The organism is Eudoraea algarum (assembly GCF_050589645.1).
Classification (GTDB): Bacteria; Bacteroidota; Bacteroidia; order Flavobacteriales; family Flavobacteriaceae; genus JBNGOQ01.
Window position 1 is genome coordinate 171246 of sequence record NZ_JBNGOQ010000002.1, and the last position, 115343, is coordinate 286588.

At 46.0% G+C, this 115343-nt stretch carries 121 protein-coding genes (2 of these 121 cut by a window edge); 77 read left to right on the forward strand and 44 right to left on the reverse strand.

All coding sequences use genetic code 11. From position 1 onward, the window contains the following. Positions 1-91 carry the start of a hypothetical protein gene (locus tag ACRD67_RS07060; protein WP_430966356.1) on the reverse strand. It extends 1010 nt beyond the left edge of the window, so only the first 91 of its 1101 coding nucleotides appear in the window; the start codon lies at positions 89-91; the stop codon falls past the left edge of the window. Between the two features lie 104 nt (positions 92-195). Here ACRD67_RS07060 and ACRD67_RS07065 point away from each other — a divergent pair, with 104 nt between their 5' ends. Then, positions 196-1464, forward strand: coding sequence for a hypothetical protein (locus ACRD67_RS07065; RefSeq protein ID WP_430966357.1), 1269 nt, complete (start codon positions 196-198; stop codon positions 1462-1464). A 14-nt stretch (positions 1465-1478) separates the two neighbouring features. On the opposite strand, the gene ACRD67_RS07070 is transcribed toward ACRD67_RS07065, so the two are convergent. From ACRD67_RS07070 to ACRD67_RS07095, 6 genes are all read right to left on the reverse strand, one after another. Next, positions 1479-2171 carry an SGNH/GDSL hydrolase family protein gene (locus ACRD67_RS07070; RefSeq protein ID WP_430966358.1) on the reverse strand — a complete coding sequence of 231 codons (693 nt, stop codon included), beginning with the start codon at positions 2169-2171 and terminating at the stop codon, positions 1479-1481. Further along, a complete protein-coding gene (locus ACRD67_RS07075) occupies positions 2171-2671 on the reverse strand; it encodes a hypothetical protein (RefSeq protein ID WP_430966359.1) in 501 nt (166 codons plus the stop codon). Before ACRD67_RS07075 ends, ACRD67_RS07070 begins: the two co-directional genes overlap by 1 nt. A gap of 4 nt (positions 2672-2675) precedes the next feature. Continuing rightward, on the reverse strand, positions 2676-3854 hold the full coding sequence (locus ACRD67_RS07080; protein ID WP_430966360.1) for a Gfo/Idh/MocA family protein: 1179 nt from the start codon (positions 3852-3854) through the stop codon (positions 2676-2678). Between the two features lie 117 nt (positions 3855-3971). Next, complete coding sequence (locus ACRD67_RS07085) at positions 3972-4259, reverse strand: hypothetical protein (RefSeq protein WP_430966361.1); 288 nt, start codon at positions 4257-4259, stop codon at positions 3972-3974. A gap of 215 nt (positions 4260-4474) precedes the next feature. After that, positions 4475-5059, reverse strand: a complete 585-nt coding sequence (locus ACRD67_RS07090) for a hypothetical protein (protein WP_430966362.1) — start codon at positions 5057-5059, stop codon at positions 4475-4477. A gap of 23 nt (positions 5060-5082) precedes the next feature. Beyond that, positions 5083-6576, reverse strand: a complete 1494-nt coding sequence (locus tag ACRD67_RS07095) for a S10 family peptidase (RefSeq protein WP_430966363.1) — start codon at positions 6574-6576, stop codon at positions 5083-5085. A gap of 103 nt (positions 6577-6679) precedes the next feature. Between ACRD67_RS07095 and ACRD67_RS07100 the strand changes: the two genes are divergently transcribed. Further along, positions 6680-7822: a Gfo/Idh/MocA family protein gene (locus ACRD67_RS07100; RefSeq protein ID WP_430966364.1), complete on the forward strand. Its 1143-nt coding sequence runs from the start codon at positions 6680-6682 to the stop codon at positions 7820-7822. Between the two features lie 85 nt (positions 7823-7907). Here the strand turns inward: ACRD67_RS07100 and ACRD67_RS07105 are convergent, their stop codons facing one another. Next, positions 7908-8672, reverse strand: a complete 765-nt coding sequence (locus tag ACRD67_RS07105; protein ID WP_430966365.1) for a TIGR02757 family protein — start codon at positions 8670-8672, stop codon at positions 7908-7910. 1 nt (position 8673) lies between these two features. After that, positions 8674-9336, reverse strand: coding sequence for an ABC transporter ATP-binding protein (locus ACRD67_RS07110; RefSeq protein ID WP_430966366.1), 663 nt, complete (start codon positions 9334-9336; stop codon positions 8674-8676). A 190-nt stretch (positions 9337-9526) separates the two neighbouring features. Here ACRD67_RS07110 and msrA point away from each other — a divergent pair, with 190 nt between their 5' ends. The 4 genes from msrA (at position 9527) to ACRD67_RS07130 (ending at position 11645) form a co-directional block, all read left to right on the forward strand. Beyond that, positions 9527-10075 carry a peptide-methionine (S)-S-oxide reductase MsrA gene (gene msrA / locus ACRD67_RS07115; protein ID WP_430966367.1) on the forward strand — a complete coding sequence of 183 codons (549 nt, stop codon included), beginning with the start codon at positions 9527-9529 and terminating at the stop codon, positions 10073-10075. A gap of 6 nt (positions 10076-10081) precedes the next feature. Next, complete coding sequence (folE, locus tag ACRD67_RS07120; RefSeq protein WP_430966368.1) at positions 10082-10684, forward strand: GTP cyclohydrolase I FolE; 603 nt, start codon at positions 10082-10084, stop codon at positions 10682-10684. 81 nt (positions 10685-10765) lie between these two features. Next, the gene (locus ACRD67_RS07125) at positions 10766-11278 is read left to right on the forward strand and encodes a GIN domain-containing protein (protein WP_430966369.1); all 513 of its coding nucleotides are present in this window, start codon (positions 10766-10768) and stop codon (positions 11276-11278) included. Positions 11279-11342: 64 nt separating this feature from the next. After that, positions 11343-11645: a hypothetical protein gene (locus tag ACRD67_RS07130; protein WP_430966370.1), complete on the forward strand. Its 303-nt coding sequence runs from the start codon at positions 11343-11345 to the stop codon at positions 11643-11645. Between the two features lie 147 nt (positions 11646-11792). Here the strand turns inward: ACRD67_RS07130 and ACRD67_RS07135 are convergent, their stop codons facing one another. The 9 genes from ACRD67_RS07135 to ACRD67_RS07175 all read right to left on the reverse strand — a co-directional run bounded on the left by ACRD67_RS07135 (position 11793) and on the right by ACRD67_RS07175 (position 19721). Further along, positions 11793-14018 carry a TonB-dependent receptor gene (locus ACRD67_RS07135; RefSeq protein ID WP_430966371.1) on the reverse strand — a complete coding sequence of 742 codons (2226 nt, stop codon included), beginning with the start codon at positions 14016-14018 and terminating at the stop codon, positions 11793-11795. Between the two features lie 42 nt (positions 14019-14060). After that, entirely contained in the window at positions 14061-14393 is a 333-nt protein-coding gene (locus tag ACRD67_RS07140; protein ID WP_430966372.1) for a hypothetical protein, read from the reverse strand. Positions 14394-14460: 67 nt separating this feature from the next. Continuing rightward, a complete protein-coding gene (locus ACRD67_RS07145) occupies positions 14461-14787 on the reverse strand; it encodes a DUF6787 family protein (protein ID WP_430966373.1) in 327 nt (108 codons plus the stop codon). A gap of 33 nt (positions 14788-14820) precedes the next feature. After that, positions 14821-15279: a DUF6146 family protein gene (locus tag ACRD67_RS07150; protein ID WP_430966374.1), complete on the reverse strand. Its 459-nt coding sequence runs from the start codon at positions 15277-15279 to the stop codon at positions 14821-14823. A gap of 183 nt (positions 15280-15462) precedes the next feature. Further along, positions 15463-16104, reverse strand: coding sequence for a DUF937 domain-containing protein (locus ACRD67_RS07155; RefSeq protein ID WP_430966375.1), 642 nt, complete (start codon positions 16102-16104; stop codon positions 15463-15465). Between the two features lie 78 nt (positions 16105-16182). After that, positions 16183-17133, reverse strand: a complete 951-nt coding sequence (locus tag ACRD67_RS07160) for a D-2-hydroxyacid dehydrogenase (protein WP_430966376.1) — start codon at positions 17131-17133, stop codon at positions 16183-16185. Positions 17134-17169: 36 nt separating this feature from the next. Further along, positions 17170-17397 (reverse strand): four helix bundle protein, encoded by a 228-nt coding sequence (locus ACRD67_RS07165; RefSeq protein ID WP_430967153.1) that lies wholly within the window; start codon positions 17395-17397, stop codon positions 17170-17172. 127 nt (positions 17398-17524) lie between these two features. After that, positions 17525-18589 carry a 3-phosphoserine/phosphohydroxythreonine transaminase gene (gene serC, locus ACRD67_RS07170; RefSeq protein WP_430966377.1) on the reverse strand — a complete coding sequence of 355 codons (1065 nt, stop codon included), beginning with the start codon at positions 18587-18589 and terminating at the stop codon, positions 17525-17527. Between the two features lie 73 nt (positions 18590-18662). Next, positions 18663-19721: an acyl-CoA reductase gene (locus tag ACRD67_RS07175; protein ID WP_430966378.1), complete on the reverse strand. Its 1059-nt coding sequence runs from the start codon at positions 19719-19721 to the stop codon at positions 18663-18665. A gap of 88 nt (positions 19722-19809) precedes the next feature. Between ACRD67_RS07175 and ACRD67_RS07180 the strand changes: the two genes are divergently transcribed. Next, complete coding sequence (locus tag ACRD67_RS07180; RefSeq protein WP_430966379.1) at positions 19810-20163, forward strand: 4Fe-4S dicluster domain-containing protein; 354 nt, start codon at positions 19810-19812, stop codon at positions 20161-20163. Positions 20164-20166: 3 nt separating this feature from the next. On the opposite strand, the gene ACRD67_RS07185 is transcribed toward ACRD67_RS07180, so the two are convergent. Beyond that, entirely contained in the window at positions 20167-21639 is a 1473-nt protein-coding gene (locus ACRD67_RS07185; protein ID WP_430966380.1) for a carboxypeptidase-like regulatory domain-containing protein, read from the reverse strand. 194 nt (positions 21640-21833) lie between these two features. Here ACRD67_RS07185 and ychF point away from each other — a divergent pair, with 194 nt between their 5' ends. The 4 genes from ychF (at position 21834) to ACRD67_RS07205 (ending at position 28619) form a co-directional block, all read left to right on the forward strand. Then, complete coding sequence (gene ychF / locus ACRD67_RS07190; RefSeq protein WP_430966381.1) at positions 21834-22928, forward strand: redox-regulated ATPase YchF; 1095 nt, start codon at positions 21834-21836, stop codon at positions 22926-22928. Between the two features lie 138 nt (positions 22929-23066). Further along, positions 23067-24929 carry a DNA topoisomerase IV subunit B gene (locus tag ACRD67_RS07195; RefSeq protein ID WP_430966382.1) on the forward strand — a complete coding sequence of 621 codons (1863 nt, stop codon included), beginning with the start codon at positions 23067-23069 and terminating at the stop codon, positions 24927-24929. Between the two features lie 26 nt (positions 24930-24955). Beyond that, on the forward strand, positions 24956-27583 hold the full coding sequence (locus ACRD67_RS07200; RefSeq protein WP_430966383.1) for a DNA gyrase/topoisomerase IV subunit A: 2628 nt from the start codon (positions 24956-24958) through the stop codon (positions 27581-27583). Between the two features lie 67 nt (positions 27584-27650). Continuing rightward, complete coding sequence (locus tag ACRD67_RS07205) at positions 27651-28619, forward strand: sterol desaturase family protein (protein ID WP_430966384.1); 969 nt, start codon at positions 27651-27653, stop codon at positions 28617-28619. A 47-nt stretch (positions 28620-28666) separates the two neighbouring features. Here the strand turns inward: ACRD67_RS07205 and ACRD67_RS07210 are convergent, their stop codons facing one another. From ACRD67_RS07210 to ACRD67_RS07220, 3 genes are all read right to left on the reverse strand, one after another. Then, on the reverse strand, positions 28667-29473 hold the full coding sequence (locus tag ACRD67_RS07210; protein WP_430966385.1) for a TerC family protein: 807 nt from the start codon (positions 29471-29473) through the stop codon (positions 28667-28669). 1 nt (position 29474) lies between these two features. After that, the gene (locus ACRD67_RS07215; protein WP_430966386.1) at positions 29475-29852 is read right to left on the reverse strand and encodes a hypothetical protein; all 378 of its coding nucleotides are present in this window, start codon (positions 29850-29852) and stop codon (positions 29475-29477) included. Between the two features lie 61 nt (positions 29853-29913). Next, a complete protein-coding gene (locus tag ACRD67_RS07220) occupies positions 29914-30276 on the reverse strand; it encodes a helix-turn-helix domain-containing protein (RefSeq protein WP_430966387.1) in 363 nt (120 codons plus the stop codon). A gap of 289 nt (positions 30277-30565) precedes the next feature. Here ACRD67_RS07220 and ACRD67_RS07225 point away from each other — a divergent pair, with 289 nt between their 5' ends. From ACRD67_RS07225 to ACRD67_RS07235, 3 genes are all read left to right on the forward strand, one after another. Next, positions 30566-31660: a M14 family metallopeptidase gene (locus ACRD67_RS07225; protein WP_430966388.1), complete on the forward strand. Its 1095-nt coding sequence runs from the start codon at positions 30566-30568 to the stop codon at positions 31658-31660. Between the two features lie 115 nt (positions 31661-31775). Next, positions 31776-32255, forward strand: a complete 480-nt coding sequence (locus tag ACRD67_RS07230; RefSeq protein ID WP_430966389.1) for an Lrp/AsnC family transcriptional regulator — start codon at positions 31776-31778, stop codon at positions 32253-32255. Between the two features lie 63 nt (positions 32256-32318). Continuing rightward, complete coding sequence (locus ACRD67_RS07235; RefSeq protein WP_430966390.1) at positions 32319-32837, forward strand: DinB family protein; 519 nt, start codon at positions 32319-32321, stop codon at positions 32835-32837. 2 nt (positions 32838-32839) lie between these two features. Here the strand turns inward: ACRD67_RS07235 and ACRD67_RS07240 are convergent, their stop codons facing one another. Both ACRD67_RS07240 and aroB read right to left on the reverse strand, forming a co-directional pair. Then, complete coding sequence (locus ACRD67_RS07240; protein ID WP_430966391.1) at positions 32840-33175, reverse strand: hypothetical protein; 336 nt, start codon at positions 33173-33175, stop codon at positions 32840-32842. Between the two features lie 105 nt (positions 33176-33280). Next, positions 33281-34342 (reverse strand): 3-dehydroquinate synthase, encoded by a 1062-nt coding sequence (gene aroB, locus ACRD67_RS07245; RefSeq protein WP_430966392.1) that lies wholly within the window; start codon positions 34340-34342, stop codon positions 33281-33283. A gap of 95 nt (positions 34343-34437) precedes the next feature. On the opposite strand from aroB, the gene ACRD67_RS07250 reads away from it, so the two are divergent. Continuing rightward, positions 34438-35604 carry a proline dehydrogenase family protein gene (locus ACRD67_RS07250; protein ID WP_430966393.1) on the forward strand — a complete coding sequence of 389 codons (1167 nt, stop codon included), beginning with the start codon at positions 34438-34440 and terminating at the stop codon, positions 35602-35604. Between the two features lie 642 nt (positions 35605-36246). On the opposite strand, the gene ACRD67_RS07255 is transcribed toward ACRD67_RS07250, so the two are convergent. From ACRD67_RS07255 to ACRD67_RS07280, 6 genes are all read right to left on the reverse strand, one after another. Next, complete coding sequence (locus ACRD67_RS07255; RefSeq protein ID WP_430966394.1) at positions 36247-36825, reverse strand: GDYXXLXY domain-containing protein; 579 nt, start codon at positions 36823-36825, stop codon at positions 36247-36249. Next, entirely contained in the window at positions 36815-38101 is a 1287-nt protein-coding gene (locus ACRD67_RS07260; protein WP_430966395.1) for a DUF2157 domain-containing protein, read from the reverse strand. Before ACRD67_RS07260 ends, ACRD67_RS07255 begins: the two co-directional genes overlap by 11 nt. Positions 38102-38194: 93 nt before the next feature. Further along, entirely contained in the window at positions 38195-38575 is a 381-nt protein-coding gene (locus ACRD67_RS07265; protein ID WP_430966396.1) for a DUF4258 domain-containing protein, read from the reverse strand. A 3-nt stretch (positions 38576-38578) separates the two neighbouring features. Then, on the reverse strand, positions 38579-39778 hold the full coding sequence (locus ACRD67_RS07270; protein ID WP_430966397.1) for an alanine dehydrogenase: 1200 nt from the start codon (positions 39776-39778) through the stop codon (positions 38579-38581). 163 nt (positions 39779-39941) lie between these two features. Further along, entirely contained in the window at positions 39942-40490 is a 549-nt protein-coding gene (locus ACRD67_RS07275) for a hypothetical protein (RefSeq protein WP_430966398.1), read from the reverse strand. A gap of 203 nt (positions 40491-40693) precedes the next feature. Then, positions 40694-40915: a hypothetical protein gene (locus tag ACRD67_RS07280; protein WP_430966399.1), complete on the reverse strand. Its 222-nt coding sequence runs from the start codon at positions 40913-40915 to the stop codon at positions 40694-40696. 530 nt (positions 40916-41445) lie between these two features. Here ACRD67_RS07280 and ACRD67_RS07285 point away from each other — a divergent pair. Next, a complete protein-coding gene (locus ACRD67_RS07285) occupies positions 41446-42330 on the forward strand; it encodes a leucine-rich repeat domain-containing protein (protein ID WP_430966400.1) in 885 nt (294 codons plus the stop codon). Between the two features lie 36 nt (positions 42331-42366). On the opposite strand, the gene tsaE is transcribed toward ACRD67_RS07285, so the two are convergent. Next, positions 42367-42777: a tRNA (adenosine(37)-N6)-threonylcarbamoyltransferase complex ATPase subunit type 1 TsaE gene (tsaE, locus tag ACRD67_RS07290; RefSeq protein ID WP_430966401.1), complete on the reverse strand. Its 411-nt coding sequence runs from the start codon at positions 42775-42777 to the stop codon at positions 42367-42369. 421 nt (positions 42778-43198) lie between these two features. Between tsaE and ACRD67_RS07295 the strand changes: the two genes are divergently transcribed. Further along, the gene (locus ACRD67_RS07295; RefSeq protein ID WP_430966402.1) at positions 43199-43510 is read left to right on the forward strand and encodes an HTH domain-containing protein; all 312 of its coding nucleotides are present in this window, start codon (positions 43199-43201) and stop codon (positions 43508-43510) included. Between the two features lie 40 nt (positions 43511-43550). On the opposite strand, the gene porX is transcribed toward ACRD67_RS07295, so the two are convergent. After that, positions 43551-45095: a T9SS response regulator signal transducer PorX gene (porX, locus tag ACRD67_RS07300; protein ID WP_430966403.1), complete on the reverse strand. Its 1545-nt coding sequence runs from the start codon at positions 45093-45095 to the stop codon at positions 43551-43553. 99 nt (positions 45096-45194) lie between these two features. Between porX and ACRD67_RS07305 the strand changes: the two genes are divergently transcribed. From ACRD67_RS07305 to ACRD67_RS07410, 22 genes are all read left to right on the forward strand, one after another. Continuing rightward, entirely contained in the window at positions 45195-46424 is a 1230-nt protein-coding gene (locus ACRD67_RS07305) for an HD domain-containing protein (RefSeq protein WP_430966404.1), read from the forward strand. A gap of 82 nt (positions 46425-46506) precedes the next feature. Beyond that, entirely contained in the window at positions 46507-47532 is a 1026-nt protein-coding gene (gene lpxD, locus ACRD67_RS07310; protein WP_430966405.1) for a UDP-3-O-(3-hydroxymyristoyl)glucosamine N-acyltransferase, read from the forward strand. Then, a complete protein-coding gene (locus ACRD67_RS07315) occupies positions 47525-48931 on the forward strand; it encodes a bifunctional UDP-3-O-[3-hydroxymyristoyl] N-acetylglucosamine deacetylase/3-hydroxyacyl-ACP dehydratase (protein WP_430966406.1) in 1407 nt (468 codons plus the stop codon). The genes lpxD and ACRD67_RS07315 overlap by 8 nt, the downstream gene beginning before the upstream one ends. Continuing rightward, entirely contained in the window at positions 48932-49717 is a 786-nt protein-coding gene (gene lpxA / locus ACRD67_RS07320; RefSeq protein ID WP_430966407.1) for an acyl-ACP--UDP-N-acetylglucosamine O-acyltransferase, read from the forward strand. 8 nt (positions 49718-49725) lie between these two features. Further along, complete coding sequence (efp, locus tag ACRD67_RS07325; RefSeq protein WP_430966408.1) at positions 49726-50292, forward strand: elongation factor P; 567 nt, start codon at positions 49726-49728, stop codon at positions 50290-50292. Positions 50293-50402: 110 nt separating this feature from the next. Continuing rightward, on the forward strand, positions 50403-51338 hold the full coding sequence (locus ACRD67_RS07330; protein ID WP_430966409.1) for a UDP-3-O-(3-hydroxymyristoyl)glucosamine N-acyltransferase: 936 nt from the start codon (positions 50403-50405) through the stop codon (positions 51336-51338). A 60-nt stretch (positions 51339-51398) separates the two neighbouring features. Beyond that, positions 51399-52271, forward strand: coding sequence for a succinate--CoA ligase subunit alpha (gene sucD, locus ACRD67_RS07335; RefSeq protein ID WP_430966410.1), 873 nt, complete (start codon positions 51399-51401; stop codon positions 52269-52271). A 107-nt stretch (positions 52272-52378) separates the two neighbouring features. Further along, positions 52379-53125, forward strand: a complete 747-nt coding sequence (fabG, locus tag ACRD67_RS07340; RefSeq protein WP_430966411.1) for a 3-oxoacyl-[acyl-carrier-protein] reductase — start codon at positions 52379-52381, stop codon at positions 53123-53125. A gap of 60 nt (positions 53126-53185) precedes the next feature. Then, positions 53186-55219 (forward strand): VWA domain-containing protein, encoded by a 2034-nt coding sequence (locus tag ACRD67_RS07345; protein WP_430966412.1) that lies wholly within the window; start codon positions 53186-53188, stop codon positions 55217-55219. A gap of 11 nt (positions 55220-55230) precedes the next feature. After that, positions 55231-56046 (forward strand): prohibitin family protein, encoded by an 816-nt coding sequence (locus tag ACRD67_RS07350; RefSeq protein WP_430966413.1) that lies wholly within the window; start codon positions 55231-55233, stop codon positions 56044-56046. A 202-nt stretch (positions 56047-56248) separates the two neighbouring features. Continuing rightward, positions 56249-57106 carry an ATP phosphoribosyltransferase gene (hisG, locus tag ACRD67_RS07355; protein ID WP_430966414.1) on the forward strand — a complete coding sequence of 286 codons (858 nt, stop codon included), beginning with the start codon at positions 56249-56251 and terminating at the stop codon, positions 57104-57106. Positions 57107-57115: 9 nt separating this feature from the next. Next, complete coding sequence (gene hisD / locus ACRD67_RS07360; protein ID WP_430966415.1) at positions 57116-58420, forward strand: histidinol dehydrogenase; 1305 nt, start codon at positions 57116-57118, stop codon at positions 58418-58420. A gap of 1 nt (position 58421) precedes the next feature. Beyond that, positions 58422-59471, forward strand: coding sequence for a histidinol-phosphate transaminase (gene hisC / locus ACRD67_RS07365; protein ID WP_430966416.1), 1050 nt, complete (start codon positions 58422-58424; stop codon positions 59469-59471). Then, positions 59468-60619 (forward strand): bifunctional histidinol-phosphatase/imidazoleglycerol-phosphate dehydratase HisB, encoded by a 1152-nt coding sequence (hisB, locus tag ACRD67_RS07370; RefSeq protein ID WP_430966417.1) that lies wholly within the window; start codon positions 59468-59470, stop codon positions 60617-60619. The genes hisC and hisB overlap by 4 nt, the downstream gene beginning before the upstream one ends. Next, on the forward strand, positions 60620-61201 hold the full coding sequence (gene hisH / locus ACRD67_RS07375) for an imidazole glycerol phosphate synthase subunit HisH (protein ID WP_430966418.1): 582 nt from the start codon (positions 60620-60622) through the stop codon (positions 61199-61201). Positions 61202-61203: 2 nt separating this feature from the next. Then, the gene (locus tag ACRD67_RS07380; RefSeq protein WP_430966419.1) at positions 61204-61620 is read left to right on the forward strand and encodes a GNAT family N-acetyltransferase; all 417 of its coding nucleotides are present in this window, start codon (positions 61204-61206) and stop codon (positions 61618-61620) included. A 10-nt stretch (positions 61621-61630) separates the two neighbouring features. Further along, entirely contained in the window at positions 61631-62407 is a 777-nt protein-coding gene (locus ACRD67_RS07385) for a 1-(5-phosphoribosyl)-5-[(5-phosphoribosylamino)methylideneamino]imidazole-4-carboxamide isomerase (protein WP_430966420.1), read from the forward strand. Beyond that, positions 62404-62922: a DinB family protein gene (locus ACRD67_RS07390; RefSeq protein WP_430966421.1), complete on the forward strand. Its 519-nt coding sequence runs from the start codon at positions 62404-62406 to the stop codon at positions 62920-62922. The genes ACRD67_RS07385 and ACRD67_RS07390 overlap by 4 nt, the downstream gene beginning before the upstream one ends. 141 nt (positions 62923-63063) lie before the next feature. Next, positions 63064-63834 carry an imidazole glycerol phosphate synthase subunit HisF gene (hisF, locus tag ACRD67_RS07395; RefSeq protein ID WP_430966422.1) on the forward strand — a complete coding sequence of 257 codons (771 nt, stop codon included), beginning with the start codon at positions 63064-63066 and terminating at the stop codon, positions 63832-63834. Between the two features lie 463 nt (positions 63835-64297). Then, entirely contained in the window at positions 64298-64897 is a 600-nt protein-coding gene (gene hisIE, locus ACRD67_RS07400) for a bifunctional phosphoribosyl-AMP cyclohydrolase/phosphoribosyl-ATP diphosphatase HisIE (RefSeq protein ID WP_430966423.1), read from the forward strand. Between the two features lie 70 nt (positions 64898-64967). Further along, the gene (locus ACRD67_RS07405; RefSeq protein WP_430966424.1) at positions 64968-66116 is read left to right on the forward strand and encodes a vWA domain-containing protein; all 1149 of its coding nucleotides are present in this window, start codon (positions 64968-64970) and stop codon (positions 66114-66116) included. Between the two features lie 48 nt (positions 66117-66164). Further along, a complete protein-coding gene (locus tag ACRD67_RS07410) occupies positions 66165-67634 on the forward strand; it encodes a magnesium chelatase (RefSeq protein ID WP_430966425.1) in 1470 nt (489 codons plus the stop codon). 178 nt (positions 67635-67812) lie between these two features. On the opposite strand, the gene ACRD67_RS07415 is transcribed toward ACRD67_RS07410, so the two are convergent. The 5 genes from ACRD67_RS07415 to ACRD67_RS07435 form a co-directional block, all read right to left on the reverse strand. Then, the gene (locus tag ACRD67_RS07415; protein ID WP_430966426.1) at positions 67813-69306 is read right to left on the reverse strand and encodes an ATP-binding protein; all 1494 of its coding nucleotides are present in this window, start codon (positions 69304-69306) and stop codon (positions 67813-67815) included. Beyond that, a complete protein-coding gene (locus ACRD67_RS07420; RefSeq protein WP_430966427.1) occupies positions 69303-70001 on the reverse strand; it encodes a response regulator transcription factor in 699 nt (232 codons plus the stop codon). Before ACRD67_RS07420 ends, ACRD67_RS07415 begins: the two co-directional genes overlap by 4 nt. Positions 70002-70426: 425 nt before the next feature. Further along, positions 70427-70909 carry a hypothetical protein gene (locus tag ACRD67_RS07425; RefSeq protein ID WP_430966428.1) on the reverse strand — a complete coding sequence of 161 codons (483 nt, stop codon included), beginning with the start codon at positions 70907-70909 and terminating at the stop codon, positions 70427-70429. Positions 70910-71057: 148 nt separating this feature from the next. After that, positions 71058-72299: a DUF418 domain-containing protein gene (locus ACRD67_RS07430; protein WP_430966429.1), complete on the reverse strand. Its 1242-nt coding sequence runs from the start codon at positions 72297-72299 to the stop codon at positions 71058-71060. A gap of 71 nt (positions 72300-72370) precedes the next feature. Continuing rightward, on the reverse strand, positions 72371-72973 hold the full coding sequence (locus tag ACRD67_RS07435) for a short chain dehydrogenase (protein WP_430966430.1): 603 nt from the start codon (positions 72971-72973) through the stop codon (positions 72371-72373). 204 nt (positions 72974-73177) lie between these two features. Between ACRD67_RS07435 and ACRD67_RS07440 the strand changes: the two genes are divergently transcribed. The 3 genes from ACRD67_RS07440 to ACRD67_RS07450 are packed head-to-tail and all read left to right on the forward strand — an operon-like array spanning position 73178 to position 75581. Beyond that, the gene (locus ACRD67_RS07440) at positions 73178-73849 is read left to right on the forward strand and encodes a tRNA pseudouridine synthase A (RefSeq protein ID WP_430966431.1); all 672 of its coding nucleotides are present in this window, start codon (positions 73178-73180) and stop codon (positions 73847-73849) included. Between the two features lie 48 nt (positions 73850-73897). Beyond that, positions 73898-74773, forward strand: a complete 876-nt coding sequence (locus tag ACRD67_RS07445) for an alpha/beta hydrolase (RefSeq protein WP_430966432.1) — start codon at positions 73898-73900, stop codon at positions 74771-74773. Beyond that, positions 74760-75581 (forward strand): alpha/beta hydrolase, encoded by an 822-nt coding sequence (locus ACRD67_RS07450; RefSeq protein WP_430966433.1) that lies wholly within the window; start codon positions 74760-74762, stop codon positions 75579-75581. The genes ACRD67_RS07445 and ACRD67_RS07450 overlap by 14 nt, the downstream gene beginning before the upstream one ends. On the opposite strand, the gene cysM is transcribed toward ACRD67_RS07450, so the two are convergent. Together cysM and epsC are read right to left on the reverse strand one after the other, a co-directional pair. Beyond that, positions 75554-76438: a cysteine synthase CysM gene (gene cysM / locus ACRD67_RS07455; protein WP_430966434.1), complete on the reverse strand. Its 885-nt coding sequence runs from the start codon at positions 76436-76438 to the stop codon at positions 75554-75556. The genes ACRD67_RS07450 and cysM overlap by 28 nt on opposite strands. Further along, entirely contained in the window at positions 76428-77222 is a 795-nt protein-coding gene (epsC, locus tag ACRD67_RS07460) for a serine O-acetyltransferase EpsC (protein ID WP_430966435.1), read from the reverse strand. The genes cysM and epsC overlap by 11 nt, the downstream gene beginning before the upstream one ends. 96 nt (positions 77223-77318) lie before the next feature. Between epsC and ACRD67_RS07465 the strand changes: the two genes are divergently transcribed. Continuing rightward, a complete protein-coding gene (locus tag ACRD67_RS07465) occupies positions 77319-78002 on the forward strand; it encodes a DUF2461 domain-containing protein (RefSeq protein WP_430966436.1) in 684 nt (227 codons plus the stop codon). On the opposite strand, the gene ACRD67_RS07470 is transcribed toward ACRD67_RS07465, so the two are convergent. Together ACRD67_RS07470 and ACRD67_RS07475 are read right to left on the reverse strand one after the other, a co-directional pair. Continuing rightward, positions 77988-78398, reverse strand: coding sequence for a glyoxalase (locus ACRD67_RS07470; RefSeq protein WP_430966437.1), 411 nt, complete (start codon positions 78396-78398; stop codon positions 77988-77990). The two genes, ACRD67_RS07465 and ACRD67_RS07470, sit on opposite strands and share 15 nt — an antisense overlap. A 106-nt stretch (positions 78399-78504) precedes the next feature. Next, entirely contained in the window at positions 78505-79026 is a 522-nt protein-coding gene (locus ACRD67_RS07475) for a 5' nucleotidase, NT5C type (RefSeq protein WP_430966438.1), read from the reverse strand. A gap of 401 nt (positions 79027-79427) precedes the next feature. Between ACRD67_RS07475 and ACRD67_RS07480 the strand changes: the two genes are divergently transcribed. The 21 genes from ACRD67_RS07480 to ACRD67_RS07580 all read left to right on the forward strand — a co-directional run bounded on the left by ACRD67_RS07480 (position 79428) and on the right by ACRD67_RS07580 (position 98279). Then, positions 79428-79790, forward strand: a complete 363-nt coding sequence (locus ACRD67_RS07480) for a hypothetical protein (RefSeq protein WP_430966439.1) — start codon at positions 79428-79430, stop codon at positions 79788-79790. A gap of 6 nt (positions 79791-79796) precedes the next feature. After that, positions 79797-81401, forward strand: a complete 1605-nt coding sequence (locus ACRD67_RS07485; RefSeq protein ID WP_430966440.1) for an FAD-binding protein — start codon at positions 79797-79799, stop codon at positions 81399-81401. 33 nt (positions 81402-81434) lie between these two features. Further along, complete coding sequence (locus tag ACRD67_RS07490; protein ID WP_430966441.1) at positions 81435-81626, forward strand: hypothetical protein; 192 nt, start codon at positions 81435-81437, stop codon at positions 81624-81626. Between the two features lie 2 nt (positions 81627-81628). Further along, a complete protein-coding gene (locus ACRD67_RS07495; protein ID WP_430966442.1) occupies positions 81629-81931 on the forward strand; it encodes a hypothetical protein in 303 nt (100 codons plus the stop codon). A gap of 62 nt (positions 81932-81993) precedes the next feature. Further along, on the forward strand, positions 81994-82695 hold the full coding sequence (locus ACRD67_RS07500; RefSeq protein WP_430966443.1) for a protein-L-isoaspartate(D-aspartate) O-methyltransferase: 702 nt from the start codon (positions 81994-81996) through the stop codon (positions 82693-82695). A gap of 128 nt (positions 82696-82823) precedes the next feature. After that, complete coding sequence (locus tag ACRD67_RS07505; RefSeq protein ID WP_430966444.1) at positions 82824-83267, forward strand: BLUF domain-containing protein; 444 nt, start codon at positions 82824-82826, stop codon at positions 83265-83267. Positions 83268-83357: 90 nt separating this feature from the next. Continuing rightward, positions 83358-84677, forward strand: a complete 1320-nt coding sequence (locus ACRD67_RS07510) for an alpha/beta hydrolase family protein (protein WP_430966445.1) — start codon at positions 83358-83360, stop codon at positions 84675-84677. 27 nt (positions 84678-84704) lie between these two features. Next, positions 84705-85898: a Gfo/Idh/MocA family protein gene (locus ACRD67_RS07515; protein WP_430966446.1), complete on the forward strand. Its 1194-nt coding sequence runs from the start codon at positions 84705-84707 to the stop codon at positions 85896-85898. Beyond that, positions 85898-86395, forward strand: coding sequence for a cupin domain-containing protein (locus ACRD67_RS07520; protein ID WP_430966447.1), 498 nt, complete (start codon positions 85898-85900; stop codon positions 86393-86395). Before ACRD67_RS07515 ends, ACRD67_RS07520 begins: the two co-directional genes overlap by 1 nt. Positions 86396-86415: 20 nt before the next feature. Next, entirely contained in the window at positions 86416-87132 is a 717-nt protein-coding gene (locus tag ACRD67_RS07525) for a cyclase family protein (RefSeq protein WP_430966448.1), read from the forward strand. 141 nt (positions 87133-87273) lie between these two features. Beyond that, a complete protein-coding gene (locus tag ACRD67_RS07530) occupies positions 87274-90066 on the forward strand; it encodes an alpha/beta hydrolase family protein (protein WP_430966449.1) in 2793 nt (930 codons plus the stop codon). Between the two features lie 83 nt (positions 90067-90149). After that, positions 90150-90452: an ArsR/SmtB family transcription factor gene (locus ACRD67_RS07535; RefSeq protein ID WP_430966450.1), complete on the forward strand. Its 303-nt coding sequence runs from the start codon at positions 90150-90152 to the stop codon at positions 90450-90452. 65 nt (positions 90453-90517) lie between these two features. Next, the gene (locus ACRD67_RS07540; RefSeq protein WP_430966452.1) at positions 90518-90658 is read left to right on the forward strand and encodes a hypothetical protein; all 141 of its coding nucleotides are present in this window, start codon (positions 90518-90520) and stop codon (positions 90656-90658) included. 37 nt (positions 90659-90695) lie between these two features. Further along, positions 90696-91418, forward strand: coding sequence for an aspartate/glutamate racemase family protein (locus ACRD67_RS07545; protein ID WP_430966453.1), 723 nt, complete (start codon positions 90696-90698; stop codon positions 91416-91418). A 138-nt stretch (positions 91419-91556) separates the two neighbouring features. Further along, a complete protein-coding gene (locus ACRD67_RS07550; RefSeq protein WP_430966454.1) occupies positions 91557-93017 on the forward strand; it encodes a hypothetical protein in 1461 nt (486 codons plus the stop codon). 103 nt (positions 93018-93120) lie between these two features. Further along, the gene (locus ACRD67_RS07555) at positions 93121-94119 is read left to right on the forward strand and encodes a sensor histidine kinase (RefSeq protein WP_430966456.1); all 999 of its coding nucleotides are present in this window, start codon (positions 93121-93123) and stop codon (positions 94117-94119) included. Further along, positions 94116-95156 carry a histidine kinase gene (locus tag ACRD67_RS07560; protein ID WP_430966458.1) on the forward strand — a complete coding sequence of 347 codons (1041 nt, stop codon included), beginning with the start codon at positions 94116-94118 and terminating at the stop codon, positions 95154-95156. Before ACRD67_RS07555 ends, ACRD67_RS07560 begins: the two co-directional genes overlap by 4 nt. Further along, positions 95131-95889: a LytR/AlgR family response regulator transcription factor gene (locus ACRD67_RS07565; RefSeq protein ID WP_430966460.1), complete on the forward strand. Its 759-nt coding sequence runs from the start codon at positions 95131-95133 to the stop codon at positions 95887-95889. Before ACRD67_RS07560 ends, ACRD67_RS07565 begins: the two co-directional genes overlap by 26 nt. A gap of 84 nt (positions 95890-95973) precedes the next feature. After that, a complete protein-coding gene (locus ACRD67_RS07570) occupies positions 95974-96762 on the forward strand; it encodes a LytTR family DNA-binding domain-containing protein (RefSeq protein WP_430966461.1) in 789 nt (262 codons plus the stop codon). An 88-nt stretch (positions 96763-96850) separates the two neighbouring features. Then, positions 96851-97252: a DoxX family protein gene (locus ACRD67_RS07575; RefSeq protein WP_430966463.1), complete on the forward strand. Its 402-nt coding sequence runs from the start codon at positions 96851-96853 to the stop codon at positions 97250-97252. 136 nt (positions 97253-97388) lie between these two features. Continuing rightward, complete coding sequence (locus ACRD67_RS07580; protein ID WP_430966465.1) at positions 97389-98279, forward strand: DUF4382 domain-containing protein; 891 nt, start codon at positions 97389-97391, stop codon at positions 98277-98279. A 38-nt stretch (positions 98280-98317) separates the two neighbouring features. On the opposite strand, the gene ACRD67_RS07585 is transcribed toward ACRD67_RS07580, so the two are convergent. Beyond that, positions 98318-98893 (reverse strand): Crp/Fnr family transcriptional regulator, encoded by a 576-nt coding sequence (locus ACRD67_RS07585; RefSeq protein WP_430966467.1) that lies wholly within the window; start codon positions 98891-98893, stop codon positions 98318-98320. A gap of 96 nt (positions 98894-98989) precedes the next feature. Between ACRD67_RS07585 and ACRD67_RS07590 the strand changes: the two genes are divergently transcribed. The 5 genes from ACRD67_RS07590 to ACRD67_RS07610 all read left to right on the forward strand — a co-directional run bounded on the left by ACRD67_RS07590 (position 98990) and on the right by ACRD67_RS07610 (position 104708). Continuing rightward, the gene (locus tag ACRD67_RS07590; protein ID WP_430966468.1) at positions 98990-100192 is read left to right on the forward strand and encodes an MFS transporter; all 1203 of its coding nucleotides are present in this window, start codon (positions 98990-98992) and stop codon (positions 100190-100192) included. A 171-nt stretch (positions 100193-100363) separates the two neighbouring features. Further along, on the forward strand, positions 100364-101920 hold the full coding sequence (locus tag ACRD67_RS07595; protein ID WP_430966469.1) for a thioredoxin domain-containing protein: 1557 nt from the start codon (positions 100364-100366) through the stop codon (positions 101918-101920). After that, positions 101917-102807 (forward strand): DUF6734 family protein, encoded by an 891-nt coding sequence (locus tag ACRD67_RS07600; protein WP_430966470.1) that lies wholly within the window; start codon positions 101917-101919, stop codon positions 102805-102807. Before ACRD67_RS07595 ends, ACRD67_RS07600 begins: the two co-directional genes overlap by 4 nt. Beyond that, positions 102804-103430 (forward strand): hypothetical protein, encoded by a 627-nt coding sequence (locus ACRD67_RS07605; RefSeq protein WP_430966471.1) that lies wholly within the window; start codon positions 102804-102806, stop codon positions 103428-103430. The genes ACRD67_RS07600 and ACRD67_RS07605 overlap by 4 nt, the downstream gene beginning before the upstream one ends. Before the next feature lie 549 nt (positions 103431-103979). Continuing rightward, complete coding sequence (locus ACRD67_RS07610; protein WP_430966473.1) at positions 103980-104708, forward strand: phosphatase PAP2 family protein; 729 nt, start codon at positions 103980-103982, stop codon at positions 104706-104708. 57 nt (positions 104709-104765) lie between these two features. Here the strand turns inward: ACRD67_RS07610 and ACRD67_RS07615 are convergent, their stop codons facing one another. Together ACRD67_RS07615 and ACRD67_RS07620 are read right to left on the reverse strand one after the other, a co-directional pair. Continuing rightward, positions 104766-105851, reverse strand: a complete 1086-nt coding sequence (locus ACRD67_RS07615; RefSeq protein WP_430966474.1) for a glycoside hydrolase family protein — start codon at positions 105849-105851, stop codon at positions 104766-104768. A gap of 157 nt (positions 105852-106008) precedes the next feature. Then, positions 106009-107544: a serine hydrolase domain-containing protein gene (locus tag ACRD67_RS07620; RefSeq protein ID WP_430966475.1), complete on the reverse strand. Its 1536-nt coding sequence runs from the start codon at positions 107542-107544 to the stop codon at positions 106009-106011. A 197-nt stretch (positions 107545-107741) separates the two neighbouring features. Here ACRD67_RS07620 and ACRD67_RS07625 point away from each other — a divergent pair, with 197 nt between their 5' ends. The 8 genes from ACRD67_RS07625 to ACRD67_RS07660 form a co-directional block, all read left to right on the forward strand. After that, on the forward strand, positions 107742-108170 hold the full coding sequence (locus tag ACRD67_RS07625) for a hypothetical protein (protein ID WP_430966476.1): 429 nt from the start codon (positions 107742-107744) through the stop codon (positions 108168-108170). A 110-nt stretch (positions 108171-108280) separates the two neighbouring features. Then, entirely contained in the window at positions 108281-108787 is a 507-nt protein-coding gene (locus ACRD67_RS07630) for a YybH family protein (protein ID WP_430966478.1), read from the forward strand. 53 nt (positions 108788-108840) lie between these two features. Beyond that, on the forward strand, positions 108841-109257 hold the full coding sequence (locus ACRD67_RS07635; RefSeq protein ID WP_430966480.1) for a DUF3995 domain-containing protein: 417 nt from the start codon (positions 108841-108843) through the stop codon (positions 109255-109257). A gap of 16 nt (positions 109258-109273) precedes the next feature. Then, the gene (locus ACRD67_RS07640; protein ID WP_430966482.1) at positions 109274-110242 is read left to right on the forward strand and encodes a hypothetical protein; all 969 of its coding nucleotides are present in this window, start codon (positions 109274-109276) and stop codon (positions 110240-110242) included. Between the two features lie 80 nt (positions 110243-110322). After that, positions 110323-113145: a two-component regulator propeller domain-containing protein gene (locus ACRD67_RS07645; RefSeq protein ID WP_430966483.1), complete on the forward strand. Its 2823-nt coding sequence runs from the start codon at positions 110323-110325 to the stop codon at positions 113143-113145. 261 nt (positions 113146-113406) lie between these two features. Continuing rightward, positions 113407-113925: a hypothetical protein gene (locus ACRD67_RS07650; RefSeq protein WP_430966484.1), complete on the forward strand. Its 519-nt coding sequence runs from the start codon at positions 113407-113409 to the stop codon at positions 113923-113925. Continuing rightward, positions 113922-114500 carry a hypothetical protein gene (locus ACRD67_RS07655; RefSeq protein WP_430966485.1) on the forward strand — a complete coding sequence of 193 codons (579 nt, stop codon included), beginning with the start codon at positions 113922-113924 and terminating at the stop codon, positions 114498-114500. Before ACRD67_RS07650 ends, ACRD67_RS07655 begins: the two co-directional genes overlap by 4 nt. Before the next feature lie 36 nt (positions 114501-114536). Continuing rightward, positions 114537-115343, forward strand: the 5' portion of a protein-coding gene (locus tag ACRD67_RS07660; RefSeq protein WP_430966487.1) for a hypothetical protein. It continues 342 nt past the right edge of the window; 807 of the gene's 1149 nt are visible here — the first part of the coding sequence; the start codon lies at positions 114537-114539; its stop codon lies off the right edge, out of view.

Genomic DNA, 115343 nt, shown 5'->3' on the forward strand with positions numbered 1-115343 from the left:
AATGCAGGGTATCAAGGGGAACACTGCGCTGTGCAAAACTGTTCTGGATAACAAGGATTAGAACGGGGATCAAAGAGGATAAACGAATCATGATTTTTGTTTTAAAATTCCTGTATTGTAAGGGGAATATTGGACCAAATTGGTTCAAGTTGGTGCAATATTGTTCAGCTCATAAATTTTAGTAATTTTTGTACCATGATGAAACATAAGGACGAGCAAGGCTTTATTACCGAATGCCGCCTCCAAATAGAGGAAAAGTTGGGCTGGGGAAGTTCAGAGTTATGGCACAACAGTGTTTTTGTTGAGCTAAGTGAGCACATACAGGAAAAAACCCATGTCCTGCTGAGTCCAACTACCCTAAAACGTGTATGGGGCAAGGTCAAATACGATGGCGTTCCCAGCATCAGCACCTTAAATACGCTTGCGCAGTACATAGGGTACAGGAATTGGCGAGATTTTAAGAACAACGCAGCCGGTTGTCCCGAAAGGAAAAAAGAAAAAAAAACACGGGCAAGGGCCACCACCGTGGTGATGTCGTCTGCCTTTGCGGGGATTGTGATTATCTCGCTTTTTTCCATGATAAAATTCAAGAAAACCGATCCCCCTGCAATTTTCGATTTTTCACAGGTCGAATTTTCCAGTCGGCCCATAGCGGAAGGCCTGCCGAATTCCGTAGTTTTTGATTTTGACCTTGCTGACATTGATTCGGACAGTATCTATATTCAGCAGTATTGGGACCCCACAAAAACGATCAAGATAAGGGCGGGACAGCGCCAAGCGACCGGAATTTACTACTATCCCGGATATTTTAGGTCAAAATTGTTGGTTGAGGGGCAATTGGTTAAACAACATGATCTCTATGTCACTTCCAAGGACTGGGTTGGAACGCTTGATTATTCGCCGGTACCCAAATACATACCTGCGGAAGCATTTCTTCACGGCAAGTTGTCCTTTTCCCAGGCAATCATGGATGAAATTAGTTCACAAGCCTCGCCTTTGGGCTCAAGTTATCACCTGGTACGCGATTTTGGGGACATATCGGGAGACAATTTTAGCCTGGAAACCGCCGTTAGAAATGTGTATAAAGATAAATGGGCGGTCTGTCAAAGTGTGCGCATAGTAATCCTTGGAACCAAGGGCGCTTTGATCGTTCCTTTTTCCATTCCCGGTTGCGTTTCGGACTTGGGTATCATGCTCAATGATAGCTACCTTAGCGGTAAGGAACATGACCTATCGGCTTTTGGTGCGGATTTTTCGGAGTTTAGGGACGTAGCCATCCATCTAAGGAACAGACAACTTAGCGTGACCTTGGACCATCAGCAAATCTTTGAGGGGAATTATAACGAGTCCATAGGTAGGTTTGTAGGCATTCGATTCCGTTTTCTGGGTGCCGGTGAAGTGGCGTATTTACGTGTTACCCGGGCCGACGAAACCACCGTGCTGGATACGGATTTCAACCCGTGATCATAGGTGGCCGACTATTTCGGTTCCAGGGCTTTGGCAATGGCCTCCTCGGCCAAGGGTCCCATGACCTTATAGCCATTTTTATCCGGGTGTACACCGTCATAGGTATAGCTATCCTTTAGGCCATTGTTGCCATCTTCCATGGCGGAAAAATAATCGAGATAGATTAAATTATTTTGCTTGGCATACTGCCGTATTAGTTCGTTCAGTGCGGGAATTTTTATGTTCGGCTCTTTGCCCGTACGCCAGGGATAATCAAAGGCCGGAAGTACGGAACAGAGAATGACCTTTATTTGGTTCGCCCTGGCAAGCTGGGCCATGGATTTGAGGTTGTCCATAATCGCGGGCACGGTAGTTGGGCCGGTATTGCCGGCTATATCGTTTGTCCCGGCCAATATGACCACCACTTTGGGCCGCAGGGCAATGACGTCCTGTTGAAACCTCAAAAGCATCTGGGGAGTGGTCTGTCCGCCTATGCCCCTATTTACATAGGACTTTCCCTTAAAAAAATCAGGATCGTGCGCTAACCAACCTATGGTAATGGAATTGCCCATAAACACCACCCTGTCCTCTCCTTCGGCAGGGAGTCCGATCTTGGTGTTCTCTTCCTTAAAATGCTCCAGATCTGGCCAGTCCTGTGCAGTGGCAATTCCCATAAAGCCCAGCAGGCAGGCGAAAACACCGAACTTCAATTTTTTATTTCCCATTATTCCAAAATATGATTTTCATTGGCAAAACGACGCTTTTCCTCAGATGTCAATGGCAGCTCGTTCAACAACCTTTCTTTGGTTGGTCTTAGGTGTATCAGGTAAATTACCAATAGCAGTGCGATAAGGAGATAGAGCAGGTAGCTGTTTTGCATGAATGCCAGGACCGCCAGTAGGGCAGAACCCTCCAAGAACGCATATCGTATTATATTTGCAGACTGGTACCGGGCCAACTTAAGACGTAGACTTTCCCCTTCCAACACCTTGCGAAGCTGTTGCCTGAACACATACATGCTCCCAAAATAGCAGGCTAGGGCCATCACGGGAACGATGAAGATAAAGACATCCCCTGAACCTGAAAAATTGACTTGGATACCCTCGCTTTGATAATAGGCAAGAAGGCCCAAAGTACTAGGTGCTGCCAAAAGAAATAGGTGTAACAGCCGTTGTAGGCGCATATATTGTTTTGGGGTGATTTTTTGTTGTTTTCCTTCTCTCATGGTTTTACTCCTTAAAGAACTTTTCCCATTCTACCGTCTTAGCTGTCCTGGCCGAATGTTTGGCCGCTTCCAGGATCTGCATGACCACCATGTTATTTTCCAGGGAACTAACGTCATATGCGTTGAGCTGGTAATTTTCCTTGACTACTTTTTGCAAGAGGGCAAAGGGATCATCGATGCCCTTGGAGAGTGGTGGGGCCACCACATCAAATGGACCATCCGATTCCTTTTCCAGGATTTCCATATGGCTTCCATCTTTGCAAATGATATAACCCGTTGTACCATAGATTTCCATGTCCTTTCTATTATGGGACCAATTCCAAGAAGCTTGTATGATTACCTGGACCTTTGGGTAGGTCAGGATTATCGTTGCGTCGTCCTCTACCTTTGGATAGCGTTCGGGTTTTAGTTGTTGTGTGGTACAATATACTTTTTCAGGATGGACTCCTTTCATGAGCCAGGTAGCCAGGTTGGCGCCATAACATCCAAAATCGGTCAATGCACCGCCCCCGTTGAGTTTGGGATCGGTAAGCCATTCCAAAAACTCCGGATTGCACCCTATTTCAATGGGTCCGGGATGTCCGGTATGAAAGATTATTCTACGGAGATCTCCGATACTTCCTTTCATCAAACGGTCCTTAGCCTCGTAATTGCTACCATACCAGGAAGTTTCGTAATTGGTGAGCAATTGGATTTGATGCTTCTTGGCAAGACTGCTCATTTTTTTGGCATGTTCCAGGCTTACGGCCAGGGGTTTTTCTACCATGACATGAATACCGCGCGGAGCACAAAACTGTACAACTTCCAAATGGTCGTATATGGTGTTGAAGGCCGTGACAGCTTCGGGTTTTGCGGCTGACACCATTTCTTCCAAGGTATCAAACACGATATCCATACTATACCCGTGCCGCGTGCTATACTCTTGGGCAAGGTCTCTGTTAGGTTCCACAATGCCCACGATTTCTATATCCCCGATTTTATCTCTGCCCAATATCCAGTGTACATGGGTGTGCACCAGACCCACGACACCCACTCTTAAAGGTGTTACGGAAGGTTCGGTATGTTCTGCGTTGGTTGTATTCCCTACCATTTTCATGTCCTTGGCAATGCCCGTGCCTACAAAGCAAGATAGTACGATCGTTACAATTAGAAAAAAAGATGGCCGGAACGTTTTAAGGTGCATGGGCTATACGTTTTCTTGTATGGAGGTTTCACACAAATATAAACTACGTATTTCACATAATCTATTCCCTTGAGCATAGCGTAAAAACTTAGTCGTGCAGTGAGCCGATGGTTCAGTTCATACAAAAATCCACCAATACAAGAAATAGAGTATGCCCAGTGCTAAAAGGATGGAAATGAGGTAGATGATAATCTCGGTTCGGACATCCTTTTTGTATTGTTCCCTTATTTTCAATCGGATAAGCGCCATTTCCTCCGGGGACACCTCCTTAAATTTAAGCTGGGTATCTCCGGACCACTTGAGATAGCTGTTGCGCAACTCCTTAAAGCTACGGCTCTTTTTTAATAAGCTGCGGTTTTGTTTTAGACTCTGAATGGCGTGCGCCATGCTTCCTTCCCCTCCCATAGTTGTAGGTTTTACGATTTGGTAAAAGCGACTTGCTTTATAATATGGGTAGTAAAAAAAACCAGTTTGTTACATCTGAGGTGGAAAATATTGGTCTTGCAAAAGGGCACTTATATGTCCGTACGAGCACTCACCTGCCTCAGACACGGCGCTCGATATGACAATTTTTAGATTTGGCATTTTTCTGTTAGCCTGTTACATGCTTACTTGAACAGCTAGTTTTCCTCCTTCGGCGGAGTTATCATAATATGTGCCCTATGGGTCCCAGCATCCATTAACCATGCATGGCCTGGAGGCATGGGGTTTGTGGGCAATCCGGTGGATGAACCTGTGGCATAGGGCATATAAAAGACATACCGGACATAGGGATTTTCAACTTCCCCCTGATCGTTTACTGTACCGGAAAAAACGCAAAGTGTCGTTTTATCGGGCATTTTGAGCTTTCCGGATTTTACCTCTTCCTCCCTAATATCAAAAATCTCCTTGGATTCCTTACCCTGGGCCCTTAACTCCCGCCCTCGGGCCATGAATGGCTCCAGTTCCATATGATAGGCTGCGGACGAAAATCCCTCCTTATTAGGGTCATCTGCCATGCATACATAGGCATTGTTGCCCTCCCTTAACACAACGAGTTTTCCGCTGGCATCATAGCCGTATACTTTTGCTTGGTCCCTAAACTCTTCCGGAGCGGCCAGAACAGCTGTTTTTATCTGCCATTCCGCGGGTGGAATATCCTGTCCACAGCTTACTACCATCATCAACAATAAAAATGTCATTAAATAAATTCGTCTTGCTTCCATTGTATCTATTTTAGAAAATTACCTTAATATTTTGCCGATTGCCCCTTGGCCATCGTTCTTTTAATAAAATCGCGAATATCGTTGTTCGCATTTTGTAGATCCTCCCTTCGCAGATACATCATATGCCCACTTCGATAGCCCTTAAAGCTAAAACGATCTTGCAAACGTCCACTGGGATCTATTTGCCACATGGTGTATTTGGCATTGAAATAAGTGGTGGCCCCGTCATAGTACCCGGATTGGAACATAACGTGCAAATAGGGATTTTGAGCCATCGCCTGACGAAGATTGTCGCGGGTATTGTCATCTTTGTTGTCCCAGGGATGCACCGGTCCGAACATATTGTATTTGATGTCTGTCTTAAACTTCAATTCTTCCTGCAGATAATAGTTGATGGCTGGCGTAAAACTGTGTAACCAAGAAGTGAGCTCAGCACTGTAATCGGGCCGCTCGCCCGCCAGCTGTCTATCAATTCCCAAATACCTACTGTCCAGCCGCCCTATGGTATACCCACCTTGATCCCTTAAGAGCGCTTTCCAAAAATAGGCGGTAGGTACCGCCAAATTGTGCTGTAGTATTTCTTTTTCGTTTAGACCGGAATAATAAGCCATTTTTTTGGCTACGGCATTTTTTTCGGTCTCCCCTATGAAGCCCCCTTTGGTGAGCGCCGGGATCAGGGTGTTTACCGTATAGGCCTCGGATTCTGGTAATATTTCCAGCAGGTCTTTTTGTTGCAATTCGGTTGGCAGGGCTTTCTGATACCAGGCGGCGGCCGTAAAATAGGGCAGGTTAAGGGCGGCGGCGATCGGGCCGTCGTTCCTGATCACCTTATAATCGGCCGGAGAGACCAAGATCACCCCGTTCAAATACATCCACTGTTGGTTCTGCAGTTCCAAGGCCAGACCGGAGACCCTTGTGCCCCCATAACTTTCACCGATCAAATATTTCGGGGAGCGCCAACGATCGTTGCGGCTTACAAAAGTATTTAACCATTCGGCCAGGTACTTTATATCGGCGTTGATACCAAAGAACTTACTGCGATCCACCTCTTCACCGCTTGTCGGAATGGTACGCGAATACCCTGTGTTGGCCGGGTTTACATAAACCACATCGGCAATATCTAAAATAGAGTAGGGGTTTTGCTGTACCCCATAGGGCTGTACGGGATAACCCTCATCGTCAATTTTTAGGATTCGTGGTCCTGTATACGCTAAATGCATCCACACCGAACCCGATCCAGGTCCTCCATTAAAGGAAATGAGCAAGGGCCTAGCCGCTCTGTCCCTAATATTGTTTCGCGTATAGTAAGTATAATGAAGGGCGGCTATGGGTTTGCCCATGTCGTCCCAAACCGGTTGGGTCCCGGTCTTGACCGTGTAGCCAAAAGCTACCCCGTTCACGGTTACATTGTGCTGGGTCACTACAGTGGTATCGACGGGTAGCACCCGTTCTTGGGCTTGGTTGGATTGCAGGAATAACACGAATGATAAGATCAGGAGGGCATAGCTGTATTTCATTTTAAAAACAGGTTTAGGCATAGTCTAAAAATAACAATTTATTAGGTTATATTACCCTTGGTGTTCTTTATCTTTAAAACCTACACCACCTAATTACCGCGCCATGAAAAAAATATCACGAAGAACTTTTAACAAAACCCTATCCAAGGGCCTGGGAGGAGCGGCCCTTGTGAGCAGCATGCCCTTGGCCGCCTGTGGTCTAAACGGAACCTCAAAGAACCAAAATAGCCTGGGCATAGCCCTTGTTGGTCTAGGCAGTTACAGCACCTACCAATTGGCCCCAGCGCTGCAAGATACACACTATTGCCATTTGGCGGGTATCGTTACCGGAACTCCAGAGAAGGAACAACAGTGGGCCAAACGGTACAATATTCCAAAGACCCACATCTACAATTATGAAAATTTTGATGCAATCGCCCAAAATGATGATATTGACATTGTATATGTAGTATTGCCCAATAGTATGCATGCGGATTTTTCAATCCGCGCGGCCAAGGCGGGTAAGCATGTCATCTGTGAAAAGCCCATGGCTATGAACGTGGAAGAATGTAATGCCATTATCGACGCTTGTAAAAAAGCCCAGGTAAAACTAGGTATAGGGTATCGCTTACATTCCGAACCCTATACGCAAGAAGTAAAACGGCTGGTCAGGGAAAAGACCTTTGGCAACATCAATTACATATCGGCGGATGCGGCCTATCAATCCTTAACGAATCCCAACCAATGGCGTTTAAATAAGTCGCTTTCGGGAGGTGGAGCCCTAATGAATATGGGCGTATATTCCATTCAGAGCCTTATATATGGTAGCGGCCAAAACCCAGTTTCCGTGACCGCCCAGGAATTCAGTACCCGTCCGGACTATTTTAAGGATACCGATGAAACCATTACGGCGCAATTTGAATTCCCTAGTGGCACCGTGGGCCAGATGATGACCTCCCATAACGTTAGGGCCAATAGGCTGTTCGCTTCCTGTGATAAGGGCTGGTTTGAGCTGGATCCGGCAAGTACCTATATCCCACTTGCAGGAAGGACCTCCAGGCGCGAGTTGAATTTCCCCCAAGAGAGCCAGCAAAAATTACAAATGGACGATTTTGCACGGCATGTGTTGGAAGGAACACCTAACAAAGCTCCAGGCGAGATGGGGAAAAGGGATATGATTATTGTAGAAGCCATTTACAACTCCATTGCTGGGGGCAACAAAAAAATCGCCTTAGATCTTGGCCATATGGGAATCACCGATTCCTGATATAATTTGTCAACATGCCCGGGCTAACCATATGTCCTATACGTCATTGGAACGAAGCATTGAAGTACCATGTGTTTGCTGGTCGTTAGAACCTTTCAAAAACGCCCAGGCCAAAAAGCGCAAAGTCATATTTTACTGGATCTCTTGGGTCCAATTCCCTTAGATTTTTGTTGAGCTCCAGCACCGCTTTGGCATCGTTCTGTTTGCGCTTTAGCAGTTTAAGCTTTCTAGCCACATTCCCGGAATGTACGTCCAAGGGGCAAGACAGCTGCGCTGGGCCAATTTTCTTCCAAAGTCCAAAATCTACTTGGGTAGCACTGTCGCGTACCATCCATCGCAAGAACATATTGATGCGCTTGGCTGCAGATCCCCTGGCCGGGTCCGAGATGTGCTTGGTGGTCCGTAGGGGATGGGGAAGTTCAAAAAACACCTGTTTAAAGGCCGAAATGGCAGTTTGCGTAGAGGTGGTTGTTGCATATTGGGAAAAAATATTTTCCAGCCCGCCGTGGTTCCGATATATGTTTTGAAGGCTTTTTACAAAATAGCACAAATCTTCACCGTTAAAGGTCCGATGTACAAAAGGGGCAAGCCGATCTAGGTCGTTGGGGTGATGGTTCATCACAAAATCAAAAGGAGCCTGTTGCAGTAGTTCCATCATACGGTAGGCATTGTTGATGATACTTTTGCGGTTGCCCCATGCGATGGTCGCTGTCAAAAAGGCACTGATTTCTATATCTTCTTTGGCAAGGAACCTATGCGGAATTTGCAAGGGGTCGCTCTCCAAAAAGCTGGGATGGTTATACTGGGCCACTTTGGTGTCCAAAAAATCCTTGAGTTCCTTCTTGGTCATATTAAACGGTGATGAGTCCGTCTACCATGGTCAACTTGCGATCGGCCATGTTGGCCAGGTCCTCGTTATGGGTTACGATAACAAAGGTTTGTCCAAAGGTGTCCCTAAGTTCGAAGAACAGTTTGTGCAGTTTGTCCGCACTCTCCGAATCGAGATTCCCACTGGGTTCGTCCGCATAAATGATCGAAGGGTGGTTCACCAGCGCACGGGCCACGGCCACCCGTTGCTGCTCTCCTCCAGAAAGTTCATTGGGCTTGTGATGGAACCGATGGGACAGCCCTAGGAAATCCAACAACTCCTTACCGCGCTTTTCGGCTTCCTTTCTTGGCGTCTTTTTGATGAATGCCGGGATACAGACATTTTCCAGGGCGGTAAACTCGGGCAACAGCTGATGAAATTGAAAAATAAAGCCAATATGTTCATTCCTAAATTTGGCCAGGGTCTTGTCCGTCAGTTTGATCACATCTGTAGCATTGATCAATAGGCTGCTATCGCTTTTGTTGGATTGTGTATCCAGGGTACCCAAAATTTGCAACAAGGTAGTCTTTCCGGCTCCGGAGGCGCCCACAATGGAAACAATCTCTCCTTTTTCAATATGCAGATCAACCCCTTTTAAAACTTGTAGTTCCCCGTAGAATTTCTGGATATTGGTCGCTTGGATCATGCCATGGAATTTTCGGGATGAAAGTAAACATTAGCAGAGACATTCCAAAAATAAAAGAATTCATTTCCATGATATTTTATCATTTTGCCGCCACCATAGTAATTTTCTATGGTACAGTAAGACTAATTGAACTTACCACTGCCCAAATCCCAAAGGAAATGGGTACATTTAAAATTTTAAATCAAAAGGTATGTCGATAGAATCAACACCTGGAATTGCTGTATTTGCCGGAGGCTGCTTTTGGTGCACGGAAGCTGTTTTTCAGCGCTTAAACGGGGTTACGCAAGTTGTGTCCGGATATACGGGCGGGAACATTAAAAATCCGGCTTATAGGGAGATCTGCACCGGAAGAACGGGACATGCAGAGGCGGTTAGGATTACCTTTGACCCCAATCTTGTTTCCTATATGGACCTACTTGAGGTCTTTTTTGCCACACATGATCCCACTACTCTTAACCGTCAAGGAAATGACGTGGGCACCCAATACCGAAGTGAAATTTTCTATCAAAATGAGGAACAAAGGGAACAGGCGGAGAAATATGTACGGTTTTTGGAGGAAAAACGCGTATTCGATCATCCTGTCGTAACTGCAATATCGGAGGCCAAGCCTTTCTACGAAGCCGAGGGGAACCATCAGAATTATTATAACGACCATAGGGCACAACCTTATTGTCAGGTCATCATCAACCCAAAACTAAAAAAACTACAGACACACTATACCGATAAATTAAATTCTTAAGAGAACATGGCACCACCATATCGAAGTTTAGAAGAATACAATTTGGAAATAACAAACGATGTTAAAGATCGATATTCAAGAATTATCAAGGAAATAGGGGAGGACGTTGATCGCGAAGGACTGACCAAGACTCCGGAAAGGGCGGCCAAGGCCATGCTTTTTTTAACACAAGGGTATAAACAAAATGCCGCCGAGGTATTAAAAAGTGCTATGTTCAAGGAGTCCTATAACGAAATGGTCATCGTGAAAGATATTGAACTGTATTCCCTGTGTGAACACCATATGCTTCCTTTTTTTGGAAAGGCCCACATCGCATACATACCCAACGGACAAATCGTAGGCCTTAGCAAACTGCCCCGGGTAGTGGATATTTTTGCAAGACGGCTGCAGGTGCAGGAACGATTAACGGAACAGATATTGGACTGCATCAATGACACCCTAAAACCACAAGGGGTAGCGGTGGTCATTGAAGCTGCTCATATGTGTATGATGATGCGGGGGGTTCAAAAACAGAATTCGGTCACTACTACCTCGGGTTTTAGAGGATCTTTTGAGAAGGAGGAAACCCGGAACGAGTTTCTAAAATTGATAAGCTCCAGTCTTTCATAAAAAAAAAAATTATTAACAAAACTGTAACATTTTCTGGTTTTAATAGTCTTTATATTATAGGACAAACTAAAGAAACCGACCATGAAGCAGTTACTTTTGGCCTTCAGCCTTCTTTTTATGACCCTTTCCTTTGGGCAAAAAGAGATGGTGGTTGATGCGTTTGAGACCTTCAGCAGTAATGTTGGAGCCAAGATGCGCATCATGAAGTCCCCTGAGTATCTCCTTACCTTTTCCGGGGAGACAGAGATGGTAGATCGGATTTCATGGGAACTTGCGGATAATACACTTCACATTTGGTCAACTACCCCCAACATGGACTTCAGGACCGTGGAGGTAACCGTGTATACCCCTTCCATAACCGCCGTTGCACTTACTTATGGGGGTATCCTCACCATGGATGGCGCTTTTTCGCAAATTGAAAACTTTGAGATTTCGGCAATTGAAGGAGCCACTGCAGACCTGTCCAACATCGATTTCAAAAATTTGGTGGCCAAAGCCCTGCATGGCGGGGAGATCCTTTACAAATCTACGCGAACCTTGATAAGCAGTACCGATGAGGAGGGTGTCATAAAACGTTCTGACGGCATCAACTGAATCCAAGTCCATACTTTTTTTAGCATTCCATCCATTACTTTAGTGGGAATACCTATTTTTGGGTATGTCAAAAAACAAAGATCCTAAATATCGAAACCTGTTGCTGGGGCTGCTGTTTGACGCCCTGGGTATGGTTTCCTTCCTGATACCAGGTATAGGTGAATTCTCCGATATCATTTGGGCACCTATGGCAGGATGGCTGATGACCCGCCTGTACAAGGGCAGGGCTGGGCAGGCGGCCGGAGTGATTACCTTCGTTGAGGAAATGCTCCCCGGACTCGATGTTATTCCCACCTTTACCTTAATGTGGTTGTACACCTATGTGCTAAAAGGCTCCAAGGCCGAGAAATTCATCGATGTCAAATAGCTCGATGGTGTTGGGTGAGACCCTATGGGATATATAGGTCGATTACGTATGGTGAATCCATCAACCATCACGTAGAGCGCCATGCAGGTGACACGGCGCTCGAACGGACAGTTGTTATCGCATACTTTCTTATGATAAGCACATTGCCTAGAGCAAAATACTGAGCCCTAGCGATATATTTCTACCGATATTGGGTATACCATCGGTCTTGAGCCGCGACAAATGGGCGATGTAGGTTTTATCCAGAAGGTTGTTGGCGGTAAGGCGCAACGACACTTCCTGATCAAAGAGCAGCAAATTTCCGCCCAAGCCCACATCCAAAAGGTTGTAACCATCGGTAAAGGTTTCGAAACTGCTTACTCTTTCCTGATCAAAGACCGATTGCAGGCTTACAAAGGCATAGCTGTTCAATAGCCAGGTATTGGTCTTATTGAACTCCACCCGGACGGTATTGGTAATGCTATTGGCCGGAATCAATGGCAAGGAGCTGTCATCGTCCAATTCCCCGATGACCATGGCAAAACTGCTCTCCACGTGCAGCCAGTCCAAGGGGTGGGGGTGCAGATGCAGCCCCACCTCGCCACCGTATAGCCGGGCATCTTGCTGTCGGTAGAGGAAGACTGCATCTTCACCAACAAATTCCCCATTGGGCTCAATAAATATGAAATCGGAGACCGTATTGTGAAAGCCGTTTACCGAAAGCTCCAGGTGCTCGCTGCTGTACTCCAGAGCCAGGTCTACCTGAACGTTTTGCTCGTTGCCCAGATCGGGGTCACCAATTTCAAAACGGTTGGTGCCTTCGTGCACGCCGTTTGAAGTAAGCTCTGCCAGATTGGGGGCTCGAAAGCCCGTAGCCAGGTTCAAACGCCCCACAAGGTTTTTGGAAAGTCCCATTTTATAGCCAATGGCCGCGTTGAAACTGTTGAAATTCCTGTCGAGTTCCGGAATAAAATCCTCTTCGCTAGGCAGTCCACTGGCCTCCCCGTTGATTGCACGGTGATCGTACCGAATTCCCAGTTGTAGGTCGCTATTGTTTTTAAAATGGAGGTGGGAGGTTCCCAAAAACCCTATGTCATTGGTAATGGCATCGGGAATCAGTATTTCTTCCCCAAAGTTTTCATTGCGTTGATGCATACCCTGCACGCCAAAAATGGTTTCCAAATTACGCCATTCCGGTAGGCGATATTGGACGTTATAACTAAAGGTTTTCAAGTCCATATCCAGGGCAGCTTCCTCGGTACCTTCTTCCTCCTCAAATTCCCTGCGGTCGTTAAAGGTATAGCCCAAGGTGGCATCCAAACTGGAACGTTCAAAGAAAATACTGGTCTTGGAACTGAGGATGTGGTTATCTATCTCCTGATTGGGCAGTCCCGGAGAGCGGCTTTTGGTCTGTTCCCCTAACTCTTCGGGGATACCCAGATCCGACCGGTTGTAGTTGTATCGCAACTCCGTTTTAAAGGTAGCGGCCTGGTACCCCACGCCCGCTTTGATATCGTACTCCCGAAAACGCGAATTGGTAACACGAACGTCCTCGCCGGTATTATAATCGACATGTGAGGCTACACTCCCTCTCAATAGAAATTTAAACCGCTCACTGGAGGCTTTAAATCCGGCATTGGCATTTAGGCCTTCGGTATTTGAAAAATAATTTAGGTTGATATCCCCTGAGTTGGTCTTGGGAATCGCAAATTTTTCCGGATTTAGATAGAGTACCCCGCCCAGGGCATCCGATCCGTAGAGTAGGGAGGCGGGCCCCTTAATGACCTCTACGCTTTCTATACCCGCATCACTGATACCCAGTCCATGCTCATCGCCGAACTGCTGGTTCTCCAATCGAATCCCTTGGGTATATACCAGTACACGATTAAAACTCAATCCGCGTATCACGGGTTTTCCAATCCCAAGACCTGTGGAGACGGTTTCCACTCCGGGAATATTGGTAATGCCCTGGGCCAGGGTAACGGCTCCACGGGCTTTCAGATTGGCCACGGTCTCATGGGCTACTTTCACCACGTTTTCACGTTGTAGCTTATGAAAGGGTGTGGACACAATGACCTCCTCCATCTCGATGGCGCTGGGGGATAAATCGATACGGAGCGAATTGGCACCACTTAAAATAGTGATGCTGCGCGAATAGGTCTGATAGCCAATATAAGAAACTACCAGCTTGTAGGTGCCCAAAGGCAGGTTGTTGATGCGATAGTTTCCCTCCGCGTCGGAAATGGCACCCTTCTCGAGCTGTGGAAAGTATATGGTGACCTGTTCCAAGGGCAGGGCACTTTCCGAATCCGTAATAGTTCCATTCAGGGTGTTTTGTGCATAATTATAGGTAAGTGACATTGCCAAGAGCAATGAAAATGCTATTTTTTTCATAACTGGATTTAAAAAAGATTAATAAAATGTAAATCGGGATTGTTATGAAAGGCTGGGGGGTCCCCTAAGGGAGAAATGCAGCGCCTGATAGTCGCTTAAAAAGAAGTAAGCACTGAAATTGGTAGTATCGTAATTGGGCACTGGGAATACGGTAAAAGCATACAGGGCCGGATAAAACTGGGAAGACAATTTGTACTTTTGAAAATCGCAATCGAGTTCTACCTCGTGAATGTGAACTGCACCCCTTTTGGTACATTCCTGCTGTAAGTGATCATGGATGGCGTGAGAAAGCTTTACCATAGACGGCAAGGCAATGGAAATCACCAATACCATGGAAACAAGCGGGAAAAGTATATTTTTTACTTCAGTGCTCACCCTACAAAACTAGGGAAATATGAAAGACGAAAGCTGTTAATAAAATACTAATATTATACCTTGGCCATTATTGTTGTCTAAAAAGAAAACCTAGCCCCATCCGGCTGAGCATCTTTTTTTCAAAATTCCAAAAAAAGCGGAACTGTCCAAAGAGCCACCCAAAGATGACCAATAGTATTTGATAAAAGGGAAAGATCAAGGAGAGTCGCAATAGAAAGTAAACCAGACCACCCCACCAAAAACCTTCGGGGAACACCTCACGGTGCAATCCGATCCAATCCAAAAAAGGTTTGGCCACATAAACCGAAGAAGAGCCGGTAACGGCGAAGACGATAAAAATGACCACCAACTGAAAATTGGAGCTTATGCCCCAGCGTTCCTTGAATTTTTGCATACCTAGTTGCTAACTAAGTGGCGAAGATAGGACTTATATGCGTGGAAAAAAAGGCCCCAAACGCTGTCCGTATTTCCTTTGGAAAAAGACAAAATAGTTATAGAGTTTATAGTTTACCTCATACCCATAATCTATTCGCGGATTGTAGTCTATCGTCAGAATATACAGGTTGGGGTCATACAATTGCGGGTTTTGAACGCGTATGTTCCAATTGGTCACCAATAACTGATTGCGGGTCTCCAAAAAGGATTGGCTGTAATAACCCGGTGGACGGGCAATTCCTTGCAACCAGATGTTAAAGCCCGGCTCAATGATGATGATTTCATATTCGGTCTCTTCACTGGCTATAGTAATGGTATCGCCTTCCTTTTGATCAAAATATGATTTTTCCCTATCGGAAATCTCCACAGTTTCCTTGGTGCTGGTACAACTCGCTACGGAAAGTAGAACGGCAAACAGCACAAGGCTTACGGGTAGTACAATCTTTTTCATTTTTTTCATTTTTTTTGGTTCGACTTTTACGTACGGGAAACTCTTAAAACAGAACTCCCGTGGAATTACAGCATCAGAAAATATGCCAAAGCTTCTCCGTTGGCCAACAAATTCACTAGAAGATACAAAAAAACCATTCGCCTTGGCGAATGGTCCTGTTAAATATAGTTAAGAAGCTGTTTTTTACTTTCCGAATAGACCGCCCAAAAGTCCGCCAAGGCCGCTCTTTTTCTTGCTACCTCCTCCAAGTACCATACCGGCCACATCGTCCAAAATACTGCCGTCCCCGTCGGAATCCAAAAAAGATTCGATAAGGGATTGCTGTTGACCACCGGAGCTATCGCCCCCTAATAAACCGCCTAGTAGATTGCCAATACCATTGGAGTCGCTAATATTTTGTTGTCTGGTCTGTTTACCCAAAAATCCCATTAAAATTGGAGCGGCAACCTTCAGAATAGTAGCAATGGAGCCTGCATCCATACCCGATTTTTGACTAAGTGCATTTTCCAGTTGGGGTTGCTTGCCGCCCAAAACGTGCCCTAAAATACCGGCACCGTCCTCCATTACGGACTGATCTACACCGCCTCCGAAGAGTCCGCCCAGATTGTCCAAGATACCCCCGTCGTGCTTGCTAGAAAGCGCATTCATTAAGCCCTGTGCGCCATCGGGCGAGGCCGCATTTCTTTTCATAGCGCCCATTAATACGGGAAGTGCCATACTTAGTACACTGCTTGTTTTGTCAGCAGGTTGTCCCGCTTGCTGCGCAACACCGCTAATCAATTGCTGGCCCATAGGCCCGTTCAATAAATCTAATATTCCAGACATGTTTATTTTGATTTTTATAGTTGTACCCAATGTACAAAAAAGAGGGTAAATAAGCGCATTGTTCCGACAATATGGTCCTTACTTCAATAAAGCGATGATCTGGGACGCCAATTCCTCACCGATACGGTCCTGCGCCTCCCCAGTGGCGGCCCCGATATGCGGGGTCATGGAAATGTTGGGATGCATAAGGATTTTGATTTCCGGTGAAGGCTCGGATTCAAAAACGTCCAGACCGGCAAAGGATACCTTTTTGCTTTCCAGGGCGTCGATAAGGGCTACTTCGTCTATGACGCCACCACGGGCAGCGTTAACAATGCCCACGCCAGACTTCATCAATTCGAACTCTGGTTTACCAATTACATATGCTTTCTGTGCTGGTACGTGAAGGGTGATGAAGTCCGCTGATTTTAGCACCTCTTCCTTGGCTACACCTTCAAATTCAAAGGAAACGGAACGCCCATCGAAAAAGGGGACGTCTATGGTGGCCTTTTCCAAAAAGGGATCATAATAGCGTACATGCATCCCTACGCCCAAGGCAATCCTCGCCGTAGCCCTGCCGATTCTTCCAAATCCAATGATACCCAAGGTTTTTCCACGCAATTCCAAACCGCCCGCATAGGCCTTTTTTAATTTTTTGAAATTGCTATCGCCTTCCAAGGGCATATTCCGGTTGGCATCGTACAAAAACCGTACGCCTCCAAACAAGTGGGCAAAGACCAACTCAGCTACCGATTCCGAGGAAGCGGCCGGCGTGTTTATTACGTGCAGGCCCTTCTCTTTGGCATACTCCACATCGATGTTATCCATACCCACGCCACCACGACCAATGAGCTGTAGGGATGGACAGCTGTCAATGAGATCCTTCCTAACTTGGGTGGCACTGCGCACCAGCAGACCAACAATTTGATTTTCATTGATAAAATCCGAGAGTTGTTCCTGGGCCACTGTGGTGGTAAAGACCTCAAACCCCTGTTGTTCCAATGCCCGTATACCACTGGATGATATACCGTCGTTTGCCAATATCTTCATGGTAAATTATAGATTTTAAGTTTTAAATGCTAAGTGTTAACGTTTTGAATTAAGTTGACTTGTTTTGACAATTTTGGTCAAAATCTTAATAATTTGTCCAATTTCCCTTATATGATCCACCAGAGTTTCATTGATCACTTTTCCTTCCTTTGGCAATCGCCACCAATATCTGGTTTCTCTAGCCTCTTTTGATGCAATCGCCATTTTGGCGATAAAGTCCTGCTTCGATTGGCCAGCACCGGCCTCTGCAATATTAGCTCCTATGCTAGTTGCCGATCATAGCAATTGATTAGCGGAAACTTTTTTCTTCAATAACGACTGTTTTTTTTCCTTTCTCACAAGCGATACTTACCACCTAAAACCGAACACTTAAAACCAGGTGTTAACGGTGTTACGCCTTCCGTTCCAATTCACTCATTACGTCTACAAGAGCACCCACACTCTCCAAGGAGAGGGCATTGTACATAGAGGCGCGGTAGCCCCCTACGGAGCGGTGGCCATTAATTCCATTGATTCCCGCTTCTTTCCACATGGCATCAAAGGTGTCCTTTAAGCTTTCGTCGGTTAGATTAAAGGTGGCGTTCATATGGGAACGGTCCTCCTTTTGCGCAAAACCGGTGAACAAGGGATTCAGTTCCACCTCCGAATAGAGCAGTTGCGCTTTTTTGTCATTGATTTCCTCAATGCCAGCGATACCACCCAGCTCCTGCAACCACTCCAAAGTGAGCATGGAAACGTAAACGGCGAATACCGATGGGGTGTTGAACATGCTATCCTTTCCTATGTGTACTTTATAATCTAACATGGAAGGGATCTTTCGGGAAACCTTTCCAAGAATATCCTCTTTCACCACCACCAAAGTAGTACCTGCCGGACCCATATTTTTTTGTGCGCCGGCATAGATCAGATCAAATTGTGAAAAGTCTAACTGTCTCGAGAAAATATCCGAACTCATATCACATATCAGGGGAATATCCACCTGTGGAAATTCCATCACCTGAGTGCCGAATATGGTATTGTTGGAGGTCATATGCAAATAATCCAAACCTTCGGGTATATGATAGCCTTTTGGGATGTAATTAAAGTTTTTATCCTTGGAAGAGGCCACTTCGACCACCTCGCCGAAAAGTTTGGCCTCCTTTATGGCCTTATCACTCCAGGTGCCGGTGTTGATATAACCCGATTTGTTTTCCATAAGGTTGTATGCCACCATAAGGAACTCGGTGCTGGCGCCTCCTTGCAAGAAGAGTGCTTGATATCCCTTGCCTTCCAATCCAAGTAATTGTAAGGCCAAGGATCGTGCGCGCTCCATAACCGCCACAAAATCCTTACTGCGGTGCGAAATTTCGATAAGCGACAGTCCCAAACCGTTAAAATCCAGAACGGCTTCCGAGGCCTTTTGCATCACTTCCTGTGGCAGTACACAAGGGCCTGCGCTAAAATTATGTTTCTTCATTTTGGATAAAAATTTAGGCCCTAAAGGTCCTAAAAAACTATGGAAAGAGTACTATGGAAATAAAATTATTCTGTTAGGTTTTTAACAGGAATTCAACAGTGTCCACCCCATCGGCGTAATCGGACAGCTCGGGGTACTGGGTCCTCCCAAATGGTACCTCCCCGGGCATTAGATCTGCCGCAACAATACACTGCAGTTGGTCCCGGTCTTCCTCTAATTTTTTGTGAAGCCCTTCTACGTCATCATAGTATTCATAAAACAAGGTAGCGATGGGAGAGGCGTAGCCAGAATCCTCCTTGAGCATCAGGAATCCATTTTCCAGGATATTGAACTCGCTCATAAGATATACCGCTTTGTTGTAGTCGTAGTTGTTGGCGTATTTGTGTTGATCAATAATGGAGCCATAGGAATAGATGGCCTTAAAAAAAGGAGTAAAATCGTAGTCCTTGGGCACGAAAAGTTTGGAGACGCTACGACAACCCAGCCCATAATACCTGAAAATGTCCTCCCCAAGTGCTGTAAGCTGCTGGGAAGATTCCTTTCCTGTCAGTACGGCCACCGAGCTCCTGTTTTTTCTGATAATATGGGGCTTTTTTCCAAAATAATACGCAAAGTAGCGGGCGGTGTTATTGCTTCCGGTTGCGATTACGGCATCAAAGTTGTTCAATTTCCCCTCGGAAAAGCTCACCTTGTCATGCAGTGCCGGCGTTGCGGCAGATAGGTAGCTGGCCATAAAGGGTAGTAGGGCAGTGTCGTTGGAGGATAGTTTCACCAGGGCACGATTTCCGGTAAGGAGCGTCGTCAAAAAGTCGTGAAAACCCACCATGGGAATATTCCCGGCCATGATCAGGGCAACGGTCTTGTTTTTGGTCTGTGATAGGTCATAGGATGCCAACCAAGTTCTCAATCTTTCCTCCGTAAGTACTTCGCCCCAACGCGCTAGGCTAAAAAGCACATTTTCTTTGGTAAACCATCCATTCTGGTGGTTTGCCGCGGAAGTTGTTTTTTGGAGCTCTTCTGTCCAAGGGTTCTTGGTCAGATTTTCCTCGGGATTGTTGAAGATTTCACAAAATTCCCTGAGGAAACTTCCAAGTTTAACAAAAGCTTCTAATCTTTCTTCAAGGTCGGCCATTATATTTGTACAAGATGGTATTAGGATATACCTTTGTGCAAAAATAGGGATGCTGAATCGAATTCAGCACGAATGGAAAAAGAAAATTATGGCGATTATAATAACGGATGAATGTATCAATTGTGGTGCTTGTGAACCGGAATGCCCCAATACCGCGATCTACGAAGGAGCCGATGAATGGAGATATAGCGATGGAACGTCTCTTACCGGCGATGTAGTACTCCTGGACGGTAAGGAAGTGAACGCCGATGATGTGCAAGTACCCATAAGTGATGAAATTTACTATATAGCACCGGATAAGTGCACAGAATGTATGGGCTTCCACGAAGAGCCGCAATGTGCTGCCGTATGCCCGGTGGACTGCTGTATCCCCGATGAAGATAGGGTAGAGTCCGAAGAAGTATTATTGGGCAAACAACGGTTTATGCACCCAGAGGATTAACGATCATTCTGGATTTCCAAAATTTTTCATTTCTTCCAAAGGTGTTATGACCTTGCTATTTTGCCAAATGGTGGGATCGTATTTGGTCAAGACCTGATAGGGCGTTTTTTCCTTCTCCTCAAAAGCGTCATAGGTTGCAGATGACAAGTCGGTATGGGTAATGAACAGGAGCTCTTCTTTGTTCCTGGCGTCTCCTTCCAACATGAGATCAAACGCCACCTTGTTTTTTTCCGTACTGTTTTCTATGAATTTAAAGGGCCTGTTCACATAAAAGTAACTGCCTTCCTCCCGTTTGATGTAATGGGGAACGTAGGTGTTGTCCGTTCTTTTTTTGTACATGATCGTGCCCGTTCTGGCGTTTTCGATATATTTTACCCCCAAGATCAATTTTAAGTTGACTTTCTGTCCCCTTTTTCCCTTGCCATACCGATAGTCGGTCTTGATCACGGCATGGGTATCATCGGAAACATATAATCTTCCCGTAAATTTTGCCTTTGCCCGTTTTGGGGAAAATTGGATGATATAGACAAGCTCATCGTTAAAGAAAGTGGCATCCAAGAAGGAATAGTTGTAATATTTGGCATCCAAAATCCGGTTCAGAAAGGAGCCGTCGTAGAGCTGTGAAGTTTTTAGAACTTCCTCGGTCTCTGATTTTAGGTAGGAAATCTTATACTCGTCTTTGTCGCTTCCCGATTCCTCGTTTAAGGAGAGGGAATCCTCTATTTTGAACAGCCCGGTCTTTAATTTATAGGTTTTGGTGGTATCCAGATACTTGAGCACGATATCCTGCGCTTTCTTTTGGACATTTTCAATGGAAAAATCCCGTTTGCTGTCGATTAGGGTTGTGGCCTTGTCCACGCTCAGCTTCAGGTTTTCCCTGTCCTTTACGTGCAAATCCCCTTTGAAGTCGGTGAAGTGGACCGCCTTACTGTTCACAATGACATTTGCCAGGGAATCCAGACTGATGTTGGCCCCTTTGATCTGGTCTTTTTCCACATGGGAGGCCCGTTCTACCTCCACATCGAGACGGGCGAAGTCGATATAGGCAGACTCCCGATAGAACAGCTCGTGGCTCAAGGGCCCCACCCCGTAGTTCTCCTTGACCCTGGACCGCACCTTGGCGATGATGGCATCGGCATTGGGAGTTTTGTTACTTACGAAAACTTCGTTGAGTTGCAATGCAGACTCGTCAAGGGCAATGATGTAATTGGCCTTCTCAAATGCGTCTAGGGAAAGGACCTTTTGGGTATAGCCCAAACAGGAAATCCTAAGGTTGGGAGCAAGGGTATTACCAAGGTCTATGGTGAAATAGCCTTCCTCGTTGGAGATTACCCCACTGTTGTCACTGAGCTGAACCGTGGCATAGGGCACCGGTTCCTTAGTTTCCTTATCGATTATTTTACCGCTAAGCAGTTGTGCCTGAAGGAAATGGCCGTTGAGGACCAGTAAAAAGGATAAAATTAGGGTCTTGTTCATTTGTCACGTGATTGAGAGAGGTAGACGAGCCATCCCTAAAATTGTTACGGTCACAAAGATAGATTGGATGTGGAAAGGAAAAAATTTCCGATCGGTTTGGAGCGGATAAACTAAGCCGATTTTTTGTTTTACCGGGGATGCTTCCAAATACCGTTGTAAAAACTATATTTGCACCCAAAATAGCACCCTAAGGAATGAAAGCAGGTATCGTAGGATTGCCCAATGTAGGAAAATCGACCCTTTTTAATTGTTTGTCCAACGCCAAGGCGCAAAGCGCAAATTTTCCTTTTTGTACCATTGAACCCAATATTGGTGTGGTAAACGTACCCGATTCCCGCTTGGAAAAACTGGAGGAATTGGTACATCCGGAGCGGGTACAGCCTGCCACGGTAGAAATTGTGGATATTGCCGGATTGGTAAAAGGCGCTAGTAAGGGTGAAGGATTGGGAAACCAGTTTTTGGGAAATATTCGTGAAACCGATGCCATTTTACACGTGCTGCGCTGTTTTGACAATGATAACGTTGTGCACGTTGATGGTTCCATAGATCCCATTAGGGACAAGGAGACCATAGATATGGAATTGCAGCTCAAGGACCTGGAAACGGTAGAAAAGAAACTCGACAAAGTAAAACGTGCCGCCAAAACCGGAAATAAAGAAGCGCAAAAGGAAGAGGCCGTTTTGTTGAAACTGAAAGAAGGGCTGGAATCTGGCACCTCGGTACGTGCCATAGCCATTGAAAAGGACGACCGACAAGCCTATGTGAATCCCTTGCAGTGCATCACCGATAAACCCGTCATGTATGTCTGCAATGTGGACGAAGCCTCGGCGGTCAATGGAAATGCCTATGTGGAAAAGGTAAAGGAAGCGGTTGCTGGTGAGAATGCAGAAGTCATCTATCTAGCCGTAGGCACCGAGGCAGATATTGCGGAACTGGAGACCTATGAAGAACGGCAACTATTCCTGGAGGACATGGGACTCAGCGAACCTGGGTCGGCCAAATTGATACGGGGCGCCTATACCTTATTGGATCTGGAGACCTATTTTACCGCCGGGGTAAAGGAGGTGAGGGCCTGGACCATTCCCGTAGGTGCCACAGCGCCACAGGCGGCCGGGGTCATCCATACCGATTTTGAAAAAGGGTTTATCCGGGCCGAGGTCATTTCCTATAAGGATTATGAGTCCTACGGCAGCGAGGCCAAAGTTAAGGAGGCCGGAAAAATGCGTGTAGAGGGCAAGGACTATGTGGTCCAGGACGGCGATGTGATGCATTTTAGATTCAATGTGTAGTTGTCCAATTCACCCTCCCCGCTAATAACTATATCAACAAAAAGCTGTTTTTCTTTGTTAATTACTTTAACAGGGATAGGTTTTATCTTTTTGGAACACTTGTTATATTAGCGACCATTAGCTTTAAAGCCCCCATTTATGTCAGCAAACTCCCAATATACCGAAGAAAACATCCGTTCCCTGGATTGGAAGGAGCATATCCGTATGCGTCCCGGGATGTATATTGGCAAGTTGGGCGATGGCTCCTCTGCGGATGACGGTATTTATATTCTTCTAAAAGAGGTCATTGACAATTCCATTGATGAATTTGTCATGGGGGCGGGGAAAACCATTGAAATTACCATAAAGGACCATACAGTCCATGTGCGCGATTACGGACGTGGCATTCCCTTGGGAAAGGTGGTGGATGTGGTCTCAAAGATGAACACAGGGGGCAAATACGATACCCGCGCCTTTAAAAAGTCGGTCGGGCTCAACGGCGTAGGTACCAAGGCCGTTAATGCACTGTCTTCCTTCTTTAAGGTAGAGTCTTCCCGGGAAAGCAAATTAAAGACGGCCGAGTTCAACCAGGGGAATCTTACCTTGGAGGAGGGCCCTGTTGAAACGTCCAAGCGCAAGGGTACCAAAGTTTCCTTTGTCCCCGACGAGCATATTTTTAAAAAGTACAAGTACCGGAACGAGTATGTAGAGCGAATGCTCAAGAACTATGTATACCTGAACCCAGGGCTTACCATTGTTTTCAATGGCGAAAAGTTCTTTTCTGAAAACGGCCTAAAGGACCTCCTGGAGGACAACAACAGTGCAGGGGATATGCTGTATCCGATCATCCATTTAAAAGGTGATGATATCGAGGTGGCCTTAACCCATAGTAAAACGCAGTACAGCGAGGAGTACCATTCCTTTGTAAATGGACAGCATACCACCCAAGGGGGGACACATCAGGCAGCATTTAGGGAGGCCCTTGTTAAGACCATCCGGGACTTTTACGGCAAGAACTACGAAGCATCGGACATACGCAAGTCTATCATCTCCGCAATATCCATAAAGGTAATGGAACCGGTATTCGAAAGCCAGACCAAGACCAAATTGGGTTCAACGGATATGGGCGGTAAAATGCCCACTGTGCGCACTTATATCAATGATTTTATAGGCCGCTATCTGGACAACTATCTCCACAAGAACCCGGAGACCGCGGAGAAATTGCAACGTAAGATCCTTCAGGCCGAAAAGGAACGCAAAGATCTTTCCGGCATACGGAAATTGGCACGGGAACGGGCAAAGAAGGCCAGTCTTCACAACAAAAAATTACGGGATTGCCGTGTGCATCTCGGTGATATGAAGAACGATCGTAATTTGGAGACCACCTTGTTCATTACGGAGGGCGATTCCGCTTCAGGTTCCATTACCAAGTCCCGGGATGTCAATACCCAGGCTGTTTTTAGCCTTAGGGGAAAACCCTTGAACTCGTATGGCATGACCAAGAAAATTGTTTACGAGAACGAGGAATTCAATCTTTTGCAGGCAGCGCTGAATATTGAGGAATCCATGGAAGGACTCCGTTATAACAATATAGTGATCGCTACCGATGCAGACGTGGACGGGATGCACATACGCCTCTTGCTTATTACCTTCTTTCTGCAGTTTTTTCCGGAACTGATCAAGGAGAACCATTTGTATATTCTACAGACACCCCTGTTCCGGGTGCGGAATAAAAAGGAAACCATCTATTGCTACAGTGAAGAGGAGAAAAGGGCGGCCATGGACAAATTATCCGGAAAACCGGAGATTACCCGATTTAAGGGCTTGGGTGAAATATCTCCAGATGAGTTTAAGCATTTTATAGGGGATGATATTCGTTTGGAACCCGTAATGCTCGACAAGGCCATGTCCATAGAGCAATTATTGCAGTTTTATATGGGAAAAAATACGCCTGACCGACAGGAATTTATCATAAAAAATCTTAAAGTGGAAATAGACTTAGTAGAAGATAATAAACTATAAAACAATACAATACCTGATTTTCCTTTATGGAAGAGAATGAAGATTTGAACGAAGCGGAAAACGCACATCCCGAGGGCTCCCAGGAAACCCTGACCAAGGTTACGGGAATGTACAAGGATTGGTTTTTGGACTACGCTTCCTATGTTATTTTGGAGCGTGCGGTACCCGCCATAGAAGACGGTTTTAAACCGGTACAGCGCAGGATAATGCATGCCCTGAAGGAGCTGGATGACGGCAGGTACAACAAAGTGGCCAATGTTGTGGGCCATACCATGCAGTACCACCCGCATGGCGATGCCAGTATAGCCGATGCCATGGTGCAAATTGGGCAAAAGGACCTGTTGATAGATACCCAAGGAAACTGGGGCAATATCTTAACAGGGGATAGGGCGGCCGCTTCCCGATATATAGAGGCACGCCTATCCAAATTTGGGCTGGAGGTGGTCTTTAGTCCAAAAATTACGGAGTGGCAGCTTTCCTATGATGGAAGAAAGAAGGAGCCCGTAAACCTTCCGGTAAAATTCCCCTTGCTTTTGGCCCAAGGTGCCGAAGGAATAGCGGTGGGGCTCTCTACCAAAATCCTACCACACAATTTTAAAGAGTTGATCGATGCCTCCATAAAACACCTAAGAGGGCAGCGTTTTAAGTTGTTTCCCGATTTTCCTACGGCGGGCATCATCGATGTGGGCAATTATAACGACGGGATGCGGGGCGGCAAGATTCGGGTACGGGCCAAGATTTCCCAGCTCGACAAAAATACCCTGGTAATCAGTGAAATACCGCATGGGACCAACACCTCCTCGCTGATAGACTCCATCCTCAAGGCCAATGACAAGGGTAAAATCAAGATCAAGAAAATTGAGGACAATACGGCCGCCGAAGTAGAAATTTTGGTCCACCTGCCAAGCGGGATATCTCCGGATAAGACCATTGATGCCCTATATGCCTTTACTTCCTGTGAGTCCTCAATTTCTCCACTGGGATGCATTATTGAGGATAACAAACCACTGTTTATCGGAGTTTCGGAAATGCTAAAACGATCGGCGGACCTTACCGTAGAACTGTTGAAGGCCGAATTGGAGATCCAGTTGGCCGAGTTGGAGGAACAGTGGCATTTTGCATCGCTTGAGCGTATTTTTATTGAGAATCGAATCTATAGGGACATCGAAGAGGAAGAAACCTGGGAGGGGGTATTGGGTGCCATAGATAAAGGTCTAAAACCGCATACAAAACATTTGAGAAGAGCGGTCACCGAGGATGATATTGTGCGGTTGACCGAGATTAGGATCAAGCGGATCTCCAAGTTTGATCTTGATAAGGCCCAACAACATATTGAGAGCCTCGAGGCAAAAATTGCCGAGGTAAAGCATCATCTGGCCCATTTGATAGATTTTGCGATTGACTATTTCAAAAGCTTGAAGTCCAAATACGGTAAAGGCCGGGAACGTAAATCGGAAATCCGAATTTTTGATGACATCGAAGCCACCAAAGTGGTCATCAGGAACACTAAACTTTATGTAAACCGCGAAGAAGGCTTTGTAGGTACCTCACTGCGTCGTGATGAATATGTAACGGATTGCAGTGACATAGACGATATCATCGTATTTACGCAAGATGGCAAAATGATGGTGACCAAGGTAGATGCCAAGACCTTTGTAGGGAAGCATATCATACATGTCGCCGTTTTCAAGAAACGGGATAGCCGTACTACCTATAACATGGTCTACAAGGATGGAAAAGGCGGCCCTAGTTACATTAAACGCTTTAATGTCACCTCCATAACTCGGGATAAAATGTATGACCTGGCCAATGGAAAGCCACTTACCACGGTATATTATTTTTCTGCCAATCCCAATGGGGAGGCAGAGACCATTACGGTAAACCTAAGACAGGTGGGAAGCATCAAAAAATTGAAGTGGGACCTGGACTTTGCGGATGTGCTCATAAAAGGCAGGGCTTCCAAAGGGAACCTAGTTACAAAATATGCTGTTAAACGCATCGAATTAAAGGAACAGGGTGTATCTACCCTAAAGCCACGAAAAATTTGGTTCGATGAGGTGGTAAGACGTTTAAACGTGGATGGAAGGGGTGAATTGCTCGGTGAATTTAGGGGAGAGGACCTCTTGCTGATCATAACGCAAAAAGGAATTGCCAAGACAGTGGCGCCCAACCTTTCAACACGGTTTGACGAAGAGATGTTAGTGCTGGAAAAGTGGAATCCCAAAAAACCTTTGTCCGCCATATATTATGATGGTGAAAAAGAACGTTATTATGTTAAGCGGTTTATCATTGAGAGCGGAAACAAAGAGGAACTCTTTATTACGGAACATCCAAAATCCTATTTGGAATTGGTCTCCACGGATTGGAGGCCAGTAGCTGAAGTGGAGTTTAGCAAACCAAGAGGGAAAGAATCAAAACAAAATCAAACAATTGATTTAGAGAATTTTATAACGATAAAAGGAATAAAAGCTTTAGGTAATCAACTGACCACGGATAAGGTAAAGAGTGTAAATTCGTTGGACCCTTTGCCGTATGAGGAACCCGAACCTCACGACACCAAAGATATTGAAGTGATCGATGAGGAAAACGTAGTGCCCGATAAAAAAAATGGGGGTCCAAACGGCCAGGGCACTGACCAAACCACACTTTTTTAGTGGTTTATGAAAAGCTTGCGACCCATTTATATGAAATATAACTATATTCGTCAAAAATCGCCCTTATATGGATTTTACTAACCCGTTAGTTTACGGTGTACCTTGTTTTATTGCTTTTATATTGCTGGAATTAACGTATAGCAAGACCCATGGTGATGACCATTTATACGAATGGAAGGATTTGTTTGCCAGTGGTTTTATGGGCCTGGGCTCGGCCATCATAGCGCCCTTGATCAAAGTGGTTTCCGCAATCGTTATTTTCAACTTCGTCTACGACTTTTTTAATCCCATGGATGCTACGGGCGTAAGGACCAATATATTGGGCTATGCCTCCTTTGGTTATGCTTGGTATGTGTGGTTGCTGTGCCAATTTGCGGACGATTTCACCTACTACTGGTTCCATAGGGCCAATCACGAGATTAGAATCCTTTGGGCCGCCCATATCGTGCACCATTCTTCGGACAATTACAATTTGGGGACCGCCGTTCGAAACGGATGGTTCACTATCTTGTACAAACCACTCTTCTACATGTGGATGCCCGCTTTGGGCTTTCCTCCGGAAATGGTCGTGGTTTGTTTGGGTATTGAGGCCTTATGGCAATTTCAGTTGCACTCGGTATACGTGCCCAAGATGGGGTTTATAGAAAAGATTTTCAATACCCATACGATGCATCAGGTCCACCATGCGCAGAACGTGGAGTATTTGGATAAGAACCATGGGGGCTTTTTGAATATTTTTGACAAGATATTCGGCACTTGGAAAGAACTTGATGATACCATCGATGTTAAGTACGGCGTAATCCACGCACCTAACTCACATAACCCAGTGGTCATCCTAACACACGAATTCAAGGATATTTTCAACGACGTTAAAAAGGCCAAAAAACTTACACATGCCCTCATGTACATTTTTGGCCCACCCGGTTGGAGCCCGGATGGTAGTACCCTTACCGTAAAACAGCAGCAACAGCAATTCAGGGAATTTAAGAAGGCCAAGAAGTCCAATCCTGAAATGGTATTCAGTAGGCCCAACTAGTCCACCTAAGGTCCCGTACCGCAATTTTTTGGTCTAATCCCTTCTTATTATTCATCAATCTCCTGGGGAATGGGTTTTTTTCGTATTCGCATATTAAAGAATTCCACCATAAGGGAGAAGGTAATGGAGAAGTATAGGTACCCTTTTGGAATGGTGCCCACCTCGTTGCCAAATACCACCAAATGTGATAGGTGGGCCGATTCTGCGATCAACATAAAACCGATCAAGATCAGAAAGGACAGCCCCAATACCTGAATGGAAGGGTGTCGGTTCACAAACTCGCCCACAGGATTGGCAAACAACATCATGATGATAACGGAGATCACCACGGCTACGATCATAAGTATGAGGGCGTCATTGGGATTAGGGGATATCCCGTTGGTCATCCCTATGGCCGTCAGAATTGAATCGAAGGAAAAAACGATGTTAATGATGGTTATTTGCAGGATGGCGCTGCTCAGGGAGGAGGAGCGCTGACTTTTTACCTCACGCTCGTCATGCCCTTTATCCTCTATTTTTTCATGGATTTCCCGGGTGCTCTTATACAATAAAAATAGCCCCCCTCCGAACAAAATAAGCGCCTGGCCGCTGATGCCGCCAGAGATCCAGTCTCCATCAAGAATCCAAAAAGGCTTCTTCATGGAGGTTAGGAGCGTAATGCCAAAAAGCAGTACAATGCGCATGCCCATGGCAAGGAACAAGCCAAGGTTCGTGGCTTTTTTTCGCTGACTCTTTTCCAGTTTTCCTGCAGCTATTGAAATAAAGATGATGTTGTCTATTCCTAATACAATTTCTAGAAAAGTAAGGGTCAACAACGCGATCCAAGCGTCGGCACTTGCAAAAATTTCAAACATTTTAGTCGGTTTTTATGGCGGTTCCTTTTTTGACGATCAATTTCTTTTTAGGATCTTTGACGGCTCTTTTATACTCAAAGGTATAGCTGCTATCCGTTGTGGAGATGATCTTGTAATGTATGGCGGCCTTGTTGTCCAAAGGTCTAAGGACAAACTCGCAATCATTTATCCATTTTACGTTTGCACTATCGGTCTTATGCTCAAAAAATTCAATGCTGTATGCATCTGTTCTGGTAAAAGTCCCTGATTTGAGTACGCCTTCCAGTTCATAGTCGAACCGAAACGTCCCGGTTCTGTACGATTCACAATCACGTTGCGGACTATAGCACGATACGCAAAACAGTAACAGGGAAAGGAGGGGTATAATGGGTTTTATCATGGTCACAAATTAAGAAATTAGCCCTGATCTACCATGGAATAATTTCAATAAAAAGGGGAGGTTATTTTTTGGTTTCGTACGACTCAAAACTGCCGTCATCGTAGAAAATCACTATTTTTTTTATGGTCCTGGCGCCAGCAACAGTACCTTCATGTATGCTATCCACAACTTTAGGGGTAGGGGAATCTGGTTTGGACGAAGCGGGAAAGCCCCCCTTGCCGTTTAAAAGCCAATAGAGATTAACTTCGGGAAAAGTTTTGATCACCTTCATCACAAATTCCAAACTCGGTTTGTTTCTTCCGGTAAGTAGATGTGAAATACTGGAACGCTGTACCCGAATCTTGTCGGCAAAAGCAGAGGCGGAAAGCCCGTAATACCCCATGATTTTTTCCAGACGTTCAATAAAATCCGACGAGTTTACCATTGTAACATTTGTTCCCCAAAAATAAGCAAAAGTCGGGATATTTCGCTCGAATAAACGATATCAATTAATAATAATATATAAAGTAAAAGTTTATATAAAAATAAATAATAGATTCTTTTAAAAATAGTTATGTGTTCAAAATAACTTTTTGTTATGGCGATGTAAAAAATGTTTACGGATGTATATTTTTACCGGCTTTCCGAGGCAAAATGCTGTATACAAATGTAAAAAAGCATTACAATTGTAATAAATTTTGGAGTTACTTTTGTGGACACAAAGTATACGGACAATGGTCAGTTTTGAATCGGTTAAGGCAAAGGCGATAACAGATCGCTATGTGGTATGGGAGGATGTACAACTTTTTTTGGAACATACCCCAGTGAAGATCAAATCCACCCTGGTGGGGCGTTCGGTTCAAGGAAGACCTATTGAACTTTGGACCCTTGGTAAGGGTCCCATTAAGATTTTGATGTGGTCGCAAATGCACGGTAACGAGTCCACCACCACAAAAGCGACCATGGATTTTGTAAATTTCCTTTTGGGCACCTCGCCTTTGGCCGAGACCATTAAAGTCTCGTGCACCTTTCAGATTATCCCCATGCTCAATCCGGATGGAGCAGTGGCCTATACCAGGGTCAATGCAAATGGGGTAGACCTTAACAGGGATGCGCAGGCACTCACTCAACCTGAAAGTGGGATTTTGCGAAAGGTCTATGATACCTTTGGTCCCGATTACTGCTTTAACCTGCATGACCAAAGGACTATTTTCAATGTAGGGGAAACGTCCTTGCCGGCTACGGTCTCCTTTTTGGCACCGGCACACGATGAGGCCCGTACCGTTTCAAAGACCCGGGCCTTAAGCATGAAGTTGGTCGTGGCGATGAACCGGGAGTTACAAGCGCTGATCCCTGGTCAAGTAGGACGTTATGATGACGCGTTTAACCCCAACTGTGTGGGCGATACCTTTCAGATGTTACATACCCCTACCGTCCTTTTTGAGGCGGGACATTTTCCAGGGGACTATGCTAGGGAACATACCAGAAAGTACATTTGGCACGCCCTATTAAGTGGAGTTAAGGCGATAGCCTACGGAGAACTTTCGGGATATACCCAGGAGGCATACCATAATATTCCGGAAAATGGCAAGCGTTTCGTAGACATCCTTATCCAAAACATAGCAGTCCTTAATACGGATTACAAAAAGGATGAGGCCATGGGTGTTCTGTTCAAGGAGGTACTGCAGGACAGGAAGATAGTATTTGAGCCGCATGTTGAGAAAATCGGGAAGCTGGATCAATATTACGGCCATGAAAGGTATAACTGTTTAAATGACAAGGATTTAACCCTGCTAAGAGCTAATATGAAGCTTATGAAGCTGTTATAAGCATTGATAGAAACGCTTGGAAATCTGCAAAACATTACATTTTTGATAAAAAAAACCAATATTTGTTACATTTATTTTCTTAATTTTTTATTTTTGTTCGAAATACTATGAAAATATGACAAAAGTAAAATTGGACGAAATAGATCACCAGATTTTGGATATGTTGATCGACAATACCAGGACTCCATTTACCGATATTGCCAAAAAATTGCTGATTTCGGCAGGGACCGTTCATGTACGTGTAAAGAAAATGGAAGAGGCAGGTATTATTAGGGGCTCTTCCCTAACACTCGATTATGTAAAACTGGACTACGCCTTTATCGCCTACGTGGGCATTTTTCTGGAGAAGACGCACCAGACCAAATTTGTTTTGGAGCGGCTCAATCAGATACCTTATGTTACCGTAGCCCACATCACCACCGGAAAATTCAATATCTTTTGTAAGATCCGTGCAAAGGATACGAACCATGCCAAAAACATTATCTTTAAAATTGATGATATAGACGGTATCAGTAGGACGGAGACTATGATTTCCCTAGAGGAGAGCATTAACGACAAAAAACGTTTAATGCATACCATTTTCAACGAAATGTAAGCCCGTCCTTTAAAATAACACAAAACCTGTGCACTAAAACGTACGGGTTTTTTATTTTTATGCATGAGAAAATCAGAACTGGAAGTCTACGAGTTTGAGCAGTTTTATACTACCTATCTAAATGCGCTGGAGGCCGATGTGGAACTAATGCCTAGCCTAAGTCTGGGCATGGATGATTTCCTGGCTTTCATGGAGGCCATCCCGGATGAAAAATTGCCATACGCCTATTCCGAAGGCAAATGGACACTGGCCGAAGTACTGGTACATATCATTGATGCGGAACGCGTATTTCAGTATAGGGCCTTTCGCTTTTCCAGAAATGACCGTACGCCCTTGGCGGGTTTTGAACAGAACGGTTATATTCAGGAATCCAATGCAGGCAAACGAAGCAAGGAGGACCTTATAGCGGAATATACTTTGGTCAGGAAATGTACTTTAGCCGTATTTGATGGACTGGATGTGGAAAAACTAAAACGTGGGGGGATTGCAAGCGAAATCCCATGGACCGTGGGTGGTCTTGGTTTCGTGATCTGTGGGCATCAGGAACACCATAGAAAGATCATTGCGGAGCGCTATCTGTAACTTCAATCAAAATCCTTGTCCTCTTCCAAATCTTGATCCCCGTTGAATTCCAATTCAATATCCTTTGGACCCAAACGCGATTCATCGGGAAGTTGTTTATCCCCTAATTCCTTTTCCACGGCATCTTCAAAATTGGCAATGAAATTGGAAAGGCTTTTGCTGATCTTTACCAAATAGAGCGTATCCTCTGTTCTAAGCTCTACCGTTTCAATAATCTCACCTTTAGCATTTTTGAATGCGATGATGTCACTGTCCCCATATCCATGTGGGTAGGTCTCGATCAATAGGGCCGCGACCTCATGGCTCAACTTTTTGTAATCTACAAGTATGCGTTTCATAGTCGGGAGTATGGTTAATTGGCATTTGCTATTCCTAAACTATAAATTTTTCCCTTTGATTGTTTCAAAGAGTTGTCAAATGCATATTTTAAGTATATGTAGTTCCTATTCTTTGTAGTAAGCGAAGGCCTCTGCAAACAATTGATGGGGTACTTGTACGTCAATGGCAGTTTCACCAATCCCCCGGAGCAATACAAAATTAATATTTCCGTGCGAATTTTTCTTATCAAATTTGAGTAAATCCAAAATTTGATCGATGTCTGCCGCTGAAAAGTCCACCTGTTCATAACGGGAGAGGAAGGTATTTTTGATGTCGTTTAACGCGGGTTTGGAAAGGCCTTCCAGAACGGAGGACAGATAGGCTTCGAGTACCATGCCCACGGCAATCGCTTCCCCGTGCAACAAAAGGTCGTGTTCCTTGCTTTCCAAAAAATAGGATTCAATGGCGTGGCCCAGGGTGTGTCCGTAGTTCAAAATCTTACGAAGATGTTGCTCCGTAGGGTCTTGTAATACCACCTCGTTTTTGATCTGTATGGAATTATAAATCAATTGATCTATATCCTGAAAGTCCGAAACCAATTTTAAGCTTTCCCAATAGGCCTGATCCCGAATTAGGCCATGCTTCAACATTTCGGCAAAGCCGCTGTGGAGTTGCCTTCCCTCCAAGGTTTGCAAAAAGTCGGTAACCACCAGCACCATTTGCGGCTGATTGATGACTCCGATCTGGTTCTTCAGACTGCCCAGATCCACACCAGTCTTTCCCCCAATGGAGGCATCTACCATGGCCAGTAGGGTAGTGGGTACATTGATAAAGGCGATGCCGCGTTTATAGGCCGAGGCCACAAAGCCACCAAGGTCCGTGACCACTCCGCCACCAAGATTGATCATAAGGCTTTTGCGGTCTCCGTCCAGATCTGATATGGCCCCCCAGACCTGGGTACAGGTATCAATGGTCTTATGCATTTCCCCCGATTCGATCTCTATAATCTCTATAGGATAATCCCCGGACAATTGTGCCAAAAAGGTGGGCAAACAATGTTCATGGGTATTTTCATCCACTAGGATAAAAAGCTTGGAATACCCGGTCTTGGCCAGGTGGGCATTCAAAGCTTCAAAGGCCCGGTCATTAAAATGTACGGCGTATTCGGATGTGGTAATCGATTCCATTTACTACGGCTTCCAACCCGCAAAATAAAGCTTATTTTTAATCATAGGAATACAATTTTGCTGATTATATTTGAATCGTTTGAAAATTGATAAAAATGTCACGATTTTTTGAAGATACCGCAACGGCATTTGCCCTAAAAACAGATTCTGAACTGGAGCGCGCTTATTTTTTGTTCAAGTTGATCGCCAATGAACCCTTGGTGAAAATTGGCACGGCGGTCACCAATTTTGCCATTAAGGCACATCTCCCGGTAGACGGATTGATCAGGGCCACCGTTTTTGACCATTTCTGCGGAGGGGTAAGCGAAGGGGATTGCATGCCTGTAGTGGACAAAATGTGGGAAAAGGGCGTCTATTCCGTTTTGGACTACTCCGTGGAGGGAAAGGACAGTGAAGATCCCTTGGACGATGCCCTGGAAATGACGTTAAAACTGTTGGATTTTGTAAAGGAAAAAAAAGCAATGCCCTTTGCCGTTTTTAAACCCACCGGCTACGGGAGGTTTGCCCTGTTCGAGAAAATTGGGGAGGGAAAACCCCTGACCCATACAGAACAGGAGGAATGGGACAGGGTGGTAAAACGGTTTGACACCACCTGTAAGAAAGCCCATGAACTGGGGGTCTCCCTGCTGATAGATGCAGAGGAAAGCTGGATGCAGGATGCCGCGGATCAATTGGTAGAGGAGATGATGCGCAAATACAACAAGGAAAAGACCGTGGTCTTCAACACCTTGCAAATGTACCGTTGGGACCGTATGGATTACCTGAAAAAACTACACACCAGGGCGCTTAAGGACCATTTTAAAATAGGGGTGAAGGTGGTTCGCGGCGCCTATATGGAAAAAGAGAACGAGCGGGCGGAAGAACGGGCTTATCCAACGCCCATCTGTGCTTCAAAGAAAGCCTCGGACGACAATTTTGATGCGGCCGTGGCCTATATTCTGGATCATCTGGACAACATCTCTCTTTTTTCAGGGACACACAATGAGGCCAGTTGCTATCGCCTAATGGACCTTATGGAGGCCAAAAACATTGCCAAGGACGACGAACGGATCGGTTTTGGACAATTGTACGGCATGAGCGATCATATTTCTTTTAACCTGGCGGCCCGGGGCTATAATGTGGCCAAGTATGTACCCTTTGGCCCCGTGCGAGATGTCATGCCTTATCTTATCCGAAGGGCGGAGGAGAACACTTCGGTGGCCGGACAGACCAATCGGGAGTTGGAGCTGATTAAGAAAGAGCGGAAACGGCGGAAGATCTAAACAGTGTTCAGTGGACAGTCGCAGTGGGCAGTTGGCAATGAACAATTAGCAATGAACAATTAGCAATAACCAATAATCAATGGGCAGTGTTCAGTTATGAATTATGAGTGATGAGTTAAAGGGTTAGGGGTTGATGAATTGCATATATCAACGGTACCATGTGGAAATCGTAGTTAGATTTGTCATTCCGCATTCAGTGCGGAATCCAATTCAATTAAATGTGGGCAGCTAAAAGCAGGCAGCGGGCGATTGACAGTTGATGGTTGATAGTTGTGAGTGTTAAATGTTAGGTTAAGCGCTTTTAATTCGTAATTCAACATTCGCGGTTCTAAATAGCGCCCCCCCTTTGTTAAGGGAAGGTGGCCCCGACAGAGCAAAGCGAGCGTCGGGGACGGAAGGGTAGTAAAGAAATTGCCCAAAGCGCACTGCGATGTCCGTTCGAGCGCAGTCGAGAACTCCTGTAGGGTTCTAGCTTCCATTACATCTCGACTGCGCTCGATGTGACAGTTTTAGACAGCTTCTTACCGTAATCCACACGAGCAGGTCAGAGTGCCGTGCCCAAGGCAGGCGGGATGCGCAGCGAAACGAAGAATCTCAATCGCTCACCATCAACTTTGGGCTTTGAACTTGAACTTCAAACCATCACTCCTTATCTTGCAAGTTTTTTTTGACGATTTCCCGTATGGGGACCCCATCAATCAAGACATCCCTTAAAACGGCATCTCCCTCCTTTATGTTTACCAGGGCATAGGCCACTTGGGTGGAATCGACCTGGGACTCCCTATAGGTCTGCTCGGCCTCGTAGGCCTTTGACTCCTCCATATAGTAACGATCAAAAGGGTAGTCGATCACCAGTTCGGTGTTGATGTTGGCAATGTAATCCACCGTGGTAAGCAAATAGGCGTGGTCCTGGTCCGGCTGTTCTCGAGATACGGACTTGATTTGGGCAAAACCCTCCTTATCCGTTTTAAAAAGGACATAAATCGGTTCGCCATCGGTCCATTCCTGCCCATTTTTGACCGAGATGCTATTATCCTCATAGCGTAGTACAATGTATTTACCCCTGAACGGATCCGTAGGGTCAATGGGGGCCGTCCTGAATTTATACGCAGTCCCGGTAGACAAGACATCCTCCCGATCCCAAATCATTTTGGCAGGAACGTACAATTGTACTATGGCCACCAAAATAAACACTGATAATAGGATTTGTTTACTGTTCATCTGTTCTTCTTTTTTTGAGCATCCAGTAGTTCGTTGCAAAAAATCCTATCCCGACGGATACGAACAAAATTCCCCTGATCACAAAGCTTAGGTCGGTGTCAAAAAACCGGCAAATAACCAAAGCGGTAATGACCAGCAGGCCATAGTTGAGAATGCCCAAGTGATTTTGTAGCGCTCCCTCCCTAATTGTCAAAATACCGAGGATAAAGATGTAAAAATTGATCAGCACGCCGGCAAGTGGAGAGTAAAGCCCCAGCAGAAAGGTCAAGATAAATAGAAGGAACACGGGTGCAAACGGTTTCACCTTCCGAATACCCTTGTTTTTATACTGTAAAAAGAACAGTACCCCGGCCACCACCGAAAGGAAAGCGGACACCCAAAATTCGGGAGCAATAATCACTTCATTGAACAGAAACTCTTTTCTTCTTAAACTTTCCCAAAACCAATCAAAACTTAGGGAGAGCAACAGAATGCTTGTGCCCAGTGCACCGAGCAATTTATAGCTGTTGTTCCTTAGCCTTTGCTGTGTTAGGAAATCCATCCCACCAATAAGATAGAACAGCCCAAAAAGGCTGAAATAGGCAATGAACATGAGCTCGTCCATATGTTCGGCAACAGTTCCCAATACAATGGTCAAGGAGATCGGAATCAGCCAATTGTGGAAAAACACAAAGTTGCTGTACGCTCTTTTTTTGATCAATTGATAATAGTGTGGAAAAACTCCCAACAACAGCAACCAATAAAAATAGGATTCCGAGGACGGATAGGACCAATAACTGACTTCGCCGGCATAATAGGTAATTCCCACCAAATAGAGCAGGGAGGCCATTGAGGATTGCATAACGTATATCAAAGGAAGACAAAGCAACATCCATACCAGTAGGAAGGAACCCAGGTTGCCCGGGATGTGATAAATTTGGCTTACCAGGGAGATACTGGCGCCGACAGCAAAAAACAAAAAGGCCGCGGAACTTTCCCTCCAAGCTACGCTCTGTTTCCGTTTAAGCAGGGTGTAACCGCAGAATAGCTGTCCCACAATAAGGGGTAAAAAGGCGAAGATGGTTTTGGTGCCCCGGGACAGTTCGTCCCAATTGTGCGCTATGATCAGAATAATTCCGAGTCCGACCAGGATAGCACCCAAGATTCCAAAAACGACAAAAAGTTTATTGGAGGGTGGCCCCTCTTTGTTTTGATAATAGGCCCTGATCTTATCGGCCGTCTCCTTGGAGATTACTTCGGCATTGACCAGATTGGGCAGGTCTTTGAGTATGCTCATGGTCGTTTTTTTTAGTTTACCAATAGCTATAAACGGTATTTTCCTAGCGGCTTATCCATATAAAGGCACTATTGGGGATATCTTCAATAGGGCCTAAAAGGAAACTTCCTCTACCTCCACTTTTTGTGCACAATTCTTTATCCGCATCACCGCGTCCTTGCCCTTTAACTCAGTTTCTATGACATAGGTTTTACAAGGCTTGGATTTTGTATCGCTTGCGTCAAAATCGATATCACCTTCTTGGAGAAAGGAAGCGATATCTGTGGAATCGAGCAATTGGTTTCCTAACTGCTGCTGTATTTCCTCGGAATAAAACATGGGTTTGGAACGCAGATCTTTGAGCACTCTACAATTGGGGAAATAGCAGAACTCTGCGCCGGTTTTCTCTGACTTCTTTTTGAGAAAAAATACCAGGAACACCAACCCGATGGAAAGGCCGAAGAGGTAAAAGCCCAAACGTTTTAAAAAGGCCATAGCTTAAAAAATAAGAAAGTTGATATCGCTATAGGAAAGGTCGAACCATTCGCCGACCGACTTGTTCGTTAAGATACCGTGGTACATATACAGCCCGTTCCGAAGCCCTTTATCAAAGCGCAGGGAATTTTCCAAACCACCATCTTCCCCAATTTTAAGGAGGTAGGGAGTAAAGATATTGCTGATGGAGATGGAGGAAGTTTTCGGATAGCGCGATGGAATATTGGGTACGCCATAGTGTACTACCCCAAACTTTTCTTGGGTAGGCTTGTCATGTGTGGTAATCTCACTGGTCTCAAAACAGCCGCCCATATCTATACTCACATCAATGATAACGGCCCCTTTTTTCATTTGTTCCACCATAGTGCTGGAGACCACCACAGGTGATCGGTCCTTGCCACGTGCCGCTCCGATGGCCACATCACAGCGTTTTAAGGCTTTCACTAAATTCTTGGGTTGTATGGTAGAGGTGTAGATGGTCTGCTTTAAATTTCTTTGGATATTGCGCAGCTTGGTTATGGAATTGTCAAATACCTTGACATTGGCCCCCAAACCAATAGCGGAACGGGCGGCAAATTCACCTACGGTACCAGCACCTATGATAACCACTTCCACGGGAGGAACACCACTGATATTGCCGAACATAAGTCCATTGCCCTTATTGGTGGCGGCCATGAGCTCGGAGGCGATCAAGACCGAGGAAATACCGGCAATTTCGCTTAAAGATCTTACGGCAGGGTATTTCCCATCCTCATCGCGGATATACTCAAAGGCCACGGCCGTAATCCGTTTCTTGGCAAGCTCTTCAAAATAGGATTTGGACTGGGTCTTTATCTGCAGGGCCGAGATAATGGTGGCCTGTGGGTTGAGCATCTTAATTTCGGAAATGGTCGCGGGTTCCACCTTTAAGAGTAGGGGACAAGAGAATACTTTCTGGGTATCCTTGGTAATCTCGGCGCCGGCATTGGTGTAATCCAGATCCGAAAAATGGGAACCTTCGCCGGCCCCGGCCTCTATCAATACCCGATGCCCGTGGGCGGTAATGGCATTCACCGCATCGGGAGTTAGGCAAATACGCTTTTCCTGGTATTGATTTTCCTTGGGGATGCCGATAAAAAGCTCTCCTTTTTGCTTTAGGACTTCCAAGGTTTCTTCCTGTGGGAGCAGTTGTTGTTTGCTAAAAGGCGAGGAGGGTTGGTCCATAAATAAGGTAAATCTGTTGATCAGGTTTAGGTCAATTTCAAATTTACGACTTTTTAATGAATACCGCGTTTAAACCCCTGTGATGCATTTGATCTTGACCAAGAAAAAACCCTGACGTTTTTGGTCAGGGTCATATTTTATAATGGATTTGTTTTTTAGCGGCTCACAGATTCAAAAAACTGCGCATGGCGGTACGAAATTGTTTTACCAATTCACCCAAGGCTTTATTGGAAGTCTTTTCTGTAAGATCCTCCTCAATGGAAGTAGATGAATCGGTAGATACGGTTTCATTTACTTTATCGTCCTGCCCGGATTGTTGCTTTGCGTGTAGCGCTTTCAATTCTGCATCCATAGCTTCCAGGTCAATGCCGTGCACATGTTTGTCATAGAGTTTTACCCTTACAAAATATACAAAGGGAATAACTATCATACAAAAAGGCAAGATCCACAATATGTTTTCGGTATCTATATAATCATCTTCTGAAATTACACCTTCAAATATTTGAAAGGCATACATCAAAATGGGTATTAAAATAATATGATACCACCAATGTTTGCAGGTAAAAAACCAAATCAGTAATAGGTACAGTGGAACAACTTTGCCCAAGAGAAACCAGATATATACATTGATGTTTGGAAAACCATTTTTATCTATGGTAATCCCTAAAAAATTAAGCGTAGCATCTGGATCACTGGATACATACTCATGCATTTTGAAAATAAAAGGAGAAACTACAATAAAAAAAGCCATAAGGGATTCTAAGATAATTCGCTTCCTAGCTTTTCTTCTTTTTTCGATTGTTTGGTCTTTCATATTAGTAGAAATGGGGCTTTTCTAAAAACCTTTAACGAAAAAAAGGACAATTTATGATTGCCCTTTTCAAAAAAAATGTTAAATGTGGTAAATCGGTTGTCCTATCTTCTACTATCTCCGTTTACCAATTGTGTTTTATCCACGCTTCTTCGATCCCCGTTGATCAGCTGAGTTTTGTTTACACTTCGCTTATCTCCATTGATCAGCTGAGTTTTGTTTACACCATTCTCATACAAATCGTCCTCAGCACTACTTGACTCACATGAAACTGCCATAAAAGTTACACAAGCCAGAATACCAAATAAAATTTTCTTTGTGTTCATCGTTTAAAGTTTTTAGTTAAAGATTTGTTCCATTATTCACATTAAATGTAGGAAAAAAACCTATAAGATTTAGTTATTTGTCGGCAAAATACGACACTTTATCGTAAAAAACAATCGTTTTATCGAAAAACACACCGTTCATCGAAAAATAGACAATAAAAATGAGTCGAAAACGATACGTACCGGCCCATTCAAGTTGTAAGAAATCACCAATTCACCTTTCGAGAGGAATCATACGTTGATTGTTCGGAGCCACTGATATTTTCTTTTTTGGCTGATCGGAAGGCTAGGATTGTTCCTACATCAGGAGGGTACCGACGTCTATTTCGACTCAAAAAGCTATAACATCATACCATTTTGACCCCTGTCTGTACTTTTCGTAGGTTTTAACTTATAGGGGCGTAGTGCAATTCATCGATTATTTTTGCGTTTCATCTAACAAAGCTGTTTCTTTGATTGTGGTATTTGACGAACATATATTGAATTTAGCGCCCAAATCGCAGACAAAGTAAACCGCCAAAACCCTACTTATGAGGAAGCTTCTACCTTTTTTATTACTTACACAGCTTAGTTATGGTATGGTGCGTTCCGGTGTTTCTCCTATAGAAAAACAGGCGTTACTAGACCTCTACCACAACACCCTGGGTACACAGTGGACGGTATCCTGGGACCTATCCAATCCCGTATCGGAATGGTCAGGGGTAACGGTAGACAAGGGACACGTGGTAACACTTGATCTTTTTAACAACAATTTATCGGGTACCTTGCCCGAATCGATCGGGGCATTGAAACATTTAAAAGTTTTGAACTTGGCCTTTAATTCCCTGCAGGGAGCCCTCCCCCAAAGTATTGGCGCCCTGCACCAGCTTGAGGTTCTTCGGTTGGGAAAGAATCGATTGACTGGAACTATCCCCCCCAATTTAGGACAGCTAAAAGAGCTCCGCGTTTTGGACCTCTTTCACAATAAACTGTCCGGAACGATCCCAACAAGTTTAGGACTACTAAACAGACTACAGGTCTTGCAACTCTCCTATAACTTCTTGTCCGGGTCCATCCCCCAAACCCTGGGAGAGTTGAAAGCCCTGCAGCGATTGGAGCTGGCAGACAATAAGCTCAGCGGTGAAGTTCCCCAAAGCATTGTCGGGCTTGATCAATTACAAATGTTGGCGCTATCCGATAACCGACTGTCAGGCAGTTTTCCTCAAGAACTGCTTAGATTGCCCAAACTGCAGTTGGTGCAATTACAGCACAACAACTTTACTGCGGATACGGCTACAAAAAGAAGAACCCCTACGGATCTTGCACTTTTTGATTATGATGGCAGCGATACCCTAGTTGAAAAGAGACGCTTTCTACAACTTCATGTTTCGGGCAACTTTGGAACAGCAGACACCAAGTTCGAGGATGTGGATTGATGCCCACCGTTTACCCATCAAAATCTACTTAGGACCTTATATCCGTAATTTACGGGTCTGGTCATCCACTACCTCCAGATAGATATCCACCGTATCCTCGGGCAACAGCGAGGCAATTTTTTCGGGCCACTCCATAAAGGTCCATATGTCGGACTGTAAATAATCTTCAAGACCAAGGTCCAGCGCTTCGGCTTCCGAGTTTAAACGATAAAAATCAAAATGATAGCCCAGCAATTCGCCGGTCGCTTTATGGTACTCGTTAACAATGCCAAAAGTGGGACTATTTGCGATTTCCCCTGCACCTAGGGTCTTGACCAACGCTTTTATGAGTGTGGTCTTGCCGCTTCCCATTTCTCCATAAAAACAAAGTATCTTGGTGGGTGCCAGTTCGATCAGGCGGTCGGCGATTTCCGGAAGTTGTTTTTGGGTATAGACTATTTCCTTCATTTTGCGGATTAAAATACATAATATTAGAGGGTATTGCAAAATCCTGCCCGCGCAAAGATAGCGAAGTATGCCTTCGTTTTGGCAAAGAAAATAAGCCCGTGACCTTGGGGGAACATCCATATTGGGCAATGATTATACTACCCCATAATCCATGGGTGGGCAGTGCTTTAGGAACATCAAGTTTATTGGCCCCGGAACTAATGGAAGCGCTAGGGGACTGAGCCCCCTTTTACGTACGCCTTAATACCTGTAATAGGTACCCTTGTCTTTTGTAAACCATAAAACTATGCCTTGCAAAATTTTGAAACCGCGTCAATAATCCATATCATTGAAGTGTTTTAAACCCTCCCTTGCTAAGATCACGGCACGTCTCCCTTTAGAAGATTTGTATTTAACCCGTAACAACTGAAGACGGTACCCCTTGCATACGCTCAAGAATCTAGAACGGCTACAACGCTTGCACCTGCTTATTGAAAAGGAGTGTACCGGTGCGCCCAATGAGCTGGCCACTCGCCTAAAGCTGAGTCCAAGATCCATTTATCTGCTGTTGGCACAACTAAGGGATCTTGACGCCCAAATAGGCTATGATAGAAGCCGAAAGACATACTTTTATGAAGAAGACTTTGATTTACAGGTATATTTCTCCATTTCTATTATAACTAAAAAGGCGGTTACCCAACTTTTGGGAGGTAGTTATTTTATCAAAGGCCGAACGGACACCACCGGAACTTAAATTGGGAAGCCTGGACATGGACCCAAAGACGGGATATGGCTTACCTTGGATCCAACACGACAAAGGGAATCACCATTTCCTCGAGTGAGACACCGCCGTGCTGATAGGAATTGCGATAGTAGCTTACATAGTGGTTGTAGTTGTTGGGGTAGGCAAAGAAAAGATCGTTCTTGGCAAAAATGAAGGAACTGCTCATATTAATACGGGGTAGATAAATGTTACGGGGATCCTCCGCAGCGAGCACATCCCTTTCATCATAAGTAAGGCTGCGCCCGGTCTTGTACCGTAGGTTTAAACTGGTTTCCTTATCGCCGATTACCTTGGAGGGCTGCTTTACGTTAATGGTGCCGTGATCGGTGGTAATGATTAATTTCAATCCCATGGTCTGGGCTTGTTGAATGATTTCCAACAATGGTGAATTTTTAAACCAACTTTGGGTCAGTGATCGATACGCTTTGTCGTTGGAAGCCAGTTCCTTGATCACTTCCATCTCGGTCTTGGCGTGTGACAACATGTCTACAAAATTATAGACGATTACCGTGAGATTATTGCCCTTTTGCGACTTAAAGTTGTGTGAAAGCTGTTTCCCTTGCTTTAGGCTGCTTATTTTGTGGTATTCCCATTGAATGTCCAATCCCAAACGTTTGATTTGGGTTCCCAAGAACTTATCCTCGAACAAATTCTTGCCACCATCGTCGGTATCGTTTTTCCACCAATCGGGGTATTTTTTTTCCATGTCCAAAGGAGTAAGGCCAGAGAAAATAGCGTTGCGCGCATATTGGGTGGCCGTGGGCAGGATGCTAAAATAGGGCACCTCCTTGCGCTTCTTATAAAAGGAAGTCACGGTATCCTCAAAGGCAAACCATTGGTCATACCGTAAATTATCGATAACCACCAAAAGCGTTGGCCCATCCTGGAGTTCGGGTTGCACCAGTTCGCGGAACAGGGTATGTGACATGACGGGCGCGTCCTCGTCCTGGAACCAGCTCGCATAATTTTTGTCCACAAATTTTCCGAACTGGTTGTTCGCCTCCGTTTTCTGTGATTCAAGAATTTCGAACATGCCCGAATCCTCGATTTCTTCCAATTGCAGCTCCCAGAAAATCAGTTTTTTATACAGATCGGCCCACTCGGCATAACCGTTTACCATGGATAGGTCCATAGCTATTTTACGAAATTCCTGCTGGTAATTGGCAGTTGTCTTTTCCGAAACCAAGCGCGAATTGTCCAGGTTCTTCTTAAGCGACAGTAGAATTTGGTTCGGGTTTACGGGTTTGATCAGGTAGTCGGCGATTTTAGACCCGATGGCCTCCTCCATGATGTACTCCTCCTCGCTCTTGGTGATCATGACCACAGGGAGCGTGGCATCCATGGTCTTTATTTCGGTGAGGGTCTCAAGTCCGGAAATGCCCGGCATATTCTCATCCAAAAAAACAATGTCGAACCGTGTTTGTGCGATTTCTTCTAGGGCTTCCCGTCCGCTCTTACAGGTTACCACCTCGTAATTCTTACCTTCCAGAAAGATGATATGGGGTTTTAACAGGTCGATCTCATCATCGACCCATAATATGGTGATCTTGTTCATTTACCTATGTATTTATCTAGCTGACCAAACCCCGGCCCGGGGTGCAGGGGTCTCAATTCAATTGCATAACTTTGGTTATTCAATCAAAACAAATCGATTTTGATACAATCAAAAAAGCTTAAACTCTTCAATGATCCAATTTACGGATTTATTGGAATACCCAATACGCTTATTTTTGACCTTATCGAGCATCCGTACTTTCAACGCTTGAGAAGAATTTCCCAAATGGGGATGTCTTATCTGGTCTATCCGGGGGCGCATCACACCCGTTTTCATCATGCGCTGGGCAGTATGCACTTGATGCAACAAGCCATTCAAGTCCTTCGTTTTAAGCAGGTTGAAATCACATCGGCCGAAGAAGAAGGGCTTCTTGCAGCGATCCTTTTGCACGACATTGGGCATGGCCCATTTTCGCATGCTATGGAACACAGTCTTGCGCAAGATGTTCACCATGAGGAGATTTCCCTCTTCTTTATGGAAGCGCTCAACGATAAGTTTAACGGAAGTTTAACGCTCGCCATGGAAATCTTCAAGGGCGAATACCCCAAAAAATTCCTGAACCAGTTAGTGTCGAGCCAACTGGATATGGACCGGCTGGACTATCTTAAACGAGATAGTTTTTATACCGGTGTAGCAGAGGGCAACATAAACGCGGAGCGCCTCATCACCATGCTGAACGTGGTGAACGGGGAATTGGTGGTAGAGGAAAAAGGGATTTACTCCGTGGAGAAGTTTTTAATGGCTCGCCGTTTTATGTACTGGCAGGTCTATCTTCATAAGACCGGTTTGGTGGCCGAACAGTTGTTGATAAAGATACTACAGCGGGCCAGGGCGCTTTCCGAGGCCGGGGAGGTTTTGGATTATAGTGACGCACTGCAATTTTTTATGAAAGCTAAGATTAAAAAGGAAAATTTTAATCGTAAGGTGCTGGATACATATGCCCAACTGGACGATGTAGACCTTTTGGCCGCCATTAAATCATGGCGGGGACACCCGGACTTTGTGTTGTCTAACTTGTGCAAAATGATTATTAACAGGAGGTTATTGACCATAAAGCTCAAGGATAGACCTATTAAGGATGCCAAATTTCGGAAAGAGTTAAGGGCACTAAAGGAAAAGCATGGACTTTCTGATGAGGAAAGCGCGTATTTTGTCTTTACAGGTGTCATTGAACATCGGGCGTATAACGAGCATTATCAGAACATTAATATTCTTCGTCGCAACGGAAAAATCACCGATGTGGCCAAAGCATCGGACCATCTAAATTTAAGGGCACTCTCCAAAACCGTTGCCAAATATTATATGTGCTACCCTAAGGATGCCGTTTAACAATTTTTCTTACTTTTGTGCGCATGAAACGGGTATGCACGCATTTTGCGATAGGCCGTTTTAGGATGATAAAGCAATAAACGTGGAATTTACAGCAGGCCAAATTGCAGGTATTTTAGAGGGTGAGGTTGATGGAAACCCTGAAATAGCGGTTAACAAATTGGCCAAAATAGAAGAAGGGGAAAAAGGGTCCTTAACGTTCTTGGCCAACCCTAAGTACACCGCCTTTATTTACACCACAAAAGCCTCTATAACCATTGTCAACAAGGATTTTGTACCCGAGCAGGCTTTGGATACCACGCTTATTAAAGTGGAGGATGCCTATAAGTCCTTTTCCAAACTGTTGGAATACTACAATAAGGTAAAAAACAATAAGACAGGTATTGAGCAACCGGTGTTTTTGTCCGAATCCGCTGCCTATGGCGAGGGCTTTTATCTCGGGGCTTTTTCCTATCTGGGCAATAATGTGGTCATTGGCACCAACGTAAAAGTCTATCCCAATGTATATGTGGGCGACAATGTCACCATTGGCAATGATGTGGTTGTGTTTGCCGGTTCAAAGATTTATTCCGAGTCCATCATCGGCAACAACTGTGTAATCCATAGCGGTGCCATTATCGGAGCCGACGGCTTTGGATTTACGCCCAATGAAAAAGGGGAATATACCAAAGTACCACAAACCGGTAATGTAATTCTGGAAGACAATGTGGATGTCGGTGCCGGTACTACTATAGATCGAGCCACCTTGGGCTCCACAATCTTGAGAAAAGGGGTGAAGCTCGACAACCAGATACAAATTGCGCATAATGTAGAAATAGGTGAACATACCGCCATAGCGGCGCAGACCGGTATTGCAGGTTCCACCAAAATTGGGAAACATTGCATGATCGGGGGACAGGTAGGCATCGTTGGGCATATCACCATAGGTGACCGGGTAAGAATTCAGGCCCAATCCGGAATAGGAAGAAACGTTAAGGACGATGAAGTACTTCAGGGATCCCCGGCCTTGAATTATGGAGACTACAACAAATCATACGTATACTTTAAAAATTTACCCAAGATCATAAATAGAGTTGACGAAATTGAAAAAAGATTTGACGGTGAGTAATCAAGTAACAAAACAGCGTACCATAGCAAAGGAGGTTACGCTAAAGGGAGTAGGGCTGCATACCGGTGAGAATGTCACCATGAAGTTCATACCCGCACCAGAAAACCATGGTTACACCTTTAAAAGGGTAGACCTGGAAGGTGAGCCCATTATTGAGGCAGATGCAAACTTTGTGGTAAACACGCAGCGAGGTACCAATCTTGAAAAAAGAGGTGTTAAAATACAGACATCGGAACATGTGCTGGCCGCTCTGGTAGGTATGGAAATAGATAACGTTTCCATAGAACTGGATTCTCCGGAACCTCCCATAATGGACGGTTCTTCCAAGTTTTTCGTGGAAGCGCTCGAAAAGGCCGGCATTGTGGAGCAAGAGGTACCGCGCGACGAGTACGTGGTCAAAGATGTCATCAGCTACAAGGACGAGGCCACCGGAAGCGAAATTACGGTAATTCCCTCTGATGAATATCAGGTGACCACTATGGTCGACTTTGGTACCAAAGTACTGGGAACCCAAAACGCCACATTGGAACGTATCTCCGATTTTAAGACCGAAGTGGCAGACGCTAGGACCTTTAGCTTTTTGCACGAATTGGAAATGCTCTTGGAGCACGGGCTGATCAAAGGTGGTGACCTAAATAATGCCATCGTCTATGTGGACAAGGAGATTTCCAAGGAAACGATGAAAAAGCTCGAAAAGGCCTTTAAAAAGGAAAAGCTTTCGGTAAAACCCAACGGTATCCTGGACAATTTAACCTTGCACCAGCCCAATGAGGCGGCACGTCATAAATTGCTAGACGTCATTGGGGATCTGGCTCTGGCAGGAACACGGATTCGGGGAAAGGTAATCGCCAACAAGCCCGGGCACTATGTGAATACGCAATTCGCCAAGAAATTGGCCAAAATTATAAAGCTCGAAAAAAGGAACAAGGTACCGCAATTAGACCTAAGCCAGCCGCCTTTAATGGATGTAACGCAAATCATGAAGATGCTACCGCACCGGCCTCCCTTTTTATTGGTCGACAAAATTTTGGAGCTTTCGGATTCGCATGTGATGGGGGTCAAAAACGTGACCATGAACGAACCTTTCTTTGTAGGTCACTTTCCCGGCGCTCCCGTGATGCCAGGAGTGTTACAGGTAGAGGCCATGGCCCAAACCGGTGGTATTCTGGTATTGAGTACCGTACCGGACCCCGAGAACTACCTTACCTTTTTTATGAAGATAGACAATGTTAAGTTTAAACAACAAGTTGTTCCGGGAGACACCTTAATTTTTAAGTGCGACCTTATCTCGCCGATCAGAAGGGGGATTTGCCATATGCAAGCCTATGCCTACGCCAATGGTAAATTGGTCTCGGAAGCAGAATTGATGGCCCAGATCGTAAAAATCAAAAAAGAGTAGATGAATCAACCGCTTGCTTACGTCCATCCAGGGGCCAAGATCGCAAAAAACGTGGTCATAGAACCTTTTGCCACCATTCACAATAACGTTACCATAGGACAAGGTACCTGGATTGGGTCCAATGTCACTATTATGGAAGGGGCCCGAATAGGTAAAAATTGCAATATTTTTCCCGGTGCGGTCATTTCTGCCCCGCCCCAAGACCTAAAGTATAATGGGGAGGAAACCATCGTGGAGATCGGAAACAACACTACAGTACGTGAGTGCGCCACAATCAATAAGGGTACCGCGGACCGGATGAAGACCAAAATCGGAAAAAACTGCCTTATAATGGCCTATTGCCATATTGCGCACGATTGTTTTATAGGCGACAACTGCATTTTTTCAAATAATTCTACCCTTGCCGGACATGTCACCATTGGTGCCAATGTGGTATTGGCAGGCCTTGTTGCTGTGCATCAATTTGTTTCCATTGGCAATCACGCCTTTGTTACAGGGGGTTCCCTGGTGCGTAAAGATGTTCCTCCATACGTTAAGGGGGCACGGGAACCCATGTCCTATGTGGGCATCAATTCGGTAGGCCTCCGAAGAAGGGGCTTCAGTTCGGATAAAATACGGGAGATCCAAAACATTTACCGCATCCTGTACCAAAAGAACTACAACAATTCCCAAGCTGTTCAGATTATTGAGGCAGAAATGGAAGCTACGCCGGAACGCGATGAGATTCTACAATTTATCCGCGATTCACAACGCGGTATCATGAAAGGATATTTTAGTACAAATTAAGAGCATATATGGCATCAACATCGGACATAAGGAAAGGCTTGTGCATTAGGTACAACCATGACATTTATAAAATAATAGAGTTTTTACATGTAAAGCCCGGAAAGGGTCCCGCATTCGTAAGAACCAAACTAAAAAGCGTTACCAGCGGCAAGGTGATAGACAATACCTTTTCCGCAGGCCATAAGATCGACGATGTCCGTGTAGAGACCAGGTCCTACCAGTATTTGTACGCCGATGGAGAGACCTATCATTTTATGAACACCGATGATTACAACCAAATTTCCCTACAGGAAAGTACCCTGGATGCCCCTGGATTGCTTAAGGAAGGCGAGGTAGTGACCATTTTGTTCAACACGGAAGACAGTTTGCCCCTATCTGTTGATATGCCGGCCAGTGTTATATTGGAGGTTACGCATACAGAGCCTGGGGTCAAAGGAAATACCGCTACGAACGCCACCAAACCTGCCACCGTGGAGACCGGTGCCAGGATAAACGTGCCCCTTTTTATCAATGAGGGCGATAAGATTAAAATAGACACGGAAAAGGCTTCCTATATGGAGCGTGTCAAGGAATAATGGCGTACAACAGGGGTTTTCCCGACCTTTCAAGGGCTAACACTGTGACTCCGTTCAATTTTGTTTGAGTCAAAGAAGTAAAAGCAGAAGACCAGTATTTACCGTAATAAATGAAATTTCCAAGCGCATTTACCCTAAAGCAGATTGCCGATATCATTGGATGTACCTATGTGGGTCCCGATGATTTTGAGATATTGGGCATGAATGAGATACACGTTGTGGAAAGGGGCGATATTGTCTTTGTGGACCATCCTAAATACTATCAAAAGGCGTTGGATTCCAAAGCCACCGTGGTGCTTATCAATAAAGAGGTAGATTGCCCGGAGGGAAAAGCCCTTTTGGTATCGGACGACCCCTTTAGGGATTTTAATGTGCTGACCCGCCATTTTAAGCCTTTTGAACCGGCGCACAATGCCATTTCCGATTCCGCAAAAATTGGAAAGAATACCGTGGTACAACCCAATGTCTTCATTGGGAACAACGTGGTTATCGGCGACGACTGCCTCATACACGCAAATGTCACCATTTATGACAACTGTGTCCTTGGGAACCATGTTACGATCCACTCTGGAACTGTTTTGGGGGCCGATGCGTTCTATTATAAGAATCGCCCCGAAGGCTATGACAAATTAATTTCTGGGGGAAGGGTCGTCATCGAGGATCAGGTAGATATAGGCGCTTCCTGTACCATTGACAAGGGAGTTACGGGAGATACCACCATAAAAAAAGGAGCCAAATTGGACAATCAGGTCCAAATAGGGCACGACACCATCATAGGGGAAAAATGCCTGATTGCTGCCCAGACCGGAATCGCAGGATGTGTGGTTGTAGAGGACGAAGTCACCATTTGGGGACAAGTGGGTATTATAAGTGGCATAACAATAGGCAAGAAAGCGGTCATTTTGGCCCAATCTGGCATAGGTAAATCCCTGGAAGGCGGGAAAAGTTATCTGGGCAGTCCAGCTGGGGAAGCGCGGGAAAAAATTAGGGAGATGGCCTATGTAAAGGAGATTCCCGCCCTGGTAAAAAAACATAAAAACAAATAAGGAAGAATATCGTTGAAACCGTTTCAAACCCATATTTTTGTGAAGCTAAAAAATTAGAAGATGAGTGTATTAGTCAATAAGGATTCCAAAATAATCGTACAGGGATTTACAGGTAGTGAAGGCACCTTTCATGCCGAACAAATGATCGAATACGGCACCAACATTGTTGGTGGTGTCACTCCGGGAAAAGGAGGGCAGGAGCATTTGGGAAAACCTGTCTTCAATACGGTAGAGCAGGCTGTACAGGAAGTGGGCGCCGATACTACGATTATATTTGTGCCGCCCGCATTTGCAGCGGACGCTATCATGGAAGCGGCCAATGCAGGAATCAAGGTCATTATTACCATTACGGAGGGTATCCCGGTAGCAGATATGGTAAAGGCCTATGACTACATCAAGGACTTGGACTGTCGTCTAGTAGGCCCCAATTGTCCCGGAGTAATTACCCCGGGAGAAGCCAAAGTGGGCATTATGCCCGGTTTTGTTTTTAAGAAAGGACATGTGGGGGTCGTATCCAAGTCGGGGACCCTTACCTACGAGGCTGCCGATCAGGTGGTGCGCCAGGGATTGGGTATCACCACAGCCATAGGTATTGGAGGGGATCCCATTATTGGAACCACCACAAAGGAAGCTGTGGAATTATTGATCAATGACCCGGAGACGCAGTGTGTGGTGATGATCGGAGAAATTGGAGGACAATTGGAAGCCGACGCCGCCCAATGGTACAAAGAGAGTGGTAGCAACAAACCGATTGTTGGATTTATTGCCGGAGAAACCGCTCCCGCAGGACGGACCATGGGGCACGCCGGGGCCATTGTAGGTGGTAGCGACGATACTGCCCAAGCAAAAAAACGCATCATGAGGGAATGTGGCATCCACGTTGTGGATTCTCCAGCAGAAATTGGTGTTAAGGTAAAAGAGGTCGTTGGTTAGCTGATCGTTAAACCTATTATAAATCCCGCAAGAGGCGGGATTTTTTTTCGCCTTTATCTCAAACAAAGGCTATATTTGAAAAACAACCAAGCAAACACTTTGTAGCGATGAAACTTTTAGATGGAAAAAATGTAATTATAACAGGAGCCAGTCGTGGTATTGGTCGTGGAATAGCTGAGATATTTGCCGATCATGGTGCCAATGTGGCTTTTACCTATAGCTCCAGTGAGGCACCTGCCCTTGCCTTGGAAAAGGAGTTAAGCGCAAAAGGGGTCAAAGCCAAGGCCTATAAGAGCAATGCCGCCAGTTTTGAAGCATCCGAGGCTTTGGTGGCCCAAGTACTGGAGGATTTTGACGGTATTGATGTATTGATCAACAATGCGGGCATCACCAAGGACAATTTATTGATGCGGATGGGCGAGGCAGATTTTGATAGTGTCATAGAAATCAACCTAAAATCCGTTTTCAATATGACCAAAGCGGTACAACGCACCCTGCTGAAACAGCGCAAGGGATCTATTATTAATATGAGCAGCGTAGTCGGTGTTAAAGGAAATGCCGGACAGGCCAACTATGCAGCATCAAAGGCTGGGATGATCGGTTTTACGAAATCCGTTGCCCTTGAATTGGGCTCCAGGAACATTCGTTGCAACGCCATAGCCCCCGGCTTTATCGAGACCGAAATGACGGATAAACTGGATGAGAAGGTGGTACAGGGTTGGCGGGATGCCATTCCGTTGAAGCGGGGCGGGACTCCTGAAGACGTGGCCAATGCCTGCTTATTTTTAGCATCTGACCTATCCGCCTATGTTACCGGACAAGTATTGAATGTAGACGGTGGCATGCTGACCTAGATTATTTGCTCCATGGCCTTTGACCTTAAAATGGCAGGCCATCAATGAACACGAATACCTATGCAGTCGGGAACTCTAATGTTGATCGTAGTAGCCGCAATAGTGGCCCTGGCCTTGGTATTGTTCCAATATTACCACAAAACCAAAAGAAGGGGAAGGCTTGGCATTATGCTCTCCTTTTTTAGATTTTTGGCACTTTTCTGTATTTTTTTGGTTTTGATCAATCCAAAATTCACCAAAAACACCTATGAATTGGAAAAGGCCAATCTAGTGCTCTTGGCCGACAATTCTTCTTCTATAACGGCCTCGGACGGGCAAGAACATATGAATCAGGTAATCGACCATATCAAGGGAAGTACGCCCTTGGGCGACCGATTCAATCTTAAACAACACAGTTTTGGGACTCGCTTGGGCCTTTTGGACAGCCTATCATTTAGCGAACAAAATACCAATATAGCTCAGGCTATGAAGGGAATAGCCCAACTATATGGCCATTCCAATACCTCCATACTCCTGTTGACAGATGGCAATCAGACCTTAGGGGAAGACTATGAGTTTTACGGAACAAATCAAAAGTTTCCGATCTACCCGGTAGCCATTGGCGATACTACCCGGTACGAAGACCTTAGGATAGGACAGGTCAATGCCAACAAATACGCCTTCCTGAAAAATAAGTATCCTTTGGAAATCTATGTGTCCTATGAAGGCAAGGGAAGTGTTACTACAAGGGTAAACGTTTCCGTGGACGGGAAGCGGGTTTTTAGGGAAAATGTTGCGCTCTCCAATACGGTCAGTACCAAGGTAATCAATACCTTGCTCACGGCCAATACCGTAGGAGTCAAAAATATTCGAGTGAGTGTTGAAGCTATTGATAATGAGCGAAATACGATAAACAACCAGAAGAACTTGGCGGTAGAGATTATTGACGAGAAAACTGATATAGCGATTATGACCGCTGTATTTCACCCAGATATAGGCGCCTTAAAGAAGGCTATTGAAGTCAATGAACAGCGCAACGTTACCATCCGGAAAGTGACTTCTGGGATACAGGGTTTGGACGATACGGATTTGTTTATCCTATATCAACCAAATGCGGCCTTCAAGGCAGTATATGATTATATTGACCAAAAAAAGGCGAATACTTTTACCATTACGGGTTCAAAAACGGACTGGAATTTTCTAAATCAGATCCAAAACTGTTTTGAAAAGAACAGTTACAACCAGGTTGAAGAAATTACCCCGGTGCCCAATCCGGGATTTTCCGTATTCAACAATGTGGATTTTTCCGTTGCGGATTTCCCTCCTTTGACGGGGATACTCGGTGAAATTATTATAAGTCGCCCGCATGAAGTTCTTTTGCACCAACGCATTAAGGGTGTTGAATTGGACGAACCCTTGTTGGCGGTCATTGGCAATGATCTGGAAAGGGAGGCGGTACTCTTTGGTGAACACCTTTGGAAATGGAGGGTACAGAGCTACAGGAACGAACAGCACTTTTCAAATTTTGACGATATGATCGGTCGGATCATCCGCTATTTATCCACCAATACATCCAAGAGCCGACTTACCGTGGAATACGAACCGCTCTATTCTGGGGCCAACCAGGCCAAGGTCAGTGCCGCGTATTTTGACAAGGCCTTTGGTTTTGATGCCAATGCCACCCTCTCCCTGAGACTAAAAGGTATCGGGAACGGGATTTCCAGGGAAGTTCCCATGTTGTTGAAAGGCACCTATTACGAGGCAGATCTAAGCGATTTGCCAGCGGGAAGTTATACCTTTACAGTGGTCGTGGCCGAGGAGAACCTGAGCAAATCCGGAAGTTTTTCCATTTCCGATTTTGATGTGGAAAAACAACTGCTATCCAGTGATTATCAAAAGCTAGACCGCCTGGCCCAACGCAGTAAAGGTAAACTGTACTTTCCACAAGAAACCGATACCATGATTGCCGATTTATTAAACAACAATCAATTTTTGCCTACGCAAAAAAGCAAGCAAAATGTCGTATCTTTGATAGATTTTCGATTCCTCTTGGGAGTAATCATTGCGGCCCTTGCAGCCGAGTGGTTTATCAGAAAATATAACGGACTAATCTAAAAACTAAAGTAATGGACAAATTACCCAAAATTGCGTTGCCCGCAATAGTTATTATCATTCTATTTATTATTTTGATTTCAAAATCGGCCATAACCATTGGCTCCGGTGAAGCAGGTGTGCTCTACAAGACCTTTGGTGACGGTGTGGTTACCGATGAGCCGCCGCTGGGCGAAGGCTTCCATATTGTTGCACCATGGAACAAGGTGTTTATATACGAGGTGCGGCAGCAGGAGGTATTTGAAAAAATGCAAGTGCTGTCCTCCAACGGATTGGAGATTAAATTGGACGCTTCGGCCTGGTTTGAGCCAAAGCGCGAGGCGCTCGGTAAGTTGCACCAAGAAAAAGGAGAAGCCTATGTGCAAAGGGTACTGTTACCTACTATAAGATCTGCCGCGAGGAGCGTTGTGGGTCGATATACACCAGAACAACTCTATTCGAGTAAGAGAGATGCGATACAGGCAGAAATTTATGAGGAAACCAAGAAGATCGTTGATGGACAGTACATCCAGTTGAACGAAGTATTGGTGCGGGATGTGACCTTGCCTCCAACGATCAAGGAAGCTATTGAGCGCAAATTAAAACAGGAACAAGAATCCCTGGAATACGAATTCAGGTTGGTCACCGCTCAAAAGGAAGCTGAAAAAGTACGTATAGAAGCACAAGGAAAAGCGGATGCCAACAGAATTTTGAGTGCATCTTTGACGGATAAAATTCTCCAGGATAAAGGAATCGATGCTACGTTGAGGTTGGCTCAATCCCCCAATTCCAAAGTGGTGATCGTAGGTTCCAGCGGTGACGGGCTGCCTCTAATTTTAGGCAATAATTAAAATAAATTTTTTTTGATTAAAAATAAATTCTAATTTTACCGGACTTATGAGAAATAATACTACACATCATCATTTTTACTCTTGCGCTCAGGCGAGGTAAAAATGTATTGTAGTAGTACAAGATATATTAAACCCGTTTGAGAAATCAAACGGGTTTTTGTTTTTGATACTTGTTTGGTTTTTTGGACACAATAAAAAAACAATGACAAAAATTAGGATTGCTATTCAAAAATCGGGGAGGCTCAATGAAGACTCCCTAAAGCTATTAAAGGATTGTGGTATTTCAATAGACAACGGCAAGGACCAACTCAGGGCGGCCGCTCGGAATTTCCCGATGGAGGTATTCTATCTCAGGAATGGGGACATCCCGCAGTATTTGAGGGATGGGGTAGTGGACATAGCCATTATTGGGGAGAACGTACTGATTGAAAAAGGGGAGGACATTTCCATTGCGGAAAAATTGGGATTTTCGAAGTGCCGGGTCTCCTTGGCCATGCCCAAGTCAAAAGAATACAGGGCCATATCGGATTTGCAGGGAAAACGCATTGCTACCTCCTATCCCAATACCGTAAAGAACTTTTTAAAAGATAGGGGGGTAACGGCCGATCTTCATATCATCAATGGCTCGGTAGAAATTGCACCGAACATTGGCTTGGCCGATGCCATATGTGATATTGTATCCAGTGGGAGCACCTTGTTCAAAAACAATCTAAAGGAAGTGGAGGTAATGCTGAGCAGTGAGGCCGTGCTGGCGGTATCCCCAAAAATTTCGGGAGCCGGAAAAGAAGTGCTTCAAAAATTGCAATTCAGGATAAATTCGGTCTTGCAGGCCAGACAGTCGAGATACGTACTTTTGAACGCGCCCAATGAAAAATTGGATACCATTATCCAAATTCTGCCCGGGATGCGAAGTCCCACCGTACTTCCCTTGGCCGAGGAAGGATGGAGTTCCGTGCATACAGTAATCAAAAAGGACAAGTTCTGGGAGGTCATCGATGAACTAAAATCGGCCGGTGCCGAGGGGATTCTGGTATGTCCCATAGAAAAAATGGTGCTTTAAGCCTAACAAATGAAAAAGATATACAATCCAAATAAAGGTGATTGGAAAACGGTGCTGAGCAGGCCTACCCAAACTGTGGCCGACATAGAGGCAACGGTCAACCAGGTATTCGCAGCCGTGGAACAAGAAGGGGACAGGGCACTGCAGCGGTACACAAAAGCATTTGATAAGGTATCGCTTGACAACCTTAAAGTAAGTGCTGAAGAGATTGCAAAAGCAAAGGAGAAGGTGCCCGCGGCCTTACGAGAGGCCATAGAGACAGCCAAAGGAAATATAGAACGTTTCCACAAGGCGCAACGGACCTCGAAGGTAGCCGTTGAAACAACAGCAGGTGTACAGTGCTGGTCCGAAAAAAGGCCCATTCAAAAGGTGGGGCTGTACATACCCGGAGGTACGGCTCCATTGTTTTCCACGATATTAATGCTTGCCGTCCCGGCCAAAATAGCTGGTTGTGGGCAGATTGTACTCTGCTCGCCCCCGGATGCCAAGGGGGAGATCCATCCGGCAATCCGCTATGCCGCAGAACTATGCGAGGTAGAGCAGATGTATAAGGTTGGGGGTATACAGGCCATTGCGGCCATGACCTTTGGAACTGAAAGTGTACCTCAGGTATATAAAATATTTGGTCCCGGAAACCAATACGTAACCGTGGCAAAGCAAATCGCCACCAAGTTTGGCGTGGCCATCGATATGCCCGCAGGCCCCAGTGAACTGCTGGTGATGGCCGACGATACGGCCAATGCGTCCTTTGTCGCGGCCGATCTACTGAGTCAGGCCGAGCACGGTCCCGATAGTCAGGTCATCCTGGTATCTACTTCCAAAGCGATAATCGCAGCGGTGGAAAAGGAGGTTCAAAGGCAGTTACCGGAACTCCCGAGACGTGAAATCACCCAAAAGGCGATAGCGAATAGCAAGTTGATCTATATGGAAGACGATGAAACCGCCTTGGAGCTGATCAACACTTATGGCCCGGAGCACTTTATCATCTGTACGGCCAAGGAAGATTTTTACGTAGATGGGATTGCAAATGCAGGATCTGTTTTCGTGGGGAATTATACCCCGGAAAGTGCAGGGGACTATGCTTCCGGAACCAACCATACATTGCCTACCAATGGATATGCCAAGCAATATAGCGGAGTGAACCTCGATAGCTATTTGAAAAGTATAAGTTTTCAAAAGATTACAAAGCATGGGATACAGAATATTGGCAACACCATAGAGGTCATGGCCGCGGCCGAAGGCCTACAGGCGCATAAAAATGCAGTTAGCATAAGGTTAAAAGAGTTGTCTAAGGTCACAAAGAAAGAGAACTAGGGTGAGGAAAACTTTCGACATACAAAATTTGGTCAGGGAAAACGTAAGGGGCCTAAGCCCGTATTCTTCTGCGAGGGACGAGTATGTTTCCGATGGTTCCAACATGGTCTTTCTCGATGCTAACGAGAGTCCCTTTGAGAATGGGGTAAACCGCTATCCCGACCCGCAACAGCGAAGCTTAAAAGCGATGTTGGCAGAAAAGAATGGTGTGGGCACGGACAGACTGTTATTAGGTAATGGTAGTGATGAGGTGTTGGACCTTATTTTTAGGGCGTTCTGCGAGCCAAAACAGGACAACATTGTGACACTTCCCCCTACCTATGGGATGTACAAGGTATTGGCCGGTATCAATGATGTGGCCAACAGGGAGGTGTTGCTCACCGAGACATTCGAGCCCGATCTGCCTGGTATAATAAAGGTAGTCGATGCCCGTACAAAACTCCTCTTCATATGCTCACCCAATAATCCGACAGGCAATCGTTTTTCCGACCAGCAAGTAGAGGAATTGTTGCGTACCTTTCCTGGTTTGGTGATTATTGATGAGGCCTATATCGATTTTTCGCAAGCTAAGAGTTGGGCCGAAAAACTGGATAACTATCCCAACCTGATCGTTACACAGACCTTGTCCAAGGCCTACGGTATGGCCGGGATACGCTTGGGCATATGTATGGCATCGGTAGAAATTATATCGATTTTAAACACCATAAAGCCGCCCTATAACGTAAACGAGCTTACGCAGCAACGAGCTGCCCAAAGACTCCATAGACAAATTGAAATTGATGATGAAATCAATTTGATAATAGCAGAAAAAGATATGTTATCTAAAGTATTGGTTGATGTGGCGTATGTGCACAAAGTCTTCCCTTCGGACGCCAATTTTGTTTTGGCCAAGGTCGATGATGCAGACTTCAGATATCGCCAATTGCTGGAACGCGGTATCGTGGTGAGGAACAGATCGTCGCAGCCCTTATGTGAAAACACCCTGCGTTTTACCGTAGGAACCGTGGAAGAGAACAGAAAACTGTTAACAACGCTAAAATCTTTGGAATGAAAACAGAAACGAGCAAGAAAAAAGTGTTGTTCATTGATCGGGATGGAACCTTGATCAGGGAACCCGGGGACGAACAGATCGACTCCTTTGAGAAACTCGAGTTTTACCCCAAGATATTTAGCTATTTGGGGAAAATAGCCAGGGAGTTGGAGTTCGAGTTGGTCATGATCACCAATCAGGATGGCTTGGGGACCGATAGCTTCCCGGAGGAGACCTTCTGGCCCGTGCAAAATTTTATGCTAAAGGCCTTGGAAAACGAGGGCATCACCTTTGAAAAGGTGGTTTTGGACAGGACCTTCCCCCATGAGAACGCCCCGACCCGAAAACCGGGGACGGCCTTGCTGACAGACTATTTCTCCGACACCTATGATTTGCAAAACTCCTTTGTAATCGGGGATCGTCTTACCGATATGGAGCTTGCCAAAAATTTAGGTGCCAAGGGCATCTTTATCAATGATAACACCCAATTGGGAACCGATGAGATTACCGTGGCCCAGTCACAATTACAGGACTTTATCGCCTTGGAAAGCAATGATTGGGAGGAAATTTATGCCTTTTTAAAATTAAACCGGCGCTTTGCCGAGGTACACCGGACCACCAAGGAAACGGGCGTACTGATCCGGTTAAACCTGGACGGTAGCGGAAAAAGTGATATCGATACCGGCCTAGCCTTTTTTGATCATATGCTGGATCAATTGGCACGCCACGGGCAGATGGACCTGGAAATAAAGGTGAAGGGTGATCTGGAAGTGGATGAACACCATACCATAGAGGATACGGCCATTGCGCTGGGTGAAGTGTTTCACCAGACCTTGGGCGACAAGCTCGGGATGGAACGCTACGGCTTTTGTTTACCCATGGACGACTGTCTTGCACAGGTCTCCATCGATTTTGGCGGAAGAAATTGGTTGGTTTGGGAAGCGGAATTCAAGCGTGAAAAAATAGGGCAAATGCCCACGGAAATGTTCCACCATTTCTTTAAGTCCTTTACCGATGGTGCCAGGGCCAACTTGAACATTAAGGCAGAGGGCACCAACGAGCACCATAAGATAGAAGCAGTGTTCAAGGCCTTTGCCAAGGCCATTAAAATGGCGGTAAAACGCGATACGGAGAAAATGATCTTGCCATCAACCAAAGGGGTGTTATAAATGAAGATTGCCATTATAAATTACGGTGCCGGAAACATACAAAGCATCAAATTCGCGATAAAACGCTTGGGCTATGAGGCCGTTCTCAGTGAGGACGCAGCTGAGATCCAAGCGGCGGACAAAGTGATTTTCCCCGGTGTGGGCGAAGCCAGTAGCGCCATGGAAAAGTTAAGGCACAGCACCTTGGACCGACTTATCCCCGAGTTAAAGCAACCTGTTTTGGGCATATGCCTTGGTATGCAACTCATGTGCAATGCCTCGGAAGAGGGCCATACCAAGGGTTTGGGCATATTTGATGTGGACGTGGTCAGATTTTCCGATAGGGTGAAGGTGCCACAGATCGGTTGGAACGAGATTACCAATCTGAGGTCTCCACTTTTTGATGCCATACCGGAGAAAGCGCATATTTATCTTGTACACAGTTTTTATGCACCACTTTGTGCGGAAACCATTGCAGCGTCCGAATACGAGCTTACCTATAGCGCCGCCTTAGGTAAGGACAACTTTTATGGGACGCAGTTTCACCCGGAGAAAAGTAGTGGCACAGGTGCCCAGATCTTAAAGAACTTTTTGGACTTATAGAGATGGACAATAACTACGACATATCTACGGACCGGTCCAAAATGGATGTTAATTTTATTCATGATTATCTGTGCAACCGTTCCTATTGGGCCAAGGGCAGGACCTTGGAAAGCGTTGAAAGGTCGCTGGAACATTCGGTATGCCTTGGTGCCTTTACCCCGGAGGGAAAGCAGATCGGATTTGCACGCTTTGTAACCGATTATGTGGTATTTGCCTGGGTCATGGATGTATTTGTGGTTGATGGATACCAAGGAATGGGTATTGGGAAATCGCTCGTACAGCATATTTTGGATTATCCGGGGATGGACCAGGTGAAGGGCATTGGTCTGCGGACCAACGATGCGCATGCGCTGTACCAAAGGTTCGGTTTTGGGGAGATACAGGACACGGAAACCTGGATGATAAGAAAAAGAACGTAAAAAATACGCTATGCGGATCATACCAGCAATAGATATCATTGAAGGCAAGTGCGTAAGGCTTTCCAAAGGGGATTATGCCACCAAGAAGGTCTATAACGAAAATCCCTTGGAGGTCGCCAAACAATTTGAGGCCCACGGCATTACCCATCTGCATTTGGTAGACCTGGACGGGGCCAAGTCCAGCCACATTGTCAATCACAAAATACTGGAACAGATTGCGGGCAATACGAGTTTAAAGATCGATTTTGGCGGGGGACTCAAAACGGACGAGGATCTGCATATTGCCTTCGAGAGTGGGGCCAACCAGGTTACAGGCGGCAGTATTGCGGTGAAGGACAGGACCACTTTTGAGGGATGGCTTCAGACCTATGGGGCGGATAGGATTATTTTGGGCGCCGATGCGCTGAACGAAAAGGTAGCTGTTTCCGGCTGGGTCGAGGAATCCGAGGAAAGATTGATTCCGTTTATCAAGGGGTATCTGGCCAAGGGCATCCGGTATGTCATCTGTACCGATATAGGGAAGGACGGTATGCTGGAAGGCCCTTCCTTTGATCTGTACGCCAAAATATTGAAGAAAACCAGCACCATAGAGACCACGGTAGGGCCCAGTGGGGTAGAAGACAAGGAAGTATTGGGGGTTAAGCTCATCGCCAGCGGAGGGGTCTCTGCCTATGAAGAACTGCCAAAACTGGCGCGGATGGGCTGTGAGGGCACCATTTTGGGCAAGGCAATCTATGAGAACAAGATCAATTTAAAGCAATTGGAACAATTTATCCTAGCACAATGAAACCATTGGAAGACAACATCGCAGAGGAATTTGTACAACAGGCCCTATACCGTATGGACGAAAGCAGCCGTATGATCAAGATCAGTCTGGAACGGTTGAACGAGGCCGATATGTGGCGTAGGCCCAACAAGGCATCCAACAGTATTGGAAATTTGATGCTGCATTTGTGCGGCAATATCACCCAATATGCCATTGCCAGCCTAGGGGGAACCAAGGACACCCGGGAAAGGGGAAAAGAGTTTTCTGTGGACAGTGGACGGACCAAAGCGCAGCTATGGGCCAAACTCGATGCTACCGTACAACAGGCCCAAGAGGTGATAAAAAATACCTCAAGGGAAGCGTTGTTGCGAAAACGGGAGGTACAGGGGTTTACCTTGTCCGGAATAGGAATCATAATCCATGTGGTAGAACACTATTCCTATCATACCGGGCAGATCGCCTTTTGGACCAAGCTGATGAAGGAACAAGACCTGGGCTTTTATAATGGGATGGATCTGGATGTAAAAAATGAATAATAAAGTTAGAATTTAGAACTACGAAGTTAGAAGTATAGTGATAATGAAATAATACCAAGTAATCATAGCCTCAATCAATACAGCGAGGAAAAATCAAAGAAACAATTCGTAATTCTAAAATCGTAAATCAAACTTCGAACCATGTTGACAAAACGAATCATTCCCTGTTTGGACATCAAGAACGGACGTACCGTAAAGGGAATCAACTTTTTGGACCTGCGTGATGCAGGAGACCCCGTAGAACTTGCGGAAATCTATGCCCGTACGGGAGCCGACGAACTGGTGTTCCTGGACATTTCGGCCACGGAGGAGCGTAGAAAAACCTTGGCCGACCTGGTATTGCGCGTGGCAGGAAAAGTGAACATTCCCTTCACGGTAGGGGGCGGTATCTCCTCGGTCGCCGATGTGGACGTACTCCTGCAGAACGGAGCGGATAAGGTTTCCATCAATTCCTCTGCGGTAAAAAATCCTGGCTTGATCAATGAATTGGTCGCCAAGTTCGGTTCCCAATGTATCGTGGTGGCCATAGACGCCAAACAAATAAAGGGAGAATGGAAAGTACACTTGATAGGGGGCAAGGTGCCCACAGAACTGGACCTTTTCCAATGGGCCGAGGAAGTGGAACAACGAGGGGCCGGCGAGATCTTGTTTACCTCCATGGATCATGATGGCACCAAGGACGGATTTGCCAACGAGGCCCTGGCCAAACTTTCGACAGAGCGTAACATTCCCATAATCGCATCGGGAGGTGCAGGCAATATGCAACATTTTGCGGATACCTTTACAGCCGGTAAGGCAGATGCGGCCCTGGCCGCCAGCGTATTCCATTTTAAGGAAATAGCGATTTGGGATCTCAAGGAGGAACTGAGCAAGCAGGGAATACCTATGCGGACAATGAACAGTAAGCAGTAGGCAGTAAACAGTAGGCAGTGAGCACACCTACGCCAAGGCTGCGGTGTATGCTGAGAGTTGGCAGTAGACAGTAAGCGGTAAACAATAACCAATAAACAGTGAACAATAACCAATAAACAATTATCAATGAGTGGCGGGTTATTGAACCAGGGATTCCTCGCAGGCTCGGAATGACAAATCATAGTATCTTGTCATTCAGAGTGAAGCGTAGCGAAACGAAGAATCTCCAGCCCGATATAGTGGACGGTAGGCAGTAAGCAGTGTTAGGTGTTAAATGTTGAGTTATGAATTATGAATGGGCAATGCGCTTGGCGCCTAGCGTAAGGCACGATGCGTTTTATCGGGCAGTAGGCAGTGAGCACACCTACGCCAAGGCTGCGGTGTATGCTGACAGTTGGTAGTAGACAGCAGGCAGTGAACCAGAAACGAGAAACCTTGAACTTTAAACCTTAAACCATCAATTATGAAAATAGATTTCGACAAAAACGCGGACGGCCTGGCCCCGGCCATTGTACAGGACGCCCAAACCAAGAAGGTATTGATGTTAGGGTATATGAACCAGGAAGCCCTTAAAAAGACACAGGAGAGCCAAAAAGTCACTTTCTATAGCCGCAGCAAACAGCGCCTATGGACCAAAGGGGAAGAGAGCGGTAATTTTTTGCATCTAGTGGATGTTAAGGTCGATTGCGATGCGGATACCTTGCTGCTCTCGGTAAATCCCCAAGGGCCTACCTGTCATACCGGGAGCGATACTTGCTGGAACGAGGAAAATGAGGAAAGTTTTGGTTTTCTGACCCATTTGGAGGCGGTGATCAAGGAACGCAGGGAAGACCCGGATCGGAAGAATAGCTATGTGGCCTCCCTTTTCAAAAAGGGTATTAACAAGGTAGCCCAAAAAGTGGGGGAGGAAGCGGTAGAGGTGGTCATAGAGGCCAAGGACAATAACGATGAGCTATTCCTCAATGAGAGCGCCGATCTGTTGTTCCATTACCTCATGCTGCTTCAGGCCAAGGGCTATACCTTGAAGGACGTTATGGAAATCTTGAGGCAACGGCACAAATAGCACGGCTGGCAAACCGTTAAGTTTTTTCTAAAACACCCAACGGTTTTCCGAAATGTGTTATTTTTATACTATGGCTGTGAATTTAAGAAAGGGCTTTCGTTTTTCTTCTTACGAAGCACCGGATCAAACTCCTTTTGAAAAGCTTTTTGAAATCTTCCAGGAACTCATCACTCATACCTCGGGAGATGTGGATGAAGCTTTGGACTGGTTGCGCGAACTCGACAAGGAATACGAGCTTACGGATGAAGACTACACCATAGATGATTTTATCGAAGATCTCAAAGCAAAAGGGTATTTACGTGAGGAGTTTGAAGAGGGCGGAGAGGGTGAAGGTGAAGAAGGGGATCGTGGCGGCAATTTGTCCATAACGGCAAAATTGGAGCGCATGATACGTCAGCGAGCGCTGGACCAAATCTTTGGAAAATTAAAACGTAGCGGTTCGGGCAACCACAAGACCGGAAAATCAGGCTTGGGCGATGAACATACCGGGGAATTCAGAGAGTATCGCTATGGCGATGGGTTGGAACATATTTCCATGACCGAAAGTTTAAAGAACGCCCAGGTCAACCATGGGATGGACAATTTTACCCTCAACGAGGATGACTTGGTGGTTGAAGATACCCAGTACAAGGCCCAAATGAGTACCGTGCTTATGATTGATATAAGTCATAGTATGATCTTATACGGGGAAGATCGTATTACGCCGGCCAAAAAAGTGGCCATGGCCCTGGCCGAGCTCATCACCACCAGATACCCCAAGGACACGCTGGATATTCTGGTGTTCGGCAATGATGCCTGGCCCATACCCATCAAGGACCTACCCTATTTAAAAGTGGGGCCCTATCATACCAATACGGTGGCCGGACTCCAATTGGCCATGGACATGTTGCGAAGAAAGCGGAACACCAACAAGCAGATTTTTATGATTACCGATGGAAAACCAAGCTGCCTGCGACTTCCGGACGGTACCTACTATAAGAACAGCGTGGGGCTAGATGACCATATTGTGGAAAAATGCTACAATATGGCACGGCAGGCCAGAAAGTTACATATTCCGATCACGACCTTTATGATAGCCCAGGACCCCTATCTGATGCAGTTTGTAAGGCATTTTACCGAAGCGAACAAAGGAAAGGCCTTTTTTACAGGACTTAAAGGACTGGGAGAAATGATTTTTGAGGACTACGAGCAGAACAGAAGAAAACGACTAAAAGGATAGATCAATAAGCGGATTAACTGGAGACAGAGATCCCATCGAGAAGACACTATGAAATTGAACCATAAGGAAATCGCTACGCTTGGCGAACTAAAACAAGCAGGCTATAGCAGCAAAGGTATCAAGGATGAACTCCGCGATAATCTCAGGGAAAAAATACAAGGAGATGAAGCTACCTTTCCGGGCGTATGGGGTTTTGAAAACTCTGTAATTCCAGAGTTGGAACGCGCCATACTTTCCAGACATAATATCAACCTGTTGGGACTTCGCGGGCAGGCCAAAACAAGGCTGGCCCGACTCATGGTAGAGCTTTTGGATGAGTGGATACCCGTGGTGGAAGGTTCGGAGATCAATGATGATCCCCTACGGCCCATGTCCAGGTACGCCAAGGAATTGATCAAGGAAAAAGCGGATAACACACCCATTTCCTGGTTGCACCGTAAGGATCGCTTCTATGAGAAACTGGCCACCCCCGATGTCACCGTGGCCGATTTGATCGGTGATGTGGATCCCATTAAGGCAGCGAATCTCAAACTATCATACGCAGATGACCGTGTCATCCATTTTGGGATGATTCCCAGGGCAAACCGTTGCATTTTCGTGATCAACGAACTCCCGGACCTACAGGCACGCATACAGGTGTCCCTTTTCAATATCCTACAGGAGGGCGATATCCAGATCCGGGGCTTTAAATTGCGATTGCCCTTAGATCTTCAGTTTGTCTTCACGGCCAATCCGGAGGATTACACCAACCGGGGCAGCATTGTTACCCCGCTAAAGGACAGGATAGGCTCGCAGATATTGACGCATTATCCGGAGGACATTGCCACCGCGAGAAAAATTACCGTCCAAGAGGCCCAACTGGACGAGCGACAACTGCATTCGGTACACGTTCCCGATATGGCCAAGGACTTGCTGGAACAGATCAGCTTTGAGGCCAGGAAGAGCGAATACGTGGATGCCAAAAGCGGGGTCAGTGCCCGTACAAGTATCACGGCCTTTGAGAACCTGTTGAGCACGGCAGAACGCCGTTGCCTAAAACTGGGCATGGATAAGACCACAGTACGCCTCAGCGATTTTATGGGCGTTATCCCGTCCATAACCGGTAAAATAGAGTTGGTGTACGAGGGGGAACAGGAAGGTGCCGATGGCGTAGCGGCCATTCTGATCGATGATGCGGTAAAATCCATTTTTCCCCTGTATTTCCCAAAGATCGATAAGTTGGAGCGCAAGGATGCCGAGAGTCCCTACGATGCGCTGATCAACTGGTTTTTTGATGGCGAAGGATTCGAATTGCTCGATGATGCTCCCGAAGAAGTGTACAAGAAACAGCTCGATAGAATTGGGCCGCTCAATGCACTTGTGCAGTCATACCAGCCTCAGGTACCCAAAGAAGATAGTTATTTCCTCAAGGAAGTATTGCTCTGGGGCCTTGTGGCACATAAAAAACTGAGCAAGCACCGATTTACAAGGGGATATCAGTTTAAGGACCTGTACGGTAGCTTTATCAGTGAACTTTAAATCGCACTAAACAAAAGAGATGGTCTGAAAAGCATTTTGTTGTCCGTTCGAGCGCAGTCGAGAACTTTTTGCACTCTTGTTTTCCCAGACATCTCGACTGCGCTCGATGAGACAATCAGCCATTTTTTGGCACTTTTCAGACACCTCCCTTGCATTTCACAACAATCAATTTCCCATCCTATACCGGATAGGCGGGGAGCCTAAAAATAAAGGAACTCCCTTCCCTCGGACTGCTCAGAACCGTGATGGTGGTTTCGTGCAGGTCCATAATTTTCTTTACGATGGCCAGACCCAGCCCGGAACCTTGTTTTTGTGTCGAGGGATCTACCTGTTTGTAACGGTCAAAAATAAACGGCTGCTCGCTTAGCGGGATGCCTGCGCCGGTATCGGCAATGCTTATCTCAATATTTTTACCTGTGGGCTGTATGGAAAGGGTTACTTTGCCCTCCGGCTCCGTGTATTTAACGGCATTCTCAATGAGGTTCTGCAGCGCGCGTTCTACCAAGCTCAGATCGGCGAATACCATACTGTTTTTTTCCGGCTTGTCCAGTACGAGTGCTATTTTCTTCTTGTCGGCAATGACCTTGAACTTGGCGATCAGGTCGTGCGACAGCTCGGTAATGGAGAAGGGTTCCTTTTCAGGGGTCACCTGTTCCGCCTCCAATTTTGAGTATTCAAAGAGTTGGTCAATGACCTTGGAAAGCTTGTCAATATTGGTATGTGTAATCTGCAAGTACTCCTGTTTCTCTTGCTCCGATAACGAATCCCGCTTGATCTGCAGCGTCTCCACATACCCCTTTAAAATGGCCAGGGGCGTTCTAAGATCGTGGGAAACATTGGCGATGAGCTCCCTGCGCAACTGGTCCACGGATTTCATCTTGTCAATATTGCCCACAATGGTATCTGCCATATCGTTGAAGGAATGGGCAAAGACCTCAATATCCGATTTTTCGGCATTTTCGATCCGTGCATTCAAATCCCCCTCCTGAAATTTGCGGATGGTACGGGTTATAAGGCGAAGGTTTTTGGTCAGGAACCAAATACTCAACATCCCGATCACAGCGGCAAATATCATGGTGAGCACCGTAGCGCCAATGCCCAGCTTCATAAAGTATTGCCCCAACAGGTTTTCACTGATCAGTTGAAATTCCTTTCCGGCCAAAATAATATAGATAAAGCCTTCCCTACCGTCCACATTAAAGGCGGCGGCCGAAAATATTTTTTGCTTCCCTGGATTCCTGGGATCGTCCCCCAGTACATATTCCTGCCCTTTGTTTGCAATAAAGGACTGGATAGGGGCAAGCGATACTGTTTTCTCCGGGGCGTTCTCGCTATGGTCCAGGACCACGGAATAGAGTATTTCCCCGGTTTTGTCCAGGAGATAGACCTCAATGCTTCTGTTTACGGCCATCATATCGTGCATCACATCCCCAAAAAGTGCTTTGTTCACGCTGCCATCTGCCAAAAATGGGGACGCATTCTGGAACTTCTCCTCGATGAGATGGTCGGCAATATTGGCGTTTACCCGTTGTGCCGTGGCCTGGTTGTACTTATTGGCAAAGTAGCCTGTAATAAAGATATAAGAGGCGCCCATGAGCACAATAATCAGGATAAAGGCTACCCATAATTTCTTTACCAGTCTTGGGGTCAGGGTCTTTTCTGTTTTGCTCATACCGCGATGTCCTCGTTAAACTTATACCCCACACCCCAGGTGGTTAGAATATAGGTAGGATTGGCCATATCGGACTCGATCTTGGCCCTTAGGCGATTTATATGTGAATTTACCGTGTGCTCATAACCTTCAAAATTGTAGCCCCATATCATGTTCAACAATTCTGTTCGGGAGTAGTTTCTGCCAGGGTTGGAGGCCATAAGGACCAAGAGTTCAAATTCTTTGGGGGAAAGCTCGATCCGTTTTTGATTCAACAACACTTTTCGCTTCTCCACATCCACATGCAGATTTTCAAAGGAAAGCGATTGGGAATTGGTCTCGGTATCGGTCTTTACGTCAACCCGCCGCATTACGGCCTTTATTCTGGCCAGCAGTTCCCGGATACTAAAAGGTTTGGTGATATAGTCATCCGCTCCGATCTCCAGTCCCAGGACCCGATCTATTTCCTCGGATTTTGCGGTAAGCATAATGATTGGGGTATTTTTTTTAAGGCGCAATTTTTTACAGACTTCCACGCCATCCATAATAGGAAGCGTTAAATCGAGTAATATAAGGTCATAATCGTTCTCCAACGCCATTTGCAGGCCCTTTTCACCATCCATAGCACTCGTGGTATGGTAGATAAGGTCGGTGAGATGTATCTCCAACAGTTTAACGATTTCGGGATCGTCTTCTATGATAAGGATCTGCTTCATAATTTCTAATGCGAAAGAAGTTAAAAGATATCACAGGGATATCACAGGATTATAAAAAATACTGCTACTCGGGGTTTGCCAACAGCCCATTTCGTTGGGATGGCAAGCCCCCTTGTTTTATATAGGCGAAAAGTTCACAGAGTCCTTACAAAAAGTTTATAGAAGTGTACCTTTTTGTGATCAGGACGTTATACGCTATCGCTTAATTTGTTGGAAGGACCTATAACCTTACAATAGCTTACGGATGGGGCCTTTACAACTAAAAGCCGCGCTTGGAACATCTTCCTTCTTTGAATAAGGGTTAGCCAAGGATAGATGTTGCTCAACAAATGTTGAAGTGTTGGTGAAAATTAATTGTGTTTGTTTTTACGGAAGGACCCTGTGGAAGAATTTCCACGGGGTTTTTTTATCCATGCAAACCCCGGTTATTCCCAGGAATCAAAATGTTGGTTCATTTGTTCAAAATTATAGCTGCCCACTATTTTTTTTCGATGTACAAAGGTCACTAGGGTAAGACCCATGAGCAAAAGATACAGCGCAAATATGGCAATCCCCATGGGAATAAAGGTAACGGGCATAACATGATCGGCATAATCGGAATAGCTCAGTAGAATGGAAAGTGTTTCCATCGCTTTGTAGAGATACACTAGGAAAATCACGTAGAGTGTATATTCTAAATTGCGCATTTGCGGATCGGCGATCTCCTCTTCCTTGATTTTGAACCATATAGCATACAGAAAGGTAAAGTGTACCAAGGTCAACAACGGAAAGATATAATTGTCGAATTTAAAAAAATAGAACTTATTGGTATGGAGACCGTAAAAATTAAGTAGCACCAACAGCCCAAGAGTTCCTATTGAAAGGACCAAACTCCGTTTCCAATTCAGCAGCCGCAACAAAAATTTCATAGTAAGTAGGTTTCAAGGTTTGGGGAACCCCCGTTCGGGTTTTAGAACGCCACCCGATTTCCTTTATTTTAAAAAATTCGATGAACGGATGGCAATGTTGGGTATGTTCAAAAAGCTGTGGTGAAATGTATCGTGTACAACCCCTTCACTAACCGATTTGAGTTTCGGCTGGGGCAGGTGATTTCTTAAGCGGATACCATTTAAAATAAGTAAGGCTTCTCCATACCCATTCTAGTGGGCCATAGTGGAAATTCCGCAACCACCAGGCACTGAAAGCCATTTGTAAAGCAATGACTGCCAGTCCAATAAGGAACGTATAGATGTTTCGAAGCTCTCCCAGATAACCCAGTCCCCAACCGAAGAGCAAAAAGGTTCCGAGGATACTCTGCGCCACATAGTTGGTAAGGGCCATACGTCCATAGGGTGCAAAACTGCCCAACCATTTTTTGCCCCTGAGGGTCCTATAGCCCATTGTGAAAAGGGCAAGGAGTATAAAGGTCATGGCAATATTGTTCAGGTCAATGGCGGTGAGTCCGGCCATGGCCAACCAGTTATCAAACTGTACCTCGGGGCCCAATTGCATGAAAATAAGTGCCAATAGCGCAAGTGAAACCACAAAAAGGATCAGGGACCAGATCAGCACCTTTTTTACCAATTTTTTATGATCCAAAAAGTTTTGGAAAAACTGGAGTCGGCCCACATAGAGTCCCAAAAGAAAAAAGGCAAAGGTGAGATAGGCCCTGGAGAAGATTCCCAATTGAAATTCGGCTTTCATGATATGTCCTTGATAGCCGTTGGAATAGAATACTTCGCCCAGCGTCCCATTCTTAATGATATCGAAGTAGGAAACGATTTCTGGGCTATCAGGGGCAAACCCAGTTTCCATAAAGAGGCTTTCACCCTGCGTAAGCGCAAATACGATATAGCGTCCAAGACCCAGAAAGATTAGGCATATAATCCCCAATATCCATTTGTTTTTTACCCGATAGAAGGGGATGAGCAAAATACCCAGCAGTGCATAGATGGTCAAGATATCCCCTCTGTAGAAAAGATGGTGCACATATCCTATGGCCAAGAGGATGAGAAGCCGCCATAAAAAACGTCCTCCGAACTGGGCACCCTTGGCATTGGCGTTGTCCATTTGGATAAAAAAGCTAAGCCCAAAAAGAAAGGAAAAGAGCGCAAAGAACTTGCCCCGAAGGAAAAGGCCTATAAAAACATCGACAACGGAATCGGCTACACCGGCATGGGTAGCATCCATAACCCCTTCGGGCGTGGGTGCGCCTACGTAGTTCTCTACCATATGGACAATGACAATACCTGCCAAGGCTATGCCCCGCAGGGCGTCCACAATTTCGATGCGTTTTTTGGGAGGGGAGGCTACTGACATGACCCTTTGTTTTTAGATTGATACTCATAAGACGTACCTCAGTAGCGATCGTTACACTTTCTAAGGGAAACCTATTCCACCAACCGGATAACCTCACCGTTTACCTTGCCCTCCACACTTTTTAGGTAGGCGTTCACCACCTTGTGCATGGGCACCGGAGTGTGTCCCGGAAAATAATCCTTGTATTTTTCGTAGGCGTCAACGACCAGGTCCGAGCAAACCGCATTGATCCGTAAGCCATTTTCCAGTTCCAGGGCAACCGCTTTCACAAAGCTGTGTATGCCCCCGTTTACCATGGCGGCACTGGTGGTCATATCCACAGGTTGGTCCGCGAGTATTCCCGTGGTCAACGTAAAGGACCCTTTGGGATTTAGATAGTCCTTTCCAATGCGCACCACATTGACCTGCCCCATGAGCTTGCTTTTTATCCCAATATAGAAATCGGCTTCACTCAGTGAGGCAAAGGGCGCCCATTTGGCCTCACCGGCCGTACAGACCACGGCATCTACCTTACCTGTTTTTTCAAAGAGCGCCAAGATGGATTTGGAATCGGCCAAATCTACCCGTTCAGTTCCCGAAGAGCGGTTGGCATTGATGACCGTATGTCTTTTTTCCAATTCCTGGGCTACTTTTTTGCCAATGGTGCCATGGCCCCCTATAATGAGTATTTTCATATGTCCAAAATACAAAAAAACCAAAAGAGCGATTCAAAAAGTTGTCTTTTGCACCCTTGCCATCGTATCTTTAGCCAAGCCTTATTTTCACCCATGCAACATCGGTATTGTTATTTGGTTCGTATCCAGTTTTTGGGGTTTAGATATAGCGGTTGGCAAAAACAACCCGGGGAAAGGACTATTGAAGGAATGCTAACCAAAACCTTGAAGTTTGTACTGCCCGAGGCCCGGTTTAAGATTCTGGGGGCAGGCCGTACGGATGCCAAGGTATCGGCCCTGGAAGCGGCCTTTGAGCTTTTTATCGAGGATGCCCCCATACCGGACCTTTCTAAATTTTTGAATGAATGCAATGAGAACTTACCTCCTGATATTAAGGTTATTAACATCAACAAAGTAGACAATAGCTTCAATATCATTCAGCACAGCAAGAGCAAGGAATACATCTACCTGTTTTCCTTTGGCGCAAAAAACCACCCCTATTGCGCACCCTTTATGGCCAATCATATAGGCCCGCTCAACATTGAACTGATGCAGAAGGCCGCTCGCTTGTTCGAGGGCACACATAACTTTAAGGCCTATACGTCCCGGCCAAGGCCAAATACCTTACTGCTGCGTACGATAAGCTCTTGCGAAATACGGGAAAACAAGGTGCTCAAGGCCAATTTCTTTCCTGAAAGGTCTTATGCACTGCACGTACAGGGCGCGGGTTTTATGCGGTATCAGATTCGGATGATCATGGGAGCCCTGATACAGTTGGGCAGGGGAGAACTGTCCATGGATATGATCAAGGCCTCCTTGCAGGAGGATACGCAGGTGCAGATTACCTATGTGGCGCCTGGATCGGGTTTGCTGTTACACCGCCTCGAGTTCGAATAGCCATGGCTATACTATTATTTTTTGTACATTGGAGCTAAATGTAGGTCCATGCCCTCTTGGTTGTTCATATTGTTGCTCGTACTGGGCATCTATCTGCTCATTAGTATTCTGCTCTACTTTCTGCAGGATTTCCTCATGTTCAAACCTGAGAAATTGCCCAAGGACTTTCAATTCCATTACGAGAACCAGGAGATTCAGGAATATAATGTAACCACAAGGGATGGTGCAGTAATCAACGGGCTGCGTTTTAAGGCCAAACATCCCAAGGGCGTGGTGTTTTACCTAAAGGGCAATTCCAAGAGCATCAAGGGGTGGGGGAAGTTTGCGGTAGATTTTACACGGCACGGTTACGACGTCATCATGGTAGATTATCGCGGTTTTGGAAAGAGCACTGGACGCAGAACGCAAAAGGCCATAAAAAGGGACCTACAGGTCATCTATAACAAACTAAAGGAAAGTGTTGCGGAAAAATATATTATTCTGTACGGGCGTTCCCTGGGTTCTGGTTTTGCCACAAAATTGGCCTCCATGAACAATCCCCGAATGCTGATCTTGGATGCACCTTATTACAGCTTAAGCAAGGTGGCCAAGAAGTTTATCCCTTTTATGCCGCTTTCCATTTTGATCAAGTTTCCCATGCCCACCTACAAATGGTTAAAATACGTGAACTGCCCCATCCATATCATCCATGGTACGGACGATCGGCTCATACCGTACAAGACCAGCGTAAAACTGTCCAAAATAAAACCGCATCTCACTAGGCTGTATACGGTGATCGGGGGCGGACACAAAAACTTGAACACCTTTGAATCCTACCATAGGATGCTCAATGAAATTATTACCACAAGGCCCAAACCGGTTAATCTGGAGGGCTCCAGTATTCATGTAAAACACACTTCAAAAAGAACCAATGCGGAAGCTTAGGAAGACCGTCATCCTCCTACTTGTCCTCCCAGGCCTATTGCTAACTATGCTCTATTTTATTCAGGAAAAGCTTATTTTTTTACCCACGCGACTGCCTGCAGATTATGGCTATACTTTTAGGTCGGACTTTGAGGAACTTTTTTTGCCCACGGAAGACGGCGCAAGGCTCAACGCACTCCATTTTAAACAGCCTGGGTCTCAAGGTGTAATCCTGTATTTTCACGGCAATGCGGGCGACCTTTCGCGTTGGGGTACCGTCGCCCCTTTATTTATGGAGAAGGGCTATGATGTTCTGGTGATGGACTACAGGACGTACGGTAAAAGTACAGGCAAATTGAGCGAAGCGGCCCTGCATAAGGACGCGCAGCGTTTTTACGATTATCTCTTGCAACGGTATAACGAGAATCAGATCGTGCTGTACGGACGTTCGCTGGGAAGCGGCGTTGCAGCGCGTCTCGCGTCTGGGAACCAACCCGCACAGCTCATCCTGGAAACACCCTATTATAGCCTAATGGATGTTGCCCAGGAGCGGTTCCCCTTTTTGCCAATGAAGTGGTTGTTGAAATATAAACTACCATCCCATAGCTATGTACAGGAGGTCACATGTCCTATTACCATTTTCCATGGTACGGACGATAGGGTAGTGCCCTATGGCTCTGGACAACGCTTGTTTGAAGCTATACCCGGTCCACAAAAAAGAATGTATACGATAGAAGGCGGCGGACATAATAACCTGATTGATTTTCGCCCCTATCACGATGGGATCGATACGGTACTGGGTCAGTCAAAAAGTCCGGAGGACAAATAACGATCACCACGGTCACAGACAATGGAAACGATGACCCCGCTTTCCAGACTTTCCGCCAACCGCACGGCGGCACAGGCGGCCCCGCCGCTGCTCATCCCCGAAAAGATACCCTCTTCCTTGGCCAGTCTTCGGGCCATCTTCACGGCCTCGTCCTCGCTGACCTCCATAATGCGATCTACCTTTTTGGGGTTAAAGATCTTGGGCAGGTATTCCTCTGGCCACTTGCGTATGCCCGGGATTTTGGACCCATCGGTAGGTTGTACCCCTACAATTTGTATGTCCTTGCTTTTTTCCTTTAAAAAAGTGGAGGTCCCCATGATGGTTCCCGTGGTTCCCATGGAAGAGACAAAGTGTGTAATGCCCCCTTTGGTATCGTTCCAAATTTCAGGACCCGTGGTCTGGTAGTGCGATTTCCAATTGTCGTCATTGGCAAACTGGTTGAGCATTACAAAATCCTCATGTGCTACCTTGGTCTCTACGTAGTCCCGTGCACCTTCAATGCCAACTTCGGCCGAGGTGAGGGTAACCTTGGCGCCATAGGCCCGCATGGTCTGCACCCGCTCCTTGGTAGAATTGGCGGGCATTACCAATTCGATATTAAGATTGTAGATACCGGCAATCATGGCCAAGGCGATGCCAGTGTTACCACTGGTGGCCTCGATCAGTCTGGATTTTTCGTTTATATCGCCTCTTTCCAAAGCGCTTTTAATCATATTAAAGGCCGCTCTGTCCTTTACGCTCCCACCCGGATTATGCCCTTCCAGTTTAAAGAATAACTGTATCTTGGGGTTCGGGTTCAGCGCTTTGGAGGCCACTAATGGTGTGTTCCCGATCAAATCCAATAAGCTATGAGACATGCGGTAGGGTCTTTATCTTAATTTCCGGGGTGTGGAAGACTGTGGAATTGGCGGGCACGGAAGCAGTGAGCCAGGCATTACCTCCAATGACAGAATTTTCCCCGATGACCGTATCACCGCCCAGAATGGTGGCGTTCGCATAAATGGTGACATTGTCCTCAATGGTGGGATGGCGTTTTACACGCTGCAGGCTCTTGGCCACATAGAGCGCGCCCAGGGTAACCCCCTGATACAGTTTTACATTATCCTTGATAACCGCAGTCTCTCCGATGACCACACCGGTAGCATGGTCTATAAAAAAGGAGTTTCCTATACGCGCTCCGGGATTGATGTCCACTCCCGTTTGTCTGTGCGCATATTCGGTCATAAGACGGGGCACCATGGGAAAACCTTCCACATAGAGTTCGTGCGCGAGCCGATAAATGGCTATGGCATAAAAACCGGGATAGGCCATATACACTTCTTCAATGGAAAGCGAGGCCGGATCGCAACTTACAATGGCCTCCGCATCCTTATTGAGCTTTTCCAAAACGGCAGGCAACTGGGAAACATACTTTTCCCATATTTTGCTGCACGGTTTCTCCGCATCCCAGCACGCCAAGTTCATCAGGGTGTCGAACTCCGCTTCCAGAAGATCCAAATTTTTCTCCACAGGGGTCTCAATATCGAACAAGGTATAAAAGAGGCGATCCGTAAAGGCCTCCACATTCCGCTTTAATTGATACCGGAGATTGGGTTGTTTTTTGTGCTGGTTTATTTTTTTTATGATGCCGGACTTGTCCATATCTTTAACATTAGAGTACCAAAATTAACCAATATTTTAAAAGCGCCTTCTTCAAAATGGTTAACTTTAGCTTAAAATATTCAGGACCTAGGTCGTATGCAAACAACAGTAATTACTAAAGAAGCCCTACATTTTCTCGGGCAATTGGACAAAAACAACAATAGGGAGTGGTTCACCGATCACAAAAAAGAATTCAAGGCACATGAAGCGAATGTGAAGTCGTTCTACGAGGCCTTAAAGGAACGGATGGGAAGCCATGATGAGATAGAAAAGCTAAAAATGTTCCGCATTTATCGCGATGTGCGATTTTCCAAGGATAAAACCCCGTACAAGGCCCATTTTGCAGGCTCTTTTTCCCGGGCTGGGGCCAGGCTCCGCGGCGGGTATTATTTGCGTATCAAACCCAAGGAGACTTTTATCGCGGTCGGATTTTGGGAACCCAATAAGGAAGATCTTTTTCGGATCCGAAAGGAGTTTGAAATGGACGCGGCACCCATGCGCAAGGTGCTGGACAACACTGCCTTCAAAAAAATATGGGGCGAAATCCAGGGCGATGCCGTGAAAACGGCCCCCAAAGGTTTTGACAAGGAAGACCCCAATATTGACCTGATCAGAAGGAAGCAGTTTATCTTTGTGCGGAATTTTACCGATAAAGAGGTGCTGGCACCCAATTTTCTGGCGCAAGTGGACGATTCCTTTAAGGCCATACGACCCTATTTTGATCTGATGAGCGATATCCTGACCACCAACCTTAACGGCGAGTCCCTATTGGACCAATAGCTCGTTCTGCAATAGTTGTATCTGGTCCTTAAGGCGTTCTATGACCATGTTCATCATCCGCTTGTTAAGAGCAGAGGAATTCAGGATATAGGTTTCGTATTCATCCAGGGTAAACTGCCCAATGATCATCCCTTTCAGGGAGTTTCGGAACTTAATGTCCTTTTGCACCGCATTTTCTATATACAGGAGCTGCCTTTCCAAGGATAGCTCGTAAAAGGCGTTTTTGTACTTCCTTACATAGTTGGAAAAAGCGGCGATCAACAGATAGTTTTGCAGTTTGATGATAGGGCGGAGGGTCCGGTTCTGAAAACGTTCATCATCACTCATATCGTCGGTAACTTTGGCGGAAGGAATCTCTGGACGGATCTGTAAGAGATTTTGTGACCTAGTGGACATCGCAAGAAGTTTTTATAAAGATAGCCATTGAGCCCCCCGACATTTTGTGGTCCCGAATTAGTTTTTAACGGGTTTATGAACAAGCAATGGTCCCGCCAAAAGCAGGCTAAAGCAGTTTCTGGGCCACTTCCAGCCAGGTATCGGCCCGCTCAAAACCATTGGAATTCACGTTATGTGGTGAGGTGAAGAGAATAGATCGGCCATCGAATTGTTGCAGGTTGTAACTGCGGTCGTCGATCAGGATATCCCCTTTTAGAATGCCCTTGTCCCCACAGAGGATGCGGTTTTTCCAGTGGATATAGGGAAAATGCATATCCAGCCATTCCGACTTTTCGCGAAGCGAGTTGGGAAATTCCATGGCGGCCGAGGCAATATAGACCTCATACTTGGCGGCGAGTTCCTTTAAGACGTCCTTGCTGTCCCGTATAGGGGCCAGGTCCAAAAAGAATCCGTCGGTATAGGCGTGCTTGCGTACACTGGCCTGTCGGTCTTCAGGTACCATTTGCCATACCTCGCTCCCCTTACAGCTGTCCAGGGAAAGCGATTCTCCAAACTCACGGTTATACAGTGCTATATGTGCGCCATAGGTGTCCGCTAGGACTTCGTCCATATCTACAAATAAGGTCATCGTTTAATATTTGTACGAAGTACGAAAAAGTATGGGTAAAAGGGAAGCAAATGCCGAAAATTAATTTTTCTAAGCTCAAGTGCAAGTGCAAGTGCAAGTTCAAGATTCTTCGCTTTGCTCTGAATGACAACACACATTGATTTGTCGTTCCGAGCCTGTGAGGAATCTAACATTTCAATACCAGCCGCTATTGTTCACTGCCAACTGAAAACTGCTTACTGCCAACTGTCAACTGTTCATTGCTTCCGGTTTCTCATTTATTGCCAATTGCTAACTGTTTATTGCTAATTGTTAATTGTGCACAACCACGATTTACACAAGCTTTCCCACCATTCGTACAAATCTTCTTTCAGCTCATAGGGAAAAAAGGTACTTTTCTTTGAACGCTTAAAAACCAAACCATGAAGTTCCTGAGAATTGTCCTTCCCATCCTCCTGTTTGCCTTTTTTGTCCTGCTTCTCTTTCAGTCGTGCTACTCCGTTCGGCTTCGAAGCGTAAACGGTGCGCCCATGCCCGACCCATTGAGTACCCGGACCGATTATTATCGGGATATGCAGGTAGTAGAGCTCGACACGACCATCGGTATCGATCTAACTACCAAGGATTTTACCCTCCTGATCAAGGAAACCGACCTTTGCCCCACGGGCAAACTGCACACCGTGGAATACCGCAGCACCCTGGGCGGCGTGCTGTTGAGCGGCATTACCTTTGGAAGAAAACGAAGGGTAAGGATTAAATATGTATGTATGAAACCCACCAATTAAAAACCCATGGCCACCACCAAGACACACCCTAAAACAGAATGGGACACGCTGCACAACAACGGTCCCTTTCCACTAAAAAGCCTCCATATCACTGAATTGGAAGGGCAGGGGAACCTGCCTTCAAAGATCGATCGCTATAACGATGCGGCAAAGGAAATACGCCGACTCATCAAAGAGGCCCACAATGCCAACCAGGGCTTTAGGGCCTATGGCTCGCGCTGGTCCATGTCTAGCATCGCCCATCAAAAGGACCAGATGCATTACAACGGCTTTATGAACATTGGGATGTCACTTTCTCCCCAGGACCTTCACCAAAACAGCCCTTACAATGCCGCTAACCTGTTTCTTTTTGAGTGCGGAAACACAATCAAACGGGTTTCCGAGGTGCTCGCCACCCATGGGAAATCCTTAAAGACCACCGGGGCCAGCAACGGGCAGACCATAGCGGGCTGTATTTCCACAGGCGTGCACGGCTCCGCACTGGACGTAGGTTCCGTGCAGGACTATGTGGTAGGCCTTAACCTGATTATTGGTCCGGATCCGGGCGATATCGTGTACCTGGAGCGGCACACCCAACCGGCCCTGAGCAACGCCTTTGCCCAAAAAATACAGGCCAAGGTAATCCGCAACGACGGACTCTTTAATGCCGTGCTCGTAGGCCTGGGCGCCTTTGGGTTTATTCACGGCGTGGTCATTGAGGCGGAAGATCGCTTTCTGCTAAAACGCTACGTGCGAAAGGTAAAAAAACAGACGGCCTTTGACCTGGCCAAGACGATGGATTTCAAAAATTCCACCTTTACCATCGCAGGGGAGACCGATGCCCAGGGAAAGGGCAAACGGCCCTATCATTACAAGGTATTCATCAATCCCTACCCCAATACGGATGAGTGCATTGTGGAGCTGATCTATAAAAAACCCTATGCAGTACCTTATCCCGACCCCTTTCCGGTAATCAAAACCTCGATCTACAAGGACCTTATCTATCTCTTGATCAAGATCAGTGAGCAATTTCCCAAGAGTATCCCCTGGTTCATTAAACGGTTGGAGAAGACCATCCTTCCTGCAGTGAACGAGGTTTCTACGGGTACCTTGGCCGAGACTTTTTGGGACGCGCCCTATCAGGGTCCGGCGTTTGCTTGTTCGGTAGGGGTAAGCCATACGGATTCTCCCAAGGCACTGCAGGTGCTAACCGATATGACCAAGAACGAGGGCCCCATTCCTGGTATATTCGCCATGCGCTTCATCAAACGCTCAAAAGGCACACTGTCCTTTGCGCGCTTTCCCATCACCTGTATGTTGGAGATCGATGGCGTACTCTGGAAAAAAACGAACAGTATTATGAGCCTAACGGAATATTCCCGACGTATGATACAGGTACTGCAACAGCACAACATTCCGTTTACCATTCACTGGGGCAAGAATTCGGATTGGGACTTTCCGGGACTCATTCCCCATATGTACGGCAACGACGCCACCAGTTGGAAGACCTATAGAAGCGCCCTGCTTTCCGATAACATGCAACAGTTGTTCTCCAATGATTTTTTGGAACGTACAGGGCTTGCCGATAAGCAACAGCAAATTCCACCAAACCTTATTGCATCGTTAGCTTAAATAAAAGAATCTAACCCACTAAAAATAAGTAATATGGAGATTGAAAAAACTAGGGTAGAGCTGGAATACGAACTTCGGCTCACAAAGAAAATCCTACAGCGCATCTTGGAGATGAACAAGGACCTAAAGACCCCCGATGCCAAGGAGGTAGACCAGATCGAGGCCACACTGCGATCCGAGTTGGAGCGGGACTATCCCAGATTTAAAATTCAAAGAAAGAAATAGTCATGGAAAGTAATGTACTTACCGATCTTAGCGAGAGGATCCATAAAGTAACCGTGGAAAAATCTACGGTAGACGAAAAGCGGGAAAGGAATCGGGGCACCCTGGCCATGGTGTTTGTTATTCTTTTCTTCTGCGTCATTTTCGTGACCTTCATCATCGGCTATACCACCGAAGATTTTCAGATCCAGGACTACAAAGACCTATTGACTACCGTGTCCTCCATTTTATCAGGACCGCTGGGCTTTATCATCGGTTTCTATTTTAAGGAAAAGTACGCTACGGGGACCAATACGGATACCACCTAGGAACGAAGGTGCTTGTTTGCCCTAATTTTCGTAACTTACTAACATGCAATGTCTTGTAAGCCATGTTAAAAGTAAAACAGCGGATCAGTATAGTGGCGGCCCTTGTTTTTGCGACAGCAATGGCCTTTGGTCAGACCGCGGAGGAAAGTAAAAGGGAGCAAATGGTAGAAACACAGTTACAGGCCAGGGATATTACAGATCCGGGCACCCTCGCTGCCATGTTGAATGTTCCCAGACACGAGTTTGTACCGGAGCGGATCAAGCAATACGCCTATGAGGATAATGCCCTACCTATTGGTAAGGGGCAGACCATTTCCCAACCCTATATTGTGGCTTTTATGACGCAGGCACTACAACTACGTTCGGGACAAAAGGTGCTTGAAATAGGTACCGGATCGGGCTATCAGGCCGCGGTATTGGCAAAGATCGTGGATTCGGTATATACCATAGAGATCGTGAAGGAACTGGCGGAAAGCGCCAAGGCACGCCTAGATCGTTTGGGCTACGGCAATGTAAAAGTGAAACGTGGAGATGGCTACCATGGTTGGCCGGCCCAGGCCCCCTTTGATGCCATCATGGTTACCGCCGGGGCCGACACCATACCGGAACCCCTATTGGAGCAACTTAAAATAGGGGGGCGCCTCATTATCCCGTTGGGTCGCTATACTACTAAACAACTGGTCCTGGCCATCAAAAAGAAGGACAAGGTAGTGACCAAAAACCTTATGGCCGTACGTTTTGTGCCTTTCACACGGGAGGAGTAGAAAAGTGGACGTTTTAATCCGACCTGTTGACCGTATTACTGCTTAAAGTAAGAGTATTGCTATGATTTTTTGTACGAAAGAAGTATATTTATGAAGTCGTTCACCTAAAAACAAATTACCAATCATTTATGTTCTGCCTGGTCTATAAATCCATTGCCGACCCTATTTTTGAACCGGTCCAAATTCAGGAAATGCTCGAAAAGGCCAGGGTTTTCAATGAAACCCAAGGGATTACGGGCTGCCTGTTGCATTATGACGGCGTATTTATCCAATATCTTGAAGGAAATCAGCTAAAGGTGCTGACCCTTTTTGATAAGATCAACAAGGATCCCCGCCATAAGGACCTTATTTTACTTTCGCACGGCTATATCGAAAAGAGGGAATTCAAAAAATGGGAAATGGCTTTTGAAAATTTTATGGGCGAAAACGACCAACTTCAGTTCCTCAGACTTCTGGTGGGTTCCTATATCCAGGATGCGGACAATGCCATGGATCCCAATCCTACCTCCAAGTTTTTCTGGCGCACGGCCAAACGGCTCCTGGGTACCAAACATTCCGAACGTTATCGTTAATACAGCTTCCCAAGCCTCCATTCTCCTTTTTCTGTAGGGGACAACAAAACTTTTACTAAATTTAGGGGCATCACGCCAAAACCAAAACAAATGAACGCACGTACCAAGTATCTTTTTGTCCTTTTGGGCATCGCAATAGCCTTGGGAATTGCCTGGAACAGGGCCGTTACCATACCGGAAGAAGAGCACAAATTTGTGTTCGGGGATGCCCTCCCGGACGCACCCGAACTGGCCCAACGTGGTGCTTATGGGGTAGGGGTACAAACCTTGGAATTGGTGCATAAAAACCAAGCCGATATCTTGAATATAAAGGAGGGAAAAGCGCCCCTCTATGACCGGCCCATCACCATAGAGTTGTGGTATCCCGCCACCATTCCGGTGGGCATCACACCAATAGAACAATATACCCAGGTACTTGGTAGGAACGGGACACCGGGGCGACCTGTGACGCCCTTTACCTTTAAAGGCAGGGCTTTGCGCGATGCAGCGATCATGGATACGGATACTCCCTATCCCTTGGTCATTCTTTCCCATGGTTATGTGGGCTCCCGGTTTTTGTTTACCTATCTGGCAGAAAACCTGGCCTCCAAAGGCTATGTAGTAGCGTCCATAGATCATACCGATTCCACCTATAGGGATGCCGGTCATTTTACCAGTACGCTGGTCAATCGGTCCTTGGATCAACTTTTTGTGCTCAACGAAATGGACCGTCTGGGCCAAAGTGGTTCCGATAGTTTTCTTTCCGGAAAGGTAGATACTTCCCGTACCGGGCTCATAGGATATTCCATGGGCGGCTATGGGGGACTGAATACGTGTGGTGCAGGCTACAGTGCCACAGCCTTAGGTTTTTTCAAAGGACAAACGGGCGGTAGCGATGCCCTGGATAAACGCGGTATGGACCATGAAGCCTATACCGGTACAATAGACCAGCGGATCAAGGCCTTTGTGGCCCTGGCGCCTTGGGGTATGGCCAACGGGGTATGGGATGCCAAGGGATTGGCAGGCCTAAGAACACCCACGCTCTTCGTCTCGGGCAGCCAGGATGATATTTCCGGTTATGAGAAAGGAGTCAAGGCCATTTATGAGGGCGCTGTGAACAGCGACCGCTATTTGCTCACGTATGTCAATGCCCGACATAACGTAGCGCCCAATCCGCCTGCCGAAGTTACCATGAAACCCGGTCTGGACATCAACGAATATTTACGCTACGCGGATTCCGTATGGGATATGCGACGGATCAATAATGTTAATCAACATTTTATTACCGCTTTTTTGGGCATCCATTTGCAGGACAAAGCGTATGGGGAATACTTAGATCTTAGTGAGGATGCCAATACGGGCAATTGGAAGGGCTTCAAACCACGTACTTCCGTTGGTATGGAATGGCGACATGCCGCGGCGGCGGAATAAATACCGGAATCTAAAGCACAGGACGATATGAAAAGAAGAGATTTTTTAATGAGCACAGGGGCCATGGTGCTCTCCGCGGCCTCCTATGGCCGAATCAAAGGTGCCAACGACCGCGTAGGTGTTGCCCTGGTGGGTTCCGGAAGGAGGGGGAGATGGGTGTTGAACAAAATGTTGGAGACCGATAGGATTGCGGCCCTGTCCCTATGTGATGTTTGGGACGAGCAAATGAACCGGGCTCAGGCGCAGTTGCCACTTCCCAAGATTGCCAGAACTTACGAGTTGGAGGAAGTCCTGGCAGATAAAAATGTGGATGCCGTAATCCTGGCCACCCCGGATCATCTGCACACCGCTTATGCTCAGCGGATTTTGGCTGCCAAAAAACACTTGTATCTGGAAAAGCCCGTCACCCTACATTATAGGGAAGGAACAAAAATAAAAGCCGCCGTACAACAAAGCCAGGTGCTCTGCCAAACCGGTACCCAACAGCGCAGCGGTGCACTGTACAAGCAGGTGAAAGAAGAGTTTTTTGGAGGCTCCAAAAAACTGGGAGATATCGTATTCGTACGGGCGGTCTGGAGCAATTTTGGCTGGCAGCGTAGGAAAATTGAACCACAGCCCCGGCCCAGGAACTTCAAATGGGAGACCTTTTTGGGAGATTCCCGCCAAGTACCCTATGAATGGGCCCGGTATGATGGTTGGCGTCACTACAAGGAATACGGCACCGGCATCCTGTCCGACCTTCTTACGCATTGGGGCGATGTGGCCCAGTGGATGATGGACGATGCGGATCCCTTGAACGCGGTGACATCCGGGGGCATCTATCACCTCAAGGACGGTAGGAGCAATCCGGATACGGTAAATACCATTTTACAGTACAAGGGCGGATGGAACTTTACCTTTGAATGTTCTGTCCTACCCATTAAAAACACCCACGACTCGGTCCTGTTCCACGGCACGGAGGGTAAACTGGAACTCTTTCGGGCAGGGTACATCTACACGCCCCACAGCGGGGAAGCCGTTGAAGTGAAGGCCACCGAAAGTCTGGATACGGCCCATGTCACCAATTTTTTGGACGCGCTAAAAGGCGACGCCAAACTCACCGCCCCAATCGATATAGGCCTGCAGGCCGTTAAGCCGTCGCACTTGGCCGCGGCGGCCTACTGGTCCGGGCAAAGGGCAAGCTTCAATGCGGACCAAACAGGGATAGTAACGGCAGATTGATGGATAGGGCACAACAGATCATCCGACAACTGGAGCTGGTCCCGCATCCAGAGGGCGGGTATTTTAGGGAGACCTACCGAAGCAAGGGTGCTACTACGGTAGCGGACTTTGGAAAGAATGCCCAAAGGAACTTTGCCACCTGTATCTATTTTCTTTTGACTTCAGATATGTTTTCGGCCTTCCATAGAATCAGACAGGATGAGATTTGGCACTTCTATGAAGGTACACCCATTGAACTCCATATGATTTCGAATACTGGGAAACATTCCGAGGTAATCATTGGAAACGACCTAGCTCAAGGACATCGACCCCAATTTGTGGTACCTGCGGAATACTGGTTTGCTGCACGTACCCTAGATGGAGGCGCTTATGCCTTGGTGGGATGCACCGTATCCCCGGGTTTTGATTTTGCCGACTTTGAACTTCCCGAACGTGAGGTCCTATTGGCGGAGTTTCCGGAACATAGAGACATCATTATTCAATTTACCAGGGTATAAAACCTGACCAAGCTGCATGCATGGAAAAAAATCAGAAAGAAAAGTTGCCCGAAATTATTGACCTAAGCCAGGAGATTTTCTCTGGGATGCCCGTGTACAAAAAATTGCCCCAGGTAAGGATAAAGACCCATGCCACCCATGAGGAATGGGAGGGAATCAAGAATCCAAAGACCGTTTCACCGAGCGTACTGAAACTGGAAATGGGCGAGCATACAGGTACCCATGTGGACGCCCTAAGCCATATGGGCAGGAAATATAGGGCACAGTCTATCGAAACCATGCCGTTGTCCATGTTCTACACAGAAGGAATCTGTCTGGACCTGTCCCATAAGGGCCTGGAAGAATTCATGGAACCTGGGGATCTGGAAGCCGCTTGTGCCAAGGATGCTGTAAAGATCAAGTCCGGAGATACTGTGTTGCTCCATACAGATCATTACAGAAGGGCGTACGGCAGTGCCAACTGGTCCAAGGGCCCAGGACTTAGCATCGCGGCAGCCCGTTGGTTGGGTGAACAAAAGGTCGCTGCCTTTGGGGTGGAGACCATGGCGCCTGGAATCCCCGGTCGTTCCAACAAGGAAGTACACCGTATTTGTGGGGAACTGGGATTTACGCATTACGAGAATATGATCAACCTGGAGCAGCTTGTAGGACGGGGCCGTTTTCGGTTTATTGGGCTCCCGCTAAGGATTCGGGGAGGAACGGGATCTCCAGTTCGGGCCATTGCGGTTTTTGAGTAACATTCCTTCCCAAAAATGTGGCGAAACGAGCGCTCAGGCTACTATATTAGGACGCTTTTCCTTGAAGCAAATAAAAAGAATGGTAACTGTTTTACACTCCTTGGTTTACCATTATATTTATAGTCCAAATAAACGAGCAAAATGAAAGTATTCGTCACTCTTACTTTTCTGATTACCACAATGGCCACTTTTGCGCAGAAGAAGATTTTAGATCATCCAGATTTTGAGATTTGGAATACGATTGAGGATGAATCCATTGCACCCGATGGAAATTTTGTGCTGTTTTCCTTGCAGCAGGGTGAAGGCGACCAGACACTAAAGATCAAAAATACCAAGGCCACGACGGTGTTTCAATATGAGCGTTCGGAAAAGGGCCAGTTTACGCACGACTCCAATTATGCGCTGTTTACGATAAAACCTTGGCGTGATAGTGTCCTTGAAATGAAGCGCAGAAAGGTGAAGAAGGAAGACCTTCCAAAGGACAGTTTGGGCATCTATGATTTGAAGCAGGCAAGGTTGGTTAAAATAGCCAATGTAAAATCGTACCGTATTCCGCAAAAATGGTCTGGACACGTGTTCTATTACCTAGAGGAGATCAAACCGGAAAAGAAAGCTTCCGGTGAACCGGAGGCGGACAAAAAAGAAAAAAAGAAAAAAGTGGGCAAGAAAAACGGCCACCATTTGGTGGTACATAATTTAAAGACCCAAAAACAGGATACCTTTAAGTTTGTTACGGATTATGCGCTTCCCAAACACGGAAAACGCCTGGCCTTTTCCAGCTCGGGAGCGGATAAAAAATCCAAGGCAGGGGTATACATGCTCAACTTGGAGACCAACACCCTTACCGAGGTACACAGCGCACCAAAGGCCAAATATTTTAAACTTGGTTTTAGCGAATCCGGGAAACGGCTGGGTTTTGTGGCTGATAGCGATTCTACGAAAGTTCAGATCAGGCCTACCGAATTGTTCTATTGGGAGGAAGGGAAAGAAAGGGCCGAAAAACTGGTGGATGCCGCTTCCGCACCCAAGGGATATCGTGTATCGGCACACGGGGAAATTAGCTTTTCCAAGGATGAATCAAAATTGTTCTTTGGGCTGGCCGGTCCAAAGGTCCTTAAGGACACCACCCTGGTGGAGGATGAAATTGTAAATGTAGAGGTCTGGACCTATAACGAGCCCAGACTCTACACGGTACAAGAGTTGCAGCTCAAAAACGACAGTATTAAATCCTACCCATCCACTATACAACTGACACAGGGTAGGGGGTTGGTACAACTGGCTACCACCGAATACCCTAATGCGGAGCTGGGTGATGAGGGCAATGCCCCTTATGCGCTGGTACGGAATTCAAAACCCTATGCCCTGGAGCGGCAATGGACCGGGAACTTGTCGCATGATTATGCCATTGTGAATACCGTTTCTGGTGAGATTACCGAGATTTTGAGCAAGCTTTCGGGCACTGTAAAATTAAGTCCCAAGGGCAATTATGTGTATGGCTATAACGTGGTAGACAGCACCTGGTTCACCTACGGTATAAAGTCGCGCAAATACACGGCCCTCACCAAGGGCAAGGTCTTCTACAACGAGATTAATGATGTCCCAAATCACCCTGGATCCTATGGACTTGCTGGTTGGACGGAAGATGACGGGGCACTCTTGCTCTATGACCGTTATGATATCTGGAAGTTCTCTCCGGAGCATACTGAGGGTGTTAGGATAACAAAGGGCAGAGAGCGCAAGATCAGATACCGATACCTACCGCTTGATAAGGAAGAGCGTTTTTTGGATAGTACCAAGAACTGGTTGCTGGGACTCTTTGACGAGGATAATAAGGACAGTGGCTATGCCACCTATAACCCCAAAACGGGAGGTGCCACCACCTTGGTGCTGGAACCGTACCGCTATTCGCCGCCCAAAAAGGCTTTGTACAGTGATAAGCTCATTTTTTCGCGACAGTCCTTCACTAGCTTTCCAGATATCAGGGTATCGGACTTACGCCTCAAAAAACAGACGGTAATCAGCAATGCCAATCCCCAGCAGGAAGGCTATAACTGGGGAACCATCGAGTTGGTGAAATGGACTTCCTTGGATGGCAAGGAACTTACGGGCATGCTGGTGAAACCCGAGAATTTTGATCCCAAAAAGAAGTACCCGCTATTGGTCAATTTCTATGAGAAGAGCTCCAATGGTCTGCATACCCACAGGGCACCGTTTCCAGGCAGGTCTACCATAAATTACAGTTTCTACGCGAGTAGGGGGTACCTCATCTTTAATCCCGATGTGTACTATAGGGAGGGGTATCCCGGGGAAAGTGCTTATAACTGTGTGATACCGGGGATTACCTCCTTGATTGAAAAGGGATTTGTGGACAAAGACAATATTGGGGTGCAGGGACATAGTTGGGGAGGCTATCAAATTGCCTATCTGGTGACCAAGACCGATATTTTCAAAGCAGCCGAATCCGGAGCACCCGTCCCCAATATGATCAGTGCCTATGGCGGTATCCGTTGGTGGACCGGACTGAGCAGGCAATTTCAGTACGAACATACCCAAAGTAGGATTGGGGGAACGCCCTGGGAGTATCCGTCTCGCTATATAGAAAACTCCCCGATATTCAATATAGACAAAATAAACACCCCCTTGCTCATTATGCACAACGATGCCGATGGCCATGTGCCTTGGTATCAGGGCATCGAATTTTTCGTGAGCTTACGGCGGTTGGGAAAACCTTCTTGGTTTCTCAATTACAATGGGGAGCCCCATTGGCCACTTAAGCGCCAAAACCGGAAAGACTTTAATATACGCATGGCGCAATACTTTGACCATTACTTAAAGGGAGCGCCAAAGCCTCTTTGGATGGAACGTGGCGTTCCAGCCTTGGAAAAAGGTATCAATCAAGGTTACGAATTACTCCCGGCAACAGACGATAATTAGGGCTTCAAGGGCCACGAACGTGCATCTGACGAAATAACATATCTATAATTCTAGATATATAAATATTTTGTATATATTTGCCTATGGATATCACCGAAATCAGTCAAATATTATCCAATACCACCCGGGTAAACATTCTAAAATGGTTAAAGCTACCTGAAAAGCACTTCCCCCCACATCAGGATATCGATCATTTTGATGACGGCGTATGCGTAGGGTATATACAGGACAAGGCCGGACTGTCCCAGTCCACGATATCGACTTATCTTTCCGCCATGCAGCAGGCCGGACTCATCATCCCGACGCGACATGGAAAGTGGACCTACTACCGACGGGATGAAGCAGTGATCCAAGCTTATATTGATGGATTAAAACAAGAGTTGTAATTTTTTTTGATTTTATCATATCTAGATTTCTAGAAATATAAATAAGTTTAACTAAAACAAAAGTCATGGAAAATAATCTGAAAAAACAGGCGGCCAAACGCTATCGAACTGCCTGCGACAAAGGACAAGGCCTGGCAAAACGTCTGGAATGCTGGCTGGTCGGCTTACATATCTGTGGGGCCGAAGCCATGTCCAAAACAAAATAATACAAACCCGCACCTAGGTGCGGATAAAACCATAAAGATGAAGGAACAGACAAAAACCATAGGACTCATTGGGGGCATGAGCTGGGAGTCCTCAAAATTTTATTACGAATTTGTGAATGAACGGACAAAGCAGTTATTAGGGGATACCCATTCCTGTAAGAGCATCCTGATCACTGTGGATTTTGCGCAAATCGTGAAACTCACCTTTGCGGAAGATTGGGAGGGCATCGGGAAGGTCGTGGCCTCGGCGGCGCAGCAACTGGAAAGGGCTGGGGCAGACATGGTATTGCTGTGCACGAATCTCATACATTTGGTTAGCGACGCCATTGAGGAAAGCATATCGGTTCCCTTTTTACATATAGCGGAGGCCACCGGTAGGGAAATTCATCGGCAGGGACTTACCAAAGTAGGACTTTTGGGCACCCAATTCACCATGGAAAAGGATTTTTATACGGGCTATATCAAAGAAAACTTTGATATTGACGTCATCATCCCGGAGGAGGACGATCGCAAGACACTCCACCGTATTATCTATAACGAGTTGGTGAAGGGCAAGTTTACAACCTCCTCCAAGGAGATTTGTCTTAAACTGATGGACGACCTTATAGATAAAGGGGCGCAGGGAATCATTATGGGATGTACGGAATTGCCAATCCTGGTAACGGCAGATGAAGTGGGATACCCTACCTTCGATACCGGAAAGATCCATGCTCATGCCGCGGTGGACTGGGCCGTGCAAGCTTTACCTTTATCGGTATAATGTTTCTATGTAATTTAAGCTCGTTTTCCCAAGGTGTGTACAATTCAATACAAAGAACGTCCGGTTCGCTACAATTAATTTTTTGGAAAGCGATTCCCATAGCATCTTTGTGACATCATCAATCAAAAAACGAACGTCATGCAACAATTAGCACGCCTTTTTTTCGCACTTCTTTTAAAACTGATACTGGTCCTTTGTTTGATCTGCAATGCAGAAACACAGGCCCAGAGCAAGAGCACCTCGATAAGCGTTAACTCCGACAATGGAAAGACGACCATTAACTTTAGCAATGGCAGGAGCAATAGTTTTCAACTCGAGTTTGAAGGAGAGATTACCTTGTCTGACGATGACAAGGATATCGTAGCAATTTCCCGTGGAGGGTATCTCGAAATTAAAAAATCTGCCTTTGGGAACCGAAGGCGGATCTTCATGGAAGCCGATGGAAACGGAAAACTCATTAAAAAGTACTATGTGGGCGGTTCCGAACGGGCCTTTGAACAAGAGGGTCGTCAATGGTTGGGCGAGATACTCCCAGAGGTCCTACGGTCGTCCACGATAGCTGCCGAGCAACGGGTGGATCGTATGTACGGCAAAGGAGGTACCAAGGCCGTATTGCAGGAAGTGGATTATATGGACAGCGATTACGTAAAATCGTACTACATAAAACTCCTGCTCAATAAAAACCCCAAAAACAGTGACCTGATTCCTATTTTGGAAGTGGTAGGAGACGATATAGACTCGGATCACCACAAGGCGGAAATCCTAAAACACAACACGAGCGCCTACCTGGCCTCAGAAGCCTCAACAGCTGCCTATATCAGGGCAGCCGAGCAAATTGATTCGGATCATCATATGGCCGAAGTACTCAAAAAAGCGGTGCGCGATAATAACATTTCCCAACCACAAATGAAAGAACTCTTTGGTATCACCAAGGAAATCAGTTCCGATCACCATAAGGCAGAGGTGCTTATGACGGTGTTGAAGAACCGATCTCTGGGTACGGATAATGTGGATTTGTTGGTCAAAACCTCCAGGGACATCAGTTCCGACCATCACCGGGCCAGGGTGTTGAAGACCGCTTTGGCCACTTCCGGTCTGTCCGAGCGCAATTATGGGACACTGTTAAAATCCGTTGACGGTATCAGTTCTGACCATCATGCTGCCAGTGTGTTCACCGAATTGCTCAACAGACCCATGGATGGGGCTTCGCTTTCAGAGCTTTTTGCACTTGTTGACCGTAGTATGAGCTCCGATTATCACCAGGCTAGCGTATTAAAAAAGGCCATCCAAAAGCAAAAAATCGATGACAGTAGTCTTGCTGTGCTGCTCGAAGCCATACGGGATATCAGTTCGGACAACCACAAAGCGGCTGTGCTGAAACAACTGGCTAAAAAGCACTTCACGGATTCCCAGTTGATTCGTATTTTGGAGGCGACCACCAGTCTTGGTTCCGATTACCATCATGCCGATACACTGCTCGCTTTTGCTCCTACGGTCAAAGAAAAAGGGACCAAGGTCAAGGACGCCTATAGAAATGCGTGCAATGACATTTCATCGGGGTCCCATTATGGAAAAGCTATCCGCGCCATTAACAATTGAGCCTTCCTCTTCTGCTACCAGGATGCTCAGCTTATGATATCATAATATTGAGTATTTTGGTAGGATGAAGCAGATTTGGGATTACCTTTTATACCAACCAAACATGCGAAGACATTTGAGCCTAATGCTTGGAGGGTCCCTACTAGGGATACTTATCTACGGCTTTGTCAACTTCAGTGGTTTTCAAAGCAGTTGGGAACTACTGCTCAGTGCGCTGCTGGGCATTGTTATGGCCTATGCGGCACATTATGCCAATACGCTTTTGAATGCACTTCTTCCCTGGAAGAAACATACTGGACTAAGGCTCCTCAGCGGAGTGATGGCACATTTGATGTTGTGGACGGCCCTGATCGTTATAGCGCTCCTGTCTTACTTTGAGCTTTCTGGTTTGCCCTTTTTTTTAAGGGAGGACCTCAATGACCCGCTGATCAAAATTGCCATTCTGCTTTTCTGCGCGGCCCTTATCTACAATATCATATATTTTGCCACCTATTCCTATCAACACTATGCCAAGGGCCAGGTACTGGAACTGCAGCAAGAACGGAGGCAGACCCAGTTGCAGTTGAAGGCCCTGAAATCCCAATTGAGTCCACATTTTTTGTTCAATAGCATGAATACGCTTTCCTCCCTGTTCCAAAAGGATACGGCAAAGGCCGAAGTTTTCATTCGGGCCCTGGCCAACTCTTACCAATATACCTTGCAGACCTATGGTGATCGTTTGGTGACGGTGACCGAGGAGTTAATCTTTGTAAGGGCGTATTGTGAATTGATAAAAACACGTTTTGGAAACCATCTTAGTCTAGATGTACAGTTGCCGCCAGAAGTGCTTCAAAGCAAGGTACCGCCCCTTACGCTACAAATGTTGGTAGAAAATGCGGTCAAACACAATGTAATGAGCGCTGCATCACCCTTAAAGGTACAGCTTGCCATCGAGGGCAAAAAATTGTGCGTTACCAACAACAAGACCAGCAAACGGCCAAAAATGGACTCCTTAAAAATCGGGCTTAAAAACATTGCGGCCCGATACGAACTTTTGGCACATAAATCGATTGCCATATTGGACGCCCAGGAATTTACCGTACAATTGCCATTGATCCTATGAAAAAGCTTTTTATACATCATCCGTTGTTTAGACTCTTAAGTCCGCTGTTCAGTGGCACTTTGGTGTATTTGCTCATACTGTTGATCAACAACAACATAGGCCAGTTGGAGGAAGCGTTTTTGGGCCAGGAATTGTATGTGTGCATCGGTTTGGCTTACCTGATACAAGAATACGCCCGGCTCTCCCTCCTTGGGTTCGCCCGTTTAAAAAAACCCAGCAGTTTTCCCACGAAACTGCTGTTGCACCTTATTAGCTCCATTGCACTTTGTATAGGTTTGGTCTCCCTGGCCATGTTCCTCTATTTTACCGAAGTGCTGGGCTATACGCCCAACGGCAGGGAGTTGTTTATCTTCAACATCATCTTTGTGGTGGTAACGATGATCTATTTGATTTTATACTTGAGCCATCAGTTTTTGTACAAGATCAATACGGAGCGCCTTGCCATGGAAACGGCAAACAAGCAGGAGGTAGAAGCAGATTTTCTAAAGTTTAAGCGCGGCATTAATCCGGATCTTTTGTTCGAGAGTTTGGAGTCGCTCTTGGTACTCATGAAGAAAAGGCCCGATGCTGCTGAGGCTCAGTCCGATTATTTTTCCTCGGTGTACCGTTATATCCTTTCCAAAAAGAACCTCGAGTTGGTACCCATTGGGGAAGAACTGAATGTCCTAAACGAATTTCTGGGTCTGTTTGCTTATTTGCCCTATAGAAAAATACGGTTGAAAGGCGCGGGACCAAACAAGGCCTGGGTAGTGCCTGGCAGTGTATTGGCCATAGTGGAACGGATCATACGTACTACCATTGCTTCCGAAGATCAAAAGTTGCTCCTTGAACTCGGGGAAGATGCTGATAGTATAAAGATAAAATACAGGCCCGAGGAACGCTTGCTACAGGGATTTCGAATGGAAGACCTGGCCGATGTGGCACGGAACTATGAATTTTATTCGGACCGGCCGCTTAAGATTCTGGAAGAGGCGCCTTATAGAACCATTGAAATACCAAAACTAAACTGGAATGAAAGTAGTCATATTGGAGGATGAGCCCTTGGCCGCCGAGAAACTGTCGCGCTACCTGTCCAAATACAGTGCGGATATGGAAATTCTACAGGTCCTGGACGCCCTGGAAACAGCTATTCCATGGATTAGGGAACACCAAACCAAGGCAGACCTTTTCTTTATGGACATTCAGCTGATCGATGGCCTAAGCTTTGAGATTTTCTCCCAAGTGCAGTTGAACAAGCCTGTGATTTTCACGACCGCTTTCGATGAATTTGCTATTGATGCCTTTAAAGTTAACAGCATTGACTACCTATTAAAGCCCATTACCTTTACCGACCTTTCCAGGGCCTTGCGCAAGCTGGAATCCCTTAAGGAACAATTTTCCAAGGGTACCGATATTGCCCCTTTGGTACCACGTTTGAGGGACCGGACCTATAAAGATCGCTTTTTGGTACGCGTTGGCAACCACATCCATTCCGTAGCCAGCGTGGATATTGCCTATTTCCATGCCGAAGGCAGGGACGTGTTCCTTGTGAATACGGAGGGTAGAAGATACCTTGTTGAATACACCTTGGAGACCTTGGAGGAGCTGTTGTTTCCCAAACAGTTCTTTCGCATCAATCGCAGTTTCATTGTGCAACTCAATACCATAGACGATGTGGTGGTTTACGCCAACCGGCGCCTAAAACTGAGCTTACGTCCAAAAACGGACCGAGAGGTGGTCGTAAGTCGCGAAAAAGTGGGTGCTTTTAAGCAATGGTTCGAAGGAATTTGATCGAACACATTTTTTTTATAAAGGGGCATTTAATACCTTGGAATTTGCTAAGCCCAAGGTGGGCGGTAGCTAAAAACAGGTATCTTGGGTTTCATTGGAAAAAGCAGGTCGTTTAAGGTATTTATTTGGTTGGCCGTTGGTGCAATCGGAACCGCCATGTCCATTTTTTTTAGAAACCAGATTATCTACGCACAATACGATGAACCACCCGAACTTTTATTTTATCCCCTTCTTTTTGAATATGCTGCTTTTGCGGTGGTGGCCTTCCTCTTTCCCTGGAGTTGGAAACTAGCCCGAGGGAATAAAATTTTAAGGGTGTTTAGCGTAGGGCTCAGCTGTTTGTTGTTCGTGCTCCTTTATGTCTTTATACTGTCGTTTATAGAATGGTACGCTTATGGACAACGCTATGATTTTTGGTCCGGTTATCGGTTTATGGTCTTGCATTCCAGCTTGTTATCCATTGTGGTGTACGCTTGCATAGCGCTTATACTTTTTGCCCTGGGCATCCCCGAAAACAGCAAGGACCCTGTGGCCTTTACAGCACGTATTCCCTATCGGTCCAGGAACGAGACCCACTATCTACCGGTGGAAAAGGTGCTGTTTTTTGAGTCGGACGGTAACTACATCTCTGCCTATACGGACACCATGGAACGGGTGCTTATACGAAAGCCGCTACACCGCTTGGAAAAGGAGCTAGACCCCGAAATCTTTCAAAGGATACACCGAAGACATATGGTACACCTAGGTAAAATAGCTTCCTACAAAGCGAATCCCAATGGCGGTTATTCCCTTAGCCTTTTGGGCAAAAAGCAACTCAAGGTAAGCAAGTCCTTTGCACCTAAACTTCGCCCTTTGTTAAAGGATCCTTCCTAGTTTTATCACAAAAAATAGGCCGCTCATCACATTTTGGGACACCGCCTAGGAAATCGTCCTACTTTAGTTTCCATTAAAAACATTAGGTATGTTACTTAAAAGAATACATGGGGCGAGGGCCGCTCTGTTGAAGGTACAGCCCATCATGGTCTGGTTAATGAGCGCTTGGTTTGCACACTCTATGATCCTAAACGGGGTCCGCAAACTGGATGTGGACGGGTTATGGACGTCCGCCTTTGAGGACTGGGGATATCCCGTTTGGTTCCGAATTTTTATCGGGGTATTGGAAATTTTTGGAGGAATTGTATTGTTGATTCCCAAGCTAAGGTACATTGGAGGATTTGTATTATGCGCGGTCATGATCGGCGCCCTTGGTACAAGGCTTGTATTCGGAACGGGCTATGAGGATGCCATTTACCTGCTCTTCGCCGCCATAAGTTTTTTGTTTTTTGCAAACTACGGTTACCGGAAGTCTGTTAAAGGGAACTAGGATATGTATTTCATCGAAAATCGATGGAAACCCTGAATTTTTAGCAGCGTTTTGTCCATATTGCGCAGGTAACGAGTTGTTGGTCAGAAAGGTAAGAAAATCTGGACACTGGCAATACGGTAAAAACCTCACCAGTATGAAAAATAGATTTTACGGCATCCTGCTAGTCATTGGACTGCTTTTTTCCGCTAGCTGTTCGGATAGCGACGGAAGTTCACAGGATATGGGAACCTTACGGGTTCAATTAACCGATGCCCCCTTCCCCTTTGATTTGGTCGCCGAGGCCAATGTTACCATTTTTAAGGTAGATGCCCGGCTAAAGAGGGATGATATGAATGCGGAAACGGAAGAAGGCATGGAGGATAACGAGGGTGAAAATAGCGGCTCTCCCTTTGTTGTTTTAATGGAAGAAGAGCTTCAGGTAAATCTATTGGAACTTACCAATGGAAGCACGCAGAATCTAGCTGATATCGAGATTCCCCAAGGAACCTATGACCTGGTAAGGGTCTTTGTCAGAGGAATAAATGTGGTACTCAAAGATGATACTACTTACGATCTAAAAGTACCAAGTGGTGCGCAATCGGGGATTAAAGTTTTTATTAAACCGGGTATTGTGGTGGCTGGCGGACTTACGGCCGACCTGCTTTTGGATTTTGACGTAAGTCGTTCTTTCATTCCCAAGGGCAATATAAAATCGGCCAATGGCATTACCGGATTTAATTTTAAGCCTGTAATCAAGGCAAGCAATATGTCGGTCGCCGGAACCCTTGGTGGAACTGTAACTACCTTAGAGGAAGAAATGGCAGTAGCATTGGAAGGGGTCCAGATATCCATTTTTGCTGCGGATACCTTGAATACTACCACGTTTACCGATGTTGATGGAAACTACGGTGTCATGGGACTTCTGGCAGGCAGCTATGATGTATCGGCCGAGTTGGAGGGGTATACCATGCAGTCCGAAGAAGGAGTGGAGATTACTGCTGGCAATAAGACCGTCCAAGATTTTGAACTGTTATTGGTCGAATAGCTCGATGATTGGGAAAAACAGATAGGCACCGCTCCAATTTATTTGAGCCTACCGGCTCCTTCCAGCTGTTTTAAGGCCCGGTTTAGGCTTCTTACCGTAATACCGATGTAGTTGGCGATATCCTTTTTTGAGATAACGCGTGTAAAATCAGGGAAAAGCTCTTGAAGACGTAGCACATTATCCTCAATGGGGTGGGAGTGCTGGTAGGAATGTCTTGGGGCCTTGTACCGAATCTTGTCGGCCAGGGCTTTCATCACCAAGTGGTTAAAACGCGCATCGGTTTTTACCAAGGCCCTAAAATCGGCATAGGAAAAAGAGAATACCGTCAAGTGGGTTATGGATTCCACAGCGCAAATACTCAGCCTACCCGTAAAGACCTCCAACTCGCCAAACTCCATACCAGCTCCTAAAAACTCTTGGATAAACTCCCTTCCGTTGTCATCGGAAATATAGCATTTTGCAATACCTTCTTTGATAAGGTGCACCTGGGAATATCGCTGGTCCTGTTCTATAATCTTGTTTTTGGGACCAAATTCCTCTTCGACAATTCCCCATTTCCCCAAACGCTGGATCTGGCTAACATAGCTAAGGAGTTCCGAATTGGTTCGTATCATTTTTTACGGGTAGGACAAATGTCCTTTTTATTGAAAAAGGGATATGGTTCCTTTGTTTTGGTAAAATTATAGAATAATCCGATATCAAAAAACAAGATGAAGCGATCTACCATAAGGCTGTCCAAAAAAGGTACAATCTACACGCCAAGGTTTGCGCTAATATGCCTTAGTTCCCTATTCTTTTCGGCCAGCTATAATATGCTCATTCCCGAATTGCCGGCCTATTTGAGCCAAATGGGAGGTGCACCATATATAGGGCTTATCATTGCCTTGTTTACCCTTACCGCAGGGATTTCCAGACCCTTTAGCGGAAAGCTGACCGATACCATTGGGCGTAAGCCCGTTATGATTTTCGGCGCCCTGGTCTGCTTGATTTCCGGTTTTCTCTATCCGATACTGACCAGTGTCTCGGGCTTTTTGATCCTACGTTTGTTTCACGGGTTTTCAACCGGTTTTAACCCTACGGCCACCGCCACCTACGTCGCCGATATTGTGCCCAAGGAACGTTGGGGGGAGGCCTTGGGCATTCAGGGGATATCGTTCAGCACCGGCCTCGCTCTGGGACCGGCACTTGGAAGCCTTATTAAACTTCATTTTTCCTTTGATGTCCTGTTTTACAGCTCTTCCATCATTGCCTTGATATCCCTACTGTTTATTGCGAACCTAAAAGAGACCCTGGTCCAAAAACAACGTTTTGAACGCAAGCTGCTTAAAATCTCGAAGACCGATATTATTGCCCCGGAAGTGCTCCCGGCGGCCATTGTCACCTTCCTTACCTATGTGGCCTTTGGGGTTATCCTGACCCTGATTCCGGACTGGAGCCAGCACGTAGGCTTTGTCAATAAAGGCACATTTTTTATTGTCTTTACCATAGCCTCTCTCCTGGTGCGGTTTGTGGCAGGAAAAATGTCCGATCAATACGGCCGCATCCGGGTCATCCATGTTGGATTGGTACTATTGGTCGTTTCCCTCTTCCTTATTGGTTATCGTGACACCACCCGAGGTCTATTGACCGGTGCGGCCTTATACGGACTGGCCATGGGTATCATCTCCCCGGCTGTGAACGCATGGACCATAGATATGAGCCATCCCAGATATCGGGGCAAGGCCATGGCCACCATGTACATTGCCTTGGAGTCGGGAATCGGACTCGGTGCCCTTTTTTCCGGATGGTATTATCGGGAAACGCTGGCCCACGTGCCCCATGTGCTGTACGCATGTGGTGTACTTGCCCTTTTGGCGCTCCTATATATGGGATGGAGGCACTATAAGAAGGTAGATCGTACGACTGGCCTGTAAAACAGCATTACGCAAGAATCAATTATGTATGGATACTTCTCTTTGGAACGCCTAGATTTTTAAACCCATTTCCGCAATCTTGGAAAAGCATGCCATCTAAATTTTGTATTTTTTTCTTTAGGTATATATAAGAAAATTCTGTATCTTTTTCAAGCCCAATCGTGAACGCTTATGGACAAAGTATTGCTTAATGCCCTGGTCTCCTATTTTAACGCAGCACGTATAAAGGTTTCCCGACGCGAGCTGGAATTACAGCTCTTTAGCCATCCGGATACCCCCTCCCTCTACGCCATTTCTGAAACCCTCGATTTTTTGAATATCGAGAACGTAGCGGCCCAGATACATCAGGACCAATTGGGGGAACTCCCCGAACATTTCGTCGCCTTTGTTGACGATCCTGAACGAGGCACCTACTTTTCCCATGTGGAGCAGAACGGTAGCCAAGTCTATCTGCACAGTATTAAGACCCGTTTGACCAAAGCCGAATTCGCCAAAAAGTGGAATGGCGTGGTGTTGCTGGCAGAGCAGGAACACACTGCAAAAAATACGAAAAGCTGGTGGCCTGCATGGAGTGGAATCTTGCTACTACTGCTGTCGGCCTTGCTTCTTTGGCCGCATATCCCCGCACTAATTTTTTGTAGTATTGGCATATTGGGCCTTTATCTTTCCGACGAGATTTTCGAAACCGCGCACGACAGGGGCTCGGATTTTGGACAAAAGATCTGCGGGCAAGATGAGGAAAGTGGTTGTAAACAGGTACTGCAGTCGGACAAATACCAGCTGGGTCCCTTTTCCCTGAACGATTTGTTCTTTGCTTTTATACTCGCCACGCTTTTACAGACACTAGTTGTGGGTCAATGGAGCGAGGCCCACTTGTGGAGCTACGGTCTTGCTACCGTGACGGTGTTGTGTACTATGGTCATCCAGGCCTTTGTGCTTAAAACATGGTGCCGCCTTTGTCTGCTCTCCGCAGCGGTTGTGCTGCTCCAGACCACTGTGATCGGGGTGGTAGCCTATTATTCAGAAGCGGTTGTCTGGCAGGCATTACCCCTCTTGGGGCTTCAGGATATGGCATCCATGGGCCTTTTCTTTTTCCTTGCCCTATTCGGTATCCACAGCTATCGGCGTATCAAGGCGCAGAATTATGAATTGGGGACGAGAGAGATTGAGTTGCTCCGTTTTAAAAGGTCTCCGGACACCATAGATCGGGCCCTTGCCAATACCAAGAGTCTGGCATTCGAGGCTGGCGCTGACCAGATTGTATTGGGCAACCCCAATGCTTCAAAGATCGTACGTTTGGTATTGTCCACGACCTGTGGTTTCTGCAAGACCGCCTTTGAAAAGTTCCGTTCCCTATATGACAAGGATACCGAAACTTATCAATTCCACCTTATCTTGAACCATTACAATACGGATAGCTCTGTGCGCAACGATGTTGCGGCTACCTTGATCCACTGTTTCAGGACCCAGGGTGCGGATGCCTTTCTTGAGCTCATGGATACTTGGTTTGCACATCGCGACGCAGAGCGGTTCTCCAAGGAAACGACATGCCAGTTCACGGAAGCAGATTATCAAATCCTTAAAAAGCAACGCGACTGGTGTAAAAAAAATGAACTTTTTCATACACCTATTTTGGCGGTAGATGCCAAGATTATTCCGGAATTCTACGATGCCTCTTTTTTGGAGGATATCCTAGCCGTGTTCAATGCTAAAGAAGAAACGCTATGAGATTTGTGCAATCCTTTTGGTCCAAACCCTTTTTTGATAGTGCCCATAAAGACAATTGGAATTTTAGGCATAACGGGGGATTTCCCAATCCCTTCCTGTTCTATTGTGCCTGGATCTACAGTTGCCTTTCCATAAAAAAATGGTACCCGGAGCTTCATTTGGTCACGGATGATAGAGGTCTACAGATCTTTAGGGATGAACTTAATTTGCCCTATACCTCTTTTTCGAACGAGCTTAACGCCTTGGATGGATATCACCGAGGCGCTTGGGCCCTGGGCAAATTATTCACCTATAGATTGCAAAAAAAACCCTTTTGCCATTTGGACGGAGATGTATTCCTTTTCGGTCCGGTACTGGATCCACTTTTGGACCAGGCGGTATTTTGCCAGAGTTATAACCATAACGGGTCTCAGTATGCGGAAATACATCCCTATATCCATGAACATTTTAAAAAGGTACCGTCAGAATTTCAAGCAGAACTCACCGATGCAATCAAATATATCAATGTAGGCGTCATTGGGGGCACTGATATTGAGCTGTTCCAGACGTATACCACCAAGGCTTTTGCCCTTATTGATAACAATCAGGACAAATTGGATGACATCAACAGCGGCCTGTTCAACCTCTATTACGAGCAGTTTTTGTTGAGTAATATGGTGGCCAAGCGCAAGCTGGAAATCACCTCGCTCTATGAAGGGCCAGATGATGTACACGCGTATAACTTTGCCGCTTTTCATGGTATACCACAGCGATCACAGTACGTACATTTGATCAGTCACCTGAAAAAACCCACGGAATTCATGGAACAGATTGTTGCCCGATTACAGTTAGAGTATCCGGGTTATTACGAACGGGTCATGCATTTTTGTAAAAACAGGGTGGTATGAAAACTCGGAAGAACTTTTTGGATTGGGTCGGGTTATTGCCCTATGCAGCGGTGGAGGAGATTAACCAACCGAAGTTTTTCAATATCCACGAAAGGGAGTACGTATATAAGGTATTGGATCAGGTGATGACGGCCAACCCCAATGTTAAGGCTTTTGTACGGGATTATGGAAACCTGGAAGACCAACGCTATCAGATTATGGATACCTATATGGCAGACGAGAGCAGGACCATTGCTCAAATAAATGCTGCCATCCGGTTCTGTTCCAAATCGGAACGTGAGCAACGTCAGGGGAACTTCATTGTGAATCCCGAACTTTCCGATTTTTTGGTGCAGAGTAACTTTTTATGGGATGGTATAGGTGGCTCATATCCCGAAATGGCCCAGACACATTATCTCTGTATACCCAGTTTTCTACCCTTGGCGCCCAAGGAATTATGCCTAACCGACCTTAGATCTTTGCTTTTGGATATCATGGCGTACCGGGAGACCTTTAACTACGACGAGTTCCTAAGCTTGGTGGCCGATGCGATGGCGCTTCCCAAGCAAGAATTGGACGAAGGCTTTTTGGAATTTGTCTCCAATCAGGTCCTGTATTACCGCACGCTATTGCCTATAAACTAAAAAAGTTCAAAGTGGCCACGAGGCACACCTTGAACTTTTAGAGTTCCCAAAAAGGGAATTACCTGAGTCCTATGGACAACAACAGGCAGACGGATTTACATTGGCACAATAGTAAGCACCACAGTAATAATCAGGGTAACAAGAACCCCAGCCCCCGGAGATTTTTTTCATCTGAGAGCTTTTCATTGCCTGATCCTTCAGGTTTTTTAAACTTAACTTTTTCATACATATAGGATTAAGTTCTCCGCTTTTTCAAAATTGAGGCTTTGGAGAGGAGGCCAAGGCTAAAGGTAGTAGATCATTATGTATTTTCCTACAATAAATAAAGTCATTACCTATATCTAACAAGAAGGAGGGCTTTTGTTACGAATCCCTGTGCCCGATCAAAAATAAAACACGGTGTCATAGACCTAACATGCTGTGTTTCTGGCTACACCAAAAATATTTTCCTTCTTTTCCCGTTATTCATATATTGTCCCACGGCGCAGTGTAATTTTCACCTGACCAGTACAAATAGCACCCAAGCTCGCCTAAAGAACCAGACCAACCATGACCAGACCATGTAGTATCCTTATCGCCGTGTTTCTGTATATAAGTTACCTTCCCGCGCAGGTAGACAGCACACGCCAAAAATCAGAAGTAACTTTTTTCAAAAAGAGCGCATTACCGGCCTCTTTGATCATTACCGGGGTACTGCTTTCGGATAGTCGGTTGGAGCGCAGGCTGAATCAAAACATTCAGGAACGGGTAGGGGATAACTTCCAAACAAATCTTGATGACTATATGCGCTTTGCACCGGTTGCACAGTTGTACATCGCGGATATCGCCGGGGTAAAGGCAAAAAACCATTGGTTTGATCAAACCAAGAATATGGCCCTTTCCATATTGCTCACCGATCTATTGACCAAAGGCCTTAAAAAGAACATACACAAAATGCGGCCAAATGGCTTCAATGCGGAATCTTTGCCTTCCGGACATACGTCTATAGCCTTTTCCACCGCCTCGGTACTTTATGAGGAATTCAAGGATACCAGCCCGTTGCTTGCCTACAGTGGGTATGGGTTCGCCACAACCACCGGAGCCCTGCGCATGGCAAAGAACAAACATTGGCTCTCCGATGTGCTTTTCGGCGCTGGTATAGGGGTAATGGTAAGCAAACTGGTCTATCATTTTGACTACCTGTTTCCATGGAACCCATTTACACGCTACAAGGACGTTATCTTACTGCCCAGCCATATGGAAGGCGTTACCGGGGTGTACCTTTCTGTCAAATTTTAGCACAAATACGCTGTTGGTCCAGCCCAAAATCCCTTTGTGACATCTTATTCCGGAACGCTAAGGAAATACGACTTTAACGGGATCCAGGTATACATAAAAAGGTTTGGAAAATGTGAGGCCCAAGAAATCGGGGGCGGCATCGGTATAGGGCGAAATGCAAAGCAGGCGTTTTTGTTCAAAATCTTCCTTGATGACCGTCATCCCAAAAAGGTGTTCCGGCCCCAGGATGCGACTTCCATTGATACCCCAGGGCTCCCATGGACCTTGCAATGCCTTGGACCGATAGAGTCGTATCGCCTTATCCACCTCGGCATCGGATTGCCCCTCGTAGAGTCGGTTGCAACTGGAAACAATCAAATAATACCAATTGTTTTTCGGATCAAAATGAATCTTTGGCAGTTCCAATTGTGTAAACTCGGCTCCGTCGGGCAAGACGGTTGGTGCCAAGAGCCGGTCTATAAAAAAGCTATCATCGCGCCGATCCAGCAGGGCATGGGCCATCGCATTGCTATGACTACCCACTTTTGCGGCCCAAAATAGGTGTATCCGCTCTGCCGAATCTAAATAGATATAGGGGTCTCGCCAGGCCATAATGGGTCCACCTCCCTCACCATCCCTATGTCCCAATTTTTCCACCTGATCCAAATAATAGCCTTTGGCCCTAATGGTTTCCCAATCGCGCAGTGGGGAGGATAGGGGTTCCTGAGCTCGCCAGCTCATGGTAGCTCCGTCTGTTGAAAGTCCAAGTGCTATGGTCTGTAAAAAAGGACGCTCTACTCCCATATTATGCAGACCAGTATAGGCGACAAGTTTTTCTCCTTTGGGCAAGGGGTGTATAGAACCGCTCCAAATGGTCCTGGAATCATGCTTGTCCTCTTCCGATCGTACCTCTAAAAAGCAACCTTCGTCAGTCCAGGTATTGCCCTCATCCAAGGAACTGAAATGCCTAATATGAAATGGGAAGTTGTTTCGTTCCGAAGGATCCATGGCCGTTCCATCAGCCTTTTTTCGTGCCACCGCCAAGCAATACAAATGGAAGGTGCTGTCTTCCGCATAGGACCAGGCGTCCCATAAATAGAGAAGGGGATGGTAGATCCCGTTGTTAAAAGGAAGGGCATAGGGGGCAGGAATAATCTGGGTCATATGGGAGCGGAGTGTTTAGGTGTTAAAGGGCCCTAATTTACACTAAAAAGGTATAACCTCCATTGCAAAAAATGGCGAGCTCCCTTGGCAATGGAGGTAGGTTCCAGCATTTGGCAGGTTCTCTGACCCCAATCTCAGAGCAACGGTCCTTGTGCTTTCAGTTTTGGAACACCTCTTGGCGTTTGTGCATCCATTGTTTGGCCTCAGCAGTATACCACCAGGGGGAAAAATTGTTGGCGTCCAGCAGCTGTTGGTAATACACTTCCGTCAGGTCCGCTTGTCCCTTGAAATCATGGAAGTTGGCCATGTAGTAGTTGGCATAGGGATTGTTTTTATCCGCTGTCAACAGTTTTTGACCAATTTGTTCAATTTGTTCATCGAAAGCCGTGAACTCCTTTTTTTTCCTATGGGCATCCATGAATTTGAGCATATACAAATTGCGCAAGAGCACCAGATCTCCATAGGTTTCGTAATCGGGAAACCGATCGAACACCTGACCCAACAGCTTTTTGCTAAAAGCACCTTCTGAATCGTTGTATCGGTTCATGAAACTTGCCGCCAAGGCCTGGGCCAGTAGTTTTTTCCGATAGAACTCCATGTTTACCGGGTTTAACCGTTGTTCCAAGGACGCAAGGATGTCCGGATGTTCAAAGAGTGGTATTTCTTGCAGGTCGAACACATAGTTTTTTAAAAAACTAAGTGCAAATAAGGAGTAGCTAAGATCCCCCGCTATAAGCCTTGCAGGGTCGCTCATCAGATTGTTGTTCGCGGCCAGCACCAGGGTAAGGTCTTTCCCAGGTACTTTTAGGAAGAGACTGGAATAGCAGTCGTATTGACCATAACCCCATATCAATTGTTCCTCCATAAACTGCTGCGTGAATATTCCCAGGCCATAGGGAAGATCTGGTGCGTAGGGCGTAAACATCTTGTTTTTTGATGAGGATGACAACAGAAGTCCCTTGTCCAAGGCACTGCTCAATAACCCCAAATCACGGACCGTGGATGTTATCCCTGCCGCTGCCGAATACCCATAATCTATAAAACCGGGCCGTGAAGTCTTTTCCACATACCCATTCTTTGGTTCCCCTCCTAAAAAGTATGGCTGTGCCAGTTTTCTGTTCGTCTGGGCAAGTTGTAGGGAATCTTCCAACAGATACGTATTTTGCAGCTTTAAGGGGGCAATGATCTTTTCCGTTATTTGGGTCTTAAAATCCTTTTCTCCCGCCTCTTCGATAACCCGTTGTAACCACATAAAACGCGTATTGTTGTAGTAAAAATTTTTTCCGGGCATACCTTGGGAAGTATGTGATAGGGCGTGCTCAATTTTGATGGAATCCGCTACATGGGCATCATCAATGTACGCCCTTATGGGTTCATGGAGCGCTAGCTTGCCTTCTTCCTCCAACTGCAGAAGAAGAAGGGCCGAAAACATTTTGGTAAGTGACGCCATGGGAATGCCGGTTGTGGAATCCATAGGGGTTTGCGACCCCAGGTGTGCCATCCCCAAATAGTCCTCATAAAGCACCTGGTCTCCCCTCTTGACCAAGACACTAAGTCCGGGAATCTGAAAATAGGCCTTTAGGGCCAAAAGATCTTTTGAGAATTGTTCGTTGGCCTCTTGCTGTTTCTTCGTGGATCGGGAACAGCTCATGCAGCATAGAAGTATAAAAGTAAAAATACGTGCTTTGGACATCTGTGGAGGTTGATCGGATTATAAAAGAAAAGAGGTCATTTTGCGGTGTTTGTTACAGTATGTGGATTAAAACTTACATGCCCTGGAGGATATCTGTATGTCATGTACAATTTTAACGCAATGGCCTCTTTTTTGGCAAAGGCTTAACAGCAATGGGACTCAGGAATGGGTAAATTGATGGGAGAACCGTAAACATTATGAGCAGGCATAGCATTTACACACATATCCACAAAATATACAACTCTACCAAACTCCTGTTCCTAAGCTTTACTTTCTTACTAACAAGTTGTGGCAACCCAGAGGGCCGGACCATTAAAAAATTGGTCGGGGAATGGCAATGGGCATATACCAAGGGCCATGAACAGGGTAATACCTATGATGTAACGCCAAAATCCATGAACATGAAACTGAGTTATGTCTTTGTCAAGGATAGTGTGTTGATTTTTATTGACGGGGCAGAACATGAGGCCTTTCCCTTTTCTTGCGCCGGAGATACCTTGCGGTACGGCCAGGAGGAAGTTCTTTTAAGTATTTCCAAAGGGAACGACTCGCTTTTTTTGCGAAATTTGGAGTGCTGCGAAGATGTTTTTGAAAAGGCCTTTGTAAGAAAGCGTGAAAGGTATTGAACCTTTCATTGCCCGTGGTCTTCAGGAATATAGGTAGGTGACAGGACAGGGGAACGTATCCCTATTTTGAATTGTACGAGTAGATGATAACAACAAAAAAATGTCTTTTTATGAAAACCGACCCAACCAAATGGATTGCTACGCTTCTCTTATTACTGACTGTATTATCATGCAAAGAACGGATTGTGCAGGCTGGGGAACCTCCCATGGGGGAGGACGAAATACAGATTCGGCAATTGCATACCGATTACGTGAACGGATGGATAGACAATAATGAGGGGCAAATTATGGGCCTGTTAGAGGAAAATGCCCGGATCCAACCCAATTCCCTTATGCCCATAGAGGGCAAACAACAGATCAATGCCTTTTGGTTTCCTAAGGACGGCTCCAGCACCAAGATCAATACCTTTGAAACCGAAATTTTAAATTTTCAGCTGTTGGACACCCTGGCGATTACCACCCACAGCTCTCTGTTGGACTGGACCTATAAAAAGGATACACTACAGTTTGGAAGGGTGCAAAAAGGCGTTAACACCACGGTATATAGAAAACAAGGTGATGGGTCCTGGAAGATATGGCGTTCCATGTGGACCGATATTGATATCAAAAATAAATAGCTTTTGTCCTATGTCAGAAACATTGGGGCACCACTGGAATAGGTCGTAAAATCATGTTTTTATCCCTGTGCTTAAGTCTTATCTTTTTTATCCTCGGCGTCTTACATATCTATTGGGCCTTGGGTGGTAATTGGGGCTTAGAGCTGACCGTGCCCACTACCTTGGAGGGTGAACGGGTACTGTATCCTTCAAAAACTGCCTGTTGGATAGTGGGCCTTGGTTTGGGGACCTTTGGGTTCTTCTATATCCTAAAGGGGCGGTTTGTGGATTTTGAAGTCCCTTCCTGGATGTTGGATTACACTGGCTGGGGCATTATGACGCTCTTTTTCCTCAGGGCCTTGGGGGACTTTAAGTACATAGGATTTTTTAAACACATAAAAAACACCCCCTTTGGAAAGCGGGATACCCTGCTTTTTTCGCCCTTAAGTCTGGGAATTGCCCTGTTAGGGCTGCTCATCGAATTAAGTTAGCTAAAAACCACGACCTATGAAATACGCAATCATTTTTTGGATAACCCTTTTCACTCTAACGGCTTGTCAGCGAAAGGTTGAGCCACTGGATTCGCCCCTTGCAAAGCATGTTTTTTTGGGTATGACGCCCACAAAGACCCCACGGTTGTTGGCACCTGAACTTTTGGCCTCTCCTGCAGAGGAATACAATGGCACCTTTTCCTTGCAAGGCAACGAGTTCTATTACACCACGGATATCCCTGAAAATGCCTTTATCACATTTACCGAGATGAAGGCTGATAGCAGCTGGACCAGCCCGAGTGTGGCTGCTTTTTCCGGTACCTACTCGGACTACGACCCTTTGTTTTCCCCGGATGGCTCTAAGTTATATTTCAGTTCTAGCAGGCCCATGCCGGACAATACCAACAGCCGTATTTGGTATGTGGAACGGATCGATGGGGGATGGGGTGAGCCGCAACCGGTTCCCCTGACCGATTCAGGAGCCAGTGAATATTATAGTTCCCTTACCCACAAAGGGGACATTTATTTTAACATCTGGTCCAAGGGAGATATCTTCAAGGCAGAAAGAACAGAGGAGGGATATACCATAACTGCTCTGGACACGATTATCAATGCTAAAGCTAATGTAGGGGATCCGTTTATCTCTCCAGAAGAAGATTACCTGATTTTTAGGGGTTATGGGACGCCTAATTTAGGCAGGGGCGACCTGTATATCAGTTTTAGGATTGATGGCACTTGGACGGCAGCGGAAAACTTGGGAGAACCGATAAACTCGGCCGCTCATGAAATTTGCCCCTACGTGACCCCAGACGGGAAATGGTTTATTTTTGCCAGCAGTCGAGTAGCCCAAAAGGTGGAAATGCAACCCCTACAGCCCATAGCGCCCGTTAGGGAAAAATACAGATCCCATGACAATGGGGAGTTAAATATCTACTATATGTCGGCCGATTTTATTCGGGAGATGCAAGAAAAATATATGAAGTGACCCAGGGAAAATCCACGGCCCAAGCTTATTTTCTATATTTTTAATAAAATTTCCAACAGCAAACCGGCAGTAACCAAACCATGAGGGTACTTCTGATATCTTTTATCTGCGTTTTGATGGTCCAAGTTGCTTTTGGGCAGGACCTCACACCCAGATTTCGGCAACTTACCATGGAACATGGGCTGTCCCAGTCCTCCATTACCTGCGTCCTTAAGGATAGTCGTGGGTTTATGTGGTTTGGCACCGAAGATGGACTGAACCGATACGATGGTACCGATTTTACGGTTTACAGACCTGTACCCGGCGATCAGCGGAGTCTAAGCAACAGTTATATCAATACGCTTGTTGAAGACCAAGATGGTTTCCTATGGATAGGCACCAAAAACGGACTCAACCGCTATGATCCCGATCAGGACAACTTTATGACCTACCTTCAAGACATTGCTAATTCTGCAAGCTTGGACCGCAATTGCATCAATACGCTACAAAAGAGCCCGGACGGACAGCTTTGGGTAGGCACTTGGAACGGCCTCTATGCCTTTGAACCCGATACGGGTTTTACAAAGTATAATACGCCTGGAATTGACCTGGACTACAATGTAAAGGCTATAGCACCTGATCCCGAGGGCAATCTTTGGGTCCTAACTACGCAAATGCTGGAAAAAATAGAGTGGAAGGCAGGTGCATTTGCCACGTCCTTGGTGCTACATCCCGTTAAAGACTATTTTAACAGTTCGCTCCTTTTGGATTCCTTGAATCTCTGGATCGGAAGTAGCAAGGGGGTTACAAGGTATAATTTGGATACCCGGGCTACGACCACTTTTCCCTTTTACGATTCCCCGGAGCAGTATGATACCAAAAATATGGTATTATCTATTTGTGAAGGTGTAAAAGGAAACCTTTGGTTAGGTACCGTAGGGGGAGGACTGGTGCATTTTAACAAAACTACACAGGAGTTTGGGGTGCTCCGGGCAGATGTCCAAAATAGGTTCGGGTTGGGGTCGGACTCTATCAAATCCTTGCTTTTGGACGACCAAGGTATCCTATGGGTGGGTACTTTTGGTGGCGGCATCAATATACATGACACAAAAGCACCAAGGTTTCAGCATTACTATCATATCGCGGAGGACCCTAACAGTCTAAGTGAAAATTCAGTGCGGTCCATTTTTCAGGACAGCGATGGAGAAGTGTGGGTGGGGACCCATGACGGATTAAATCGCTTTGATACCCGCTTCAAACGGATAAAGGTTTACGATGGACCGGGATTAAAGACTTCTCAAACCCATACGATTCGGTCGCTCTGCCAGGATAGCCAAGGGGCTATTTGGGCGGGTACCTGGCTGAACGGACTGATACGTTTTGATAAGCAAACGGATACCTATAAGCGCTACCATATGCTGCCGGGAAGAACAGATTCAATAAGGCAGGTTAGGGCTGTGAGAGCTGATAGCCAGGGGAATATTTGGTTTGATTCCCAACAGGGACTTTGGCGATTCAATCCAAAGACCCAAGCGTCCAAAAACTATCCACATCGGGAAGGGGACCCGGACAGCCCCACCACCAACGCAATCAATTACCTCTACTTTGACAAGGCCGAGAACTTATGGATCGGCACTCAAAATGGACTCAATCGACTCGATCCCAATACAGGCAAAATCAAGCGCTACCTTCCCGATCCCTTAAATCCCGGATCCTTGAGCCACAAGTACGTTACCAGTATCGTTCAGGACCAAAAGGGGGCTATATGGATAGGCACGTATGGCGGAGGTCTGGATGTCCTGGACCCCTCTACCGATACCTTTGATCATTACAATACCGGCAATGGTCTCTTGAACGATGTGGTATACGGCGTGTTGGTGGATGAGCGTGGCTTTGTGTGGTTTAGCGGAAATACGGGGCTGGGACGGTTAGACCCCAATACACAGAAAATCAGCTACTATAGGGAAAACCTTGCGGTGCAGGGAGATGAATTTAATGCAGGGGCATATTTCCATGGAAAGGCAGGTGCATTCTTCTTTGGAGGAATCAATGGATTTAACCTGTTTTACCCCAATACCATGAATCATTCAGATTCCTTGGGAGACCTCGTATTTACCGATTTTCGGATTTTAGACCAAGACGCTCCAAGGTTTTGGCAGAGCCAGGTATCAGATACCGGTGCCATACAGTTAGATTATACCCAGAATAGTTTTTCCTTTAAGTTTTCGGAGTTGAACTACTCGGATTACGTAGACCACACCTATGAATATCGGCTCCAAGGCGCTGAGGTAGATTGGCAGCCCCTGGAAAGGAAACAACGGATCAGTTTTACCAACCTGCCTCCCGGTTCATACACGTTATGGCTACGAATACAGAACAATCCGGCCAAGGATACCTCGGTGCAAATTTCTATTTCCGCACCTATTTGGCGCAGTGGTTGGGCATATACTTCCTATACCTTGCTGGCGCTTTTACTTGTGGTTCTTGTTTACCGAAAGGAAAAACGGATGCGATCCACGCGCCAACGGTTTGAGCAGAAAATACGCGATTTGGAAAATGATACCGCGGTCCCTAGCCTGCCACTAAAAAAAATAGGAATTACCTCAAGCGATCAACGACTTTTGGAGCAGGCCGTTGACATTGTGGAAAGGCATATGGAAAACCCCGATTTCAGTGTGGAAACTTTCGTACGGGAAATGTATATGAGTCGGACGCAACTCCATAGGAAACTAAAATCCCTCACCGGTTTTTCCACCACCGAATTCATCCGTATGATACGCCTAAAACGAGCTGCCCAGATGCTAAAGGGCAAGGCCGGAACGGTAGCCGAAATTGCCTACAAGGTAGGTTTTGATAATGTGGGGTATTTTTCCAAATGTTTCAAGGAGACCTTTGGGGTACCACCTTCGCAATACAAGGGCTGAATTCTTTCCGCTACACCCCCTTTGAAACATATCTGTATAAAATTGGAACATATCACTTCTTTGCTCCATAGCACAGACGATACATTTGTTATATCCCCATTTACCAGGTCTCGAATTCAGGAATTCTGAGGACTACGGCCATCGCTGTAGACCGCGGTACATACTTGGCCCTATTGCGGAAACGCATTGCTAATGTACCAGAAACCTACTTTCCCCGGTGTACCCCTTTGGTCCCTGATACTAATGTTAAACCCGCTATAAATGAAGCAAATTATCTTCTTCCTTCCATTACTAATACTCACCAATATGGGCCTTGCCCAGGAAGGCTTACAGACATATCGAAGGGCCAAACTCTATTCAAAGGACTACCGGATCATCAAGGTCAACCGCCTATCAATTGACCAAGGACAGGCCGATTTTTTCAATGTGAAGACCAGGGCCCATGAAAAGATGAACTTAAATGACCTTACTCTTATCCGTGTACCCAAAGGCAGTCATGCCGTACCGGGCGGACTTATTGGTGCAGGGACCTTGGTACTTACTGCTTTTCTGATCGACATACAGCCCGATCCGCTGGGAATAGAGCGGGATCGAGGGGCAGAATTCTATGTTGGTTTTACTGCTGGAGGGGCTCTGGTGGGAGCGCTTGTAGGTTCTCTGTTCCCCAAATGGAAACCAATTTTTTCGGATGGGAAGTTCGTGGGGAAAAAATTACCGCTGCGGTTAGGGCTAAGCTCCCAATACAATGGTTTAAACCTTAAAATAAAACTGGCAATATGAACAATCCAAAACGAGGGCTTCTTTTGCTGTTTTGCCTTTTTTCCCTATATGCCACGGGTCAAAAATGTAAGACGTCCTCAAAAATGGCCCGAAAAGCGGCCAAACATCTCACGGAAGAAAAAATTATCAAAGCCACCAAGCTCCAGCCCATATTTTCAAAGTTTAGTCAGGCCGCAGGTGCTACCTTGATACAATCGGACAAGGGATTTTACCTGCGTTTGCAATTGGTGAGGGAACTGGGCAGGCGTATCCATATTATGAGCGATAACCCGCTGGTTTTTCAGCTTACAAACGAAGCTAGGGTTACCCTGTATCCGGATCGGGATCATCCCGGAAAGTTCAACCTACCGGCCACAACGGAGATCAACAGACCCTTTTACAGGGTAACCGAAGAGCAATTGAAGGAATTGGCCACCAGCCCCATTCAATATGTGAAGGTTTATTTTACTTCGGATAAAGTGGCGGAGGACAAACGGGGAAAGGACGATCTGGGTATTTTTTTTGATTATGAAATTTTAAACGATAATTTCCAATCCAACCTCCTGGAGGCGGCAATATGTATGCTCCAAAAATGATTCAAGAACAGGAGTATAAACTAGGATAAACCCATCATGAACAAACCGCTATATGCCATGCTGCTTGTGATTTCAGGGCTGATGTCCTATTGGGGCTTCAGACCAGAAATCTACATCTTTGATGTATTGGGGTTTGGGAATCCTAATCCAATCACTATAGATAACCCATTCCTTCTTTGGGTCAAGAACCATTATGCCGACCTAGCTTGGTGCCTTGCAGTCTATCTAATGGCGGATTATCTGGCCACCTTAAGCTACCCCAGGGTGTACAGCTTAATCTTATGGAGTCTTCCGGTCGTGAGCGAGGGGTTGCAGGCCATGGGTATACTGTACGGAACCTTTGATTGGATAGATATCTTCATCTATATTTTTTTGTTAATCCTTTATTCCATAAAAACCTTTTCCATGAAAAAGCTGAAATTACATTTTGTAGGCCTGGCAGTATGTGCCCTGGCCATTTTTGGACTCGTAGCCAGTAAAACCTCCAGACCCGCAGTGCGTACTCCTCCAGCGCCCAAAAAACCTGTGGTCTATACGCAGGCTACCTTTATACTACAGCCCAAACGGGACGAGATCTTTACCAAACCCTCCCTGTCCAACATCCTGAAGACCACTGGAAACACATCCATTGTGTTAAGGGTTCCGGTCTCTGAGGAAGACAAGATCACAGAGGCTCAAAAACAGATCAACAATACCATTTACAGTACCATTGAGAAAGAACTGTTAAAGGCCGATTATGTGGTTCGGGACCGGGCCATGTTTGCCAAGGCCTTGGAAGGGGAGAACAGTTCTGCGGATTATGCAGGTATCCATAGAAGCACCAAGACCGACCTTATATTGGAA

Excerpts from the sequence above, each read along its gene's own strand:
- ACRD67_RS07195 (WP_430966382.1), top strand. The coding sequence starts at position 23,067 with ATGTCAGCAAACTCCCAATATACCGAAGAAAACATCCGTTCCCTGGAT.
- ACRD67_RS07065 (WP_430966357.1), top strand. The coding sequence starts at position 196 with ATGATGAAACATAAGGACGAGCAAGGCTTTATTACCGAATGCCGCCTC.
- ACRD67_RS07490 (WP_430966441.1), top strand. The coding sequence starts at position 81,435 with ATGGAGATTGAAAAAACTAGGGTAGAGCTGGAATACGAACTTCGGCTC.
- folE (WP_430966368.1), top strand. The coding sequence starts at position 10,082 with ATGGCACCACCATATCGAAGTTTAGAAGAATACAATTTGGAAATAACA.
- ACRD67_RS07210 (WP_430966385.1), bottom strand. The coding sequence starts at position 29,473 with ATGTTTGAAATTTTTGCAAGTGCCGACGCTTGGATCGCGTTGTTGACC.
- ACRD67_RS07500 (WP_430966443.1), top strand. The coding sequence starts at position 81,994 with ATGTTAAAAGTAAAACAGCGGATCAGTATAGTGGCGGCCCTTGTTTTT.
- hisD (WP_430966415.1), top strand. The coding sequence starts at position 57,116 with ATGAAAAAGATATACAATCCAAATAAAGGTGATTGGAAAACGGTGCTG.
- ACRD67_RS07345 (WP_430966412.1), top strand. The coding sequence starts at position 53,186 with ATGCAGTCGGGAACTCTAATGTTGATCGTAGTAGCCGCAATAGTGGCC.
- ACRD67_RS07075 (WP_430966359.1), bottom strand. The coding sequence starts at position 2,671 with ATGAGAGAAGGAAAACAACAAAAAATCACCCCAAAACAATATATGCGC.
- hisH (WP_430966418.1), top strand. The coding sequence starts at position 60,620 with ATGAAGATTGCCATTATAAATTACGGTGCCGGAAACATACAAAGCATC.
- ACRD67_RS07380 (WP_430966419.1), top strand. The coding sequence starts at position 61,204 with ATGGACAATAACTACGACATATCTACGGACCGGTCCAAAATGGATGTT.
- ACRD67_RS07130 (WP_430966370.1), top strand. The coding sequence starts at position 11,343 with ATGTCAAAAAACAAAGATCCTAAATATCGAAACCTGTTGCTGGGGCTG.
- ACRD67_RS07240 (WP_430966391.1), bottom strand. The coding sequence starts at position 33,175 with ATGAAACGCATACTTGTAGATTACAAAAAGTTGAGCCATGAGGTCGCG.
- ACRD67_RS07255 (WP_430966394.1), bottom strand. The coding sequence starts at position 36,825 with ATGAACAGTAAACAAATCCTATTATCAGTGTTTATTTTGGTGGCCATA.
- ACRD67_RS07475 (WP_430966438.1), bottom strand. The coding sequence starts at position 79,026 with ATGACCTTATTTGTAGATATGGACGAAGTCCTAGCGGACACCTATGGC.
- ACRD67_RS07155 (WP_430966375.1), bottom strand. The coding sequence starts at position 16,104 with ATGTCTGGAATATTAGATTTATTGAACGGGCCTATGGGCCAGCAATTG.
- ACRD67_RS07175 (WP_430966378.1), bottom strand. The coding sequence starts at position 19,721 with ATGGCCGACCTTGAAGAAAGATTAGAAGCTTTTGTTAAACTTGGAAGT.
- serC (WP_430966377.1), bottom strand. The coding sequence starts at position 18,589 with ATGAAGAAACATAATTTTAGCGCAGGCCCTTGTGTACTGCCACAGGAA.
- ACRD67_RS07635 (WP_430966480.1), top strand. The coding sequence starts at position 108,841 with ATGTTTTTATCCCTGTGCTTAAGTCTTATCTTTTTTATCCTCGGCGTC.
- ACRD67_RS07180 (WP_430966379.1), top strand. The coding sequence starts at position 19,810 with ATGGCGATTATAATAACGGATGAATGTATCAATTGTGGTGCTTGTGAA.
- ychF (WP_430966381.1), top strand. The coding sequence starts at position 21,834 with ATGAAAGCAGGTATCGTAGGATTGCCCAATGTAGGAAAATCGACCCTT.
- epsC (WP_430966435.1), bottom strand. The coding sequence starts at position 77,222 with ATGGACAAGTCCGGCATCATAAAAAAAATAAACCAGCACAAAAAACAA.
- ACRD67_RS07545 (WP_430966453.1), top strand. The coding sequence starts at position 90,696 with ATGAAGGAACAGACAAAAACCATAGGACTCATTGGGGGCATGAGCTGG.
- ACRD67_RS07215 (WP_430966386.1), bottom strand. The coding sequence starts at position 29,852 with ATGATAAAACCCATTATACCCCTCCTTTCCCTGTTACTGTTTTGCGTA.
- lpxA (WP_430966407.1), top strand. The coding sequence starts at position 48,932 with ATGAATCAACCGCTTGCTTACGTCCATCCAGGGGCCAAGATCGCAAAA.
- ACRD67_RS07575 (WP_430966463.1), top strand. The coding sequence starts at position 96,851 with ATGTTACTTAAAAGAATACATGGGGCGAGGGCCGCTCTGTTGAAGGTA.
- ACRD67_RS07515 (WP_430966446.1), top strand. The coding sequence starts at position 84,705 with ATGAAAAGAAGAGATTTTTTAATGAGCACAGGGGCCATGGTGCTCTCC.
- ACRD67_RS07615 (WP_430966474.1), bottom strand. The coding sequence starts at position 105,851 with ATGACCCAGATTATTCCTGCCCCCTATGCCCTTCCTTTTAACAACGGG.
- ACRD67_RS07220 (WP_430966387.1), bottom strand. The coding sequence starts at position 30,276 with ATGGTAAACTCGTCGGATTTTATTGAACGTCTGGAAAAAATCATGGGG.
- ACRD67_RS07595 (WP_430966469.1), top strand. The coding sequence starts at position 100,364 with ATGGACAAAGTATTGCTTAATGCCCTGGTCTCCTATTTTAACGCAGCA.
- ACRD67_RS07550 (WP_430966454.1), top strand. The coding sequence starts at position 91,557 with ATGCAACAATTAGCACGCCTTTTTTTCGCACTTCTTTTAAAACTGATA.
- fabG (WP_430966411.1), top strand. The coding sequence starts at position 52,379 with ATGAAACTTTTAGATGGAAAAAATGTAATTATAACAGGAGCCAGTCGT.
- hisIE (WP_430966423.1), top strand. The coding sequence starts at position 64,298 with ATGAAAATAGATTTCGACAAAAACGCGGACGGCCTGGCCCCGGCCATT.
- ACRD67_RS07415 (WP_430966426.1), bottom strand. The coding sequence starts at position 69,306 with ATGAGCAAAACAGAAAAGACCCTGACCCCAAGACTGGTAAAGAAATTA.
- ACRD67_RS07650 (WP_430966484.1), top strand. The coding sequence starts at position 113,407 with ATGAAGCAAATTATCTTCTTCCTTCCATTACTAATACTCACCAATATG.
- ACRD67_RS07095 (WP_430966363.1), bottom strand. The coding sequence starts at position 6,576 with ATGAAATACAGCTATGCCCTCCTGATCTTATCATTCGTGTTATTCCTG.
- ACRD67_RS07430 (WP_430966429.1), bottom strand. The coding sequence starts at position 72,299 with ATGTCAGTAGCCTCCCCTCCCAAAAAACGCATCGAAATTGTGGACGCC.
- ACRD67_RS07530 (WP_430966449.1), top strand. The coding sequence starts at position 87,274 with ATGAAAGTATTCGTCACTCTTACTTTTCTGATTACCACAATGGCCACT.
- ACRD67_RS07410 (WP_430966425.1), top strand. The coding sequence starts at position 66,165 with ATGAAATTGAACCATAAGGAAATCGCTACGCTTGGCGAACTAAAACAA.
- hisF (WP_430966422.1), top strand. The coding sequence starts at position 63,064 with ATGTTGACAAAACGAATCATTCCCTGTTTGGACATCAAGAACGGACGT.
- ACRD67_RS07250 (WP_430966393.1), top strand. The coding sequence starts at position 34,438 with ATGTCACGATTTTTTGAAGATACCGCAACGGCATTTGCCCTAAAAACA.
- ACRD67_RS07090 (WP_430966362.1), bottom strand. The coding sequence starts at position 5,059 with ATGGAAGCAAGACGAATTTATTTAATGACATTTTTATTGTTGATGATG.
- ACRD67_RS07135 (WP_430966371.1), bottom strand. The coding sequence starts at position 14,018 with ATGAAAAAAATAGCATTTTCATTGCTCTTGGCAATGTCACTTACCTAT.
- ACRD67_RS07625 (WP_430966476.1), top strand. The coding sequence starts at position 107,742 with ATGAGCAGGCATAGCATTTACACACATATCCACAAAATATACAACTCT.
- ACRD67_RS07285 (WP_430966400.1), top strand. The coding sequence starts at position 41,446 with ATGAGGAAGCTTCTACCTTTTTTATTACTTACACAGCTTAGTTATGGT.
- efp (WP_430966408.1), top strand. The coding sequence starts at position 49,726 with ATGGCATCAACATCGGACATAAGGAAAGGCTTGTGCATTAGGTACAAC.
- ACRD67_RS07525 (WP_430966448.1), top strand. The coding sequence starts at position 86,416 with ATGGAAAAAAATCAGAAAGAAAAGTTGCCCGAAATTATTGACCTAAGC.
- ACRD67_RS07435 (WP_430966430.1), bottom strand. The coding sequence starts at position 72,973 with ATGAAAATACTCATTATAGGGGGCCATGGCACCATTGGCAAAAAAGTA.
- ACRD67_RS07100 (WP_430966364.1), top strand. The coding sequence starts at position 6,680 with ATGAAAAAAATATCACGAAGAACTTTTAACAAAACCCTATCCAAGGGC.
- ACRD67_RS07590 (WP_430966468.1), top strand. The coding sequence starts at position 98,990 with ATGAAGCGATCTACCATAAGGCTGTCCAAAAAAGGTACAATCTACACG.
- ACRD67_RS07270 (WP_430966397.1), bottom strand. The coding sequence starts at position 39,778 with ATGGACCAACCCTCCTCGCCTTTTAGCAAACAACAACTGCTCCCACAG.
- aroB (WP_430966392.1), bottom strand. The coding sequence starts at position 34,342 with ATGGAATCGATTACCACATCCGAATACGCCGTACATTTTAATGACCGG.
- ACRD67_RS07630 (WP_430966478.1), top strand. The coding sequence starts at position 108,281 with ATGAAAACCGACCCAACCAAATGGATTGCTACGCTTCTCTTATTACTG.
- ACRD67_RS07510 (WP_430966445.1), top strand. The coding sequence starts at position 83,358 with ATGAACGCACGTACCAAGTATCTTTTTGTCCTTTTGGGCATCGCAATA.
- sucD (WP_430966410.1), top strand. The coding sequence starts at position 51,399 with ATGAGTGTATTAGTCAATAAGGATTCCAAAATAATCGTACAGGGATTT.
- ACRD67_RS07125 (WP_430966369.1), top strand. The coding sequence starts at position 10,766 with ATGAAGCAGTTACTTTTGGCCTTCAGCCTTCTTTTTATGACCCTTTCC.
- ACRD67_RS07200 (WP_430966383.1), top strand. The coding sequence starts at position 24,956 with ATGGAAGAGAATGAAGATTTGAACGAAGCGGAAAACGCACATCCCGAG.
- ACRD67_RS07520 (WP_430966447.1), top strand. The coding sequence starts at position 85,898 with ATGGATAGGGCACAACAGATCATCCGACAACTGGAGCTGGTCCCGCAT.
- ACRD67_RS07620 (WP_430966475.1), bottom strand. The coding sequence starts at position 107,544 with ATGTCCAAAGCACGTATTTTTACTTTTATACTTCTATGCTGCATGAGC.
- ACRD67_RS07230 (WP_430966389.1), top strand. The coding sequence starts at position 31,776 with ATGACAAAAGTAAAATTGGACGAAATAGATCACCAGATTTTGGATATG.
- tsaE (WP_430966401.1), bottom strand. The coding sequence starts at position 42,777 with ATGAAGGAAATAGTCTATACCCAAAAACAACTTCCGGAAATCGCCGAC.
- ACRD67_RS07280 (WP_430966399.1), bottom strand. The coding sequence starts at position 40,915 with ATGAACACAAAGAAAATTTTATTTGGTATTCTGGCTTGTGTAACTTTT.
- ACRD67_RS07150 (WP_430966374.1), bottom strand. The coding sequence starts at position 15,279 with ATGAAAAAGATTGTACTACCCGTAAGCCTTGTGCTGTTTGCCGTTCTA.
- ACRD67_RS07495 (WP_430966442.1), top strand. The coding sequence starts at position 81,629 with ATGGAAAGTAATGTACTTACCGATCTTAGCGAGAGGATCCATAAAGTA.
- ACRD67_RS07655 (WP_430966485.1), top strand. The coding sequence starts at position 113,922 with ATGAACAATCCAAAACGAGGGCTTCTTTTGCTGTTTTGCCTTTTTTCC.
- ACRD67_RS07160 (WP_430966376.1), bottom strand. The coding sequence starts at position 17,133 with ATGAAGATATTGGCAAACGACGGTATATCATCCAGTGGTATACGGGCA.
- ACRD67_RS07485 (WP_430966440.1), top strand. The coding sequence starts at position 79,797 with ATGGCCACCACCAAGACACACCCTAAAACAGAATGGGACACGCTGCAC.
- ACRD67_RS07425 (WP_430966428.1), bottom strand. The coding sequence starts at position 70,909 with ATGAAATTTTTGTTGCGGCTGCTGAATTGGAAACGGAGTTTGGTCCTT.
- porX (WP_430966403.1), bottom strand. The coding sequence starts at position 45,095 with ATGAACAAGATCACCATATTATGGGTCGATGATGAGATCGACCTGTTA.
- ACRD67_RS07260 (WP_430966395.1), bottom strand. The coding sequence starts at position 38,101 with ATGAGCATACTCAAAGACCTGCCCAATCTGGTCAATGCCGAAGTAATC.
- ACRD67_RS07080 (WP_430966360.1), bottom strand. The coding sequence starts at position 3,854 with ATGCACCTTAAAACGTTCCGGCCATCTTTTTTTCTAATTGTAACGATC.
- ACRD67_RS07450 (WP_430966433.1), top strand. The coding sequence starts at position 74,760 with ATGCGGAAGCTTAGGAAGACCGTCATCCTCCTACTTGTCCTCCCAGGC.
- ACRD67_RS07225 (WP_430966388.1), top strand. The coding sequence starts at position 30,566 with ATGGTCAGTTTTGAATCGGTTAAGGCAAAGGCGATAACAGATCGCTAT.
- msrA (WP_430966367.1), top strand. The coding sequence starts at position 9,527 with ATGTCGATAGAATCAACACCTGGAATTGCTGTATTTGCCGGAGGCTGC.
- ACRD67_RS07645 (WP_430966483.1), top strand. The coding sequence starts at position 110,323 with ATGAGGGTACTTCTGATATCTTTTATCTGCGTTTTGATGGTCCAAGTT.
- ACRD67_RS07640 (WP_430966482.1), top strand. The coding sequence starts at position 109,274 with ATGAAATACGCAATCATTTTTTGGATAACCCTTTTCACTCTAACGGCT.
- ACRD67_RS07275 (WP_430966398.1), bottom strand. The coding sequence starts at position 40,490 with ATGCATGAGTATGTATCCAGTGATCCAGATGCTACGCTTAATTTTTTA.
- ACRD67_RS07105 (WP_430966365.1), bottom strand. The coding sequence starts at position 8,672 with ATGACCAAGAAGGAACTCAAGGATTTTTTGGACACCAAAGTGGCCCAG.
- ACRD67_RS07535 (WP_430966450.1), top strand. The coding sequence starts at position 90,150 with ATGGATATCACCGAAATCAGTCAAATATTATCCAATACCACCCGGGTA.
- ACRD67_RS07350 (WP_430966413.1), top strand. The coding sequence starts at position 55,231 with ATGGACAAATTACCCAAAATTGCGTTGCCCGCAATAGTTATTATCATT.
- ACRD67_RS07205 (WP_430966384.1), top strand. The coding sequence starts at position 27,651 with ATGGATTTTACTAACCCGTTAGTTTACGGTGTACCTTGTTTTATTGCT.
- cysM (WP_430966434.1), bottom strand. The coding sequence starts at position 76,438 with ATGTCTCATAGCTTATTGGATTTGATCGGGAACACACCATTAGTGGCC.
- ACRD67_RS07185 (WP_430966380.1), bottom strand. The coding sequence starts at position 21,639 with ATGAACAAGACCCTAATTTTATCCTTTTTACTGGTCCTCAACGGCCAT.
- ACRD67_RS07555 (WP_430966456.1), top strand. The coding sequence starts at position 93,121 with ATGCGAAGACATTTGAGCCTAATGCTTGGAGGGTCCCTACTAGGGATA.
- ACRD67_RS07330 (WP_430966409.1), top strand. The coding sequence starts at position 50,403 with ATGAAATTTCCAAGCGCATTTACCCTAAAGCAGATTGCCGATATCATT.
- ACRD67_RS07470 (WP_430966437.1), bottom strand. The coding sequence starts at position 78,398 with ATGTCCACTAGGTCACAAAATCTCTTACAGATCCGTCCAGAGATTCCT.
- ACRD67_RS07560 (WP_430966458.1), top strand. The coding sequence starts at position 94,116 with ATGAAAAAGCTTTTTATACATCATCCGTTGTTTAGACTCTTAAGTCCG.
- ACRD67_RS07390 (WP_430966421.1), top strand. The coding sequence starts at position 62,404 with ATGAAACCATTGGAAGACAACATCGCAGAGGAATTTGTACAACAGGCC.
- ACRD67_RS07605 (WP_430966471.1), top strand. The coding sequence starts at position 102,804 with ATGAAAACTCGGAAGAACTTTTTGGATTGGGTCGGGTTATTGCCCTAT.
- ACRD67_RS07565 (WP_430966460.1), top strand. The coding sequence starts at position 95,131 with ATGAAAGTAGTCATATTGGAGGATGAGCCCTTGGCCGCCGAGAAACTG.
- ACRD67_RS07110 (WP_430966366.1), bottom strand. The coding sequence starts at position 9,336 with ATGATCCAAGCGACCAATATCCAGAAATTCTACGGGGAACTACAAGTT.
- ACRD67_RS07585 (WP_430966467.1), bottom strand. The coding sequence starts at position 98,893 with ATGATACGAACCAATTCGGAACTCCTTAGCTATGTTAGCCAGATCCAG.
- ACRD67_RS07505 (WP_430966444.1), top strand. The coding sequence starts at position 82,824 with ATGTTCTGCCTGGTCTATAAATCCATTGCCGACCCTATTTTTGAACCG.
- ACRD67_RS07540 (WP_430966452.1), top strand. The coding sequence starts at position 90,518 with ATGGAAAATAATCTGAAAAAACAGGCGGCCAAACGCTATCGAACTGCC.
- ACRD67_RS07385 (WP_430966420.1), top strand. The coding sequence starts at position 61,631 with ATGCGGATCATACCAGCAATAGATATCATTGAAGGCAAGTGCGTAAGG.
- ACRD67_RS07085 (WP_430966361.1), bottom strand. The coding sequence starts at position 4,259 with ATGGGAGGGGAAGGAAGCATGGCGCACGCCATTCAGAGTCTAAAACAA.
- ACRD67_RS07145 (WP_430966373.1), bottom strand. The coding sequence starts at position 14,787 with ATGCAAAAATTCAAGGAACGCTGGGGCATAAGCTCCAATTTTCAGTTG.
- ACRD67_RS07480 (WP_430966439.1), top strand. The coding sequence starts at position 79,428 with ATGAAGTTCCTGAGAATTGTCCTTCCCATCCTCCTGTTTGCCTTTTTT.
- ACRD67_RS07070 (WP_430966358.1), bottom strand. The coding sequence starts at position 2,171 with ATGGGAAATAAAAAATTGAAGTTCGGTGTTTTCGCCTGCCTGCTGGGC.
- hisB (WP_430966417.1), top strand. The coding sequence starts at position 59,468 with ATGAAAACAGAAACGAGCAAGAAAAAAGTGTTGTTCATTGATCGGGAT.
- ACRD67_RS07235 (WP_430966390.1), top strand. The coding sequence starts at position 32,319 with ATGAGAAAATCAGAACTGGAAGTCTACGAGTTTGAGCAGTTTTATACT.
- ACRD67_RS07445 (WP_430966432.1), top strand. The coding sequence starts at position 73,898 with ATGCCCTCTTGGTTGTTCATATTGTTGCTCGTACTGGGCATCTATCTG.
- ACRD67_RS07265 (WP_430966396.1), bottom strand. The coding sequence starts at position 38,575 with ATGGCCTTTTTAAAACGTTTGGGCTTTTACCTCTTCGGCCTTTCCATC.
- ACRD67_RS07420 (WP_430966427.1), bottom strand. The coding sequence starts at position 70,001 with ATGAAGCAGATCCTTATCATAGAAGACGATCCCGAAATCGTTAAACTG.
- ACRD67_RS07600 (WP_430966470.1), top strand. The coding sequence starts at position 101,917 with ATGAGATTTGTGCAATCCTTTTGGTCCAAACCCTTTTTTGATAGTGCC.
- hisG (WP_430966414.1), top strand. The coding sequence starts at position 56,249 with ATGACAAAAATTAGGATTGCTATTCAAAAATCGGGGAGGCTCAATGAA.
- ACRD67_RS07580 (WP_430966465.1), top strand. The coding sequence starts at position 97,389 with ATGAAAAATAGATTTTACGGCATCCTGCTAGTCATTGGACTGCTTTTT.
- ACRD67_RS07465 (WP_430966436.1), top strand. The coding sequence starts at position 77,319 with ATGCAAACAACAGTAATTACTAAAGAAGCCCTACATTTTCTCGGGCAA.
- ACRD67_RS07405 (WP_430966424.1), top strand. The coding sequence starts at position 64,968 with ATGGCTGTGAATTTAAGAAAGGGCTTTCGTTTTTCTTCTTACGAAGCA.
- ACRD67_RS07610 (WP_430966473.1), top strand. The coding sequence starts at position 103,980 with ATGACCAGACCATGTAGTATCCTTATCGCCGTGTTTCTGTATATAAGT.